Annotated in this window: 97 protein-coding genes, 2 tRNA genes, 2 pseudogenes and 1 riboswitch (2 of these 102 only partly in view); of the genes and pseudogenes, 28 read left to right on the forward strand and 73 right to left on the reverse strand. The window is 63.1% G+C overall.

Annotated features, from left to right (window positions below; translation table 11 throughout):
- The 5 genes from ureE to AC07VU_RS08130 form a co-directional block, all read left to right on the forward strand.
- Nucleotides 1-17, forward strand: the final stretch of a protein-coding gene (ureE, locus tag AC07VU_RS08110) for an urease accessory protein UreE (RefSeq protein ID WP_123411524.1). Its footprint begins 484 nt before the window's first position; 17 of the gene's 501 nt are visible here — the last part of the coding sequence; its start codon lies off the left edge, out of view; the stop codon is at nucleotides 15-17.
- Complete coding sequence (locus AC07VU_RS08115; RefSeq protein WP_495029711.1) at nucleotides 14-688, forward strand: urease accessory protein UreF; 675 nt, start codon at nucleotides 14-16, stop codon at nucleotides 686-688. Before ureE ends, AC07VU_RS08115 begins: the two co-directional genes overlap by 4 nt.
- 52 nt (nucleotides 689-740) lie before the next feature.
- Complete coding sequence (gene ureG, locus AC07VU_RS08120; RefSeq protein ID WP_007925234.1) at nucleotides 741-1,355, forward strand: urease accessory protein UreG; 615 nt, start codon at nucleotides 741-743, stop codon at nucleotides 1,353-1,355.
- 37 nt (nucleotides 1,356-1,392) lie between these two features.
- Nucleotides 1,393-1,965, forward strand: coding sequence for a HupE/UreJ family protein (locus tag AC07VU_RS08125; protein WP_053259447.1), 573 nt, complete (start codon nucleotides 1,393-1,395; stop codon nucleotides 1,963-1,965).
- Nucleotides 1,966-2,135: 170 nt separating this feature from the next.
- Complete coding sequence (locus tag AC07VU_RS08130) at nucleotides 2,136-3,269, forward strand: AGE family epimerase/isomerase (protein ID WP_150048713.1); 1,134 nt, start codon at nucleotides 2,136-2,138, stop codon at nucleotides 3,267-3,269.
- Nucleotides 3,270-3,374: 105 nt separating this feature from the next.
- On the opposite strand, the gene AC07VU_RS08135 is transcribed toward AC07VU_RS08130, so the two are convergent.
- From AC07VU_RS08135 to amaB, 9 genes are all read right to left on the reverse strand, one after another.
- Nucleotides 3,375-4,280, reverse strand: a complete 906-nt coding sequence (locus AC07VU_RS08135; protein WP_495029712.1) for a cation diffusion facilitator family transporter — start codon at nucleotides 4,278-4,280, stop codon at nucleotides 3,375-3,377.
- 246 nt (nucleotides 4,281-4,526) lie between these two features.
- Entirely contained in the window at nucleotides 4,527-5,294 is a 768-nt protein-coding gene (locus AC07VU_RS08140) for an SDR family oxidoreductase (RefSeq protein WP_096372935.1), read from the reverse strand.
- Nucleotides 5,295-6,293: 999 nt separating this feature from the next.
- A complete protein-coding gene (locus AC07VU_RS08145; protein WP_007925221.1) occupies nucleotides 6,294-7,013 on the reverse strand; it encodes an ABC transporter ATP-binding protein in 720 nt (239 codons plus the stop codon).
- Entirely contained in the window at nucleotides 7,010-7,885 is an 876-nt protein-coding gene (locus AC07VU_RS08150) for an ATP-binding cassette domain-containing protein (RefSeq protein ID WP_053259443.1), read from the reverse strand. The genes AC07VU_RS08145 and AC07VU_RS08150 overlap by 4 nt, the downstream gene beginning before the upstream one ends.
- Entirely contained in the window at nucleotides 7,882-9,177 is a 1,296-nt protein-coding gene (livM, locus tag AC07VU_RS08155) for a high-affinity branched-chain amino acid ABC transporter permease LivM (RefSeq protein ID WP_274305370.1), read from the reverse strand. The genes AC07VU_RS08150 and livM overlap by 4 nt, the downstream gene beginning before the upstream one ends.
- 2 nt (nucleotides 9,178-9,179) lie before the next feature.
- Nucleotides 9,180-10,094, reverse strand: coding sequence for an ABC transporter permease subunit (locus AC07VU_RS08160; protein ID WP_053259441.1), 915 nt, complete (start codon nucleotides 10,092-10,094; stop codon nucleotides 9,180-9,182).
- 179 nt (nucleotides 10,095-10,273) lie between these two features.
- Complete coding sequence (locus tag AC07VU_RS08165) at nucleotides 10,274-11,410, reverse strand: branched-chain amino acid ABC transporter substrate-binding protein (RefSeq protein ID WP_009046713.1); 1,137 nt, start codon at nucleotides 11,408-11,410, stop codon at nucleotides 10,274-10,276.
- A 362-nt stretch (nucleotides 11,411-11,772) separates the two neighbouring features.
- Nucleotides 11,773-13,056, reverse strand: a complete 1,284-nt coding sequence (gene amaA / locus AC07VU_RS08170; protein WP_495029713.1) for an L-pipecolate oxidase — start codon at nucleotides 13,054-13,056, stop codon at nucleotides 11,773-11,775.
- Nucleotides 13,057-13,264: 208 nt separating this feature from the next.
- On the reverse strand, nucleotides 13,265-14,755 hold the full coding sequence (amaB, locus tag AC07VU_RS08175; protein WP_495029714.1) for an L-piperidine-6-carboxylate dehydrogenase: 1,491 nt from the start codon (nucleotides 14,753-14,755) through the stop codon (nucleotides 13,265-13,267).
- 163 nt (nucleotides 14,756-14,918) lie between these two features.
- On the opposite strand from amaB, the gene AC07VU_RS08180 reads away from it, so the two are divergent.
- The 3 genes from AC07VU_RS08180 (at nucleotide 14,919) to nadE (ending at nucleotide 18,113) form a co-directional block, all read left to right on the forward strand.
- The gene (locus AC07VU_RS08180) at nucleotides 14,919-15,824 is read left to right on the forward strand and encodes a LysR family transcriptional regulator (RefSeq protein ID WP_025808040.1); all 906 of its coding nucleotides are present in this window, start codon (nucleotides 14,919-14,921) and stop codon (nucleotides 15,822-15,824) included.
- Between the two features lie 231 nt (nucleotides 15,825-16,055).
- A complete protein-coding gene (pncB, locus tag AC07VU_RS08185) occupies nucleotides 16,056-17,282 on the forward strand; it encodes a nicotinate phosphoribosyltransferase (protein WP_495029715.1) in 1,227 nt (408 codons plus the stop codon).
- A 3-nt stretch (nucleotides 17,283-17,285) separates the two neighbouring features.
- Nucleotides 17,286-18,113: an NAD(+) synthase gene (gene nadE / locus AC07VU_RS08190; RefSeq protein ID WP_007925206.1), complete on the forward strand. Its 828-nt coding sequence runs from the start codon at nucleotides 17,286-17,288 to the stop codon at nucleotides 18,111-18,113.
- 226 nt (nucleotides 18,114-18,339) lie between these two features.
- Here nadE and azu read toward each other — a convergent pair whose 3' ends face one another.
- Entirely contained in the window at nucleotides 18,340-18,786 is a 447-nt protein-coding gene (gene azu / locus AC07VU_RS08195) for an azurin (RefSeq protein ID WP_007921507.1), read from the reverse strand.
- Nucleotides 18,787-19,135: 349 nt separating this feature from the next.
- Between azu and AC07VU_RS08200 the strand changes: the two genes are divergently transcribed.
- Together AC07VU_RS08200 and AC07VU_RS08205 are read left to right on the forward strand one after the other, a co-directional pair.
- The gene (locus AC07VU_RS08200) at nucleotides 19,136-19,723 is read left to right on the forward strand and encodes a cytokinin riboside 5'-monophosphate phosphoribohydrolase (protein WP_092419106.1); all 588 of its coding nucleotides are present in this window, start codon (nucleotides 19,136-19,138) and stop codon (nucleotides 19,721-19,723) included.
- Nucleotides 19,724-19,792: 69 nt separating this feature from the next.
- A complete protein-coding gene (locus AC07VU_RS08205) occupies nucleotides 19,793-19,978 on the forward strand; it encodes a hypothetical protein (RefSeq protein ID WP_009041920.1) in 186 nt (61 codons plus the stop codon).
- Between the two features lie 24 nt (nucleotides 19,979-20,002).
- Here the strand turns inward: AC07VU_RS08205 and AC07VU_RS08210 are convergent, their stop codons facing one another.
- From AC07VU_RS08210 to rnr, 13 genes are all read right to left on the reverse strand, one after another.
- The gene (locus tag AC07VU_RS08210; protein WP_274305368.1) at nucleotides 20,003-20,422 is read right to left on the reverse strand and encodes an NUDIX hydrolase; all 420 of its coding nucleotides are present in this window, start codon (nucleotides 20,420-20,422) and stop codon (nucleotides 20,003-20,005) included.
- A gap of 117 nt (nucleotides 20,423-20,539) precedes the next feature.
- A complete protein-coding gene (locus AC07VU_RS08215) occupies nucleotides 20,540-21,445 on the reverse strand; it encodes a transglutaminase family protein (RefSeq protein ID WP_009041918.1) in 906 nt (301 codons plus the stop codon).
- The gene (locus AC07VU_RS08220; RefSeq protein ID WP_495029716.1) at nucleotides 21,445-23,931 is read right to left on the reverse strand and encodes a circularly permuted type 2 ATP-grasp protein; all 2,487 of its coding nucleotides are present in this window, start codon (nucleotides 23,929-23,931) and stop codon (nucleotides 21,445-21,447) included. The genes AC07VU_RS08215 and AC07VU_RS08220 overlap by 1 nt, the downstream gene beginning before the upstream one ends.
- Nucleotides 23,932-24,018: 87 nt before the next feature.
- Nucleotides 24,019-27,294 carry a transglutaminase family protein gene (locus tag AC07VU_RS08225; protein ID WP_495029717.1) on the reverse strand — a complete coding sequence of 1,092 codons (3,276 nt, stop codon included), beginning with the start codon at nucleotides 27,292-27,294 and terminating at the stop codon, nucleotides 24,019-24,021.
- A gap of 173 nt (nucleotides 27,295-27,467) precedes the next feature.
- Nucleotides 27,468-27,986: a hypothetical protein gene (locus tag AC07VU_RS08230; protein ID WP_495029718.1), complete on the reverse strand. Its 519-nt coding sequence runs from the start codon at nucleotides 27,984-27,986 to the stop codon at nucleotides 27,468-27,470.
- A 126-nt stretch (nucleotides 27,987-28,112) separates the two neighbouring features.
- Entirely contained in the window at nucleotides 28,113-30,413 is a 2,301-nt protein-coding gene (locus AC07VU_RS08235; protein ID WP_007921487.1) for a YgiQ family radical SAM protein, read from the reverse strand.
- Nucleotides 30,414-30,638: 225 nt separating this feature from the next.
- Nucleotides 30,639-32,036: a replicative DNA helicase gene (gene dnaB / locus AC07VU_RS08240; RefSeq protein ID WP_007921486.1), complete on the reverse strand. Its 1,398-nt coding sequence runs from the start codon at nucleotides 32,034-32,036 to the stop codon at nucleotides 30,639-30,641.
- A gap of 134 nt (nucleotides 32,037-32,170) precedes the next feature.
- Nucleotides 32,171-32,617 (reverse strand): 50S ribosomal protein L9, encoded by a 447-nt coding sequence (gene rplI / locus AC07VU_RS08245; protein ID WP_007921484.1) that lies wholly within the window; start codon nucleotides 32,615-32,617, stop codon nucleotides 32,171-32,173.
- Between the two features lie 21 nt (nucleotides 32,618-32,638).
- A complete protein-coding gene (locus tag AC07VU_RS08250) occupies nucleotides 32,639-33,538 on the reverse strand; it encodes a hypothetical protein (RefSeq protein ID WP_009041913.1) in 900 nt (299 codons plus the stop codon).
- A 36-nt stretch (nucleotides 33,539-33,574) separates the two neighbouring features.
- Nucleotides 33,575-33,805, reverse strand: coding sequence for a 30S ribosomal protein S18 (rpsR, locus tag AC07VU_RS08255; protein WP_002551829.1), 231 nt, complete (start codon nucleotides 33,803-33,805; stop codon nucleotides 33,575-33,577).
- A 28-nt stretch (nucleotides 33,806-33,833) separates the two neighbouring features.
- Entirely contained in the window at nucleotides 33,834-34,259 is a 426-nt protein-coding gene (rpsF, locus tag AC07VU_RS08260) for a 30S ribosomal protein S6 (RefSeq protein ID WP_007921481.1), read from the reverse strand.
- Between the two features lie 283 nt (nucleotides 34,260-34,542).
- Complete coding sequence (gene rlmB, locus AC07VU_RS08265; RefSeq protein WP_023970226.1) at nucleotides 34,543-35,310, reverse strand: 23S rRNA (guanosine(2251)-2'-O)-methyltransferase RlmB; 768 nt, start codon at nucleotides 35,308-35,310, stop codon at nucleotides 34,543-34,545.
- Nucleotides 35,307-37,913, reverse strand: coding sequence for a ribonuclease R (gene rnr, locus AC07VU_RS08270; protein ID WP_457275517.1), 2,607 nt, complete (start codon nucleotides 37,911-37,913; stop codon nucleotides 35,307-35,309). Before rnr ends, rlmB begins: the two co-directional genes overlap by 4 nt.
- Before the next feature lie 224 nt (nucleotides 37,914-38,137).
- Between rnr and AC07VU_RS08275 the strand changes: the two genes are divergently transcribed.
- The 4 genes from AC07VU_RS08275 (at nucleotide 38,138) to AC07VU_RS08290 (ending at nucleotide 41,275) form a co-directional block, all read left to right on the forward strand.
- Nucleotides 38,138-38,226, forward strand: a tRNA-Leu gene (locus AC07VU_RS08275).
- Between the two features lie 170 nt (nucleotides 38,227-38,396).
- Nucleotides 38,397-38,483: transfer RNA gene (locus tag AC07VU_RS08280), tRNA-Leu, on the forward strand.
- A 201-nt stretch (nucleotides 38,484-38,684) separates the two neighbouring features.
- Nucleotides 38,685-39,710: an extracellular solute-binding protein gene (locus tag AC07VU_RS08285; protein WP_457275516.1), complete on the forward strand. Its 1,026-nt coding sequence runs from the start codon at nucleotides 38,685-38,687 to the stop codon at nucleotides 39,708-39,710.
- On the forward strand, nucleotides 39,710-41,275 hold the full coding sequence (locus AC07VU_RS08290; RefSeq protein ID WP_495029719.1) for an ABC transporter permease: 1,566 nt from the start codon (nucleotides 39,710-39,712) through the stop codon (nucleotides 41,273-41,275). The genes AC07VU_RS08285 and AC07VU_RS08290 overlap by 1 nt, the downstream gene beginning before the upstream one ends.
- A 63-nt stretch (nucleotides 41,276-41,338) precedes the next feature.
- Here AC07VU_RS08290 and AC07VU_RS08295 read toward each other — a convergent pair whose 3' ends face one another.
- The 13 genes and pseudogenes from AC07VU_RS08295 to AC07VU_RS08355 all read right to left on the reverse strand — a co-directional run bounded on the left by AC07VU_RS08295 (nucleotide 41,339) and on the right by AC07VU_RS08355 (nucleotide 55,692).
- The gene (locus AC07VU_RS08295) at nucleotides 41,339-42,223 is read right to left on the reverse strand and encodes a methyl-accepting chemotaxis protein (protein WP_495029829.1); all 885 of its coding nucleotides are present in this window, start codon (nucleotides 42,221-42,223) and stop codon (nucleotides 41,339-41,341) included.
- Nucleotides 42,224-42,244: 21 nt separating this feature from the next.
- Nucleotides 42,245-42,937: pseudogene (locus tag AC07VU_RS08300) on the reverse strand (methyl-accepting chemotaxis protein); the annotation flags it as partial.
- Nucleotides 42,938-43,411: 474 nt separating this feature from the next.
- On the reverse strand, nucleotides 43,412-44,704 hold the full coding sequence (locus AC07VU_RS08305; protein WP_009041907.1) for an adenylosuccinate synthase: 1,293 nt from the start codon (nucleotides 44,702-44,704) through the stop codon (nucleotides 43,412-43,414).
- Nucleotides 44,705-44,758: 54 nt separating this feature from the next.
- Nucleotides 44,759-45,946 carry an ATP phosphoribosyltransferase regulatory subunit gene (locus AC07VU_RS08310; protein ID WP_009046692.1) on the reverse strand — a complete coding sequence of 396 codons (1,188 nt, stop codon included), beginning with the start codon at nucleotides 45,944-45,946 and terminating at the stop codon, nucleotides 44,759-44,761.
- Nucleotides 45,947-46,261: 315 nt separating this feature from the next.
- Nucleotides 46,262-47,131, reverse strand: a complete 870-nt coding sequence (hflC, locus tag AC07VU_RS08315) for a protease modulator HflC (RefSeq protein WP_007921367.1) — start codon at nucleotides 47,129-47,131, stop codon at nucleotides 46,262-46,264.
- Nucleotides 47,131-48,300, reverse strand: coding sequence for an FtsH protease activity modulator HflK (gene hflK, locus AC07VU_RS08320; RefSeq protein ID WP_025808075.1), 1,170 nt, complete (start codon nucleotides 48,298-48,300; stop codon nucleotides 47,131-47,133). Before hflK ends, hflC begins: the two co-directional genes overlap by 1 nt.
- Nucleotides 48,301-48,396: 96 nt before the next feature.
- Nucleotides 48,397-49,698 (reverse strand): ribosome rescue GTPase HflX, encoded by a 1,302-nt coding sequence (gene hflX, locus AC07VU_RS08325; RefSeq protein WP_007921372.1) that lies wholly within the window; start codon nucleotides 49,696-49,698, stop codon nucleotides 48,397-48,399.
- Between the two features lie 12 nt (nucleotides 49,699-49,710).
- On the reverse strand, nucleotides 49,711-49,971 hold the full coding sequence (gene hfq / locus AC07VU_RS08330) for an RNA chaperone Hfq (RefSeq protein WP_007921378.1): 261 nt from the start codon (nucleotides 49,969-49,971) through the stop codon (nucleotides 49,711-49,713).
- Nucleotides 49,972-50,064: 93 nt separating this feature from the next.
- Complete coding sequence (gene miaA / locus AC07VU_RS08335) at nucleotides 50,065-51,036, reverse strand: tRNA (adenosine(37)-N6)-dimethylallyltransferase MiaA (RefSeq protein WP_495029720.1); 972 nt, start codon at nucleotides 51,034-51,036, stop codon at nucleotides 50,065-50,067.
- Nucleotides 51,036-52,946 carry a DNA mismatch repair endonuclease MutL gene (gene mutL / locus AC07VU_RS08340; protein WP_007921383.1) on the reverse strand — a complete coding sequence of 637 codons (1,911 nt, stop codon included), beginning with the start codon at nucleotides 52,944-52,946 and terminating at the stop codon, nucleotides 51,036-51,038. Before mutL ends, miaA begins: the two co-directional genes overlap by 1 nt.
- On the reverse strand, nucleotides 52,943-54,370 hold the full coding sequence (locus AC07VU_RS08345; RefSeq protein ID WP_202949036.1) for an N-acetylmuramoyl-L-alanine amidase: 1,428 nt from the start codon (nucleotides 54,368-54,370) through the stop codon (nucleotides 52,943-52,945). Before AC07VU_RS08345 ends, mutL begins: the two co-directional genes overlap by 4 nt.
- A gap of 3 nt (nucleotides 54,371-54,373) precedes the next feature.
- Nucleotides 54,374-54,844 carry a tRNA (adenosine(37)-N6)-threonylcarbamoyltransferase complex ATPase subunit type 1 TsaE gene (gene tsaE, locus AC07VU_RS08350; protein WP_009041903.1) on the reverse strand — a complete coding sequence of 157 codons (471 nt, stop codon included), beginning with the start codon at nucleotides 54,842-54,844 and terminating at the stop codon, nucleotides 54,374-54,376.
- Entirely contained in the window at nucleotides 54,832-55,692 is an 861-nt protein-coding gene (locus AC07VU_RS08355) for an NAD(P)H-hydrate dehydratase (protein ID WP_495029721.1), read from the reverse strand. Before AC07VU_RS08355 ends, tsaE begins: the two co-directional genes overlap by 13 nt.
- A 63-nt stretch (nucleotides 55,693-55,755) precedes the next feature.
- On the opposite strand from AC07VU_RS08355, the gene queG reads away from it, so the two are divergent.
- The gene (queG, locus tag AC07VU_RS08360; RefSeq protein WP_495029722.1) at nucleotides 55,756-56,835 is read left to right on the forward strand and encodes a tRNA epoxyqueuosine(34) reductase QueG; all 1,080 of its coding nucleotides are present in this window, start codon (nucleotides 55,756-55,758) and stop codon (nucleotides 56,833-56,835) included.
- Here queG and AC07VU_RS08365 read toward each other — a convergent pair.
- Complete coding sequence (locus tag AC07VU_RS08365) at nucleotides 56,817-57,431, reverse strand: trimeric intracellular cation channel family protein (protein ID WP_169915460.1); 615 nt, start codon at nucleotides 57,429-57,431, stop codon at nucleotides 56,817-56,819. The genes queG and AC07VU_RS08365 overlap by 19 nt on opposite strands.
- 183 nt (nucleotides 57,432-57,614) lie before the next feature.
- Nucleotides 57,615-58,157, reverse strand: coding sequence for an oligoribonuclease (orn, locus tag AC07VU_RS08370; protein ID WP_101281718.1), 543 nt, complete (start codon nucleotides 58,155-58,157; stop codon nucleotides 57,615-57,617).
- A 107-nt stretch (nucleotides 58,158-58,264) separates the two neighbouring features.
- Between orn and rsgA the strand changes: the two genes are divergently transcribed.
- Complete coding sequence (gene rsgA / locus AC07VU_RS08375) at nucleotides 58,265-59,296, forward strand: small ribosomal subunit biogenesis GTPase RsgA (protein WP_007921400.1); 1,032 nt, start codon at nucleotides 58,265-58,267, stop codon at nucleotides 59,294-59,296.
- A gap of 86 nt (nucleotides 59,297-59,382) precedes the next feature.
- Here the strand turns inward: rsgA and motB are convergent, their stop codons facing one another.
- Both motB and motA read right to left on the reverse strand, forming a co-directional pair.
- Complete coding sequence (gene motB / locus AC07VU_RS08380; protein ID WP_495029723.1) at nucleotides 59,383-60,423, reverse strand: flagellar motor protein MotB; 1,041 nt, start codon at nucleotides 60,421-60,423, stop codon at nucleotides 59,383-59,385.
- A gap of 3 nt (nucleotides 60,424-60,426) precedes the next feature.
- Nucleotides 60,427-61,278, reverse strand: a complete 852-nt coding sequence (gene motA, locus AC07VU_RS08385; RefSeq protein ID WP_007921402.1) for a flagellar motor stator protein MotA — start codon at nucleotides 61,276-61,278, stop codon at nucleotides 60,427-60,429.
- A gap of 166 nt (nucleotides 61,279-61,444) precedes the next feature.
- Between motA and AC07VU_RS08390 the strand changes: the two genes are divergently transcribed.
- From AC07VU_RS08390 to asd, 3 genes are read left to right on the forward strand one after another with little or no spacing between them, the layout of a single operon-like run.
- On the forward strand, nucleotides 61,445-62,983 hold the full coding sequence (locus AC07VU_RS08390; protein WP_495029724.1) for an HDOD domain-containing protein: 1,539 nt from the start codon (nucleotides 61,445-61,447) through the stop codon (nucleotides 62,981-62,983).
- A gap of 43 nt (nucleotides 62,984-63,026) precedes the next feature.
- Nucleotides 63,027-63,842, forward strand: a complete 816-nt coding sequence (rhdA, locus tag AC07VU_RS08395; RefSeq protein ID WP_274305357.1) for a thiosulfate sulfurtransferase — start codon at nucleotides 63,027-63,029, stop codon at nucleotides 63,840-63,842.
- Nucleotides 63,843-63,859: 17 nt separating this feature from the next.
- The gene (gene asd, locus AC07VU_RS08400) at nucleotides 63,860-64,720 is read left to right on the forward strand and encodes an archaetidylserine decarboxylase (protein ID WP_053259415.1); all 861 of its coding nucleotides are present in this window, start codon (nucleotides 63,860-63,862) and stop codon (nucleotides 64,718-64,720) included.
- Between the two features lie 71 nt (nucleotides 64,721-64,791).
- Here the strand turns inward: asd and serB are convergent, their stop codons facing one another.
- Nucleotides 64,792-66,006: a phosphoserine phosphatase SerB gene (gene serB, locus AC07VU_RS08405; protein WP_009041895.1), complete on the reverse strand. Its 1,215-nt coding sequence runs from the start codon at nucleotides 66,004-66,006 to the stop codon at nucleotides 64,792-64,794.
- 134 nt (nucleotides 66,007-66,140) lie between these two features.
- Between serB and AC07VU_RS08410 the strand changes: the two genes are divergently transcribed.
- A complete protein-coding gene (locus AC07VU_RS08410) occupies nucleotides 66,141-67,685 on the forward strand; it encodes an AhpA/YtjB family protein (protein ID WP_007921413.1) in 1,545 nt (514 codons plus the stop codon).
- Nucleotides 67,686-67,920: 235 nt separating this feature from the next.
- Here the strand turns inward: AC07VU_RS08410 and AC07VU_RS08415 are convergent, their stop codons facing one another.
- The 9 genes from AC07VU_RS08415 to AC07VU_RS08455 form a co-directional block, all read right to left on the reverse strand.
- Nucleotides 67,921-68,634: a PqiC family protein gene (locus tag AC07VU_RS08415; protein WP_007921414.1), complete on the reverse strand. Its 714-nt coding sequence runs from the start codon at nucleotides 68,632-68,634 to the stop codon at nucleotides 67,921-67,923.
- A gap of 179 nt (nucleotides 68,635-68,813) precedes the next feature.
- Entirely contained in the window at nucleotides 68,814-71,072 is a 2,259-nt protein-coding gene (gene parC / locus AC07VU_RS08420) for a DNA topoisomerase IV subunit A (protein ID WP_009041892.1), read from the reverse strand.
- Between the two features lie 10 nt (nucleotides 71,073-71,082).
- Complete coding sequence (locus AC07VU_RS08425) at nucleotides 71,083-71,604, reverse strand: retropepsin-like aspartic protease family protein (protein ID WP_274305354.1); 522 nt, start codon at nucleotides 71,602-71,604, stop codon at nucleotides 71,083-71,085.
- A complete protein-coding gene (locus tag AC07VU_RS08430) occupies nucleotides 71,601-72,584 on the reverse strand; it encodes an esterase-like activity of phytase family protein (RefSeq protein ID WP_495029725.1) in 984 nt (327 codons plus the stop codon). Before AC07VU_RS08430 ends, AC07VU_RS08425 begins: the two co-directional genes overlap by 4 nt.
- Complete coding sequence (gene parE, locus AC07VU_RS08435) at nucleotides 72,584-74,491, reverse strand: DNA topoisomerase IV subunit B (RefSeq protein ID WP_007921422.1); 1,908 nt, start codon at nucleotides 74,489-74,491, stop codon at nucleotides 72,584-72,586. Before parE ends, AC07VU_RS08430 begins: the two co-directional genes overlap by 1 nt.
- Nucleotides 74,492-74,533: 42 nt before the next feature.
- Nucleotides 74,534-75,142, reverse strand: a complete 609-nt coding sequence (locus tag AC07VU_RS08440) for a YqiA/YcfP family alpha/beta fold hydrolase (protein ID WP_007921424.1) — start codon at nucleotides 75,140-75,142, stop codon at nucleotides 74,534-74,536.
- 116 nt (nucleotides 75,143-75,258) lie between these two features.
- Nucleotides 75,259-76,074 carry a 3',5'-cyclic-AMP phosphodiesterase gene (cpdA, locus tag AC07VU_RS08445; protein ID WP_274305353.1) on the reverse strand — a complete coding sequence of 272 codons (816 nt, stop codon included), beginning with the start codon at nucleotides 76,072-76,074 and terminating at the stop codon, nucleotides 75,259-75,261.
- A 99-nt stretch (nucleotides 76,075-76,173) separates the two neighbouring features.
- The gene (locus AC07VU_RS08450; RefSeq protein ID WP_007921426.1) at nucleotides 76,174-76,626 is read right to left on the reverse strand and encodes a DUF1249 domain-containing protein; all 453 of its coding nucleotides are present in this window, start codon (nucleotides 76,624-76,626) and stop codon (nucleotides 76,174-76,176) included.
- Nucleotides 76,617-77,234 (reverse strand): NUDIX domain-containing protein, encoded by a 618-nt coding sequence (locus AC07VU_RS08455; protein ID WP_274305352.1) that lies wholly within the window; start codon nucleotides 77,232-77,234, stop codon nucleotides 76,617-76,619. Before AC07VU_RS08455 ends, AC07VU_RS08450 begins: the two co-directional genes overlap by 10 nt.
- A gap of 223 nt (nucleotides 77,235-77,457) precedes the next feature.
- Between AC07VU_RS08455 and AC07VU_RS08460 the strand changes: the two genes are divergently transcribed.
- The gene (locus tag AC07VU_RS08460) at nucleotides 77,458-78,204 is read left to right on the forward strand and encodes an RsiV family protein (RefSeq protein ID WP_274305351.1); all 747 of its coding nucleotides are present in this window, start codon (nucleotides 77,458-77,460) and stop codon (nucleotides 78,202-78,204) included.
- Here the strand turns inward: AC07VU_RS08460 and cytX are convergent.
- A complete protein-coding gene (gene cytX, locus AC07VU_RS08465; protein ID WP_274305350.1) occupies nucleotides 78,173-79,465 on the reverse strand; it encodes a putative hydroxymethylpyrimidine transporter CytX in 1,293 nt (430 codons plus the stop codon). The genes AC07VU_RS08460 and cytX overlap by 32 nt on opposite strands.
- Before the next feature lie 174 nt (nucleotides 79,466-79,639).
- The gene (gene thiC, locus AC07VU_RS08470) at nucleotides 79,640-81,529 is read right to left on the reverse strand and encodes a phosphomethylpyrimidine synthase ThiC (RefSeq protein WP_087089871.1); all 1,890 of its coding nucleotides are present in this window, start codon (nucleotides 81,527-81,529) and stop codon (nucleotides 79,640-79,642) included.
- Between the two features lie 175 nt (nucleotides 81,530-81,704).
- A riboswitch (TPP riboswitch) is annotated at nucleotides 81,705-81,809 on the reverse strand.
- Nucleotides 81,810-82,005: 196 nt separating this feature from the next.
- Here thiC and AC07VU_RS08475 point away from each other — a divergent pair.
- Nucleotides 82,006-83,445 (forward strand): TolC family outer membrane protein, encoded by a 1,440-nt coding sequence (locus AC07VU_RS08475; protein WP_009041884.1) that lies wholly within the window; start codon nucleotides 82,006-82,008, stop codon nucleotides 83,443-83,445.
- Between the two features lie 124 nt (nucleotides 83,446-83,569).
- Here AC07VU_RS08475 and waaA read toward each other — a convergent pair whose 3' ends face one another.
- Together waaA and AC07VU_RS08485 are read right to left on the reverse strand one after the other, a co-directional pair.
- Nucleotides 83,570-84,841 carry a lipid IV(A) 3-deoxy-D-manno-octulosonic acid transferase gene (gene waaA / locus AC07VU_RS08480; RefSeq protein ID WP_495029726.1) on the reverse strand — a complete coding sequence of 424 codons (1,272 nt, stop codon included), beginning with the start codon at nucleotides 84,839-84,841 and terminating at the stop codon, nucleotides 83,570-83,572.
- 23 nt (nucleotides 84,842-84,864) lie between these two features.
- Nucleotides 84,865-85,749: a LysR family transcriptional regulator gene (locus AC07VU_RS08485; protein WP_162805206.1), complete on the reverse strand. Its 885-nt coding sequence runs from the start codon at nucleotides 85,747-85,749 to the stop codon at nucleotides 84,865-84,867.
- A gap of 109 nt (nucleotides 85,750-85,858) precedes the next feature.
- Here AC07VU_RS08485 and AC07VU_RS08490 point away from each other — a divergent pair, with 109 nt between their 5' ends.
- From AC07VU_RS08490 to AC07VU_RS08505, 4 genes are all read left to right on the forward strand, one after another.
- Nucleotides 85,859-86,191, forward strand: coding sequence for a DMT family transporter (locus tag AC07VU_RS08490; protein WP_007921448.1), 333 nt, complete (start codon nucleotides 85,859-85,861; stop codon nucleotides 86,189-86,191).
- 180 nt (nucleotides 86,192-86,371) lie between these two features.
- On the forward strand, nucleotides 86,372-87,547 hold the full coding sequence (locus tag AC07VU_RS08495; protein WP_495029727.1) for an NAD(P)/FAD-dependent oxidoreductase: 1,176 nt from the start codon (nucleotides 86,372-86,374) through the stop codon (nucleotides 87,545-87,547).
- Nucleotides 87,544-88,356, forward strand: coding sequence for an aldo/keto reductase (locus AC07VU_RS08500; RefSeq protein WP_495029728.1), 813 nt, complete (start codon nucleotides 87,544-87,546; stop codon nucleotides 88,354-88,356). Before AC07VU_RS08495 ends, AC07VU_RS08500 begins: the two co-directional genes overlap by 4 nt.
- A gap of 41 nt (nucleotides 88,357-88,397) precedes the next feature.
- Entirely contained in the window at nucleotides 88,398-89,369 is a 972-nt protein-coding gene (locus AC07VU_RS08505; protein WP_007921453.1) for a hypothetical protein, read from the forward strand.
- 54 nt (nucleotides 89,370-89,423) lie between these two features.
- On the opposite strand, the gene hldE is transcribed toward AC07VU_RS08505, so the two are convergent.
- From hldE to AC07VU_RS08525, 4 genes and pseudogenes are all read right to left on the reverse strand, one after another.
- Nucleotides 89,424-90,848, reverse strand: coding sequence for a bifunctional D-glycero-beta-D-manno-heptose-7-phosphate kinase/D-glycero-beta-D-manno-heptose 1-phosphate adenylyltransferase HldE (gene hldE / locus AC07VU_RS08510; protein ID WP_277587721.1), 1,425 nt, complete (start codon nucleotides 90,846-90,848; stop codon nucleotides 89,424-89,426).
- A gap of 102 nt (nucleotides 90,849-90,950) precedes the next feature.
- Nucleotides 90,951-91,124: pseudogene (locus AC07VU_RS08515) on the reverse strand (adenylyl-sulfate kinase); the annotation flags it as partial.
- Nucleotides 91,125-91,265: 141 nt separating this feature from the next.
- On the reverse strand, nucleotides 91,266-93,074 hold the full coding sequence (gene msbA, locus AC07VU_RS08520) for a lipid A export permease/ATP-binding protein MsbA (protein ID WP_007922170.1): 1,809 nt from the start codon (nucleotides 93,072-93,074) through the stop codon (nucleotides 91,266-91,268).
- A 15-nt stretch (nucleotides 93,075-93,089) separates the two neighbouring features.
- Nucleotides 93,090-94,262: an O-antigen ligase family protein gene (locus AC07VU_RS08525; protein ID WP_277587720.1), complete on the reverse strand. Its 1,173-nt coding sequence runs from the start codon at nucleotides 94,260-94,262 to the stop codon at nucleotides 93,090-93,092.
- 108 nt (nucleotides 94,263-94,370) lie between these two features.
- Here AC07VU_RS08525 and AC07VU_RS08530 point away from each other — a divergent pair, with 108 nt between their 5' ends.
- Complete coding sequence (locus AC07VU_RS08530) at nucleotides 94,371-94,976, forward strand: BUD32 family EKC/KEOPS complex subunit (RefSeq protein WP_277587719.1); 606 nt, start codon at nucleotides 94,371-94,373, stop codon at nucleotides 94,974-94,976.
- Here AC07VU_RS08530 and AC07VU_RS08535 read toward each other — a convergent pair.
- The 15 genes from AC07VU_RS08535 to glnE all read right to left on the reverse strand — a co-directional run bounded on the left by AC07VU_RS08535 (nucleotide 94,962) and on the right by glnE (nucleotide 113,351).
- The gene (locus AC07VU_RS08535) at nucleotides 94,962-96,065 is read right to left on the reverse strand and encodes a glycosyltransferase (RefSeq protein ID WP_277587718.1); all 1,104 of its coding nucleotides are present in this window, start codon (nucleotides 96,063-96,065) and stop codon (nucleotides 94,962-94,964) included. The two genes, AC07VU_RS08530 and AC07VU_RS08535, sit on opposite strands and share 15 nt — an antisense overlap.
- A 48-nt stretch (nucleotides 96,066-96,113) precedes the next feature.
- Nucleotides 96,114-96,875 carry a glycosyltransferase family protein gene (locus AC07VU_RS08540; RefSeq protein ID WP_007922174.1) on the reverse strand — a complete coding sequence of 254 codons (762 nt, stop codon included), beginning with the start codon at nucleotides 96,873-96,875 and terminating at the stop codon, nucleotides 96,114-96,116.
- A 54-nt stretch (nucleotides 96,876-96,929) separates the two neighbouring features.
- Nucleotides 96,930-97,886 carry a glycosyltransferase family protein gene (locus AC07VU_RS08545; protein WP_495029729.1) on the reverse strand — a complete coding sequence of 319 codons (957 nt, stop codon included), beginning with the start codon at nucleotides 97,884-97,886 and terminating at the stop codon, nucleotides 96,930-96,932.
- A gap of 84 nt (nucleotides 97,887-97,970) precedes the next feature.
- Complete coding sequence (locus AC07VU_RS08550) at nucleotides 97,971-99,377, reverse strand: PIG-L deacetylase family protein (RefSeq protein ID WP_495029730.1); 1,407 nt, start codon at nucleotides 99,375-99,377, stop codon at nucleotides 97,971-97,973.
- On the reverse strand, nucleotides 99,374-100,270 hold the full coding sequence (locus tag AC07VU_RS08555; RefSeq protein WP_101336652.1) for an antimicrobial resistance protein Mig-14: 897 nt from the start codon (nucleotides 100,268-100,270) through the stop codon (nucleotides 99,374-99,376). The genes AC07VU_RS08550 and AC07VU_RS08555 overlap by 4 nt, the downstream gene beginning before the upstream one ends.
- Nucleotides 100,270-101,400 carry a glycosyltransferase gene (locus tag AC07VU_RS08560; protein ID WP_495029731.1) on the reverse strand — a complete coding sequence of 377 codons (1,131 nt, stop codon included), beginning with the start codon at nucleotides 101,398-101,400 and terminating at the stop codon, nucleotides 100,270-100,272. The genes AC07VU_RS08555 and AC07VU_RS08560 overlap by 1 nt, the downstream gene beginning before the upstream one ends.
- Complete coding sequence (locus AC07VU_RS08565) at nucleotides 101,384-103,141, reverse strand: carbamoyltransferase family protein (RefSeq protein ID WP_007922192.1); 1,758 nt, start codon at nucleotides 103,139-103,141, stop codon at nucleotides 101,384-101,386. The genes AC07VU_RS08560 and AC07VU_RS08565 overlap by 17 nt, the downstream gene beginning before the upstream one ends.
- Nucleotides 103,142-103,310: 169 nt before the next feature.
- Entirely contained in the window at nucleotides 103,311-104,765 is a 1,455-nt protein-coding gene (locus AC07VU_RS08570) for a lipopolysaccharide kinase InaA family protein (RefSeq protein WP_274305339.1), read from the reverse strand.
- A complete protein-coding gene (locus AC07VU_RS08575) occupies nucleotides 104,765-105,517 on the reverse strand; it encodes a lipopolysaccharide kinase InaA family protein (protein ID WP_495029732.1) in 753 nt (250 codons plus the stop codon). Before AC07VU_RS08575 ends, AC07VU_RS08570 begins: the two co-directional genes overlap by 1 nt.
- A complete protein-coding gene (locus AC07VU_RS08580) occupies nucleotides 105,514-106,248 on the reverse strand; it encodes a lipopolysaccharide kinase InaA family protein (protein WP_007926795.1) in 735 nt (244 codons plus the stop codon). The genes AC07VU_RS08575 and AC07VU_RS08580 overlap by 4 nt, the downstream gene beginning before the upstream one ends.
- Nucleotides 106,248-107,054 (reverse strand): lipopolysaccharide core heptose(I) kinase RfaP, encoded by an 807-nt coding sequence (gene rfaP / locus AC07VU_RS08585; protein ID WP_274305337.1) that lies wholly within the window; start codon nucleotides 107,052-107,054, stop codon nucleotides 106,248-106,250. The genes AC07VU_RS08580 and rfaP overlap by 1 nt, the downstream gene beginning before the upstream one ends.
- A complete protein-coding gene (locus AC07VU_RS08590) occupies nucleotides 107,054-108,175 on the reverse strand; it encodes a glycosyltransferase family 4 protein (protein ID WP_457275499.1) in 1,122 nt (373 codons plus the stop codon). Before AC07VU_RS08590 ends, rfaP begins: the two co-directional genes overlap by 1 nt.
- On the reverse strand, nucleotides 108,175-109,236 hold the full coding sequence (gene waaC / locus AC07VU_RS08595) for a lipopolysaccharide heptosyltransferase I (RefSeq protein WP_085533580.1): 1,062 nt from the start codon (nucleotides 109,234-109,236) through the stop codon (nucleotides 108,175-108,177). Before waaC ends, AC07VU_RS08590 begins: the two co-directional genes overlap by 1 nt.
- A complete protein-coding gene (gene waaF, locus AC07VU_RS08600; RefSeq protein WP_007926799.1) occupies nucleotides 109,237-110,271 on the reverse strand; it encodes a lipopolysaccharide heptosyltransferase II in 1,035 nt (344 codons plus the stop codon). It lies immediately after the preceding gene.
- Nucleotides 110,272-110,411: 140 nt separating this feature from the next.
- Entirely contained in the window at nucleotides 110,412-113,351 is a 2,940-nt protein-coding gene (glnE, locus tag AC07VU_RS08605) for a bifunctional [glutamate--ammonia ligase]-adenylyl-L-tyrosine phosphorylase/[glutamate--ammonia-ligase] adenylyltransferase (protein WP_274305335.1), read from the reverse strand.
- 381 nt (nucleotides 113,352-113,732) lie between these two features.
- Here glnE and aceE point away from each other — a divergent pair, with 381 nt between their 5' ends.
- Nucleotides 113,733-115,343 carry the 5' portion of a pyruvate dehydrogenase (acetyl-transferring), homodimeric type gene (gene aceE / locus AC07VU_RS08610; protein ID WP_007926801.1) on the forward strand. The gene runs 1,035 nt beyond the window's last position, so the window shows 1,611 of its 2,646 coding nt (coding positions 1-1,611); it begins with the start codon at nucleotides 113,733-113,735; its stop codon lies off the right edge, out of view.

The raw sequence follows: 115,343 nt of genomic DNA on the forward strand, positions 1-115,343 counted from the left end.
TCGGCGTGCGCCCATGAACCCGGCCTGGGCCCTGCTGCGCCTGGCCAGCCCACAGCTGCCGATTGGCGGCTACAGCTATTCCCAGGGCCTGGAAATGGCCGTGGAACAGGCCACGGTCAACGACCCGCACAGCGCCCGACGCTGGATCGGCGACCAGTTGCTGCTCAACCTCGCGCGCTTCGAAGCACCGCTGTTGCTGGCCCATTGTCAGGCGGCCGCGGACGAGGACTGGGCGCGCTTGCTGCAGCTGTGCCAGGAACATCGCGCCAGCCGCGAAACCCGCGAGCTGCACCAGGAAAGCCGGCAAATGGGCTATTCCCTGCAACAGCTGTTGAACGGCCTGCCGGAGCTGGATCCGCCGGCCCGTAACTTTCTCGCGCAGATCGCCGAGCCGCATCTGGCCCTGGGCTGGGCCCTGGCCGCGCGGGCCTGGCGGATCAGCCCGCAGGACGCCCTGGCCGCCTGGCTGTGGAGCTGGCTGGAAAACCAGCTGGCGGTGCTGATGAAAACCCTGCCCCTGGGCCAGCAGGCTGCTCAGCGCCTGACCAGCGAACTGTTGCCGCTGTTGCAAGAGGCCCAGCGCAATGCCTCGAACCTCGACCCCGAACATTACGGCAGCGCCGCCTTCGGCCTGTCCCTGGCGTGCATGGCCCATGAGCGCCAGTACAGCCGCCTGTTCCGCTCCTAGGTCCTTTTAGTTTGGCGCCTTTTACTGGGTGCCTTTTATTGTGGAGAGTCACATGAACGCACAACCTCTGCGCGTCGGCATCGGCGGCCCCGTGGGCTCCGGCAAGACCGCCCTGACCCTGGCCCTGTGCCTGGCCCTGCGCGAACGCTACAACCTGGCGGTGGTGACCAACGATATCTACACCCGCGAAGACGCCGATTTCCTGGTACGCAACCAGGCCCTGGCGCCCGAGCGCATCATCGGCGTGGAAACCGGCGGCTGCCCGCACACGGCGATTCGCGAAGACGCCTCGATCAACCTCGAGGCGGTGGATCAGCTGAACCGGCGTTTTCCCGGCCTCGACCTGATTCTGGTGGAGTCCGGCGGCGACAACCTGTCGGCGACCTTCAGCCCCGAGCTGTCCGACCTGACCATCTACGTGATCGACGTGTCGGCGGGCGACAAGCTGCCGCGCAAGGGTGGCCCGGGCATCTGCAAGTCCGACCTGCTGGTGATCAACAAGATCGACCTGGCGCCCCTGGTCGGCGCTTCGCTGGAGATGATGGACGGCGATACCCAGCGCATGCGCGGCGGCAAACCGTTCGTCTTCAGCAATCAGAAGACCGGCCAGGGCCTGGAGGAAATCATCGCCTTTATCGAACGCCAGGGACTACTGATCGCGGCCTGATCGCTCTTTTCAAAAAAGCTCAACAAGGAAGCCTGTCATGACACTCAAACGCATTCTCGGCACCCTCGCCCTGCTGCTGACTCCAGCTTTGGCCTTCGCCCACCCGGGCCATGGCGACAACGGCCTGATGGCCGGCATCAGCCACCCGATCGGTGGCCTCGACCACTTGCTGGCGATGGTTGCGGTCGGCCTGTGGGCCGCGCAGCAGCAAGGCGCGGCGCGCTGGGCACTGCCCTGCACCTTCGTCGGCACCATGCTGATCGGCGGTGTGCTGGGTTTTGCAGGACTGAACCTGCCGGCCCTGGAAAGCGGGATCGCCGCCTCGGTCCTGGCCCTCGGCCTGGCCGTGGCCCTGGCGGTGCGTCCGCCGTTGAGCCTGGCGGTGGCCGCCACCGCGCTGTTCGCCCTGTTCCACGGCGTGGCCCACGGCCTGGAACTGCCGGACATGTCCAGCCCCTGGACCTATGCCGCAGGCTTCGTCGCCGCCACCGCGGCACTGCACGCGGCCGGTTATGCCGTGGTCCGGCTCCTGCCACAGGCCGCTGCGCCGCTGGTGCGCCTGGCGGGCGCGGCGTCCGCTGCGACTGGCGTGTGGTTGCTGGCCGGCTGATGCGCGTCGTTTGAGGCTTTTTTTCGCGAGCAAGCTCGCTCCTACAGGAACAACGCCGCCACTGTAGGAACGAGCTTGCTCGCGATTAAGGGCTCCGGCCCAACCACGATCCCCAGGGCCTTCTCTGCTACCATGTCGCGCATTCCACCCTGCCGTGACGACGCCAGCCAATGCCCGATGTTTCCAGCCCCACTTCCCCGTCTGAATCGACCGCCCTGTTTACGGCCGTGCAACAGCATTTCCACAGCGTGATCGTGCCGCTCTGGCAGGGGCCGGGCTGGAATCCGGAACTGGCACTGCCCTTCGAGGCGCTGGACGCCGAGCATGCCCCGCTGCCGCCTCAGCGTTATCGGGCCATGGCCTGCGCTCGGCAGCTGTACCTGTTTTCCAGCCTGATCGGCGATGGTCGTACGCCGCTTGCCGAAGAGCGCGCCGCGGCGCTGTTCCGTTCCCTGCAACGGCACTTCCACGACGCCGAACACGGTGGCTGGTTCTACAGCATCGATGCCCAGGGCGCGCCGCTGGACAGGCGCAAGGACCTCTACACCCACGCCTTCATCGTCTTTGCCTGCGCCCATTACTGGGCCAAGGTCCGCGAGCCGCTGGTGGAATCGGTGCTCAATGCCGCGCTGAAAGTGGTGGCCGAACGTTTTGCCAGCGGCGATGGCTTGTACGAAGCGGTCCTCGCGGAGGACTGGTCGTCCCTGGCCTCCGGTCCCTTGCAGAACCCGCTGATGCACCTGGCCGAGGCCTTCCTCGCCACCCTGGCCGTGCGTGACGACGCCGCCGTGCAAAGCGCGCTGCAAGCCCTGTGCACAGCCATGCAGCAGCGCTTCATCGAGCCACGGCATGGGCTGATGATGGAGAAACCACTGGGGGCTGTGGATAACTGGTTCGAGCCGGGGCACCAGTTCGAATGGTTCTTCCTGCTGCAATCCTCGGCCTTGCTGCGCGGCTGCCCGCTGCACGCCTCGCTGGAGCGGGCCTTCGCCTATGCCGAGCAGGTTGGTGTGGATAACTCCAGCGGCGCGGTGAGCGGGATGCTGAGCATCGATGGCGATGTGCTCGACCCCACCCAACGCATCTGGGCCCAGGCTGAATACCTGCGCGCTCTGACCTTGCGCCAGGACAGCGCCGAACGCCTGCAACACCAATTGCTGGCGCTGCAACAACACTTCCTGCATGCCAAGGGCTGGAACGAATGCCTGGACGCCCATGGCGTACTCAGCCGCCGGGACATGCCGTCGACCACGCCTTATCACCTGGCGACCTGTTATCTCGGCCTGGCTGAATACTTCGGCTGATCTTTACATCGCTATCGCGAGCAAGCTTCGCTCCTACAGAAAAACGGGCATGCCTGTGTAGGAGCGAAGCTTGCTCGCGATTGCGCGCCTGCGCTCAGCAAGGCCTCAGGCAATCCACTTGCGATCGCCGGTAAAGCTGATGGTCAGCCAGCGCGCCGCATCCGCCTTGCCGAGCTGTGTGGATATCTCCTCGCGCAGCTTGTCCAGCGTCGCCACGCCCTGCAATGGATAGTCCTGCGGCAGCACGATGTGAATCTCGATGAACCGCGCCCGTCCGTGCTTCTGCACATACGAGACGTAGTCGGCAAAGCCGTGCTCGACTTTCGCCTCGTCCATCACTTGGCGAACCTTGTCATCCAGTTGGTCCGGGACAATTCCCAGTACATCGCGTAACGCTGGCTTGAGAATATTGAAGGCCGGCGCGAGCATGCTCAGGGCCAGCAGGATCAGGATTGACGGGTCGACGTAAGCGGCCCACTGGCCATAACCCTGGGTCTTGAGCAGCAACGCGATGAGAAAGCTCACCAGCAAGCCGACCGAGAGCATCGCGTCCACCAGCCAGCTGACGTTGTCGAACTGGATCAACGAGGATTTCAACGTGCGATTGCGATAACGGACGTAGAAGAAATAGGCGAAACAGACGACGCTAAGCACCATCGCAAAAGGGATCACCAGGCCCAGTTCGATCTCGCGGCCACCGTTGATGATGCCGAACATACCGCTGAGAAAGGCGTAGATCGCAATCAGCAACAAAAAGCTGCCTTCGATCAGCAGCACCATCGGTTCCAGGTGCCAGAAGCCGAACTGAAAGCGCTGGTTGCTTTCCTTGGCGATCAGCTTGGCGGTGATCAGCATCAGGACCTTGATGACGGTCGCGATCAGCGAAAAAAAACCATCGAACAGAATCGATTGGGAACCGGAAAAAAAACCCGTGACGATAGCGGCGATCGCCACGGCGAACATCAGGACGGTCGATTGTTTGAGCAGTACCTGCTCACCTCGGTTACTCACATTTCCTCCTCGAGAACCTTTGAATTCGCGGCCTTGATGCAAGGCTGCGGTGGGTTGCGGAGCGGGAGTCTACCTTGTGCGGGCTGATTCAGGCCTGAACGGCTGTGTTGCCAAACGCATCGGCACATGAGGTGTGTAGCCGCTGCCGCAGGCTGCGATAAGGCCCGGAGGGCCTTCGGCGATCTTGAAGAGCACGCCCTCTTCGAGGTCGATCGCAGCCTTCGGCAGCGGCTACAGGCGGAGCATTCAGCCCTTGGCATTGCGCTCGATGGCGAAGCCGGCCCAGGTCTGGCTCACCGGCATCAGCTCCAGGCTGTTGATATTGACGTGGGCCGGGGTGTTGAGCACCCAGAAGATGGTGTCGGCGATGTCCTGCGGCTGGATCGGCTCGGCACCGGCGTAGGTGGCGTTGTAGCGCTCCTGGTCGCCTTTGAAGCGCACCAGGGAGAACTCGCTTTCGCACAGGCCCGGCTCGATGTTGGTCACCCGCACACCGGTGCCTTGCAGGTCGCAACGCAGGTTCAGGGAGAACTGTTTGACAAACGCCTTGCTCGCGCCATACACGTGACTGCCCGGATACGGGTAGTTACCGGCGATGGAGCCGAGGTTGACGATGCCGGCGCCGCGGCCATGGGCGATCAGCCGTGGCAGCAGCAGGCGGGTGCTGTACATCAGGCCCTTGATGTTGGTGTCGACCATGGTGTCCCAGTCGTCCAGGTCGCACTTGGGCGCCGGATCGACCCCCAGGGCCAGGCCGGCGTTGTTGATCAGCCCGCGCAGCTTGGCGAAGGACGGCGGCAGGTTGGCGATCGCTTCTTCCATGGCCTTGCGGTCCCGCACATCGAGCACCAGGCCGTGCACCTCGGTCTGCTTCGACAGCTCGGCGCACAGGGCGTCGAGACGCTCTTCGCGGCGCCCGGTCAGCACCAGCGACCAGCCGGCCTCGGCAAAACGACGGGCACAGGCTTCGCCAAAACCGGAGGTCGCGCCGGTAATAAACAGGGTGGAAGTCATGGTGTTCTCCTTGCTGGGCGTCGAACCGCCGTGGAAATGAAAAATCGTTTCGCAGCATGCCCGGCCTGAATCGCAGCGGCAACCGGAGGTTGTGCGAGCCCGGCTATCAGCCTCCCCTGTAGCCGCTGCCGAAGGCTGCGATCGGTCTGGGCGGCATTCCGTTCGAAGAGGGCGTGCTCTTCAAGATCGTTGAAAGGCCCTCCGGGCCTTATCGCAGCCTTCGGCAGCGGCTACAGAGACGCAACTGTACAAAAAACAACCAACCACCGCCAAGCCAGGCAGGCCGTGGCCCGCAGCCACATGCACGCACCTTATCCACAGGACGCTCCACAGTCTTTGGGGGCAAGTGCAAAAGTCCGCAAGCCGCTATCCACAGGGGCTGCAGGCGGTTTTAGAAAGTTTTTTGCTTGACCTGGGCATGGCGTCCATGCCGCCCCGGCCGATACAGGCGACCGAACGGTCAGGCAAGGGATGGCTTCAAGCCAGTAACGACGCTGCCTCGGCGAGTCTTTCCAGAGTTTAATCACAGACTTATCCACAGGTTTATCCAGGGGGGGGTCCGCCCTTTGCCTGCGACAATAAAAAGGTTGACAACGGCCGCTCATGGTCAGGCAAAAACGCCTGATCAAAAAATGATCACAAGCCTGCAGGCCACGCCATTCAAGGCCTCCAGCCAGCTACTCCCACGTTACCCACAGCCAGTTCCACAGCAAACGGGGACAAGTCAAAACCTTGGCAAAACAACTATTTGCAGCGTCTTTATGCCGCGCTTTGCCAGCTTGCGCAGAATGTTTTCCACAATTTGCGTTTTCTGCTGTGGACAAGGTCATCCACCGCCGCTTGCTCCTGTAGGAGCGAGGCTTGCCCGCGATGAGCTGATCGCAAGCAATCGAGCATCGACCGGCTGCTCCTACGGGAGCGAGGCACCATCGGGATGTGGATAAAAAAAGCCCCGCCGGCGCGAACCGGCGGGGCAAGTCTTATCCACAGTACGCAGGCTCAGTGCCCGCCCAGATACGCGTTACGCACCTCCTCGTTGACCAGCAGTTCCTGGCCGGTGCCGCTCAGGCGGATCTCGCCGTTGACCATCACATAGGCGCGGTCCGACAGCTTCAACGCGTGGTTGGCGTTCTGCTCGACCAGGAAGATGGTCATGCCGGTGGATGCCAGCTCGCGCAGGGTGGCGAAGATCTGCTTCACCACGATCGGCGCCAGCCCCAGGCTCGGTTCGTCCAGCAACAGCAGCTTGGGACGGCTCATCAGCGCGCGGGCGATGGCGAGCATCTGCTGCTCGCCGCCGGACATGGTCATGGCCCGCTGGGTCCGACGTTCCTTGAGCCGCGGGAACAGCTCGAACATGCGCTGCATGTCTTCGCTGGCGTACTTGTCGCCGATGGGGATGGTGCCCATCAGCAGGTTCTCTTCCACCGTCATGTCCGGAAACACCCGGCGCCCTTCCGGCGACTGGGCGATGCCGTTGGAGGCGATGTAGTGCGAGGACTTGTGGGTGATGTCCACACCGCGGTAGATGATCTGCCCGGACTCGGCCCGCGGCTGGCCGAAAATCGACATCAGCAGCGTGGACTTGCCGGCACCGTTGGAGCCGATCAGGCTCACGGTTTCACCTTCGTTGATGTGCAGCGAGACTTTCTTCAGGGCCTGGATCGGCCCGTAGTACACGTCCAGGTCCTTGAGTTCGAGGATAGGCGCAGTCGTCATACCAGTTCCTCTTCGTCCGCACCCAGGTAGGCGGCAATCACTTTCGGGTCGTTGCGGATCGCTTCGGGCCCGCCCTCGGCGATCACGTTGCCGTGGTCGAGCACCACGATATGGTCGGAAATACTCATCACCATGCCCATGTCATGTTCAATCAGCACCACGGTCAGGTCGTGCTCGTCGCGCAGCAGCCGGATCATCGCGCTGAGCGCTTCGGTTTCCTGGGGGTTGAGGCCGGCGGCCGGTTCGTCGAGGCAGATGATCTGCGGCCGGGTGCACATGGCACGGGCGATTTCCAGGCGGCGTTGCTGGCCGTAGGACAACTCGCCGGCCAGGCGGTTGGCGCAGTCCACCAGGTCCACCACCTCCAGCCAGTAGAAGGCGTGGTCCAGGGCGTCGCTTTCAGCCTTCTGGTAACCCTTGGTATTGAGGATGCCGGACAGCAGGTTGCGGTTGACCCACATGTGCTGGGCCACCAGCAGGTTCTCCAGCACCGACATTTCCCTGAACAGGCGAATGTTCTGGAAGGTCCGCGCCAGCCCCGCCCGGTTCACCAGGTGGGTACCGCCGAACATCTTGTAGAACAGCCGGCTGGCAAAGCGCTTGGGCGACACGAAGTCGGTCGCACGAAACGGCTCGCCCAGCAGCTTGATGACATTGGTCGGCGTACCCCGGGTATTGAGGGCGATATGCCCGCCCGTGGCCTTGTAGAAACCGGTCAGGCAGTTGAACACCGTGGTCTTGCCGGCGCCGTTGGGGCCGATCAGGGCGAAGATGGAGTTGCGCTTGACCTCCAGGCTGACGTCGCTCAGGGCCTTGATGCCACCGAAGTGCATCATCAGGTTCTCGACCTTCAGGATCACTTCATCGCTCATGATGCGCTCCTCTCGGTCAGGACACCCTTGCGCGGGGTCACGCCGGTGCGGCTGATACGAATCAGGCCTCGTGGCCGCCAGATCATCATTAACACCATGAGAATGCCGAACAGCAGCACCCGGTACTCGGAGAAACTGCGCAGCAGTTCCGGCGCCACGGTGAGGACGAACGCCGCGATCACCACGCCCACGGTCGACCCCATGCCGCCCAGGACCACGATGGCCAGGATCAGCGCCGACTCGAAGAAGGTGAAGGACGAGGGGTTCACGAAGCCCTGGTAGCTGGCGAAGAACACCCCGGCCAGGCCGGCGGTGGAAGCGCCGATGGTGAAGGCCGAGAGTTTCACCAGCACATGGTTCAGGCCCATGGCACGGCAGGCGATCTCGTCTTCGCGCAGTGCTTCCCAGGCCCGGCCGACCGGCATGCGGGTCAGCCGGTGCTTGATGTAGAGCACCAGCAGCACAACGATGAACAGCACGATGTAGATGAACAGGAACTTCAGGTTGGGGTTGTATTCCAGGCCGAAGAACTCATGGAACGGCACCCCGCCATCCTTCGCCCGCCGTCCGAACTCCAGGCCGAAGATGGTCGGCGACGGCACTGGCATGCCGTTCGGGCCGCCGGTGAAGGACAGCCAGTTGTTGAGGATCAGGCGGATGATCTCGCCGAAGCCCAGGGTCACGATGGCCAGGTAGTCACCGTGCATGCGCAACACCGGGAAACCGAGTATGCACCCCGCCAGCGCCGCGGCGAGGGCCGCCAGGGGCAGCACGGTCCAGAAGCCCAGGCCCAGGTACTGGTAACCCAGCGCCAGGCCGTAGGCACCGATGGCGTAGAACGCCACGTACCCCAGGTCGAGCAGCCCGGCCAGGCCGACCACGATGTTCAGCCCAAGACCGAGCAGCACGTAGATCAGGCCGAGGATGACCACGGTCAGCAGGTACTTGTTGGCAAAGAACGGGAAGACGATGGCGATCACGATCAGCGCCGGGATGATCCAGCGCAGCCGCGACTTGTAGTCCGGCGCCCGCACATGCACGCCGGAGCCGGTGCTCTCGAAACCCTGGAGGATCTTCAGCCCCTTGGGCGTCTGCAGGAACAGGCTCAAGGCGAAGCGGCCGATCATCACGATCGCCACCAGCCAGCCGACGCGGGCCGGTTGCAGGTTGAAGCTGTAGCCCTCGAGTACCACACCCACGATAGGACCGAACACGATCAGCGAGATCAGCCCGGCCAGTACGGCGTCGATGACGCTCTTTTTGATATCAATCGGTTTATTGGCAGCAGACATACTTATACCTTCGCCACGAGTGGGCGACCCAGCAGGCCTTGGGGACGGAAGATCAGAATCAGCACCAGCAGCGAGAAACTGAACACGTCTTTGTAGTCGGAGTTGATCAGACCGGAGAACAGTGACTCGGAGATCCCGAGGATGATCCCGCCGAGCATCGCGCCCGGCAGCGAACCGATACCGCCGAGTACCGCCGCGGTGAACGCCTTGATGCCGATGACGAAGCCTGCGTAGAAGTCGAACGTGCCGTAGTTCATGGTGATCAGTACGCCCGCCAGCGCCGCCATGGCGGCGCCGATGATGAACACGTAGGAAATCACTCGATCGGTGTTGATCCCGAGGATCGAGGCCATCTTGCGGTCTTGCTGGGTGGCACGGCACATGCGGCCGAGCTTGGTGTACTTGATGATGTAGGTGAGCAACGCCATGCCGGCGAATGCCGCCACCAGGATGAAGATCTTGGTGTAGGTGAGCTGGACGAAACCGGTACCGATATCGACCTTCCAGGCGCCGGCCAGCAGCGTCGGTACACCTTGTTGCTTGGCGCCCTGGCTGATCTGCGCGTAGTTCTGCAGGATCAGCGAGATCCCGATGGCACTGATCAGCGGCGCCAGGCGGGTGGAGTTACGCAGGGGTTTGTAGGCGACGCGCTCGATGACCCAGCCGTAGATCCCCGTCACGACGACGGTGAAGACCAGGGTACCGAGAATGAGCAGCGGGAAGGATTCGATGCCGAAGTAGGCCAGCAGAGCCAGACTGATTGCCGCGAGGTAAGCGGAAATCATGTAAACCTCGCCGTGGGCGAAGTTGATCATGCCAATGATGCCATAGACCATTGTGTAGCCGATGGCGATCAGACCATAGACAGACCCGAGGGTCAGTCCATTGATCAGTTGCTGCAGGAAAATACCATCCATAACGCAATCTCACGCATTTGAGAGACTGCACACAGCGGATACGACGGCCTGGGGTTCAACCACCCGCGCAACACGACAGTTGTGCAGCTCTACGAGAAAAGACAGGTACTGCACGGACACGCATGCGGCAGGCCTGCGCCCTCCCCTGGAGGATGGGCCGGCCTGCCCAGACGCTCATGTCACTTCTGTTTTTCCAGCTGGTGGTATTTGCCGTCCTTGTCCCACTGGTAAACCACGTAGTCGGAGACTTTCAGGTCGCCCTTGGCGTCCCAGGTCTTCTCGCCCATCACGGTTTTCACCGGGTTGGCCTTGAGCCACTTGGCGGCGTCTTCGCCCTTGTTGGATTTGGCGCCGTTGAAGCCGGCAGCCAGGGCCTGGACCGACGCGTAGGCATACAGTGTGTAGCCTTCAGGCTCGGTGCCGGCCTTGCGGAAAGCGTCAACCACGGTCTTGCTGTCCGGCAGCAGGCGTGGGTCGGCGCCGAAGGTCATGTACACACCGTCGACGTACTGCGGGCCGCCAGCGGTGGTCACCAGTTCGTCGGTGACGATACCGTCGTCGGACATGAACTTGACGTCTTTCAGGCCCTGTTCGCGCAGCTGGCGGACCAGCGGGCCGGCTTCCGGGTGCAGGCCGCCGAAGTAGACGACATCGGCACCGGCGGCGCGGATCTTGGTGACCACGGCGCTGAAGTCTTTTTCGCCACGGGTCAGGCCTTCGTACAGCACCGGCGTCACGCCGCGCTTGCTCAGCTGTGCCTTGGTGGCGTCCGCCAGGCCCTGGCCATAGGTGTCCTTGTCGTGCAGGACCACGACTTTCTTGCCCTTGAGCACATCGACGATGTAGTCGCCGGCGACGATACCCTGCTGGTCGTCACGCCCGCACATGCGGAACATGGCGGAGAGGCCACGTTCGGTGACCTGCGGGTTGGTGGAGCCCGGGGTGATGGCGATCACGCCAGCTTCGTCGTACACCTCGGAAGCGGGGATGGTGTTGGAGGAGCAGAAGTGCCCGACCACGCCGATCACCTTGTCCTGGTCGACCAGGCGGTTGGCTACGGCCACAGCCTGTTTCGGTTCGCAGGCGTCGTCGCCCTTGACCAGGACGATCTTCTCGCCGTTGACGCCGCCCTTGGCGTTGATTTCGTCAGCCGCTGCCTGTGCACCCTTCATGTACTGCTCGCCAAATGCCGCGTTGGCGCCTGTCATGGGACCCGCTACGCCGATCTTGAGGTCGGCCTGAGCAAACGCAGAAACACCCAACGCAGCTGCCACTGCGAGGGCCAGAAAGCCTTTCTTGTAAAACGTCTGGGACATGAGGTGGTGCTCCAAGGTTTTTTTAGTTGGCACTGCGACTTCACCGAATGCTCAGAGCAAGGGCCGTGCCATTGGTTTTTTATTCTGAAAAAAGTCGCTCTTTTATTGTTATTTCGACTGTTTCGAGCCCTTTTTTATTGGGCGTGCAACCGTCTAAACCGCGGAAGGTAAAACCCTACAAAACATCAGGCGCAACCCGCCTGCGCCATCATTGCAACCGCGGCGCAAATCAACGTGCAACCAGCCTGTAACAGCCTGCGTAACCGAACTGCACACTACTGGTGCGGGACTGCTACGCCCCGCACCACTACAGGCTAGTCGCTGCGCCGAAAAGCGCCGCACCCGGCAACATATTTCCTCTGTCAGATAACGATGCGCAGGCACTGGCCCGCGTGATACAGGGAGAACCCGGCCTCGTACAGGCAACTGCGCAAACCCACGCCCGCCAGGGGCTGCATGGGAGCGAAGGGAATCGGCAACGCCTGAGGATTTCCGTTACACAGGTAATCGGCGAACGCCTTGCCGACCACGGTGCCGGTGGTCACGCCCCGGCCGTTGTAGCCGGTGACCGCCACCAGACCGGGCGCCGGCTCGAACAGACGCATCAGGTGATCGGGGGTAAAGGCGATGCAACCGGTCCAGGTGCACTCCCACTCCACCGCTTTCAGGTAGGGGAAATAGTGCTGCTGTACCCGGTCGGCCCAGGCCTTGAGGAACCAGGCCGGCTTCTGGTTGCCATTGCCCAGGCTGCCCAGCAGCAGGCGGCCGTCGGCGTCCCGGCGAATGCTGCTGAGCACCTGGCGGGTGTCCCAGGAGCCCTGGCCACCCGGCAGGATCCGTTGCGCGGCTTCCTCGGCCAGCGGCCTGGAGGCGACCTGATAGTAGTAACCGGGGAAAAAATTGCGCCGCAATTCGGTCCAGTCGCCCTCGGTGTAAGCATTGGAGGCAATCACCACCTGCTCGGCCAGTACCGAGCCCTGGGCGGTCTGCACCGACCAGCGCTGGCCCTGGCGTTCGAGACGGGTCACCGGTGAATGGTCGAACAGTTGGCCACCCAGGTCGACCGCGGCCTTGGCCAGGCCACTGACATAGGCCATCGGATTGACCGTGCCGGCTCGGCGATCGAGCAAGGCGGCGGCGATCTTTTGGGTGCCGGTGGCGGTTTCACAGGCCGTGCCGGTCAACAGCTCGACCGGCGCGCCCCGGCGTTTCCACTGGGCTTCCCGGCTGCGCAGGTCGGCCTCGCCCCGGGCGTTGTGCGCCATGTGCAGGGTGCCTTCGCGGCGCAGCTGGCAATCGATACGGTATTTGTCGATCAGGCTGAACACCAGGGCCGGCGCCGCCCCCAGCATGCGGTTGAGCTGGCTGCCGACCGCCTCGCCGAAACCGGCCTCGATCTCGTCCGGCGGGATCCACATCCCGGCATTCACCAGGCCCACGTTGCGTCCCGAACCACCGTGTCCGGTGCGGTGGGCTTCCAGTACACAGACCCTTTTGCCCTGCTCCAGCAGGTGCACGGCGGCCGACAGGCCGGTAAAGCCCGCGCCGATCACGCAGACATCCACCCTGACCTCGCCCTTGAGCGAGGCATTGTCAGGCCTTTGCGGCGTCAGTTTTTCCCACAGGCATTCTTCGCGTAACGGCATTGCCAGACTCCGAAATCAACGAACCACAGACCATGAACCAGCACCTCCCCTGTAGTCGCTGCCGCAGGCTGCGATCGACCGCTACGGTCGCGGCGACCTGAAGACCGCCATAGGCCCGACAGGAGATCGGGAACCAAGCTCCTTCGGAGCTTATCGCAGCCTTCGGCAGCGGCTACAGCGCCCGGCAGGCGGGCGCGATCGGGGTCGATCAATCGAAGGTAATACCCTGCGCCAATGGCAACTCCAGCGAGTAGTTCACGGTGTTGGTCTGCCGGCGCATATAGGCGCGCCAAGCATCGGAGCCGGACTCGCGGCCGCCGCCGGTTTCTTTCTCGCCACCGAAGGCGCCGCCGATTTCCGCGCCGCTCGGGCCGATGTTGACGTTGGCGATGCCGCAGTCGCTGCCCACCGCCGACATGAACTGCTCGGCCTCACGCACATCGGTGGTGAAGATGCAGGACGACAGGCCTTGCGGCACGGCGTTGTTCAGGCGCAGCGCTTCGGCGAAATCGCTGTAGCCCACCACGTAGAGAATCGGTGCGAAGGTCTCGCTGCACACCACGTCGCTCTGCTCCGGCATTTCGACAATCGCCGGCGACACGTAATAGGCGTTGGGGAACTGGTCTTCCAGCTGGCGCTTGCCGCCGAACACCCGGCCTCCCTCGCTCAGGGCCTGCTCCAGCGCATCCTGCATGTTGTCGAAGCTGTGCTTGTCGATCAGCGGGCCGACCAGGTTGCCTTGCAGCGGATGGCCGATGCGCACCTTGGAATAGGCGGCCTTGAGGCGGGTGACGATTTCGTCCTTCACCGATTCATGGGCAATCAGCCGGCGCAACGTCGTGCAGCGCTGGCCAGCAGTACCGACGGCGCTGAACAGGATGGCGCGCACGGCCATGTCCAGATCGGCGCTCGGCCCCAGGATCATCGCGTTGTTGCCGCCCAGCTCGAGGATGCTGCGGGCGAAACGCGCGGCGACTTTCGGCGCCACTTCGCGGCCCATGCGGGTGCTGCCGGTGGCGCTGATCAGGGCCACGCGCGGGTCGTCCACCAGCGCTTCGCCGGCGTCGCGCCCGCCGATGATCACCTGGCTCAGGTACTCGGGGGCATCGCTGAAGTTCTTCAGCACGCGCTCGAACAGCGCCTGGCAGGCCAGGGCGGTCAACGGGGTCTTTTCCGAGGGTTTCCAGATCACCGGGTTGCCGCAGACCAGCGCCAGGGTGGTGTTCCAGGCCCAGACCGCGACCGGGAAGTTGAACGCGCTGATCACCCCGACGATGCCCAGCGGGTGCCAGGTTTCGCGCATGTGGTGGCCCGGGCGCTCGGAGGCGATCGTCAGGCCGTACAGCTGGCGTGACAGGCCGACCGCGAAGTCGCAGATGTCGATCATTTCCTGCACTTCGCCCAGGCCTTCCTGGGTGATCTTGCCGGCTTCCCAGGACACCAGCTCACCGAGGTCGGCCTTGTATTCGCGCAGCACTTCGCCGAACTGGCGCACCAGCTCGCCGCGACGCGGTGCAGGCACCTTGCGCCACAACTCGAACGCATGCTCCGCGCGACTGACCTGCTGCTCCACCTCGGCCGCGCCCTGCCAGTTCACCGAGGCGATGCGGCTGCCGTCGATCGGCGAATGCACGGGCTGCTTGCCCGATTGATACAGGGCCGGGTTCACACCAAGACGATCAAGCAATGCGACAACCATGGGTCACTCCTTACAAATGGAAAGCAAAAAGTCGTAGCCGTTGACACAGCCATTCAGGACTGTAGTTGTAGCCGGCCCGAGACTTGCCAACAAACGACGATTAGGCGAGATATCATTCCGTTTATTCATGCTGCGCAGCCGGGACAAGAACAAGGAACCCTCGATGCTGAACAAACGCTACCTGCCCTCGATCACCGCCCTGCAGTGTTTCGAGGCCGTCACCCGGCACCTGAGCTTCACTCGCGCCGCCGAGGAGCTGAACCTGACCCAGAGCGCGGTCAGCAAGCAGGTCGCGCAGTTGGAAGAGCTCCTGCAACACCTGCTGTTTCGCCGGGTACGCCGGCGCCTGCAACTGACCCCGGCCGGCGACCTGTACCTGGTGGAAGTGCGCAAGATCCTCTCGCAGATCGAGATGTCGACCCATTACCTGCGCTCCTACGGCGGCGAAACCGAAGTCCTGCGGGTGTCCACCCCATCGACTTTCGGCGCGCGCTGGCTGGTGCCGCGCCTCAAGGGCTGGCGCCTGCGCCACCCGCAGATCCACCTGGACCTGTGCAACGAGCAGGAAGCCGACGACCTGCTGCAGGGCCGCAGCGACATGGCGTTCTACTTCGGCCAGGGCTCGCGCCCCGGCACCGAGTGCCTGAAGCTGTTCGGCGAAGAGCTGGTGGCGGTCTGCGCCCCCGGCAGCCTGCCGGACAAGCCGTTCACCGACCCGACGCAGCTGGCTGAACTGGTGCTGCTGCAACTGGCCTCACGGCCGCAGGCCTGGCATGACTGGTTCGACAGCCAGGGTTACCACACCGAGCACAGCTATCACGGCCCGCGCTTCGAAACCTTCTACATGTGCATCCGGGCCGCCCAGGTCGGCTGCGGCGTGGCCCTGCTGCCGCGGTTCCTGGTGGAAGAAGAACTGGCCGAGGGCAAGCTGGTGCTGGCCTGGGACTACGCCATGCCCAGCCACGATGCCTATTACCTGGCCTACCCCGAACATGCGGCCGAAGTGCCCAAGGTGCGGGACTTCGTACGCTGGATGCTGGAACAGATCGACAGCCCGACGCCGGCCTGATCCGGGATGAGTGCGGGCCGCACGGGCGCTATCGCGGGCAAGCCTCGCTCCTACTGGTACGGCACCGCTCTTGTAGGAGCGAGGCTTGCCCGCGATGAGGCCATCAGCCTCGACATCGTCCTCAAGCAAAAAACACTGGCAAAACCCACGGCGGATATGCGCCACTACTGCCTTCATTGAACAAGCTGGAAAGCCGCGCCCTTGATCGCGGCCAGCATGGAGATTCCCGTTATGAGCGAGAGTGTGTTTGCCGATCGCATCGTGCAGAACCTGCTCGACACCGACTTCTACAAACTGACCATGATGCAGGCGGTGCTGCACAACTACCCCAATGTGGAAGTCGAATGGGAATTCCGCTGCCGCAACAGCGAGGACCTGCGCCCCTATCTGGCGGAGATCCGTTATCAGTTCGAGCGCCTGGCCGACCTGAGCCTGAGCGCCGACCAGTTGAGTTTTCTCGAGCGCATCAGCTTCCTGAAACCGGACTTCCTGCGTTTTCTCGGGCTGTTCCGCTTCAACCTGCGGTATGTGCATACCGGTATCGAGAACGGCGAGCTGTTCATCCGCCTGCGCGGGCCCTGGCTGCACGTGATCCTGTTCGAAGTGCCGATGCTGGCGATCGTCAGCGAGGTGCGTAACCGCTATCGCTACCGCGAAGTCGTCCTGGAACAGGCGCGCGAACAGCTGTATCGCAAGTTCGACTGGCTGAGCGCCAACGCCAGCGCCGATGAACTGTCGCACCTGCAGGTGGCCGACTTCGGCACCCGCCGGCGCTTCTCGTACCGGGTCCAGGAAGAAGTGGTGAACGTGCTCAAGCACGACTTCCCCGGGCGTTTCGTCGGCACCAGCAACGTGCACCTGTCCCGCGAGCTGAACATGAAACCCCTGGGCACCATGGCCCACGAATGGATCATGGCCCACCAGCAACTGGGGCCGCGGCTGATCGACAGCCAGATCGCCGCCCTCGACTGCTGGGTCCGCGAGTACCGCGGCCTGCTGGGGATCGCCCTGACCGACTGCATCACCACCGACGCCTTCCTCAACGACTTCGATCTGTACTTCGCCAAGCTGTTCGACGGTTTGCGCCATGACTCGGGCGACCCGATCATCTGGGCGGAAAAGGCCATCGCCCATTACCTGAAACTGGGCATCGAGCCCATGAGCAAGACCCTGGTGTTCTCCGACAGCCTGACACTGCCCAAGTCCCTGGAGATTTTTCGCGCGTTGCGCGGTCGGATCAATGTCAGCTTCGGTATCGGCACCAACCTGACGTGCGATATTCCCGGTGTCGAGCCGATGAGCATCGTGCTTAAAATGGCCGCCTGCAATGGCCAGCCCGTCGCCAAGATCTCCGACGAAGCGGGCAAGACCCATTGCAAGGATCCCAACTTCGTCGCTTATTTGCGCCACGTTTTCCAAGTACCTGCCGCCCTTTCTGGCACATCAAGCAAGGAGTGAATCATGCAAGCCGTACAGCGTGAGATTGCTGAACAGCTCAAGGTCCAACCCCCTTTCAAGGACCAGGCCGATCTCGAGGCAGAAGTCGCCCGGCGGGTCGCGTTCATCCAGCAATGCCTGCTCAATTCCGGGCTCAAGGCCTTGGTGCTGGGCATCAGCGGTGGCGTCGACTCCCTGACCGCGGGCCTGCTGGCCCAGCGGGCGATGCGCGAACTGCGCGCCAGCAGTGGCGACCAGGGCTATCGTTTCATCGCCGTGCGCCTGCCGTACGACGTGCAGTTCGACGAACACGATGCCCAGGCCTCGGTGGACTTCATCGAACCCGACGAGCGCCACACCGTGAACATCGGGCCGGCGGTCAAGTCCCTGGCCAATGAAGTGGCGGCCTTCGAAGGCCATCAGGCGGTAACCCGGGACTTCGTCCTTGGCAACACCAAGGCACGCATGCGCATGGTCGCGCAGTACACCATCGCCGGCGCCGCCCATGGCCTGGTGATCGGCACCGACCACGCCGCCGAAGCGGTGATGGGTTTCTTCACCAAGTTCGGTGACGGCGCCTGCGACCTGGCCCCGCTGAGCGGGCTGGTGAAGAACCAGGTGCGGGCCATTGCCCGGCATTTCGGCGCGCCGGAGTCGCTGGTGGAGAAGATCCCTACCGCCGACCTGGAAGACCTGTCTCCCGGCAAGCCGGACGAAGCGTCCCACGGCGTGACCTACGCCGAGATCGACGCCTTCCTCCACGGCCAGCCGGTGCGCGAGGAGGCGTTCAAGATCATCTGCAACACCTACAACAAGACCCATCACAAACGCGTGATGCCGTTCGCGCCATAAACAGCCCGTAGCCGCTGCCGAGCCTGCGAGGCTGCGCACGGCCGCAGAGCGGTCGCCAAACCAGGCGCCGCGTTATGTTCGATGGACCGCGTGGGCAGGTTTTGCGAGGACTGCGTCCTCGTACGCAGCCTCGCAGGCTCGGCAGCGGCTACAAGTCTGTATACGCAGTTCCAGGCACAAAAAAAGCGCCCCGCAGGGCGCTTTTTCATCACACGGAATCAACCGATCACTTCAGCACCACGGCGCCTTTCATCATCGAGTTGTGGCCCGGGAACGAGCAGAAGAACTCGTAGCTTTCGCCAGCGGTCAGCTTCGACACGTCGAAGGTCACCGAGTCTTTTTCGCCGGAGCCGATGATCTTGGTGTGGGCGATGACGCGGCTGTCGCCTTCTTTCAGGTAGTTCTTGTCGATGCCGGCGGCCATACCGTCGGTAGCGATACCGGCCATGTCCGCGCTTTTGCTCAATACCCAGTTATGGCCCATGACGTTCTTCGGCAGGCTGCCGGAGTGAGTCAGGTTCACGGTGAAGGTCTTGCAGCTCTTGTCGATGGTGATTTCCTTCGTGTTGAAGGACATCTGGTCGGTGGAGTCGACATCGACCTTGCATTCGGCGGCCATCAGCTGGCTGCTGGCCAGTGTCAGCAGGGATACCGCAACGAGTTTGGCAAACATGGTGAATCTCCAAGGCAGGGTTAACAAAATCCATCTGAATCCATGAAGGTGAAGACTGCCTGAATTTTTCACAAGTTCCTATGATTTACATCAAGAAATTGTATACAACTTTGCGCTATCGGCCTGATCGAGAGAATCAAACAGCCAGCCATCGGCCGCGGGCCTATGCTCGGCGCACATCACTATCGGAGTGTCTGCCATGCACCTCAACAGCCTGTTCCGCAACCTGCTCGCCGCCTATGCCTGTGGCGCCAGCGGCACCTATGAAAGCCCCCGCGGCGAGGATTGACCCTTGGAGCGCGGCCGGCCAGCCATTACTCTGTGGCCCTCACCGACCATGGAGTAAGGCATGTCTTTAGCGTCTGTATGCGTGTTCTGCGGTGCCAGCACCGGCACCAACCCGGCCTACCGCGAGGCCGCCGAAGCCCTCGGGCGCCAACTGGCCGAACGCAAGCTGACCCTGGTCTATGGCGGTGGCGCCGTCGGCCTGATGGGCATAGTCGCCGACGCGGCCCTGGCGGCTGGCGGCGAAGTCATCGGCATCATTCCCCAGAGCCTCAAGGACAAGGAAATCGGCCATCCGGGCCTGACGCGCCTGGAAGTGGTCGACGGCATGCACGCCCGCAAGGCACGCATGGCCGAGCTGAGCGACGCCTTTATCGCGCTGCCTGGCGGCCTGGGTACCCTGGAGGAGTTGTTCGAAGTCTGGACCTGGGGGCAATTGGGCTATCACGCCAAGCCCCTGGGGCTGCTGGAAGTAAATGGTTTCTACGAGAAGCTCACGGGTTTTCTCGATCATATCGTCGGCGAAGGCTTCGTTCGCACCCCGCACCGTGACATGCTGCAAGTGAGCGAATCGCCGCGCAAACTGCTGGAGGCGCTGGAGGCCTGGCAACCGACGGTAGCCCCCAAATGGGCCGAGCAGAAACCCGATTAACCGCCGAGCCCCGATACAGGGCAGAATACGCGCCGCTCAAACCTCACCTTCGACCCCAGAGGATCGCCCATGGCTAAACCCAATTACTCCTTCGCCAAACGTCAGCGAGACCTGGCAAAGGAGCAGAAGAAAGAGGAAAAGCTGCAACGCAAGAAAGCGGCCGCTGAAGAAGCCGGCGCACCAAGCCCGGATACAGAAGACGACGTGGCCGTCGACGACGCCGATGCAGTAGACGATCAGGCTCCCAAGGCCTGAGACCCGCCAGGCCCGATACCTCTATCAGGCCCTCGGGATCTGGGGTCGGCCATCCGTTGCCGACCCTCGGATACCCAACGCTTTGACAATCGAATCGCGATAACCCTGTGGCAAGTTGGCCGGTAGCCGGTCCGCCGCGAACAGGCCGATTTCCTTGTGCTCGTGGCTGACGGTTGGCACAAAACCGCCCAGGAGCCGGCAGCGATAGGTCGAGATAAAGACCTGCTTGCCAGGGATGACTTCGAACAGGTACGAATCCAGCGGCTCGCCCACCGCCACCCGCACGTCCAGCTCCTCCTCGATCTCCCGCGCCAGGCATTGGGGCGCCGTCTCCCCCAGCTCGATCCGCCCGCCGGGCAGCTCCCACTCGTCACGCTCGTTGAGCATCAGCACCACCAGCCCCTCGGGGGATTGCAGCACGCCCTTGATCGATACCGGGAACATAAGTAACTCCTGTAAAGCCTGTAGCCGCTGCCGAAGGCTGCGCTCGGGCGCATAGCGGCTGTGTTTTTTTAGACCGCTGGAAGGTTCTGCGAACCTTATCGCAGCCTGCGGCAGCGGCTACAGAGAGATCCGTTCATTCAGCGGCATCACCGTCACCCGCACTTCCGGGTCGTGGCTGCCGCCGCCGAGAATCACCCCGCGCAACGGCGACACATCGGAAAAATCCCGGCCCCAGGCCAGGGTGATGTGCTCCAGCGCCGGCTGTACGTTGTTGGTCGGGTCGAAATCCACCCAGCCGAGCACCGGGCAGAACACCGAAACCCAGGCATGGGAGGCATCTGCGCCGATCAGGCGTGGCTGCCCCGGTGGCGGCTGGGTCAGCAGGTAGCCGCTGACATAACGCGCCGCCAGGCCGCGGGAACGCAAACACGCCAGCATCAGATGGGCGAAGTCCTGGCAGACCCCGCGCCGCCGCTCCAGCACTTCCACCAGCGGCGTCGCCACCTGGGTGGCTTCGGCATCGAAGGTGAACTCGCTGAAGATCTTTTCCATCAACGCTTGCACCCCCAGCAACAACGGACGCCCGGCGGGGAAACAGCTTTCGGAGAACTCGACGAAGCTTTTCTTCAAGTGCACATAAGGCGACTCGAAGCGGTAACGGCACGCCTCCATCAAGGCCGCGGATAACGGCCGGCTGCTGTAGGTCAGCGCACTGCGGGTGGCGTCCCAGGGCAATGAACGGGTGAAATCCAGCGCGGGTCTGGCCAGCACCTCCACCGTCAGCTGCGCATTGACCAGCAGCTCGTCATGGGGCCGCTCGAACGCCAGCCGGGTCAGCGGGTTGCCGAACACGTCCAGCTCGTCGCGACGGCTGGTGGGGTCGGGGCTGATCAGCAGTTCCTGCTGGCTGCAATGCTGCCAGGCGCAGGCGCGCGGCCACAGGTGCGCCAGCTGCTGGGCCAGGGAAACCGGACTGTCGTAGTGGTAATGGGTATCGTGGAAGATCTGGTAATGAGCGCTCATCAGACGGATACCGTTCGTTGGCTGACATCGTCGACATGGGCGAAATGCCGCAGCGCCAGGCGGTCGGAAACCTGCCCGCTGGCATCGGCGATTTCCTGCAACAGGTCGGCCAGGCCTTCGAGCGCCGCCCGCACGCTGGCCTCGCCGAACAGCGGGTTTTCCAGGCAGCCCAGGTCGAAGCGCCCCAGACGCCCCACCAGCTTGGGCAAACCGACCTCGCGCGGTACGCCGAACTCGTCGTTCAAGCGATTGAGGGTCCGGGTCACCAGCTTCAGCTGGAACAGCACCGCATGAGGGTTCTGTTCGTCGAGCAGCAACAGGTCGAGCACCGGAATCAACTGCGCCACCGCCAGGTAGCGGGAACGGTAGGTGATACTGCTGTTGCCCAGTTCCAGCAGCCACTCCAGCCCGGCCTGGTCGAACGCGGTGGCGCTGCGCAGGAAGGCCGCCAGGCTGCTGCTGAGAAACTGCAGGCGCTCGATGCGTCGGCCAATCATCAAGAAGCGCCAGCCTTCGTCACGGGTCATGTCGTCCAGGGCGAAGCCCGACAGCGCCGCCAGGGACATCACCAGACGGTTGAGGAAGTCCAGCAACTCGCCGAAGTCCGGCTCGCGGGCCTCCAGCGCCAAGGCTTCGCGCTGCAATTCCACCAGCGCCTGCCAGTTCTCCCGCGAAAGCTTGCCGCGCACCTGGGACGCCGCCCACTGCAGGCGCTGCAGGTTGGAACGCAGGCTGAAGGACCAGTCATCCCCCTGCAGGGCCGCCAACAAACGCTCGGGCAGTTCGCCTTCGTCCGGCAGCAGCATCAGGCTTTCGCCCAGCTCGACCGCCGCCTGCAAGGCCTGCGGGTCATCGCCGTCGACATAGCGCGCCAGCATGATCCGCAACAGCCGCGCGCTGCCATCGCAACGCTCGCAGTAACGGCCGAACCAGAACAGGTTTTCCACCACCCGCGACGGCAGGTACGGATCGCGCCGCACCAGTTCATGCACGCCGATGGTCCGCTGGCCTTTCCACTGTTCGCCGCTGGGCGCACGTTCGCCCAGCACCCAGGTGTCCTTGCTGGCGCCGCCGCGCTGCATCGATACCACCTCGGCATCGGCCTCGGCGGCCACCCGGGTCAAGCCGCCCGGCAGTACCCGGTAACCGTCGCGGCTGGCCACGGCATACACCCGCATGCCGATGGCCCGCGGTTGCAGCTGGCCGTCCTCGGCCTGCCAGACCGGCGCCTGGGACAGTTGCGCCAGCTCCTGGGCGACATAGGCATAAGGTCGCGCCCGCATGCGTTCGGCCAGGGCCTGGCGTTCTTTCTCGCAGAGGTCGCGGCCAAACAACGGGGCAAAGCTCTGGGACGGGAACGCCGGCTTGATCAGCAACTCCGGGAGTTTCTCCAGGGCCTGGGCCAGCACCGGCGCCTCGCCGCACCACCAGGTGGCGACGGACGGCAGAATCAGTTCTTCGCCGAACAGGTGCTCGCTGATCTTCGGCAAGAAACCCAGCAAGCCTGGCGACTCCAGCACGCCGCTGCCCAGGGCATTGGCCACCAGCACCCGCCCCCGCCGCACCGCCTCCAGCAACCCCGGAACGCCGAGGGCCGAGTCGGTGCGCAGTTCCAGCGGGTCGCAGAAGTCGTCGTCGAGCCGGCGCATGATCGCGTGCACCCGCCGCAGGCCGCTCAGGGTCTTGAGGTAGACCGTGGCGTCGCGCACCGTCAGGTCGCCGCCTTCCACCAGCGGATAACCGAGCTGGCGCGCCAGGTACAGGTGTTCGAAATAGCTCTCGTTGAAACGTCCCGGGGTCAGCAGCACGATCAGTGGCGCTTCGTCGTCCCGGGGCGCCTGGCGGGCCAGGGTTTCCTGCAGGGTGCGGAAGAACCCGGCCAGGTGCTGCACCTGCAGATCGCGGTACAGGTCCGGAAAGGCCCGGGACACAATCATGCGGTTTTCCAGGGCGTAGCCGGCACCGGACGGCGCCTGGGTACGGTCGGCGGTGACCCACCAGCGCCCGTCCGGGGTGCGCGCCAGGTCGACCGCGTACAGGTGCAGGAAGGCGCCGTCCGGCGGCTGGATGCCCTGGCACGGCCAGAGAAAGTTGTTATGGCCAAAGACCAGCTCGGCCGGCAGCAGGCCCTCGCTGATCAGCCGCTGGGGCCCATACAGGTCGGCCAGCACCGCATTGAGCAAACGCGCCCGCTGCGCAATCCCGGCGGACAGCTGCTGCCATTCATCGGCGGCGATCACATGGGGCAACAGGTCCAGTTCCCACGGCCGGTCGGCGCCCTTGGGGTCGGCATAGACGTTGTAGGTGACGCCGTTTTCCTGGATCTGCCGGGTCAGCAGCGCCTGGCGCTGCATCAACTGCGCCGGCGTGCTGCGCTGCAACTGGTCGAACAGCCGGCGCCAGTGCGGGCGCACCGCGCCGCTGGCATCGAGCAGTTCGTGGTAGGTACCCGCCGTCAGCGGGTAGTGGTCAAGCAGGTCAGGCATGGAAAGCTCGGCAGACGGCAAGGTAAGTCAGATTAACGCAGACACATGACGCCCGGATATGCGAAACATCCGGGCGTCGCGTCTGCTTTAGAAACGTCGCAAATCGAGTGTCATCGGCAACTCGTCGTTGATCGTCAGGCTCGGCACCGACAAGGTGCCGGGGCTGTGCCCTAGGCGGAAGAAGCGCGCCATGCGCCGGCTCTCGGCTTCGTTGGCATTCACCGGCAGGCTGTCGTAGTTGCGCCCGCCCGGATGGGCCACATGGTATTGGCAACCGCCCAGGGAACGCTGCATCCAGGTATCGAGCAGGTCGAACACCAGCGGCGCGTGCACCGGGATGGTCGGTTGCAGGCAGTTGAACGGTTGCCAGGCCCGGTAGCGCACACCGGCGACGAACTCCCCGACTCGCCCGGTGGGCTGCAGCGGCACCGCGACACCATTGCAGGTCAACAGGTAGCGCTGCGGCGCCAACCCGGTGAGCTTGACCTGCAGGCGCTCCAGCGATGAGTCGACATAACGCACCGTGCCGCCAGCGGAGCCCTCCTCCCCCAACACATGCCAAGGCTCCAGGGCCTGGCGCAGCTCCAGCTCGACACCGCCGACCGCGTAATCGCCGACCTTGGGGAAACGGAACTCCAGGTGCGCGGCGAACCACTCGGCCCGCACCGGGTAGCCGGCGGCATTGAGCTCGACAATGACATCGGCGAAGTCCTGCTCGATGAAGTGCGGCAACAGGAAGCGGTCGTGCAGCTCGGTGCCCCAGCGCGCCAGCTTGGCCGGGGCGTAGGGCTCGCGCCAGAAGCGCGCGACCAAGGCCCGCAGCAACAGTTGCTGGGCCAGGCTCATGCGCGCATGGGGCGGCATTTCAAAGGCGCGTAGTTCCAGCAGGCCCAGGCGGCCTGTAGCGCCATCCGGCGAGTACAGCTTGTCGATGCAGAACTCGGCGCGGTGAGTGTTGCCGGTGACGTCGATCAGCAAGTTGCGCAGCAGCCGGTCGACCAACCATGGCGGGCACTCTTCGCCCGGTTCGGGCATCTGCGCGAAGGCGATTTCCAGCTCGTACAACGCATCGTTGCGCGCCTCGTCGACCCGCGGTGCCTGGGAGGTGGGGCCGATGAACAACCCGGAGAACAGATAGGACAACGACGGGTGGTTGTGCCAGTAGCTGATCAGGCTGCGCAACAGGTCCGGCCGGCGCAGGAACGGCGAATCCGCCGGCGTCGCGCCACCCAGCACTAAATGGTTGCCGCCGCCGGTGCCGGTGTGGCGCCCGTCGATCATGAATTTCTCGGTGGTCAGGCGGGTCTGCCGGGCTTCCTCGTAGAGGAATTCGGTGCGCTCCACCAGCTCGTCCCAACTGGCGGACGGCTGCACGTTGACCTCGATCACGCCCGGATCGGGGGTGACGCGGAAGTTGCTCAGGCGCGGATCGCTCGGCGGCTCGTAGCCCTCCAGCAGCACCGGGCAATGCAACTCCTCGGCGGTGGCCTCGATGGCGCTGACCAGCTCCAGGTAATCCTCCAGGCGCTCCAGGGGCGGCATGAACAGGTACAAGCGCCCGCCCCGCGCCTCGGCGCAGAACGCGGTGCGGGTCAGCCAGTCGGCGGACTGGTCGATCTGCGGCACCCGCTCATCGGCCTCGGCCGCTTCGCCGTGTTCGCGCAGTTGCGCGCTGTCCGGCAGCTCGGGCAGCTCCTGGTTCGGATCGGTGGGGTGCACATAGGGGTACTCCGCCGCCGTCACCCAGGGCTGGGACGCCAGCGGCAGGCGATAACCCAGGGGCGAATCCCCCGGGATCAACCGGCAGTGGGTATCGCGCAGGTACCAGCGGCCGCTCTGCCACTGGTCGCCCCTGGCGGTACGGGCCAGCGGCAGGACCTGGCCGATGACCTTGTCCAGGCCCTGGCTGAACACCTTGCGCAGGCGCGCCCGCTCCAGCTCGTCCGCCAGCCGCGAATCCTCGGCGCTGACGTTCTGCGGCAAGGTGCCTTCGCGCCACAGGTAGTAGAAGTTGTCTTCATAAGCCGGGAATACAAAGCGCGCAGGCAGCTTCAAGCGTTCGGCGACGCTGGCGAGGAAACGCCCGGCCAGCTCGCTGTCGGCGCCATAGTCTTCATATTCGTCGGCAATCAGCGCGGCGTTGTGCCAGATCGGCACGCCGTCGCGGCGCCAGTAGCAGTTCAGCGACCAGCGCGGCAATTGCTCGCCCGGGTACCACTTGCCCTGGCCAAAGTGCACCAGGCCCTTGGGCGCGTAGTGTTGGCGCAGGCGCTGGAACAGCTCGGCGGACAACCGGCGCTTGTTCGGCCCGAGAGCCGCGGTGTTCCATTCGGCGCCATCCGGGTCGTCGATCGAGACGAAGGTCGGCTCGCCGCCCATGGTCAGGCGCACGTCGCCTGCCAGCAGGTCGGCATCGATCTGCCGGCCCAGGGCCTGGATCGCCAGCCATTGCTCCTCGGTGTAGGGCTTGGTGACCCGCGGCGCTTCCCAGACCCGCTCCACCGACATCTCATGGCCGAACTCGCATTCACAAGGCTCTACCAGGCCGCTGATCGGCGCCGCCGAGGACGGATCGGGGCTGCAAGCCAACGGGATATGCCCTTCCCCGGCAAACAGCCCGGAAGTGGCGTCCAGGCCGATCCAGCCGGCGCCGGGCAAGTACACCTCGCACCAGGCGTGCAGGTCGGTGAAGTCGACCTCGGTGCCGGACGGGCCGTCGAGGGATTTGACGTCGGCGGTCAGCTGGATCAGGTAGCCGGAAACAAAGCGCGCGGCCAGCCCCAGGTTGCGCAGCAGTTGCACCAGCAGCCAGGCGGAGTCGCGGCAGGAGCCAGAAGCCTTGTCCAGGGTCTGCTCCGGCGTCTGCACGCCGGGCTCCATGCGGATCAGGTAGCCGATGTCTTCGCTCAGGCGCTGGTTCAGGGCCACCAGGAAATCCACCGCCGGTATCGGCGTGCGGTCGATGCCCTCAAGGTACGCCTTGAACTTCGGCGTCAGTGGCAGGGTTTCCAGGTAAGGCGCCAGCTCGCGCTGCTCGTCGGCGGCATAGGCGAAGGGGATTTTCTCGGCGTAGGGCTCGAGGAAGAAATCGAACGGATTGAACACCGCCATCTCCGCCAGCAAATCGACTTCGATCCGCAGCTCGTCGGTTTTCTCCGGGAAGACCAGGCGCGCCAGGTAGTTGCCCTGGGGGTCCTGCTGCCAGTTGATGAAGTGCTGCTCGGGCTGAACCTTCAGCGCATAGGAGAGAATCCGCGTGCGGCTATGGGCCGCCGGACGCAGGCGAACGATCTGTGGGCCGAGTTCGACCGCGCGGTCGTAGCGGTAATGCGTGACATGGTGCAATGCGACATGGATCGACACGGCGTGCCTCCTGCGGGCCTGAACGTACACGAAAGCGCGCAAGACTTATGCCAGAGCACCAGTCCCGGGGCTTTCCCCAACGGCTGTGGGCAGTACAGCACCAAAAGCGAGCGGTGCGTGCTTCGGCGTGCGCAGGGTTGCACATAAATGTGGCGACAGGATGTAACCGGTGGTCAGCGCACCCGCTTCAGGCCGGCTTCCAGTCGTTGCAGGCGCCGACGTTTGCGCGCCGCCACTTGCAGCACCTTGAGCCCGCGCTGGTAGCGCCGGGTGCTCATCAGGTACAGCCCGGCCAGGGGAATGCACAGGACAAAGGCCGGGAACAGTCGCAGACGGAAGTCCAGCAGGACCAGCAGCGCGCATGCGAGGCAGAACACCAGCGCGCCGAACAAGGCCCAGGCACCACGCGGGTAGCCGCGGATCACCAGCATAAAACACAGGCTCATCAGCAGGCCTGCTCCCAGCATGGCCATCGCGGCGTAGTTGGCGACCTGGAAGTCACGGGGGAAATACAGATGGGGCACCTGCGCGGCGGTCAGCGAGATGCTGAAGACCGTCGTCATCATCACCGCGATGTGAATCACCCCGAAACGCCGCACATAGGGCTGCCAGGCGAGCCATTCGGCGGTCTTGAGGCGTAGCAGCCGGTCTTCGACCTGCCGTTGTTGCGGGGTTTTCCGGCGACGTAACACGCGGCGCTTCCTTGAGTTGATGCCAATCCTGGGGGCGCACCTTAACAAACCCGAACGCCGAAATGCACAACGCCAACCCTGGGGTTGGCGTTATGTCTGTGGCGTTGGGTCCGTACAGCAGTGGCCTTAGCGGGGCACGACCGGTTTGCGGGCCGGCTTCTTGCCTTTGCCCTTGGCCGCATCCGTGCGTTCCTTGGCGGCCTGCTTGTTGCGGGCCATCGCGGCGGCCTTGGCCTGTTCGCGCTTGTCCCACGGGTTGCTACCGTCGCTGCCGCGTGGAGGCAGGCCGGTGTGCTGGGTGAGGATCTTGGTGGTTTCCTTGGCCACTTTGTGGCTGCCAGCCGGCGTCGAGTTCTTGCGACGGGCGCTCTGGTAGCTGTCGGTCGACGGCTGATGCAAAGGAATCAACTGGTTCTTGCCCGGCCCGATCAGGTCGGCACGGCCCATGCGGGTCAGTGCTTCACGCAGCATCGGCCAGCCTTTCGGGTCGTGGTAACGCAGGAACGCCTTGTGCAGGCGACGCTGCTCCTCGCTCTTGACGATGGTCACCCCGTCACTCTTGTAGGTGACCTTGCGCAGCGGGTTCTTGCCCGAGTGGTACATCGCGGTGGCGGTGGCCATCGGCGACGGGTAGAACGCCTGCACCTGGTCGGCGCGGAAACCGTTGCCCTTGAGCCACAGGGCCAGGTTCATCATGTCTTCGTCGGTGGTGCCCGGGTGCGCGGCGATGAAGTACGGAATCAGGTACTGCTCCTTGCCCGCTTCCTTGGAGTACTTCTCGAACATCCGCTTGAACCGGTCGTAGCTACCGATGCCCGGCTTCATCATCTGGTTGAGCGGACCTTCCTCGGTGTGTTCCGGGGCGATCTTCAGGTAGCCACCGACGTGGTGGGTCACCAGTTCCTTGACGTACTCCGGCGACTCGACCGCGAGGTCGTAGCGCAGGCCGGAAGCGATCAGGATCTTCTTCACCCCCGGCAAGGCGCGGGCGCTACGATACAGCTGGATCAGCGACGAGTGGTCGGTGTTCAGGTTCGGGCAGATGCCAGGGAACACGCAGGACGGCTTGCGGCACGCGGATTCGATTTCCGGGCTCTTGCAGGCGATGCGGTACATGTTCGCGGTCGGGCCGCCGAGGTCGGAGATGACCCCGGTAAAACCTGGAACCTTGTCGCGAATCTCTTCGATCTCGCGAATGATCGACTCTTCGGAACGGTTCTGGATGATCCGCCCTTCGTGCTCGGTGATCGAGCAGAAGGTGCAGCCACCGAAGCAGCCACGCATGATGTTCACCGAGAAACGGATCATGTCGTAGGCCGGGATCTTCTCCTTGCCGTACGCCGGGTGCGGGATGCGCTGATACGGCATACCGAACACGTAGTCCATCTCTTCGGTGGTCATCGGGATGGGCGGCGGGTTGAACCAGACATCGATCTCGCCATGTTTCTGCACCAGCGCACGGGCGTTGCCCGGGTTGGTTTCCAGGTGCAGTACGCGGTTGGCGTGGGCGTAGAGCACCGGATCGTTACGCACCTTTTCCATGGACGGCAGGCGGATCACGGTCTTGTCCCGGGTCATCTTCGGGCTGGCCAGAATCTGCACGACCTTGGCTTCCTGGGGATCTTCGACCGGGCCTTTTTCCTGCTCGATGGCACAGGCCTGGGTGTCTTGGGTGTTGACGTACGGGTTGATGATCTTGTCGATCTTGCCCGGCCGGTCGATACGCGTGGAGTCGACTTCGTACCAGCCCTGCGGCGTGTCACGACGAATGAAAGCGGTGCCGCGCACGTCGGTGATGTCCTCGATCTTGTGCCCGTAGGACAGGCGCTGGGCGACTTCGACAATCGCCCGCTCGGCGTTGCCGTAGAGCAGGATGTCGGCGCTGGCGTCGATCAGGATCGAGTTGCGCACCCGGTCCTGCCAGTAATCGTAGTGGGCGATACGGCGCAGGGAGGCTTCGATGCCGCCCAGGACGATCGGCACGTGCTTGTAGGCTTCCTTGCAGCGCTGGCTGTAGACCAGGCTGGCGCGGTCCGGACGCTTGCCCGCCAGGCCACCCGGGGTGTAGGCGTCGTCGGAACGGATTTTCTTGTCCGCGGTGTAGCGGTTGATCATCGAGTCCATGTTGCCGGCTGCGACGCCGAAGAACAGGTTCGGCTCGCCGAGCTTCATGAAGTCGTCTTTGGACTGCCAGTTCGGCTGGGCGATGATCCCGACGCGGAAGCCCTGAGACTCCAGCAGCCGGCCGATGATCGCCATGCCGAACGACGGGTGATCGACGTAGGCATCACCGGTGACGATGATGATGTCGCAGGAATCCCAGCCGAGCTGATCCATTTCCGCCCTGCTCATCGGCAGGAACGGCGCCGGTCCGAAACATTCGGCCCAGTACTTGGGATAGTCAAATAACGGCTTGGCTGCTTGCATGTCGATGACCGGTATAGGTGTAGATGAGGGCGCGTTTATTTACAGAGAAATTCGCGGGCGCGGAATATAGCACAAAAAATAACCAATTCCGACGACTATGGTCGGAAATCGGTGGCCTGTGGCCGCTGTCGCAGACTGTGATCGGCTGCGCGGCAGACGCAACGCTCACCCATCGAACGAAGGCCTGCGGCCCTTGTCGCAGCCTGTGGCAGCGGCTACGGCTGTTTATTCGTCGTCGTCGAAGTTGTAGCTGCCCGGCGCGAGGTTCTCGAAGCGGGTGTACTTGCCGATGAACGCCAAGCGGATAAAGCCGATGGGGCCGTTCCGCTGCTTGCCGATGATGATCTCGGCAATGCCCTTGTGCTCGGTCTCGGGGTGATACACCTCGTCCCGGTACACGAACATGATGACGTCGGCGTCCTGCTCGATCGCTCCGGATTCCCGCAAGTCGGAGTTCACCGGGCGCTTGTTCGGGCGCTGTTCGAGGGAGCGGTTGAGCTGGGACAGGGCCACTACCGGGCAGTTGAATTCCTTGGCCAGGGCCTTGAGGGAACGGGAGATCTCGGAAATCTCGTTGGTCCGGTTGTCGCCGCTGGAACCCGGGATCTGCATCAGCTGCAGGTAGTCGATCATGATCAGGGCGATGTCGCCGTGCTCACGCACCAGGCGGCGGGTCCGCGCGCGCATTTCCGAAGGGCTGATACCGGCGGTGTCGTCGATGAACAGCTTGCGGTCGTTGAGCAGGTTGACCGCCGAGGTCAGGCGCGGCCAGTCGTCGTCTTCCAGCTGGCCGGAACGCACCTTGGTCTGGTCGATACGGCCGAGGGACGACAGCATACGCATGATCAGCGATTCGCCTGGCATCTCGAGGGAGTACACCAGCACCGCCTTGTCGCTGCGCAGTACGGCGTTTTCCACCAGGTTCATGGCAAAGGTGGTCTTACCCATGGACGGACGACCGGCGACGATGATCAGGTCGGCGGGCTGCAGGCCGCTGGTCTTCTCGTCGAGGTCGGTGTAGCCGGTGGACAGGCCGGTGATGGCGTTGTCGGTGTTGAACAGGGTGTCGATGCGGTCGATGGCCTTGGTCAGCAACTCGTTGACGCCCACCGGACCGCCGGTCTTCGGACGCGCTTCGGCGATCTGGAAGATCTGCCGTTCGGCTTCGTCGAGAATCTCTTCGGCGGTGCGGCCTTCGGGGTTGAAGGCGCTGTCGGCAATCTCGGTACTGATGCCGATCAACTGGCGCAGGGTGGCGCGCTGGCGAACGATTTGCGCATAGGCCTTGATGTTGGCCACCGACGGCGTGTTCTTCGCCAGTTCGCCCAGGTAACCCAGGCCACCGACCTGGGACGTCTGGCCTTCCTTGTCCAACTGCTCGGACAGGGTCACGACGTCGATCGGCATGTTCTGATCGGCCAGCTTGGCGATCGCACGGAAGATCAGGCGGTGGTCATGTCGATAGAAATCGCCGTCGGAGACTTGATCGAGCACCCGCTCCCAGGCGTTGTTGTCCAGCATCAGACCACCGAGCACGGCCTGTTCGGCCTCGATGGAATGTGGCGGCACCTTCAGGGCAGCGGTTTGCAGATCGTATTGCTCGGGAGCGGAGATATCGTTCATGGCCACTTGGTTTTTTAGGAAAAGCAGGGGTTTGAAAAACTGAGGGTACAGAAAGACAAAGGGCACGACCTGTAAACAGGATCGTGCCCGATGTTACCGGCTAGCTCCCGAGGGTGCCAGCCGACAAGTACTGCTTAAGCTGCTACCACGACAACGCGTACGGTGGCTTCAACTTCAGCGTGCAGGTGCACGGCTACGTCGAATTCACCTACGTTGCGGATGGTGCCGTTCGGCAGACGAACTTCGCTTTTTGCAACTTCAACGCCGGAGGCGGTCAGTGCATCAGCGATGTCGTGGGTGCCGATCGAACCGAACAGCTTGCCTTCGTCACCAGCGGTGGCAGTGATAGTCACTTCCAGCTCAGCCAGTTGGGCAGCGCGAGTTTCGGCAGAAGCCTTTTTCTCTGCAGCCAGTTTTTCCAGCTCGGCACGACGCGCTTCGAACGCAGCCAGGTTGGCAGCGGTAGCAGCGGTGGCTTTGCCGAAAGGCAGCAGGTAGTTACGGCCGTAACCAGCCTTAACGTTTACCTTATCGCCCAGGTTGCCCAGGTTGGCGATTTTTTCCAGCAGGATCAGTTCCATTTGGTAATAACCTCTTAACTTTTAACCTTCACCGTTCGCAGGACCGTTATCGGCGTCTTTCGGCGCCGAACGACCGCGAAAATCAATCAGGCTGTCGACTATGGCCAACACCACAAGCAACGGATAGATCAGCTGCATAAACAGCAACAGCGTTACGTACAACCCCACCAGCCAGAACCTGGCCAGTCGCCCTTGCGCCACCAGCCCGTGAATCAGGGCCAGCCCGGCGAACACCAGCGGTACGCTGCACAACGGCGTCAGCATCGCCATCTGTGGACCGAGGTTCGGTCCCAGCAGCATGCAGGCCAGCAGCAACATCGCCAGTCCCAGCGGGAGCTTGATAGCGCGAAACTCGCGCCCAAAACCACCCGGGTTGTACAACAACGCCTGCCAGTAGCGCCCGACAATCAGGCTCAGCACACTGACGACCTGCAACAAAGCCGCAATCAGGCCGGTCAGGACCGGTGCAATCAGTGAGGCGAGACGAGCCCGCTCTTCAACCGACAGCTGCTGGTAGAGATCACCGAGGGCCAACGGCAGGATTTTTACCAACTCCTGCGAGAGCATCTCGATCTGGGGGCGGTAAGCCACACCCAGCACTCCAGCAAACACCAGGCCCAGCGCTATGCTGACCAGCAGCACACGGTTCCAGGATTCGCTTGCGCGCAAAACCAACGCAAGGCCCGAAGACCCGAGCAACACCATGAGTGCGCGTGGATCGTCGGAATACAGCCACCAGAACAATGCCGGCAGCAATCCCAGGGCGAGGACACCAAGGGCGTCGCTCAAACCGCGCCGCAGGAGCACCAGGCTTCCCGCAGCAGCACCCAACCAATACAACAACGGCAATGCCGCACATCCGGCCACTACCAGAGTGGCCTGCATACGGCCGCGCATGATGAACTCAGCTAAGGCGCGCATGCATTCAATCCCTTACTACTTGTCGACTGCCCGGTCTCAGCGGCCGTGGCTGTCGGTGTAGGCCAGCAGGGCCAGGAAGCGGGCGCGCTTGATAGCGGTGGCCAGCTGACGCTGATAACGAGCTTTGGTACCGGTGATACGGCTTGGAACGATTTTGCCGGTCTCGGATACGTAGGCTTTCAGAGTGTTGAGATCTTTGTAATCGATCTCTTTCACGTCTTCAGCGGTGAAGCGGCAGAATTTACGACGACGGAAGAAACGTGCCATGTAATTGGCTCCTCAAAAGGTCCGTGGATTACTCGTCAGCGTTATCGCTGGCGTCGCTGTTATCGCTGTCATCGCCATCGGCGCTGTCAGAATGCTCAGGACGGTCACGACGCTCACGGCGCTCACTGCGGTTCTCTTCAGCCTTGAGCATCTCGGATTGGCCAGTGATGGCTTCTTCGCGACGGATGACCAGGTTACGGATCACAGCATCGTTGTAACGGAAGTTGTCTTCCAGCTCAGCCAGGGCTTTACCGGTGCACTCAACGTTCAGCATCACGTAGTGAGCCTTGTGAACATTGTTGATTGCGTAGGCCAGTTGACGACGGCCCCAGTCTTCCAGACGGTGGATTTTGCCGCCGTCTTCTTCGATCAGCTTGGTGTAACGCTCAACCATGCCGCCGACTTGCTCGCTCTGGTCAGGGTGGACCAGAAAGATGATTTCGTAATGACGCATGAATGCTCCTTACGGGTTGTAGCCTGCCGCTCAAAAGCGGTCAGACAAGGAGTGAATGACACTTGTGTGTCTTGCCTCAGAGATAGGCACATATGCGCCTGCCGCAACGGCAAGGGGCGCAATTGTAGAGAAGGGGGAACAGCGGCGCAAGGCAATTGGTGATTATTTGAACAACTGGTCGCCAGGGCGCGCCAAACCTGCCAAGCAGGCCTGCTCACGACTGCAGCACCTCGGTCGGGCCGCTATCGCGAGCAAGCTCGCGCCTGCATAGGAGGGAGGAAACTCAGGCCTTCTTGGCTGCGCTCTTGGCTTTGGCCGCACGCTGGCGCGTGGCTTCGAACAGGCACACACCGGTAGCTACCGAAACGTTGAGACTGCTGACGCTACCGGCCATCGGCAGGCGCACCAGGAAATCGCAATGCTCGCGGGTGAGGCGACGCATACCCTTGCCTTCGGCACCCATGATCAAGATAGTCGGCCCGGTCAGGTCCTGGTCATACAGTTCCTGCTCGGCTTCGCCAGCCGTGCCGACGACCCACAGGCCGCGCTGCTGGAGCTTTTCCAGGGTGCGCGCGAGGTTGGTCACTGCCACCAGCGGAATCACTTCCGCGGCGCCGCACGCCACTTTACGCACGGTCGGGGTCAGGGTCGCCGATTTGTCTTTCGGCACCAGCACCGCCAGCGCACCGGCCGCATCGGCAGTGCGCAGGCAAGCGCCAAGGTTATGCGGGTCGGTCACGCCGTCCAGCACGAGAAGCAGCGGCGCGCCCTCGGTACGGTCGAGCAACTCATCGAGCATCGCTTCGCCCCAGACCTGGCTTGGACTCACTTCAGCCACGACGCCCTGGTGAACGCCTTCGACCCAGGCGTCCATTTCGCGACGCTCGGCCTGACCGACCGCCACGCGATTCTGCCCGGCCAGGTCCACCAGCACCTGCACGCGCGGATCGCTACGGCCTTCGGCCAGCCAGATCTGCTTGACGCGCTTGGGGTGGTGACGCAGCAATGCTTCTACAGCGTGCACGCCGTAGATCTTTTCCAACTGACTCATGACTTGGCCTTGGGTTTACGCGCCCCGCCGCTTTTCGCCGCAGGACCTGCGCCCGCTTTCGGCGGACCTTTACGATGTTTGCTCGGCTTGCTGGAAGCCGGCTTGCCGGACTTTCCCCCAGACGCCGCTTTACCGCCGCTCTTGGCCTCGGCCAGCAGCGCCTGCTTCATCTCACGACTCTTGCGCACTTCGGCGTTTTTCGCCGCCGCATCGCTGGAGCGGTAGGCCTCGACCGGCTTCTCCTTGGCCGGGCCACGACGGCCGGCCTTGGCTGGAGCGGGCTCGGCAGCCGTCTTGGCTGGAGGCACATCGACAGCGCCACGTTTTTTGCGACCGATCGGCGCGCTGATGGTTTTTTCCGCCATCTCGAAGTCGATCTTGCGCTCGTCCAGATCGACGCGCATGACCCGCACTTCCACGCTGTCACCCAGGCGGAAGCTGCGGCCGGTGCGCTCACCGGCGAGGCGGTGATGCACAGGATCGAAGTGGTAGTAGTCGCCCGGCAGCGCCGTAACATGCACCAGACCTTCGACATAGATATCGGTCAGCTCGACGAACAGGCCAAAACCGGTCACTGCAGTGATCACGCCCGGGAACGCCTCGCCCACGCGGTCTTTCATGTATTCGCACTTGAGCCAGTTCACCACGTCGCGGGTCGCTTCGTCGGCACGCCGCTCGCTCATCGAGCACTGCTCGCCAAGCTGCTCGAGAGTCACCTCGTCGTAGGGATAGATGCGCGCCTTCGGAATGCTCATCGCACCGGCACGACGCACGTGAGGCGTGTTCTGCTTGGAGTGGATGACACTGCGAATCGCCCGGTGCGTCAGCAGGTCCGGGTAACGGCGAATCGGCGAGGTGAAGTGGGTATAGGCTTCGTAGTTCAGGCCGAAGTGGCCCTGATTGTCAGCGCTGTACACCGCCTGGCTCAAGGAGCGCAGCATCACGGTCTGGATCAGATGGAAGTCCGGACGATCCTTGATGCTTTCCAGCAAGGCCTGGTAGTCCTTCGGCGTCGGGCCGTCCTTGCCTTTATGCAGGGACAGGCCGAGCTCGCCGAGGAAGGCGCGCAGTTTTTCCAGGCGCTCTGGCGGCGGGCCGTCGTGAACGCGATAGAGCGCAGGGATTTCGTGCTTCTTGAGGAATTCGGCGGTGGCCACGTTGGCCGCCAGCATGCATTCCTCGATCAGCTTGTGCGCATCGTTACGGGTAGTCGGACGAATTTCGGCGATCTTGCGCTCGGAACCGAAGATGATCCGGGTTTCCTGGGTCTCGAAGTCGATGGCGCCACGGGTATGACGGGCACCGAGCAGAACCTTGTACAGCGCATAAAGCTGCTTGAGGTGCGGCACGACATCGGCGTATTCGCCACGCAGTTGCTTGGCCTCGCTGGTTTTCGGCTGTTCGAGGATAGTGCTGACCTTGTTGTAGGTCAGGCGCGCCTTGGAGTGGATCACCGCTTCGTAGAACTGGTAATCGGTCATCTCGCCGGATTTGGAGATGGTCATCTCGCACACCATGGCCAGACGATCGACTTTCGGGTTCAGCGAGCACAGACCGTTGGACAGCTGTTCCGGCAGCATCGGTACCACGCGCTCGGGGAAGTACACCGAGTTGCCACGCACCTGCGCCTCGTTATCCAGCGCCGAACCGATCTTCACGTAACTGGAAACGTCGGCGATCGCCACGTACAGCTTCCAGCCACCGCCGAACAGGCGCAGCTTGCCGGGCTTGGCTTCGCAGTAAACCGCGTCGTCGAAGTCGCGAGCGTCTTCGCCGTCGATGGTGACGAACGGCAGATCGCGCAGGTCGATGCGCTTCTCTTTGTCCTTATCCTCGACTTCCGGCTTGAGCTTGCCGGCTTCCTTCAGCACCGCCTCGGGCCAGACGTGAGGAATATCGTAGGTGCGCAAGGCAACATCGATTTCCATGCCGGGGGCCATGTAGTTGCCCACGACCTCAACCACGTCGCCTTGCGGCTGGAAGCGCGGAGTCGGCCAGTGGGTGATCTTCACCTCGACGAACTGGCCGATCTTGGCGCCGGCATTGCGACCCGGGGTCACCAGCACTTCCTGCTGGATCTTCGGGTTGTCCGCCACCACAAAACCGATTCCGCCTTCTTCGAAATAACGGCCGACGATGCTCTCGTGGGCACGGGACACTACTTCGACGATCATGCCTTCGCGGCGACCGCGGCGATCCAGACCGGAAACCCGGGCCAGTGCACGGTCGCCATCGAACACCAGGCGCATCTGTGCCGGGCTCATGAACAGGTCGTCGCTGCCGTCATCGGGAACCAGGAAGCCGAAGCCGTCACGGTGACCGCTGATGCGGCCGAGGATCAGGTCGAGCTTGTCCACCGGCGCATATGTGCCGCGGCGGGTGTAGATCAGTTGGGCATCGCGTTCCATGGCGCGCAGGCGGCGGCGCAGGGCTTCGATCTGGTCTTCTGTGGTCAGACCAAACTCTTCGACCAACTGTTCGCGGTTAGCAGGCGAACCCCGATCAGCAAGGTGCTGAAGGATCAGTTCGCGGCTAGGGATAGGGTTTTCATATTTTTCCGCTTCACGAGCGGCCTCGGGATCGAGGGACTGCCAATCGGCCATTAGATAAATTTCACCTTGTCTATATGCGGGTTAGTTTGGCATACGCGTATTGAAACGGGAAATTTCAGGCTAAGACAGGCTCCGAAAAGTCCTTTAGAGGCTTCAGAACCATCCTGCAAAAGCCGTCGGGGAATTTTTTTCAACATTTTCAAGATCAGGGGTTTACAGCTCAAAAGGTGGTCCGTATAGTGCGCGCCATCGACGACGGAGACGTTGCCGATACTGCCCAGATGGTGTGAAATTGGTAGACACGCCAGCTTCAGGTGCTGGTGGCCGCAAGGCCGTGGAAGTTCGAGTCTTCTTCTGGGCACCAATTCAGAGCTGTAGATCGTTTGAATCTTCAGACTCCTCCAAAAACCCGCGAAAGCGGGTTTTTGCATTCTAAGTGTTTGATTTATTGAATCTAAGTCAAAACAGGGCTTTACAGATTCAAAGGCGCTCCGTATAGTTCGCCCCATCAACAGCGGCAACGCTGCTGATACTGCCCAGATGGTGAAATTGGTAGACACGCCAGCTTCAGGTGCTGGTGGCCGCAAGGCCGTGGAAGTTCGAGTCTTCTTCTGGGCACCACATTCAAGTTTCACAGCATAGCTGTGAAGCCTCACAAAAACCCGCGAAAGCGGGTTTTTGCGTTTCTGGCCCACAACAATCATTTCTCCCGCCCAAGCGCCCCTCCTCCAGGACTCTCCAGCCCGTCAAGCCGCACATGAGAAACAATATCGTTTATGATTGTTACAAGTTTTTGCGGCACCACAGTGAGGAACCCTGCGAATGATGTTTAGAAACACCTCCCTTCCAACATCCCTTCTGCGTGGCTTGACCATCACTTTGCTGGGCCTTGCCCTGGCATCTCCATTCACTCAAGCAGCCGATCCGGTTTCCCTGAGGCTGTACAACGGCCAGCACAAGGAAGTCGGCGACGCCATCGCCAAGGCTTTCGAGACCAAGACCGGCATTCACGTCAATGTGCGCAAGGGCAGCAGCAACCAGCTCGCCAGCCAGATCGTGGAAGAAGGCGAGCGCTCCCCCGCCGACGTGATCTACACCGAAGAATCGCCGCCCCTGAACAAACTCGGCGAGCAAGGCCTGCTGGCCAAGACCGATGCTGCGACCCTTGAAGCCCTGCCCAAGGACTACGTCGCCGGTAACGGCACCTGGATCGGCATTACCGCCCGAGTTCGCGTGGTAGCGTTCAACCCGAAGCTGATCGACGAAAAAGACCTGCCTGCATCGGTGATGGAGTTCTCCCAGCCACAATGGCAAGGCAAGGTAGGCTTCGTCCCCACCAGCGGCGCATTCCAGGAACAGGCCGTGGCAATCATCAAGCTGCACGGGATGGACGCCGCCGAAGAATGGCTGACCGGCCTGCGCGCTTTCGGCAAGACCTACAGCAATAATATGGTGGCCTTGAAGGCCGTGGAAAACGGCGAAGTCGCCACCGTGCTGGTGAACAACTACTACTGGTTCGCCCTGCAACGGGAGAAAGGCCAGCTTGACTCGAAGCTGCACTATTTCACCGGCGGCGATGCCGGCGGATTGATCACCGTATCCAGCGCCGCGGTACTCAAGTCCAGCAAACACCCCAAAGAAGCCCAGCAATTCCTCGCTTATATGGCCAGCGAAGAAGGCCAGCGCGTAATCACCCAGACCACCGCAGAATATCCGCTGCGCAAAGGCCTGGAGTCGGATCGAGGCCTAAAGCCGTTCAGTGAACTGCAAGCGCCGAAAGTCACCCCGGCCGACCTCGGCAACGCCGAAGAAGCCCTGGAACTGGAACGCGAAGTCGGCCTGAACTGATGAGCCCATCGCTGCCCGCCCCCGCCTCGCGCACGAACTACATACCGAGGCGCAAGGGGCCATCGATCTGGCTGCTGCTACCGGTCCTGTTGCTGGTCGGGCTCAGCCTGCTGCCATTGCTCTATGTCGGGCTCAAGGCCTGGCAGGCCGGCTGGGCCGAAGCCCTGCACCTGCTGTGGCGACCCTATGTATTCGGCCTGCTGCGCAACACCCTGCTACTGCTCATTGGCGTGACCGTTACCTGCGCTATCGTCGGCCTGTCCCTGGCCTGGCTGCTGGAACGCAGCGACTTGCCGGGGCGACGCCTCTGGGGCGTGATCCTGTGCCTGCCCTTTGCCGTACCGGCTTTCGTCAGCAGCTTCACCTGGGTCTCCCTCAGCGCCAGCTTCGAAGGCCTGGGCGGGGCCATCCTGGTCATGAGCCTGTCCAAGTACCCGCTGGTATTCCTGCCTGTCGCGGCCACCTTGCGCAATCTCGATCCCTCCCTGGAGGAATCGGCCCGCACCCTCGGGCAGAATCGCTGGGGCGTGTTCTTCCGGATCACCCTACCCCTGCTCTGGCCGTCGCTGCTGGCCGGCTCGCTACTGATTGCCCTGCACATGCTGGTGGAGTTCGGTGCACTGTCGATCATTGGCCTGCAAACCTTCACCACCGCGATCTATCAGCAGTTCGAACTGGAGTTCAGCAATGCCAACGCGGCGATGCTTTCCGCCGTGCTGCTAGCGCTGTGCCTGGCCCTGCTGTGGCTGGAATTGCGGGTTCGCGGCAAAGGCCGCCATGTACGAACCGGCCAGGGCGCGGCGCGACATGCCGAGCAAGTGCGCCTCGGCAAATGGGCGATTGGAGGACAACTGTACTGCGCGCTGCTGACCCTGATCGGCAGCGGCATTCCGCTGGGCATGCTGGCGTACTGGCTGGCCGTCGGCTCATCGGCCGCTTTCCCGGCGGCCGCCATCAGCGAAGCCCTGCTCTCCTCCCTGGCGCTATCGTTGGGTGGCGCGGCGCTGTGCCTGGTGCTGGCGGTACCGGTCGGACTGCTGGTGGTGCGCCACAAGGGTCGCCTGGCACTCTGGGCCGAACGCCTGCCTTACCTGCTGCACGCCCTGCCAGGCCTGGTGATCGCCCTGACGCTGGTGTTCTTTGCCCTGCACTACGTACCGGCGCTGTATCAGACCTCAGCCCTGTTGCTGATCGCCTACGCCCTGCTGTTCCTGCCCCTGGCGCAGGCACCGATCCGCACCGCCCTGAACAAGGCGGCGCCGCAACTCGAGGAAGCCGCCCGCACCCTGGGCGCCTCCTCATTCACGGCCTTCTGCCGCGTGACCCTGCCGATCATTTCCCCGGCATTGGGCGCCGCCTTTGCCCTGGTATTCCTCGATGCCATGAAGGAGCTGACGGCCACCCTGCTACTCAGCCCGACCGGACTGAATACACTGGCAACGGAAGTCTGGGCGCACACCGCGAATGTGGAGTTTGCCGCCGCAGCGCCTTATGCGGCGCTGTTGATCCTGGTATCGGGGCTACCGGTCTATCTGCTGACGACACGGATGTATCTGAGCCGCTGAGCCCACTCCTACAGAAAGCCTTCTGTAGGAGCCCCGCCCCGAGCATTCAAGCCTCGTGAACACTCAAGCCCGGAACTGCCCCAGGCTGGCCTTCAATTGGGCTGCCAGGCTATCCAGTACCTTGCCGCTGGCCGAGGTCTCCACCACAGCCTGAGCTGCACGCTCAGCCTGGGCATGAATGGTCTCGACCCGGCCGCGCACCGCTTGCGCGCCCTGAGCCTGATGGGCAGCCGCCTGGGTCGCCAGGCCAATCGCTGCGTGCACCTGCTCCACCGACGACTGCACCGATTGTTGCAGCCGCGCACTGTCGCGCAACACCAGCAACCCTTCGTTGGCCTGCCTTCCAGCCTGGCCGATCGCCGCCACCGCCTCGCGCGCGCCCTGCTGCAGCGCACCGATATGCGCCTGGATATCGCCGGTAGAGCTTTGCGTCTTGCTCGCCAGCGCCCTGACCTCATCGGCTACCACCGCAAAGCCGCGCCCGGTTTCCCCGGCCCGCGCCGCTTCAATGGCCGCATTCAAGGCCAGCAGGTTGGTCTGCTCGGCAATCCCATGAATCACCGTCAACACCACCTCGATCTGTTCGCTCTGCTGCGCCAGGCGTTCGATGACCTTGGCCCCCGTGTCGACCTGCCCCGCCAGTGCCTCGATAAGACCGCCCACCTGGGCCGAGGTCCGAGTGTTTTCGTCGGTCGCCTGACGGATCTCCACCACCTGCTGCAAGGCCGCCTGCATCGCCTGGCTTTCCGCCTGGGCTTCGTCAGCCATCTGCGACAGCGCCCGCAAACTCTCCGCCACCTCGTCACGCTGGGCCTCGGCCGCGGCGTCCGCCCCAGCATTACGCAGGCTCATCGCGCCGATTTCGACGCCAGTACGCTGCGCCACATCGCCGGCCTCACGCACGATCGGCTGCAACTTGTCGACAAAACGATTGACCGCCGAGGCCATGTCGCCGATCTCGTCATTGCTGTTGAGCTGGACCCGCTTGGTCAGATCGCCCTCACCGGCGGCCAGATCGTTTAACGCGGCGATCAGCAGATGCAGCTTGCTGACCACTCGCCGCCCCAGCACCACCGCCAGCAACAGCAAGACCCCGCAGCCGACCAGCGCCAGGCCCATGCCGATGCGCCAGCGCAAGGTGGCCGCCGCGTCCTGCACGGTACCCGCGGTGTTGGCCTGCATATCCGAAGCGGTGGTCTGCGCCGACTGCAGGCGCGCACGCATGGCCGCCGAACTGTCCGCCGAAGCGCCCTTGAGGCTATCGCCAACCAGTTGGTCGCTGCTGGCGATCAAGGCCTCGAAACGCTTGTCCAGCGCCGCCACATCCGCCTCGACCGACGCCGTGGAAACCCCCATCAGCACCTTGCCGATCTCCACGCCGTTAGGACTGATGGAGGCTTCCAGGTAGTAGACCGATGGATCGTTCTTGGCCGCGTCCAGCACTTTGTCCAGGGCACGCTCGCCCTTGCCCTTTTCCAGCAGCGCCTTGTTGATCGGGTTTTCCCGGTTCAGATAGCGGGTCAGGTGCTCGCCATTGGCATCGTCGTACACCACGAACAGCACGTTGGGATTGCGCTGGGCGCGCCGGGCGAACTCGGAGAGGGTCGGAACGTCGCTGTCCCACATGGCGCGCGGGGCCACCGAAGCGAGCAACTGGGCCATATCGTTGGCTGAATCCTTGAGATCCTTCTCCAGCGTCGTGCGCAATTGCGCCTGCTCCTCTTCCAGGCGCGAGGAGAGCCCGGCGGTCAAGCGTTGCCGGGTGCTGCTGGAAAGGCTTTCCAGGCTCGAGGTGACCTCGCGAGCCGCCTGCTCCAGTTCGCCGGACAGCTTCTGGCTATCGACGCCCAGACGAACGGCCAGATCCGCCTCCAGCGCCGTTACCGTGCTCCGGGTCAGGGCAACGGCAACCAGCACCTGCACCAAAAGGGCGATACCAAGAGTAACGAACACAGGCCGCAACAAACGGCTTTGTAACAGTGAGAGAACGGCCGACACAGGAAATCCCTCTGCTTCAACGCCATCAAACTGATGGCACTCTGAAAGAGCAAATCACAGCAAGGGTCGTGCCGCCTGGCAGGCAGAAACGACAAAGGCCCCTGAGGAGGGGCCTTTGTTTTTTACATCAACAGCTTATCAAGCAAACGGGTGACGCAGAACGATGGTCTCGTTGCGGTCCGGGCCTGTCGAAATAATGTCGATCGGCGCACCGACCAGCTCTTCGATACGTTTGATGTAGGCACGGGCAGCGGCCGGCAGCTCTTCCAGGGTCTTGGCCCCCAGGGTCGACTCGCTCCAGCCTGGCATCTGCTCGTATACCGGCTCCAGGCCGATGTAGCTGTCAGCGTCGGTTGGCGCGTCGATGACTGCGCCATCCTGGTTTTTGTAGCCCACGCAGATGTTGATGGTTTCCAGGCCGTCCAGTACGTCCAGCTTGGTCAGGCACAGGCCCGAGATGCTGTTGACGTCGATGGCGCGGCGCAGGATGACGGCATCGAACCAGCCGCAACGGCGGGCACGACCGGTGGTTGCACCGAACTCATGGCCACGCTTGGCCAGGAAAGCGCCCACGTCATCGAACAGTTCGGTCGGGAACGGACCCGAACCTACACGAGTGGTGTAAGCCTTGGTGATACCGAGGATGTAGTCCAGGTACATCGGGCCAACACCCGAACCGGTGGCGATGCCGCCGGCAGTGGTGTTGGAGCTGGTGACGTACGGATAGGTACCGTGGTCGATGTCCAGCAGCGAGCCCTGGGCGCCTTCGAACATGATGTCCTTGCCCGCGCGACGCAGCTGGTGCAGCTCGGCGGTCACGTCCAGCATCATCGGCTTGAGCAGCTCGGCGTATTCCATGCACTCGTCGAGCGTCTTCTGGAAGTCGATGGCCGGCTCTTTGTAGTAATTGACCAGTACGAAGTTGTGGTAGTCCAGCAACTCGCCCAGCTTCGCGGCGAAACGCTCGCGGTGGAACAGGTCGCCGATACGCAGGCCGCGACGAGCGACCTTGTCTTCGTAAGCCGGGCCGATGCCGCGACCGGTGGTACCGATCTTCTGCTCGCCGCGGGCCTTTTCACGCGCCTGATCCAGCGCTACGTGGTAGGACAGGATCAGCGGGCAGGATGGGCTGATACGCAGGCGCTCACGCACCGGTACGCCTTTCTCTTCCAGCTTGACGATTTCACGCAGCAAGGCGTCCGGCGCAACCACCACGCCGTTGCCGATCAGGCACTGGACGCCTTCGCGCAGCACACCCGAAGGGATCAGGTGCAAGACGGTTTTCTCGCCGTCGATCACCAGGGTGTGGCCAGCGTTGTGGCCACCTTGGTAGCGCACTACGGCGGCAGCATGTTCGGTCAGCAGATCAACGATCTTGCCTTTGCCCTCATCACCCCACTGGGTGCCCAGGACTACGACATTCTTACCCATAACACTTGTCCTCATTCGCGCAAACTTGGTGCCGGCAACGGCCGGCGGGAAAACTCAAGAAGCCAGCGGCAATACTTGCCAAAGCCCGTTCTGCTGAATCAATTGCCGGTCGCAGTCCGCTTCACGGGCGGCGGCCAATGGTTGTCCAGGCAAGGCCTGAACCACGCGCTGACCCTCACTGCGCAACTGGCAAACCTGCTGCCAGAGGGCTGCATCCGTACTGTCCGGCATCCAGATACCGCCAGACGGTAGCTCGATCTCAGCACGCCCCAGGGTCACCAGGGTTTTCAAATCGGTAGAGAAGCCGGTTGCCGGACGGGCGCGACCGAAGTCGGCGCCGATGTCGTCGTAACGACCGCCCTGGGCAATGGACTGGCCAACGCCCGGCACGAACACCGCGAATACCACACCGGTGTGGTAGTGGTAGCCACGCAACTCGCCCAGGTCGAAGTACAGCGGCAATTCAGGGAAACGCACGGAAAGACGCTCGGCAATCGCCAACAGGTCATCCAGGGCCGCCAGTACCGGCGCCGGCGCATTGGCCAAGCGCTCGCGGGCTGCAGCCAGCACTTCACGGCCGCCGCACAGGTCGACCAGCGCCCGCAGCATGCCGGACAGGTCAGCCGGCAGGCCTTCGGTCAAGGTAATGACTTCGTCGATGGCCTTGCGTTGCAGGGCATCGAACAGCTGCTGTTCCACTTCGCCGGAGAGACCGGCCGCGCGGGCCAGGCCACGGTAGATACCGACATGCCCCAGATCCATGTGCACATCCGGCACATCGGCCAGTTGCAGCATCGCCAGCATCAGGCTGATGACTTCCACGTCGCTGCTCGGGCTTGCATCGCCATACAACTCGGCACCCAGCTGGATCGGGCTGCGCGAGGACGACAAGGCACGCGGCTGCGCATGCAGCACACTACCGGCGTAACACAGGCGGCTCGGACCTTCGCGACGCAGGGTATGCGCATCGATACGAGCCACCTGCGGCGTAATGTCGGCGCGGAAACCCATCTGCCGACCCGATTGCGGGTCGATGACCTTGAAGGTACGCAGATCGAGGTCCTGGCCCGCGCCAGTCAGCAAGGATTCCAGGTACTCGATATGAGGGGTCACGACGAACTCGTAACCCCAGCTCTGGAACAGATCCAACACCTGGCGACGCGCAACTTCAATGCGCGCCGCCTCAGGTGGCAGTACTTCTTCGATGCCATCTGGCAGCAGCCAGCGGTCTACCGTTGCCATTACGCCATTCCCCTGTGATCCAGGCGGCCAGCCTATGGGCGGGCCTTGAGTGAAGCAGAAAATGATCGGCCCATGTGCAAACCACGCGCATGGGCGACGGGGCGAAAAGCCTGAAACCGGCTTCGCCACTCACTTTCCTCGAAAAAAACTGTCGAGTCGTTCAACTCGCCGTCTTGCACCAACAACCACAATCAAACGTGCAGACGCAAAAAAGCCGGGAATTTCCCGGCTGCCGCATCATACACTCGTTTTCCCAAAGGATCACCCCGCCAGACACTTTAGCCGCCGGGCGGGGCGATTCAGGTCAACGTCGCATCAAGGCTTGGCCTTTTCCAGGTAACGGAAAAAGTCGCTGCTTGGGTCCAGGACCATGACGTCGGATTTGTTCGCGAAGCTTTCACGATAGGCACGCAGGCTACGGTAGAAACCGTAGAACTCCTGATCCTGACCGTAGGCCTTGGAGTAGATGGCTGCGGCCTGGGCGTCGCCATCACCGCGAATCTCTTCCGACTCACGATAGGCTTCGGCCAACAGTACGCGGCGCTGACGATCGGCGTCGGCACGAATACCTTCCGCCAGTTCGTTACCCTTGGCGCGATGCTCACGCGCTTCACGCTCACGTTCGGTGCTCATACGCTCGAAGACGCTGCGGTTCACCTCCTTCGGCAAGTCAATGGTCTTGACCCGGACATCGACCACTTCGATGCCCAGCTCTTTCTCGGCCATCTTGTTGAGCGAAGCCGTGATGTCCGCCATCAGCGCATCACGCTCACCGGAAACCACTTCGTGCAGGGTGCGCTTGCCGAACTGGTCACGCAGGCCCGACTCCAGACGACGGGAAAGACGCTCGTCGGCGATCTGCTTGAGGCCGGAAGTCGCGGTATAGAAACGCTCCGCATCCTTCACGCGCCATTTGGCATAGGCATCGACCATCACGGCTTTCTTTTCCAGCGTCAGGAAACGCTGGGTCGGTGCATCCAGGGTCATCAGGCGAGCGTCGAACTTACGCACCTGGTTCACATAGGGCACTTTCACATGCAGGCCCGGCTGAACGTCAGCCTGGACCACACGACCGAACTGCAGCAACACCGCGCGCTCGGTCTGAGCGACGATGTAGAAGCAGTTCCAGGCAGCGATCGCCACGACGACGCCAACGATAAGGGCGATCAGCGATTTATTGCTCATCAGCGACTCTCCCTGGTACGCGCTTGCTGTTGCTGCAGATCAGCTGCCGCACGCGCATTCGCTTCGTTGCTGCTGGCTGCTGCGCCGGTCACCGGAGCACTGGTGCTGCGGCCACTTTCGACCATTTTGTCCAGCGGCAGGTACAGCAGATTGCTCTGGCCGTTCTTGTTGCCGGTCACGAGAACCTTGCTGGTATTGCTGAAGACTTCCTGCATGGTGTCCAGGTACAGACGCTCACGGGTCACTTCAGGTGCCTTGCGGTATTCGGCCACCAGCTTGGTGAAGCGATCGGCCTCACCCTTGGCGCGGGAAACCACTTCGCCACGGTAACCGTTGGCATCCTCGATGATGCGCTGGGCCTGACCACGGGCTTCCGGCACGACACCGTTGGCGTAGGTTTCAGCCTGGTTGCGCGAACGCTGCTCGTCTTCACGGGCACGGATCACGTCATCGAAGGCTTCCTGCACTTCACGCGGTGCCGCTGCGCTCTGTACGTTCACCTGGGTAACGGTGATACCGGTGCGATAGGTATCGAGGAAGCGTTGCAGACGCTCCTTGATTTCGCTGGCCATCAATTCACGACCTTCGGTCAGCACCTGGTCCATCGCGGTGGAGCCCACTACGTGGCGCAGCGCACTGTCGGTGGCGTGCTGCAGGCTGATTTCCGGCTGATCGACGTTCAGCACGAAGTCCTGCAGGTTGCTGATCTTGTACTGCACGGTCAGCGGCACTTCGACGATATTCTCGTCTTCAGTCAGCATTTGACCCTGCTTGGTATAGGCACGCTCACGCGTGACGTTTTCCATGTACTTGCGATCGATCGGCGGGAAGTAGATGTTCAGGCCCGGGCCGACGGTTTCGTAGTACTTACCGAAGCGCAGCACCACGGCCTGCTCCTGCTCGTCCACGACATACACCGCGCTGTACAGCCACACGGCCGCCAGCACGGCCAGACCGATACCGAGCAGGCCGAGACCGCCGCCCTTACCGGAACTGCCACCATCGTCACCACGTTTCTTGCCACCACCGAACAACCCATTCAGGCTTTCCTGCAGCTTGCGGAAGGCCTCGTCGAGATCCGGTGGCCCCTTGCGGTCGCCATTGTTGCGGCGCTTACCACCCCAAGGATCCTGATTATTCGAGTTGCCACCCGGCTCATTCCAAGCCATAGCGCTCTCCATCTGATAAAGCAAAGACGCACCCACGGCGCGCCGACCAATGCTACAGAATGCCTGCTACAGCGGCACAACCGCTTTCTCAGGCTTTTATTGCAAAGTGTGTTGCTCGATGAACTCCAGCGGCTGCATGCCTTCGCGGCTTACCAGTCGATTCAGCTCGACTCGCGGCAAGCGGACAGCCAGCAGGCTGACACCTTCCTCGTCGTGATCTTCTTTCTGCACTGCGCCCAACTCGAAGAACTGCGCTCGCAGTCGAGCAAAACGCTGCGGCAAGCGCAAGGTGCCTACAAACAAATCCTCGCCGAGCAACTCGGCAATGGCCTGCTTGAGCAGGTCCAGCCCTTGCCCTTCACGAGCCGACAACCAGACCCGCTGCGGCTTGCCATCGGCATCGCGCTGGATCTGCGGGTCTACCCCCTCGAGCAAATCGAGTTTGTTATAGACCTCCAGTATCGGCAAGTCCTGGGCCCCGATCTCGCCGAGCACCACCATGACCTGTTCGATCTGGGCCATGCGCTCCGGCTCATGGGCATCGATCACATGCAGCAGCAGGTCGGAGTTGCTCGACTCTTCGAGCGTAGCCCGAAACGCCTCGACCAGTTTGTGCGGCAGATGACGAATGAACCCCACGGTATCGGCCAACACGACCGGACCAAGATCGTCCAGTTCGAGCCGGCGCAAGGTCGGATCGAGGGTAGCGAACAGTTGGTTGGCCGCAAACACATCGGACTCGGTCACGGAGTTGAACAAGGTGGACTTGCCGGCGTTGGTGTAGCCCACCAACGATACCGAAGGAATGTCGGCACGCTTGCGCCCGCGACGAGCCTGCTCACGCTGGCTGCGAACCTTCTCCAGCCGGGCCTTGATCTGCCGCAGGCGAACCCGCAGAAGACGCCGGTCGGTCTCGAGCTGGGTTTCACCCGGACCACGCAGGCCGATACCGCCCTTCTGCCGCTCAAGGTGAGTCCAGCCACGAACCAGACGGGTACTCATATATTCAAGCTGGGCCAGCTCTACCTGGAGCTTGCCTTCGTGAGTGCGGGCGCGCTGGGCGAAAATATCGAGAATCAGACCCGTGCGGTCAATCACGCGACACTCGAAAGCACGTTCGAGGTTACGTTCCTGACTGGGTGTGAGGATGTGATTGAAAATCACCAGGTCGACCTGTTCGGCTTTGACCAGGTCGCGTAATTCTTCGACCTTGCCGCTGCCAACCAGGTACTTGGCGGTTGGCCGATGACGCGGCACGTTAACAAACGCGACGGTCTCGGCGCCGGCCGATATTGCCAACTCCTGAAACTCCTGCGGATCTTCGCGCGCCTCAGGGTCCTGACCATCCAAGTGAACGAGAATTGCACGTTCACCACCACCGTGGCGCTCAAAGAACAAAGGAGACTCCTATCAGGCGTTACCTGGCTCAGCGTCACCCTGTTCGGATTCGGATGCGCTAGGCAGGCGAATTGGACGAACCGGCACCACTGTCGAGATAGCGTGCTTGTAAACCATTTGGCTGACGGTGTTCTTCAGCAGGATGACGAACTGGTCGAAAGACTCGATCGTACCTTGCAGCTTGATCCCGTTGACCAGATAGATGGAAACCCCAACTTTCTCTTTACGTAAAGTATTCAAGTAAGGGTCTTGTAGCGAATGCCCTTTTGACATGTGCCGCACTCCTTTAAGGATCAATAATAAAAAATCGGAAAACAGATGGCTAAAACCGCCCCACCCCCAAGGATAGACGGCAATTGCAAGGACTCAGCTCAATATGGAGACCGTTCCCAGGTATTTCAAGGCGCGTGGCAGATTGTCGCAATCCAGGCTGTCCAGCCAGTGTAAATCAGCCCAGCTGCGTAACCAGGTGAACTGGCGCTTCGCCAATTGGCGCGTGGCAATGATGCCGCGCTCCTGCATCTCGGCGAATGTCAGCTTGCCATCCAGATGATCCCAGACCTGTCGGTAGCCTACAGCACGTATAGACGGCAACCCGGCATGCAGGTCACTTCTAGAACGCAGAGCTACGACCTCGTCGACGAATCCCTGTTCCAACATAATTGTGAATCTTTGTGCAATACGCTCATGCAGTACCTGACGGTTTGCCGGGGCAATGGCCAAGTTCGCGACAGTATAGGGCAATTGTCCCCGTCCCGAAGCGGCTGCTTCAGTACTTTGCGCAGATTGTCGCAGTCTGTGGGCAGTCATGCTCAGGCCGCTGACCCGATAGACTTCCAGGGCCCGGGTCAGGCGCTGCGGATCATTGGGATGAATCCGCGCCGCCGATTCAGGGTCGATTATCGCCAATTGATCATGCAAAGCTTGCCAGCCAAGGCGTGCGGCCTCTTCTTCCAGCTCCGCACGAACCTGCGGGTCGGCCGGCGGCATGTCTGCCAGGCCTTCGAGCAAAGCCTTGTAATAAAGCATCGTGCCGCCCACCAGCAGCGGAATCTTGCCGCGCGCGGTGATATCGGCCATGGCGGCCAGCGCATCGGTGCGGAAATCCGCCGCCGAATAGCTCTCGGCCGGGTCGAGGATATCGATCAGACGGTGTGGAAACTCGGCCAGGATTTCCTTGGACGGCTTGGCGGAGCCTATGTCCATGCCACGGTAGACCAGCGCCGAATCGACGCTGATCAGTTCGCAAGGCAGAACCTTGGTGAGCTCGATGGCCAGGTCGGTCTTGCCAGCGGCAGTCGGGCCCATCAGGAAGATCGCTGGAGGAAGCTGGCTCATCAACGACCGCGCAAGAAGAGTTTGTCCAGATCATCCAGGCCCAACTGGGTCCAGGTCGGTCGGCCATGGTTGCATTGACCGCTGCGCTCGGTGTTTTCCATGTCGCGCAACAAGCCGTTCATTTCCGGCAGGGCCAGGCGGCGATTGGCACGGATCGCACCGTGGCAGGCCATGGTACCCAGCAACTCGTTGAGGTGCGCCTGGATACGGTCGCTGGTGCCGTACTCCATCAGGTCGGCCAGGACGTCATGCACCAGGCGGTTGGCTTCCGCCTGCTTGAGCAAGGCCGGAATCTGCCGGATCGCCAGCGATTCCGGGCCCAGGCGCTGCAACTCGAAGCCCAGGCGCTGGAACCAGCTGACATGCTCCTCGGCACAGTCGGCTTCGCGCTGGCTGACAGCGATCGATTCCGGCACCAGCAGCGGCTGGCCGCTCAGGCCTTCGCTGGCCATCGCCACCTTCAGGCGCTCGTACATGATCCGCTCGTGGGCCGCGTGCATGTCCACCAGCACCAGGCCCTGGGCGTTTTCCGCGAGGATATAGATGCCTTTGAGCTGCGCCAGCGCATAGCCCAGCGGCGGGATATCGCCCTGGGCATCCGGCAAGGACGCTGCACCGGATTCCGGCAGTGGCGCGAAGAACTCACGATAGGCGCTTTGCGCCTCGGCCGCCGGCAGCACTGGCTGCGGGCGCGGCGTGTACTGATACTGATAACCCGCGCCCGAGCCAGTCCCCGGCGGATTGAACGCCGGCTGGGCCTGCGGCTGCTCCAGCGTCATGTTTGCCGCCAGGCGCATTTCGCCCTGGGGACCGAACTCGCCGGCCTCGATCCCGCTCGGCCGCACAATGCCGGCGACCGCGGCCGGCGCCGCCAGATGGTCTTCCGGCCGGACATCGCCCAGGGCGCGGTGCAGGGTGCCATACAGGAAGTCGTGGACCATGCGTCCGTCGCGAAAGCGCACTTCGTGCTTGGTCGGGTGCACGTTGACGTCGACCACCGCCGGGTCGACTTCGAAGAACAGCACAAAGGTCGGATGCCGACCATTGAACAGCACGTCACGGTAAGCCTGGCGCACCGCGTGGGCCACCAGCTTGTCGCGCACCGCGCGACCGTTGACGTAGAAATACTGCAGATCCGCCTGGCTGCGGGAAAAGGTCGGCAGGCCTACCCAGCCCCACAGATGCAGGCCATTACGTTCGACCTCGATCGGCAGCGCCTGCTCGAGAAAGCCCGAACCGCACACCGCCGCTACCCGCCGTGCACGCGCCACATCGTCGTTGGCTTCATGCAGGCTGAGGACGCTTTTGCCGTTGTGGCGCAGGTGAAAGGCCACGTCGAAACGCGCCAGGGCCAGGCGCTTGATCACTTCCTGCAGGTGATCGAACTCGGTTTTCTCGGCCTTGAGAAACTTGCGCCGGGCCGGGGTGTTGAAGAACAGGTCGCGGACTTCCACCGAGGTACCGACCGGATGGGCCGCCGGCTGCACGCGCGGGGCCATGTCGCGGCCTTCCGTTTCCACCTGCCAGGCCTGGTCGGCGTCGCGGGTACGGGAAGTCAGGGTCAAGCGCGCGACCGAGCTGATGGAAGCCAGTGCCTCTCCACGGAAGCCCAGGCTCATGACCTGCTCCAGGTCCTCAAGGTTGCGAATCTTGCTGGTGGCGTGGCGCGCCAGGGCCAGCGGCAGATCGTCCGCGGAAATGCCGCTACCGTCGTCGCGTACCCGCAGCAGCTTGACACCCGCCTGCTCGACATCCACATCGATACGCTTGGCCCCGGAATCCAGGCTGTTCTCCAGCAATTCCTTGATCACCGAGGCCGGACGTTCGACCACCTCACCGGCGGCAATCTGGTTCGCCAGTCGCGGGCTGAGCAGCTCGATGCGCGCGCTGCTGATGACTGCGTCATTCATTCCTTGGCCGCCAGTTCTGTACCCGGGATGGTGAGGGTCTGACCGATTTTCAGCTCATCGCTGCTCAGGTTGTTGGCACTGCGCAGGGTGGCGGCGGAAACCTGATAACGCACGGCGATCATTGCCAGGGTTTCCCCCGGGCTCACGCGGTGGTCGCGAGGTCCCTGGGCAATCTTCCCGGAATCACGCAGCCAGGCGATGTAGGTGCCCGGCGGTGGATTCTGCTGGAAGAACTGCCGCACACCGCTGCTGATGGAGCGCGCCAATGCCTGCTGGTGGCTGACAGTGGCCAGCTTGGAGGCTTCGTTGGCATTGGAGATAAAGCCGGTTTCCACCAGGATCGACGGAATGTCCGGAGACTTGAGCACCATGAACCCGGCCTGTTCGACGCGCTGCTTGTGCAGCGGGGTGACCCGGCCGATGTTGCTGAGCACTTTCTGGCCGACGTTGAGGCTGGAAGTCAGCGAGGCCGTCATGGACAAGTCCAGCAGTACTCCGGCGAGCATCCGGTCCTTGTCATCGAGGCTGACGTTGCCGGCCCCGCCGATCAGGTCTGAACGGTTTTCGCTGTCCGCCAGCCAGCGGGCCGTCTCGGACGTGGCGCCACGGTCGGAGAGCGCGAACACCGAGGCCCCGAAGGCCGCGCGGGACGGTGCCGCGTCGGCGTGGATCGAGACGAACAGGTCGGCGCCTTTCTTGCGGGCGATCTCGGTGCGGCCGCGCAGCGGGATGAAGTAGTCGCCGGTACGGGTCAGCTCGGCGCGGAAGCCCTTGAGGCCGTTGATCTGGCGCTGCAGTTCGCGGGCGATGGCCAGCACCACGTCTTTCTCATGCTGGCCGCGCGAGCCGGAGGCACCCGGGTCCTCGCCACCGTGACCGGCATCGATGACCACGACGATATCGCGCTTGCCGGCCGGGGCCGGTGGCAGCTTGATCTCAGGCTTGGTCGGCGTTACCGGGACCGCCGGCACAGTCGCGACATTCGGCGCGGGCGGTGGTGTCGGCGCAGCATCGGCCGGGTTGTCGAACAGGTCGACCACCAGGCGATTGCCGTACTGGGCATTGGGCGTCAGGGTAAAACTCTTGGGGGTGACGGCCTTTTTCAGGTCGATGACCACCCGCAGGTCGGTAGGCGTGCGCTGGGCCGAACGCATGGCGGTAATCGGCGTATTCGCCGTGGAGACATTCAGCGGCCCACCGAGGGTCGCACCGTTGATATCGATCACCAGACGATCAGGGGCCGTCAGGGTGAAGACGCTGTGCTGGACCGGCCCGGACAGGTCAAATACCAGTCGAGTGTTATCCGGTGCCCGCCACAGGCGAACGCTGCGGACCTGTGTAGCGGCCAGAGCGTCGACGGCCAATGCCGTAAGCAACAGTCCTACGACAGCAACCAACGCGCGAATGCGCATACCTAACCCCATCAATTATTTGAATTCCAACGCCAAAGCGGCACACCAGGCCTCGCCACGCGAGCCTTGCGACAACAAATGCAGGGAACGCCCGCTGTTATGCGGACTAATGGTAATGGTCAGGTCCGGCTTTGGCAAAAAGCCCGCACCACGCTGGGGCCACTCGATCAGACACAGTGCATCGCCCTCGAGATAATCGCGGATGCCGAGAAACTCCAGCTCTTCCGGATCGACCAGGCGATAAAGATCGAAGTGGAAGGCCCGCACATCGCCGATCTCGTAGGGCTCGACCAGGGTAAAGGTCGGGCTTTTCACCGCGCCGGCATGTCCCAGGCCACGGATGAGCCCCCGGGACAATGTGGTTTTCCCCGCCCCGAGATCGCCTTCCAGAAAGATCACACCCACCCCTTGAGTGACCTGCGCCAGGCGCGCGCCAAAGGCGATCATGGCGTCTTCGTCTGCCAGATACAGGGTTATTTCAGACACGGTGATTGCTCCTCCAGCAACTGACGAATGACCGGGATCAGATCGCTGGCCGCCAGCCCCCGGCCCAATTTACCTTGATGCTCGCCCGCGACGGCATGCAGCCAGACCGCCAGGCAAGCGCTATCGAACGCCGGCATACCCTGGGCCAGCAGCGCCCCGACCAGACCGGCCAGTACATCCCCCAGCCCCGCCGTAGCCATGGCCGGATGCCCCCGGTCGCAACGGGCCAGGCGGCCATCAGGGCTGGCCACCAGACTTCCGGCGCCCTTCAGGATGGCGACAGCTGTGTATTTTTTGCTCAGCGCCCGCGCGGCGGCCGGGCGGTCCGCCTGCACCTGCGCGGTGGAAACCCCCAGCAGCCGTGCAGCCTCCCCCGGGTGCGGGGTGATCACGCTGCCCGACGGCAAGGTCAAACCGCCTTTGGCCAGCAGATTGAGCGCATCGGCATCCCAGACCTGGGGCCGCGGCGCATTGGCGGCGGCAGATAAAAGGCTGCGCCCCCAGGCCGCCTGCCCCAGCCCGGGTCCCGCCACGATGACCGACGCCTGCTCCAGCATGCCCATCAGCTGGTTGGCCGAGTCGGTGCCCAGGGCCATGACCTCCGGGACCCGCGCCAGAGCGGCCGCAACGTGCTCGCTGCGGGTCGCCAGAGAAACCATCCCGGCACCGCTGCGCAGGGCGCTCTCGGCGCAGAGCAGCGCCGCGCCGCCAAAACCGCGATCGCCGCCGATCAGCAACAGGTGCCCGAACTGGCCTTTATGGGCGCTTGGCGAACGGGCAGCCAGCCGCGGCAGCGTGTCGGCCGTCAACGGCTGAATGTCGGGTAAAGGGTGTTTTGTCTGCGGCATGCGTCTTCGGGCTCCGATGTCTGGCAGAATTATACGCACCTCAGCCCCGGTTTCTCTCGCCTCATGCCTGCCATTACCACCGATCTGCCCGCCCTCGCCCAATCGATCAAGGATTGGGGCCGCGAGCTGGGCTTTCAGCAAGTCGGCATCAGCGGCCTGGACCTGGCCGAGCATGAGCAGCACCTGGAACGCTGGCTCGAGGCCGGCTACCACGGCGAAATGGACTACATGGGCGCCCACGGCAGCAAACGCTCCCATCCGGATGAACTGGTGCCCGGCACCCTGCGCGTGGTGTCCCTGCGCATGGATTACTTGCCCGGCGACACCCAGATGGCGCAGCACCTGGCCCAGCCGGAAAAGGCCTATGTCTCGCGCTACGCCCTGGGCCGCGACTATCACAAGCTGATCCGCAAGCGCGTACAGCAACTGGCCGAGCGCATCCAGAAGGAAATCGGCCCGTTCGGCTATCGCGCCTTCGTCGACAGCGCCCCGGTGCTGGAAAAAGCCATCGCCGAACAAGCCGGGCTCGGCTGGATCGGCAAGAACACCCTGGTACTCAACCGCAAGGCCGGCAGCTATTTCTTCCTCAGCGAACTGTTCGTCGACCTGCCCTTGCCGGTGGACGAGCCACACGCCACCGAGCATTGCGGCCGCTGCACGGCATGCCTGGACATCTGCCCGACCAAGGCCTTCGTCGGCCCTTATGTACTGGACGCCCGGCGCTGCATTTCGTACCTGACCATCGAACTGAAAAACGCCATTCCCGAGGATCTGCGCCCGCTGATCGGCAACCGAGTGTTCGGCTGCGACGATTGCCAGATCGTCTGCCCGTGGAACCGCTTCGCCCGCCCTTCCGGCGAAGGCGACTTCAAGCCACGCCACAACCTCGACAATGCCGAGCTGGCCGAACTGTTCATGTGGGACGAGGACAAGTTTCTCAGCAGCACCGAAGGCTCGCCGCTGCGCCGCGCCGGCTATGAGCGCTGGCTGCGCAACCTGGCGGTGGGGCTGGGTAACGCACCGTCGAGCATTCCGGTGCTGGAAGCCCTGAAAGCCCGGCGGGATTACCCGTCAGAACTGGTGCGCGAACACGTGGAATGGGCGCTGAAGCAGCACGCCAGCCGTCATTGCTCGTCGTTGTAGACGAACTTGGGCATTTCCCAGTGGAAACGGATCGCCAGCAGGCGCAGTAGGAAACCGCCGAACAGGGTGATGAGGATCGACTGCTCGCCGGGCAATTGCAGATAGATGCAGAGCATGTAGCACCAGGCCGCGGCGAACGAGACGCTGGCATACAACTCACGCCGGAAGATCAGCGGAATATCGTTGCAGAAAATGTCCCGCAGGATGCCGCCGAACACCCCGGTAATCACCCCGCTGACCGAAGCCACCACCATGCCGTGGCCCATTTCCAGGGCGGTCATGCAACCGATCAGGGTGAACGCCACCAGCCCCACGGCGTCGAGCACCAGGAACAGCGAACGCAAGTGGCGCATCAAGGGCGCGATGAAGATCGTCACCAGGGCCGCAACCGAGGTCAACACCAGGTACTCCGGGTGCTTGACCCAGGTCAGCGGGTAATGCCCCAGCAGCACGTCACGCACCGAACCGCCACCCAGGGCCGTGACGCAGGCGATCAACACCACCCCGAACCAGTCCATGCCGCGACGACCGGCAGACAAGGCGCCAGTCATGGCTTCGGCGGTAATGGCAATCAGGTAAAGCATCAGCAGCATGATGGCGGTCCTTACAGGAAGGCGCGCAGTCTACTCAGTTGCTGCCGGCACCAAAAGGGGGCGCCGGCTGGAATTGCTGGAGAGCGCAACGCGCCTATCGCGGGCAAGCCTCGCGCCTACGGATCACGCGGACTTGTAGGAGCGAGGCTTGCCCGCGATGACGTCAGAACCGACGCCCCTGGATCATCAAAGCTTGATGAAGTGCTTGCGGTAATGCTGCAGCTCGGCGATCGACTCGCGGATGTCGTCCAGGGCCAGGTGGGTGCTGCCTTTCTTGAAGCTGTCGCGCACGTCCGGTGCCCAGCGGGCGGCCAGTTCCTTGAGTGTGGAAACATCAAGGTTGCGGTAGTGGAAGTAGCTTTCCAGCGCCTTCATATGGCGGTACAGGAAACGCCGGTCCTGGCAGATGCTGTTGCCACAGATCGGCGACTTGCCCTTGGGCACCCACTGCTCCAGGAAGGTGATGGTCTGCGCTTCCGCTTCAGCCATGCTGATGCGGCTTTCACGCACGCGCTGGGTCAGCCCCGAACCGCCATGCTGGCGGGTGTTCCACTCATCCATGCCGGCGAGAATTTCATCGCTCTGGTGGATGGCGATGACCGGACCTTCAGCCAAGGTATTGAGATTGCTATCGGTGACGATGGTCGCCATCTCGATGATGACGTCGGTATCAGGGTTCAGACCGGTCATTTCCAGATCGATCCAGATCAGATTCTGCGGGTTTTGCATGTGTGGGCTCCTCGGCGTAGTTGCGCAGTTTAGCCTAGAGGGACCTGCCGGCGTGCTAAACTCGCGGCCGTTTTACCTAACCGCCGCATTATCGACACGGAACACCAATGGCCAAACGCCAGCTCAATCGTCGCCAAAACTGGCGCATCGAAAAGATTCAAGGCGAACGCGCCGCCCGCGCCGCCAAACGTGAATCCTCTGCCGTGGAAGCACTGGAAGGCGGCGATCTCGGCCCCGAACAGACCGGCCTGGTGATCGCCCACTTCGGTGTGCAGGTCGAGGTCGAGGCGCGCGAGGGCGAACTGGCCGGCCAGGTGTTCCGCTGCCACTTGCGGGCCAACCTGCCGGCGCTGGTGACCGGCGATCAGGTGGTCTGGCGTCCGGGCAACCAGGGCATCGGTGTGATCGTCGCGCAACTGCCGCGCCACACCGAGCTGTGCCGTCCCGACAGCCGCGGCCAGCTCAAGCCGGTGGCCGCCAACGTCGACATGATCGTGATCGTCTTCGCCCCACTGCCCGAGCCCCATGCCAACCTGATCGACCGCTACCTGGTCGCCGCCGAACATGCCGGTATCCGTCCGCTGCTGCTGCTCAACAAGTTCGACCTGATCGACGAGCAGAATGCCCCCGCCCTGAACGCCTTGCTGGCGGTCTATCGGCAACTGGGCTACCCAGTGCTGGAAGTCTCGGCGCACCACGGCGACGGCATGGAACAGCTGCAAGCGCAGCTGGACGGACGGATCAGCGTGTTCGTCGGCCAGTCGGGCGTGGGCAAGTCGTCGCTGGTGAACAGCCTGCTGCCGGAAGTCGAAACCCGCGTCGGACCTTTGTCGGAGCTGTCCGGCCAGGGCACCCACACCACCACCACCGCGCGCCTGTTCCACTTCCCGGGCGGTGGCGAACTGATCGACTCCCCGGGGATTCGCGAATTCGGCCTGGGCCACGTCAGTCGCGCCGATGTCGAAGCAGGTTTCATCGAGTTCAACGACCTGCTGGGCACCTGCCGTTTCCGCGACTGCAAGCATGACCGCGAACCGGGCTGCGCCCTGCTCAAGGCCCTGGAAGACGGGCGGATCCAGCAGCAACGGATGAACAGCTATCGCTCGATCATCGCCAGCCTGCCGGACAGCAGCTATTAATAGGTAGCACCACGCTGAAACAAAAAAGGCCGCGATGATCGCGGCCTTTTTCATAGGCCCTCTTTTATAGGGCCTGTTGCCAGCGGTTACTGCGCGGCTGGAGGCGTAGCGGCGGGTGCAGCCGCGCCTTCGGCCTTCGGTGCTGCGTCTTCGAAGATATTCAATCGCTCGCGCAACTCATGGGCCGGCAAAGGCTCCTGCTCCGGCGGCAAGACGTTCGGGTCGACCGGCACTTCGCCCGGGGCGCCCTGGCCCTGGGTCGGTGCCGGGGCCTCGGGAGCGACTTCGCCTTCGATCGCGCGCTGGGCCTTTTTGGTCAGCACCACGATGTCGATACGCCGGTTGATCGGGTTGAACGGGTCCTTGCGATCGAACAGCGACGACGAGGCATACCCCACCACACGAGCCACCTGGCCGTCCGGATAGCTGCCCGCCACCAGCGCCCGACGCGCGGCGTTGGCACGGTTGGCCGAAAGCTCCCAGTTGCCGAAATCGCCAGTGCCCGCGTAAGGCTTGGCATCGGTGTGACCGCTGATGCTGATCTTGTTCGGCACCGCCTTGATGGTGTCGGCCATGGCCAGCAGGATGTCCTCGAAGTACGGCTTCAGGCGCGCACTGCCGGAGTCGAACATCGGCCGGTTTTCCGAATCGATGATCTGGATACGCAGGCCGTCCGGAGTGATCTCGAACAGGATCTGGTCCTTGAACTTCTGCAATTGCGGGTTTTCTTCGACCTTGTTCTGCAGCTCTTGAAGCAACAGTTCCAGACGCTCTCTTTCCACCTGCTCGGCCATGCTCTCGACCTGATCGGTGTCGACCGTGACCTTGTCCGGTTGCGGCTGCGACTTGATCTCGGGGTTGAGGGTGTTTTCCGGCGCCAGCTCGGGAGAACCGCCCAGGTCGATGATGTAGGGCGTACCGCTTTCCGAGAAGCCGATCGGGTCCTTGAAGTAACCGGCAATGGCGATCTTCTGTTCCGGGGTGGCAGTGGACAGCAGCCACAGCACCAGGAAGAACGCCATCATCGCAGTGGCGAAGTCGGCGAAGGCGATCTTCCATGCCCCGCCATGATGCCCGCCGGCAAAGCGCTTGACGCGCTTGATGATAATCGGCTGATTGTTTTCCATGGCTTAGCGACCGCGAACCGCTTGTTCCAGCTCGGCGAAGCTCGGACGGTGCGCCGGGTACAGGACCTTGCGCCCGAACTCCACGGCCAGCGAGGGCGGCATGCCGGAAGCCGAGGCCACCAGGGAGGCCTTGATGGCTTCATAGACGTTCAGCTCTTCCTTGGCGTCGTGCGCCAGGGAATGGGCCAGCGGGCCGAAGAAACCATAGGCCGCGAGAATACCGAAGAAGGTACCGACCAGCGCCGCACCTACGTGCAGGCCGATGGACTTCTGGTCGCCATCGCCCAGGGACGCCATGGTCACCACGATACCCAGTACCGCCGCGACGATACCGAAACCCGGCATGCCGTCGGCGATGCCGTTGACCGCATGGGATGGATGCTCGAGGTCTTCCTTGAGGCTGAACAGCTCCATGTCGAACAGGCCTTCCAGCTCGTGGGGAGCCATGTTGCCGGAGGACATGATGCGCAGGTAGTCACAGATGAACGCGGTCATGCGCTCGTCTTTGAGCACGGATGGATACTTGGCGAAAATCGGGCTGGCGGCGGCGTCTTCGATATCGCCCTCGATCGCCATCATGCCTTCGCGGCGGCTCTTGTTGAGGATCTCGTAGATCAGGCCCAGCACTTCCAGGTAGAAGGTCTGGGAAAAACGCGAACCGAACATCCCCAAGGACTTCTTGAGCACGTGCATGGTCATGTAGCCGGGGTTCGCCTGCAGGAACGCCCCCAGCGCGGCGCCGCCGATAATCAAGACCTCGAAAGGCTGGATCAGGGCGGCAATCTTGCCGTGAGAAAGCACGTATCCGCCGAGCACGCTCGCGAACACGACGATGATGCCGATAATTTTAGCCATAGGTAGGAAGGTACTTACTGAGTCGGGTTCAAGGTCATATTCGGAAGTTCTTAAAACTCTTCTTCTACTTATCGGCAAAACTGCGCCAGACTATAGGCCGTTAAGGCGAAAAGCCAGTTTGGCCCGCTCTGGGCGTGTTTACAGCAGACGATGATTGCGCCCAGCCATGTCTAATGAAACGACAGTCCCAACTACCGCCCCCCACTCCCTCGAATCCTGGATAAAGCTGCTTGACGCGGTCCGCCTGCCGGTGCCGCAGGCCAGCCATGACCGGGTCTGCAAAGCCATCAGGGACAATCGCAGCTCATTGCGCGACATTGCCGACCTGATGCAGGACAGCCCCGCGCTGGCCTTGAGCGTGATTCGCGAAGCCAATCGCCACACCCACGGCAGCATGAGCGAGCCGGCCGAGAACCTCGAGGTCGCCCTCAACCGCCTGGGCCTGGCGCGTACCGAAGAGTTGCTCGCCCGCCTGCCCGCCCAGCCCGAGCAGGAGATCCCGGTCGGGCTGCGCCAGTTGCAACTGATCAGCCAGCACGCGACCCAACAGGCCAACGGCTTTTTCGCCGGGCGCCTGGCCAGGCTCTGGCAGGACATTCACTGGGGCAGCCTGCTGTTTCTCTCGCCGCTGTGGCCCTTGGCGCTGGCCTATCCAAAACTGCTCGAAGAGTGGGAACTGCGTGTCGTCCATAAAGCCGAACCGGCCCAGGAGGTCGAGCTGGAACTGTTCGGCGTCGGCCTGCTTCAGTTGGGCCAGGCCCTGGTGGAGGTCTGGCACTTGCCGATCTGGGTACAGCAAGGCTACCGCCTGCTGATCGACGAGCAGGACCAATTGGTCAAGGCCCTGCACATCGCCCGGGACAATGCCCACCCGTTGCACCAGCGACAATGCCTGGATGCCGATCCGGCCCTGCAGCGCTGGCTGAACCAGCCGGCCAACAGCGTGCTGCTGGCCAACGCCCTGGCCCTGTCGGCGCAAGAGTCCTGGACCGGCCCGCACTGCATGCGCTGGCAATACCTGGCCAGCCTGTACCTGCAAATGCCGATGGACGAACTGCAACAACAGTTGCACCAGCAAGCCGCGCAGAGTGCCCGGCATCACCGCATGCCCGATCTGTGGCATCCGGCCGAGGCGCTGCTCTGGCCCTGGGAGGCCCGGCGCGTGCATCGCGGCGAGCTCCCAGTTCCCGCACCGACCGCAGAAGATCTGGCCAAGTGGCGCAAGCAATGCAGCGAATTGCTGGTGGAACCCAGCCGCTTCAGCAATGCCATGCACCTGACCACCTTTGCCCGCGACGCCCTGGTGGCGTGCGGCATGCGCCGGGTGATGCTGCTGATGGTCGACCGCACGCGGACCCAGTTGCGCGTGCATCAGATCGCCGGGCTGCCTGCGCCCGCCATGAACCTGGCATTGACGATCAACCAGAGCAGCGTATTGCAAAGGCTGCTGGACGCTCCGGCGCAAGTGCGCCTGACGCCGACCAACAACGCCCAGTTCTCCGCCCGTCTGCCCGCCAGCCTGCGCACGCTGTTTCGTGGCGAGCACCTGCTGATGCGCTCGGTGCCCAGCAATGGCCGGGTAATCATGCTGATCATCGCCGACCAGGGCGGCCAACCCTTCTCGGAAATCTCCGTACAGGCGTTTGGCAAGACCGCGCAGTGCATCGAAAAGGCCCTGCACAGCTTTACCAACCGCAGCCGCTGACGCTTGCGCTACAATCCCTCCCTTTGTGCCCTGGAGACCTCACATGCCTGACTTCACTGGCTTGCCGCTGGTGATCGAGCCGAGCGATCTGCTCCCTCGCCTGGACGCCCGCGAACTGATTCTGGTGGACCTGACCAGCGCCGCCCGCTATGCCGCGGGCCATATCCCCGGCGCGCACTTCGTCGATCCCAAGCGTACCCAGCTCGGTCAGGCACCGGCGCCAGGGCTGATGCCGCCACAGGCGGCCCTTGAAGCCCTGTTCGGCGAACTGGGGCATAACCCGGACGCGGTCTACGTGGTCTATGACGATGAAGGCGGCGGCTGGGCCGGGCGCTTCATCTGGCTGCTGGATGTCATCGGCCACTCCCGTTACCACTATCTGGACGGCGGGCTGCTGGCCTGGCTGGCAGACGGCCTGCCGGTCTCGAATGAAGTCCCGGCGGCCGTCGGCGGCCCTGTCGCCCTGACCCTGCACGACGAACCGACCGCCACCCGCGAATACTTGCAAAGCCGTCTTGGCGCGGCCGACCTGGCGATCTGGGATGCCCGCGGCCCCCTGGAGTACTCGGGGGAGAAAGTCCTCGCCGCCAAGGGTGGGCACATCCCCGGTGCGATCAACTTCGAGTGGACGGCGGGCATGGACCCGACGCGCAACCTGCGAATCCGCAGCGACATGCCGCAGATCCTCGAACAGCTCGGCATCAGCAAAGACAAAGAAGTGATCACCCACTGCCAGACTCACCATCGCTCTGGCTTCACCTATCTGGTGGCCAAGGCGCTCGGTTATCCGCGAGTCAAAGGCTATGCCGGTTCCTGGGGCGAATGGGGCAATCACCCTGACACGCCCGTAGAGATTTAAGGTTTTAAGGACAGTTAATGAAAAAGCGTTTGTTTATCCTCAGCCAGTACCTGCTGCCTCACCACCTGCTGTCGCGCCTGGCCGGCTGCATTGCCGAGTGCCGCGTGCGCTGGTTCAAGAATGCCTTCACCGCCTGGTTCGCCAAGCGTTATCAGGTGGACATGTCTCAAGCGCTGGTGGAAGACCTGACCGCCTATGAGCACTTCAACGCCTTCTTCACCCGCGCGTTGAAAGACGGTGCCCGCCCGCTGGACCAGACCCCGGGCGCGATCCTCAGCCCAGCCGACGGCGCGGTCAGCCAGCTTGGCCCGATCGAGCACGGTCGAGTATTCCAGGCCAAGGGCCACAGCTTCAGCGTGCTGGAACTGCTGGGTGGCGACTCGGCCCTGGCAGCCCCGTTCATGGGCGGCGATTTCGCCACCATCTACCTGTCGCCGAAGGACTACCACCGCGTGCACATGCCGCTGGCCGGCACCCTGCGGGAAATGGTCTACGTGCCGGGACGGATCTTCTCGGTCAACCAGACCACCGCGGAAAACGTGCCGGAGCTGTTCGCCCGCAACGAGCGCGTGGTATGCGTTTTCGATACCGAGCGCGGCCCGATGGCCGTGGTCCTGGTCGGCGCGATGATCGTGGCATCGATCGAAACCGTCTGGGCCGGCCTGGTGACTCCGCCCAAGCGCGAACTGAAGACCGTGCGCTACGACGAAGCCGCCCGTGCGCCGATCCACCTGGAAAAGGGCGCCGAATTAGGCCGCTTCAAGCTGGGTTCCACCGCGATCGTGCTGTTCGGGCCGGAGCAAGTGCAGTGGGCCGAAGAACTGGCGGCCGGCTCGCCAGTGCAGATGGGCCAGGGCATCGGCCTGGCCAAGGCCTGAGCCTTGGGCATAACAAGCCGGACATAAAAAAACGCCGCAGATCGCGGCGTTTTTTTTGCCTTGGATTCAGCTCAGAGCTGGCCGTCGCGATCGCGGAAGCCCAGCAGATAAAGCACGCCATCCAGGCCCAGGGTGGAAATCGCCTGCTTGGCCGACTGCTTGACCAGCGGCTTGGCGCGGAAGGCCACGCCCAGGCCGGCAATCGCCAGCATCGGCAGGTCGTTGGCGCCGTCGCCGACCGCGATGGTCTGCTCCAGGCGCAAACCTTCCTTGGCGGCCAGCTCGCGCAGCAGATCGGCCTTGCGCTGGGCGTCGACAATCGGCTCGACCGCGACACCGGTCACCTTGCCGTCGACCACTTCCAGCTCGTTGGCGAATACGTAGTCGATCCCCAGCTTGGCCTGCAGCTGCTTGGCGAAGTAGGTGAAGCCACCCGAGAGGATCGCGGTCTTGTAGCCCAGGCGCTTGAGTTCGGCGAACAGGGTCTCGGCACCTTCGGTCAGGCGCAGCGATGCGCCGATGGAGTCCAGCACCTTGATGTCCAGGCCCTGGAGCAAGGCCAGGCGCTCCTTGAAGCTGGCACGGAAGTCCAGCTCGCCGGCCATGGCCCGCTCGGTGATTTCCGCCACCCGGTCACCCACGCCGGCCGCCTTGGCCAGTTCATCGATGACTTCCGCCTCGATCAGCGTCGAGTCCATGTCGAACACCGCCAGGCGGCGGTTGCGACGGAACAGCGAGTCTTCCTGGAAGGCGATATCGACGTTCAACTCCTGGGCGACGCTGAGGAACTCGGCACGCAATGCCTGCGGATCGGCTGCTTCGCCCCGTACGGAGAACTCGATACAACCCTTGCCCTTGTCGGCCGGGGTGTCCAGCGGCATGCGCCCGGAGAGGCGATCGATGTGGTCGATGTTCAAGCCATACTTGGCGGTGATCGAACTGACGCGCTGCAACTGCTCGGCCGTGACCTTGCGGGTCAGCAAGGTGACGATATGGCGCTTCTTGCCCTGACCGCCGACCCACTGCTGGTAATCCTCTTCGGAAACCGGCGTGAAACGGACCTGCTGGTCCAGCTCATAGGCGGTGAACAGAATGTCCTTGAGCACCGACGAGCTCTGCTCGTTGTCCGGGATTTCAACCAGGATGCCGAACGACAGAGTGTCGTGAATCACCGCCTGACCGATGTCGAGAATGTTCACACCACCCTGGGCCAGAACGCCGGTAATGGCCGCAGTGAGACCCGGACGGTCTTCACCAGTGATGTTTATCAGGACGATTTCGCGCAAGGCGCACCCCCGCAGGTGGAAAAAAACCGCATTCTACCCACTTTCAGTGACCATCGGGCACAGCCAGCGCTTTGCCGGTCTAGGGCCTGTCGCTATACTGCGCCTCAACTTCACGGACAAAAGAGCCGAGCTCAGTGAACCGGCCCACGCCAGTTAAAACCGATAACTTCTTCCTGCTGATCTTCCGTGCACTGCGTCACCGCCGTGTACCGATTGCATTGCGCATTGCCAGCCATAACGTGATCCTGGTCGCCCTGGCCCTGGTGATCTATGCCTGCGTGATGGGCCTGCAATTCAAGCAGGCCATGCACGAACAAGCCGACGCCCTGGGTCAGAGCCTGACTACCCAGACCGCGACCTCGGCCACCGAGCTGTTGGTGTCCAACGACATCCTCAGCCTCAACGTGCTGCTGAATAACCTGACCAAAAACCCGCTGGTTGCCCACGCGGCGATCTACAGCGTGGACAACCGCATCCTCGCCGAAGCCGGTCAGCGCCCGAAAAGCAGCCTGCTGGGTGAAACCGAAGGCGTCTACCAGACCAAGATCACCTTCCAGGACGTAACCGCGGGCAACCTGCGCATCAGCCTGGACATGGAACAATTCCAGCAGCCGATGACCATCAGCCTGCAGAGCATGGGCATTCTCAGCGCGATCCTGCTGGCTTTGGCCCTGGCCTTGAGCCTGCGCCTGGGACGGCACATCTCCACACCGTTGATGCAACTGCGGGTCTGGCTGCGGGATATCGACGAAAACACCCCGGCTACCCAGCGCCAGGACGAGATTGGCGATCTGGCGCGCCAGCTGCACGCCAGCTTCGCCCCCGAGAAGGTCGAGCCGGAACCCGAACCGCAAGCCGAGATCGACGACACCGACTACGACGACAGCGAAGACGCGGAACCGACTTTTGAGGTGCGCAACCTGCGTGACCCGAGCTTCGATGAAAGCGCTCCGGTTGCCGGGCTCAAGCCCGCGCCACGGCACGTGATCAACGCCGAAGAGGACCTGGCCGACGATGAAGACCCGTTCGCCGACCTTCGCGACAGCTCGTCCACCGCGACCGCTGCCAAGCCGATCGTGAAACCCACGGTACCGGCACAGCCGCAGCACAGTGCGGTACTGGCCGTGCAACTGGGCGCCCAGGAGCAACTGCGCCGCCTGCCACGCGCCCGCCTGACGGAATTGCTGGAACGTTATCGCGACTGCCTCGACCAGGCCGCCTCGCTGTACCAGAGCGAACTGCACACCCTGAACGACGGCAGCACGCTGATGCTGTTCCACAGCGAAGACAGCGGCGACGACTACCTGACCAACGCCATCTGCTGTGGCGAGTTGCTGCGCGCCCTGGGCCACGCCCTGCAAATCGAAGTGGCCGACAGCGGCATCACCCTGCAGCTGCAACTGGGCCTGACCCTTGGCGAAGAGCTGTTCGGCCTGAGCCAGATCGACCTGCTGCTGACCGAGACCGCCCAGGACGCCCTGGCGCTGTCCCAGCACAGCCGCAACCTGCTGCTGGTCGAGCGCAAGATCAACGATGACGCTCTGATTCGTCAGCGCGCGCGCATCCGTCCGATCGCTAGCCCGGAAGGCGCCTGCTGCGTCGAACGCCTGATGGAGCCCTACCCATCGATGCTGGAACGGCAACTGGCGCGGATGCACGAGACCCGGGCCAAGCTCTAAGCCAGCCGCCCAACAAAAAGCCCGCAACGATGCGGGCTTTTTGTTGGGCGTTGATCGGGCTGACGCCATCGCGGGCAAGACTCGCACCTATCTGCTTCTGTAGGAGCGGCCGGTCGACGCTCGATTGCCCGCGATAGCAATCTGCAGAACACCGCAGAGCGCCCGAGCCACCGAACAACTCCCCAGAAACGACAAAGCCCGCTGATCAGCGGGCTTTGTCCTGGAACCGCAACACTCAGAAGCGGAACACTTCCATATCCGTGCGGATAGGCGTGGCCATTGGAATCTTCGGCTGCTTCTCCTGCTCGGCCGGCTTTGCCGCCGGCGCAGGCGCCGCCTTGCGGGGTACCTCGGCTACCGTAGGCTGGTTGGCCAGCGGCTTGAGGGCACCCGAGAGCTGCTCGGCCAAGCGTTGCAGCAATACGCCCTGGGCCTGGACCTGGGACGCGGTGGTACCCGCATGCTGCTCCTGCAGATGAACGATACGGTTGTCGCGAACCTGCCCACGGCGATCGATCAGGCGCCATTGCGCATCGAGAACCGCCGGTTGCGAGGCGCCCGAATCCAGGCGAGTGATCGACAGCAGCACCTGCACATCCGGAGTGAAACCGGTGCTCGCCGGCGCCAGCACTACACGCTGGCTATCCAGCTGGCCGGCGACCTGACGCAACAGCAACTGATCGATATCGGAAGACAGGCTACCGGCCCAGCGACCGTCGGTCGAAGCCTGCAGGCTGCCGTCGTTCTGACGTTGCAGCAAGGTTTCACGTTGCAGGTAGTCGGCAACCAGTACCGGCCCCAGCAACACGGCCATACCGGCGCTTTGTGCCGGTTGAGCTGGACTTCCGCTGTCCAGCTGATACAGCGACACCGGCTGGTGTACGCTGCAACCCGCCAGGCCAAGAACGCCAGCGAGCAAGAAAACAAGAGGAAGGCGCAGAGCAGTCATCATCCCATCCAGGTGGCGGCCACAAGGCTAGCCACAGTGTAAATACTCAAAATAACCCTGAATAACGCTCAGCCACGCCGGCGCTTGAAAGCGCATATCATCCGTGAATATGCGCCATGACTCCAGTGTTGTAGCGCCGATCTACCGGTTAAATCGCAGATCGGACGCTCTAACCCGCATCAATTGAGAGTTTCTACCAACAACGCATCCACTCGCTGGAAGCCTCGTGGCAACTTGTTACCCCGGCGACCGCGCTCGCCCTTGTAATGTTCGAGGTCATCGGCCTTGAGCGACAGGGTACGTTTTCCGGCCTGCAGCACCAGTGTCGCGCCTTCCGGCAGTACCGCGATATCGGTCACGTACTCCTCGCGACTGGCCACTCGCTCACCCGGAATCCCGATGATCTTGTTGCCCTTGCCTTTGCCCAGCTGCGGCAGGTCGCTGATCTTGAACACCAGCAAGCGCCCTTCGGTGGTCACCGAAGCCAGCCAGTTCTGTTCACGATCGCTCACCGGCCGCGGCAACAGCACCTTGGCGTTGTTCGGCAGGCTCAACAACGCCTTGCCGGCCTTGTTCTTGGCTTGCAGATCCTCGCCCTTGACCACGAAGCCGTAACCCGCGTCGGAGGCGATCACGTACAGCGCCTCATCGTCCGGCAGCAGTACGCATTCGAAACTGGCCCCAGGCGGTGGCGTCAGGCGTCCGGTCAGCGGCTCGCCCTGGCCACGGGCCGATGGCAGCGTATGCGCCGCCACCGAATAACTGCGCCCGGTGGAGTCGATAAACACCGCGAACTGATTGGAGCGCCCGATGGCCGAGGTCTTGAAGCCGTCGCCGGCCTTGTAGGACAGCCCCGTGGCGTCGATATCATGCCCTTTGGCGCAGCGTACCCAACCTTTTTCCGACAGAACGATGGTGACCGGCTCGGTCGGCATCAGCTCATTCTCCGACAGGGCCTTGGCCTCGGCGCGCTCGACGATCGGCGAACGACGGTCGTCGCCGTAGGTTTCGGCGTCCTGCAGCAATTCGGTGCGCACCAGCTTCTTCAGCTTGGCTTCGCTGTTGAGCAGGGCTTGCAGCTTGGCTTGCTCCTTGAGCAGTTCGTCCTGCTCGGCGCGCAGCTTCATCTCTTCCAGCCGCGCCAACTGACGCAGGCGGGTATCGAGGATGTAGTCGGCCTGCACTTCGCTCAGGGCGAAACGTTCGATCAGCTTGGCTCGCGGCTGGTCCTCGGTACGAATGATGTGGATCACTTCATCCAGGTTGAGGTAGGCGATCAGCAAGCCGTCCAACAGGTGCAGGCGGCGCTCGACCTTGTCCAGGCGGAACTGCAGGCGGCGGCGCACCGTCAGTACGCGGAACTCCAGCCACTCCACCAGCAGGGCGCGCAGGTTCTTCAGTTGCGGCTTGCCGTCCAGGCCGATGATGTTGACGTTGACCCGGTAGCTGGATTCCAGCTCGGTGGTGGCGAACAGATGCTGCATCAGCTCGTCGGGATCGACCCGGTTGGAGCGCGGAATGATCACGATCCGGCATGGGTGCTCGTGGTCCGACTCGTCGCGCAGGTCGGCGACCATCGGCAGCTTCTTGGCCTGCATCTGCGCGGCGATCTGTTCCAGCACCTTGGCGCCGGACACCTGGTGCGGCAGCGCGGTGACGATGATGTCGCCATCCTCGATGCGATAGACGGCACGCATGCGCACCGAACCGCGACCGGTTTCATAGATTTTCAGCAGGTCGGCGCGCGGCGTGATGATTTCCGCCTCGGTCGGATAGTCCGGGCCCTGAATGTGCTCGCAGAGCTGTTCGACCGTGGCCTTGGGCTCATCCAGCAGGCGCACGCAAGCGGTGGCGACTTCACGCAAGTTGTGAGGCGGCACGTCAGTGGCCATGCCCACGGCGATGCCAGTGGTGCCGTTGAGCAGGATATTCGGCAAACGTGCCGGCAATACCAGGGGTTCCTGCAGGGTACCGTCGAAGTTCGGCCCCCAGTCCGCAGTGCCCTGGCCCAGCTCGCTGAGCAGCACTTCGGAGTAACGCGACAGGCGCGCTTCGGTGTAACGCATGGCGGCGAAGGACTTGGGATCGTCCGGCGCACCCCAGTTACCCTGGCCGTCCACCAGCGTGTAGCGATAGCTGAAAGGCTGCGCCATCAGCACCATGGCTTCGTAGCAGGCCGAGTCGCCGTGGGGGTGGAATTTACCCAGCACGTCACCCACCGTACGGGCGGACTTCTTGTGCTTGGAGTCGGCATCCAGCCCCAGCTCACTCATGGCGTAGACGATACGCCGCTGTACCGGTTTCAGGCCGTCGCCGATATGCGGCAAAGCACGGTCCATGATCACGTACATGGAGTAGTTGAGGTAGGCATTTTCGGTGAAGTCAGCCAGCGATCGGCGTTCTACGCCATCCAGGCTGAGATCCAGGGAGTCGCTCATGCGGGCCTCATCAGTTCGTTGTCTGGCGCAGCAGCAAAGTGCCGCCGCGCTGGGTAAATTCAAGTTTTTTCAAAGCGCTCATGCCCAGCAACACCTGCTCGCCACCCAGGCCCGGCGCGACCAGCGCACGGACATCGCGCAGGACGATATCGCCCAGTTGCAGGTGGTCGAGGCGGGTTCGATAACCCTCGCTACGACCATTGGCGGTACTCAGGGTCACCGGTGCGCCCTTCTCCAGGCCAAGACGCTCGGCCAGCCCGGACGGGATCGACACATCGGTCGCTCCGGTATCGAGCATGAAACTCACCGGCTGGCCGTTGATCTGGCCGCTGGCGACGAAATGCCCCTGGCCGTTGCCAACCAGTTTCACTTCGATGTAACCCTCATGTTGTTGCGAAGTGACGACAGCATTGGGGTTCTCCTGACGCTGTTCCCACTCGCCAAAAAACCGTGTCGCCAAGAACAGGCCGGCGCCCCAGGCCAGCACCAGCAGCACGCGCCCGGCACGTTTGCCCGGTGGCTGCTGGCTCACGGCTTGGCACTCCAACCGCCCTCGGGCGCGGCGAAGCGCCAGACGATTGGGCGTTTTTCACCGTCGGCACGGGCTCCGGTGTTGTTATCCACACCGATCCAGGCGCCGTCGGCATCCACCACCAGGGCCTCGGTCAGGCCATAGGCCTGTGGATAACGCCGGTTTTCCTGCAACGCCTCGGCGGCAAACGACCAGCAACGCTCGACCTTGGCCGTCGACGCATCACGACGACAGACCTGGAACGCATTGCGCTCGAGGGTGAACAACTTGCCCTCGAACAGCGAAAGGTCGGCGAAATCCCGGGACACCGCCTTGGCCTTGGGCATCTGTGGTGGCTGCATTTCCAACCCGGCCTCGCTGAGCAGCACACAGCCGCCGTCGCAATCCCAGACGCTCTGCTGGCGCTTGATCAACAGCAGCCCGCGGCGCTCGCGCTCGGCGGCCAGCCAGATCCGGTCACCGGCCGGGTTGACCGCCAGGCCTTCGAACAAGGCATTGAAGTGCAGCAACATACCGCTGGCCCGCGCTTCGCGCACCATGATCGGCGAAATCTTCAGCCAGGCGGCCGAACCCGTCGGCGGCAGCTGCAACACTGCCGCATGGGACTCGCTGACCACATACTTGTTGCCGGCGCTGTCGCAGGTAATGCCCTCGAAATCCAGGTCGCCGCCGCGCACGAACGACGCGACCCAGGTGCAAGAGTTCAAGCCCCAGGGCAAACCGCTGTCCGGCACCGGCGGCACGTCGATACGCACGGTTTCGGCCTGCCAGACGCGGTCGCTGGTATCGAGCCGATAGATCTGATCGTCGTCGCGGTCAGAGACCGTCCACAGCTCCTTGCCGCACAACGCCAGCCCCGACAGGTTGCCGCCACGCATGCCGTCCACCGGATGCTCGGCCAGCAGCCTCAACTCGGGCAAGGGGTCGGCCATCGCCGAGGTTGCCAATAGCAGTAACGCCAGGGCAAAGCCTCTGCGCATCAGGCCAGAACCTCGGCCAGGTTGCCCTTGGACTCCAGCCAGCTCTTGCGATCGCCGGCGCGTTTCTTCGCCAGCAGCATGTCCATCATTTCCGAGGTCGCGGCGAAGTCTTCACCGAGGGTCAACTGCACCAGGCGCCGGGTGTTCGGGTCCATGGTGGTTTCGCGCAGTTGCGGCGGGTTCATTTCACCCAGGCCTTTGAATCGGGTGACCTGCGGCTTGCCCCGCTTCTTCTCGGCCACCAGGCGATCGAGAATGCCATCGCGCTCGGCTTCGTCGAGGGCGTAGTAGATCTCCTTGCCCAGGTCGATGCGGTACAGCGGCGGCATCGCCACATAGACGTGACCGGCGTCCACCAGCGGACGGAAATGCTGGACGAACAGCGCGCAGAGCAGCGTCGCGATGTGCAAGCCGTCGGAGTCGGCGTCGGCGAGGATGCAGATCTTGCCGTAGCGCAGCTGGCTCATGTCCTCGGCGCCCGGGTCGACCCCGATGGCCACGGCAATGTTGTGCACTTCCTGGCTGGCCAGGACTTCGCTGCCGTCGACTTCCCAGGTGTTGAGGATCTTGCCGCGCAGCGGCAGGATCGCCTGGAATTCCTTGTCCCGCGCCTGCTTGGCCGAACCGCCGGCGGAATCACCCTCCACCAGGAACAGCTCGGAACGCATCGGGTCCTGGCCGGCGCAATCCGCCAGTTTGCCGGGCAATGCCGGGCCCTGGGTGATGCGCTTGCGCTCGACCTTCTTGCTGGCCTTGAGGCGACGGCCGGCGTTGCTGATGGCCAGCTCCGCCAGTTGCATGCCCAGTTCCGGGTTGGCGTTGAGCCACAGGCTGAACGCGTCCTTGACCACGCCCGAAACGAAGGCGGCCGCCTCACGGGACGACAGGCGTTCCTTGGTCTGGCCGGAGAACTGCGCGTCCTGCATCTTCATCGACAGAACGAAGGCGATGCGCTCCCAGACGTCTTCCGGTGCCAGCTTCAGGCCACGCGGCAGCAGGTTGCGGAATTCGCAGAACTCGCGCATGGCGTCCAGCAGGCCCTGGCGCAAACCGTTGACGTGGGTACCGCCCTGGGCGGTCGGGATCAGGTTGACGTAGCTTTCCTGCACGCTGTCGCCGCCTTCCGGCAACCACAGCAGGGCCCAGTCCACCGCTTCCTTGTTACCGGCCAGGCTGCCGCAGAAAGGCTCGGCCGGCAGGCGTTCGAATTCGCTGACCGCGTCCACCAGATAGGAGCGCAGGCCGTCTTCGTAATGCCACTCGACCTTCTCGCCGGTGCCTTTGTCTTCGAAGCTGACCAGCAGCCCCGGGCACAACACGGCCTTGGCCTTGAGCACATGCTTGAGGCGGCTGACGGAGAATTTCGGCGAATCGAAGTATTTCGGATCCGGGGCGAAGTACACGCTGGTCCCGGTATTGCGCTTGCCGACGCTGCCGACCACTTCCAGTTCGGTGGCCTTGAAGCCGTCGGCGAAGGTCATCTGGTATTCGTTGCCATCACGCTTGACCCGCACCCGTACCTGGTTCGACAAGGCGTTGACCACGGAAATACCCACCCCGTGCAGACCGCCGGAGAACTGGTAGTTCTTGTTGGAGAACTTGCCGCCCGCATGGAGCTTGGTGAGGATCAGCTCGACACCGGACACGCCCTCTTCCGGGTGAATGTCCACCGGCATGCCGCGACCGTCATCGGACACTTCCAGGGAATGGTCGGCATGCAGGATGACCTGGATCGACTTCGCGTGCCCCGCCAGGGCTTCGTCGACACTGTTGTCGATGACTTCCTGGGCGAGGTGGTTCGGCCGGGTGGTATCGGTGTACATGCCCGGGCGTTTGCGCACCGGGTCGAGGCCCGAGAGGACTTCGATGGCGTCTGCGTTATAAGAGCTAGCGCTGGGAGTGGCCATGGGGTCTCGTCGTTAGTCGTTCAATGAAATAGAAGCGAGGGTTCACAGCGAGGTGAAATCGATCGCCTGGTACTGATCCGGGCCGATGCCGGCAAAATTCAACAACGCCGGCAATTGTCCGGCAAAACCCTGGAAACTATGGTCGCCGCCGGCCTGGATGCGCAAGGCACAGGCTCGGTAATACAGCTGGGCGCTGCGATAGTCCAGCGTCTCGTCACCTGTCTGCAGCCAGACCTGGAACCGCTGCGGGTCCTGGGGCGCCGGCACTTCCAGCTCGGCCAGGGCCGTCACGTGGTCGTGGGTCAATTCCCAGGTTTCCCCGGTATAGAGGTTGGTCTGCGTGCCCAGAAAGCCGTCGAACATCCGGTGCGGACTGACCGCGGGGTTGATCAGCAGGGCTTTCAGGCCGTGACGTTCGGCAAGGTGAGTCGCATAGTAGCCGCCGAGAGAGCTGCCGACCAGCAGCGGCCGTCCGAGTTCGGCAATCGCCTGTTCCAACTGGCCAATGGCCTCGCGTGGATGATGATGCAAGGCCGGCACCCGCAGCTGTTCACCGCGGCCGATCGCCTCCATGACAGCGATTAGCTGGCTGGCTTTCTTCGACGCCGGTGCGCTGTTGAAGCCGTGGATATACAGGATCGAACCGGACATGCGCACTCCCTTTGCATCGTGCAAAAAGGCGCAGTTTACAGGGTGTATCGCCGCTTGACTTGTGTTCAGGTGTATCCCTTTGTCCTGCCGCCACCAACTGCGGCTCCGGGCCGGAATCAGTAGCCGTCGCTGCCGTAATCGACCTCAAAATCGAAGCCGGTGACCCGCTCGACACCGGTTTCCAGGCGCCCGTCGGGCAACAGGCGCAGCCAGCGATACCCCGGCGCGGTCTCGCCGACCTTGAAATCCTCGCTGCCCGGTTCGAACTGGATGCAGGTCGAGGGCGACGCCAGCAGGCGCAAAGGCCCCTGCTGACGGTCGATTTCCTGATGCACATGACCCCAGAGCAGCGCGCGCGCCTGCGGAAAACGCTCCAGCACGGCGAACAGCGCATGCGGATTGCGCAGCCCGATGGGCTCCATCCAGGCGCACCCGATGGAGACTGGATGATGGTGCAGGCATACCAGGTGATAGCGTTCGGGGGCTTCGCTCAGGGCACTGGCGAGCAGCTGCAATTGATCGTCCTGCAGATAGCCCGGCACCGAACCGGGTACGGCCGAATCGAGCAGGGTGATCCGCCAGTTGCCGATGTCCACCACCGGCGCCAGCAACGAACTCTGGGTCGCCGCCTGCGCCATGATTTGCGGCTCGTCGTGGTTACCGGGAATCCAGCGCGCCGGCGCCGGAATCTGCCGGGTCATGTCACGAAACAGCTGATAGGACTGCAGCGTACCGTCCTGGGACAAATCGCCCGTGGCCAGCATCAGGTCGATCCGCGGTTGCTGTTCCAGCACCAGGTCGATCACCCGCTGCAGGCTGTCGCGGGTATTCATGCCCAACAGCGTGCCGTCCGCTTCGGCGAACAGATGGCTGTCGGACAACTGCACCAGCAACACGGGATCGTCGGTGGTCAGAGTGGATACGCTCGGCAAGGCAGCCTCCCAGGGCGTGTCACGGGAAGTGAGGAATGGGGGCAATTATGCTGGGGGAAATTCAAAAGAGGAAACCGGCGAACCGGACGCAGTTCACATCTACCGCACGGCCTCGAACTCATGACCGCAAGCCAGGCAGTGGCTCAGCCATTCACCGAGAAACACATTGAGCTGGGCCTTCTCGTCCGGCTGGTGCATGAAGGCATTCGGATACGGATAGATGCCACGAAAGCGCCGAGCGTGCTCGGCACTGATGACCTCGGCCATGCGCGCGTCGTGGTAGACCTGGACCTCCAGCTGCGGCACCGGCAGCCAGGGCAGGCTGTGCTCCTGACGCACCTGCAGGGTGGTGGTATAGGGGCAGGCCAGCAGCACCTCCAGCGCCAGCACGCCCAGCATCTGGTCGCCCTGGGTCACCGCGATCCGCCGCGCCACCGGCTGGTTGCGCATGTCGGGCAACAGGCGCATCAGCCGGGCATAGTTCGCCTCGCAGGACGCTTGCAGCCCCACGAGATCGACCCGATAGCGATCGCGCACTTTGTTTACGACCATAACCCCCTCACTTCAACGCGGTTCAAAGCCAGCCATTGCAAGGCAATAATGCTCGCCGCGTTGGAAATCCGCCCATCCCTTACCGCCTGCAGTGCGTCTTCGAAAGCCCAGACCGACACACGGATATCCTCCGCCTCTTCCTCCAATCCGTGCAGGCCACCGGCACCGCTGCTGTCGCAGCGCCCCAGGTACAGATGCACGAACTCGGTACTGCCCCCCGGCGACGGGAAATACTGGATCATCGGCCACAGCGCGGAGAATGTCAGTCCAGCTTCCTCCTGCGCCTCGCGGTGAGCAACTTCTTCCGGCTGCTCGTCCTTGTCGATCAGACCGGCGACCAGCTCGATCAACCAGGGGTTCGCGGTTTTCCCCATGGCGCCGGCGCGAAACTGCTCGATCAACACCACTTCATCACGTTGCGGATCGTATGGCAGCACGCAGACAGCATCATGCCGGACAAAGATTTCACGACTGATCTCGCGCCCCATGCCACCGGCGAACAGCTCGTGGCGCAGGTGCACACGGTCGAGCTGATAAAAACCCTGGAAGCATTTCTCGCGCCGAACGATTTCGACAGTGGTCGGCGTGGTGTTGGCAAAGTCCGTCATAGCAATCCTCGTTTCCTGCAATTCGATCCGAGGCTCCCCCTCGACATCGCGCCATCCTAACGCGCTGCTGACCGATGATGCAGCCCCTTTGCCATCAGCGGGATAGACGGCAAGGGGGCAAACCTAATCTAATTGCCTCTATTGAGCTTAGTGGCGAACTGATTGCCCCGCAGGCAGTCGAAGCCGGTAACTTTTGCCTACCTCTGGTTTATCAAGGACGCACATGTCGCTTCTTAAAATCGCCTCCGTGGCTTGCCTAGCCCTGACCCTGGGCGCCTGCCAAAGCCTGTTCCAACCCAGCAATCAAAAGCCCCTGCAAAGCACCAGCGACAAGTCGGAACAGATCAAGCCCGGCTGCAGCAATCAGGATTGCCCGCTGGTGAACATCGACACCGTGCACTTCGCCGACGAGCCGCAGCTGGATGCGCTGATTGAAAAGCGCCTGCTGCAGATGACCCGCACCACCGCGGACCAGGCCGTGCCAGCGACGCTGAGCGCCTATCGGGAGAAGTTCCTGCGCGAGGCCGACAGCCGCAACAGCATGTACCTGCAAGCCAAGGTACGCGAACAGCATGACGGCCTGGTGATCATCGAACTGGCCAGCTACCTGGATACCGGCGGCGCCCACGGCACGCCCGGTCGTGGTTTCATCAACTACTCGCGCGAGCTGCACAAGGAACTGACCCTGTCCGACATGCTGCGCCCGGGCCAGGAAGCCGCGTTCTGGAAAGCCGCCCAGGTGGCTCACAACAGCTGGCTGATCAGCACCAAGCTGGACCAGGAGCCGGAGTTCATCAAGAGCTGGCCGTTCCAGAAAACCCCGAACGTGGCGTTGACCTACGGCGGCGTGATCCTCAAGTACAACGTGTCGGTGATCGCGCCTTACGCGCTGGGCCACATCGAACTGAAGATCCCTTACAACCGCCTGAACGGCATTCTCAAGCCCGAGCTGTTTCCTGGCCGTGGCTGAAGGCCCATCCCAGCAGCCCCTGCAGCAGCCCTGCCAGCACCAGTGACGGCAGGGTTGCGCCAACATCCGGATAGAAGTTGGCCAGCAGGTGATAGGTGCTGACCCCGCCCAGCCAGGCCAGCAACGCCGGCCAGCGCCACCCCTCGGACAGTTCCTGTGCACTGCGCTTGCGCAGGATGAAGTGATCCACCAGCACCACGCCGAACAGCGGTGCGAACACCGAGCCGATCAGCAGCAGGAAGTTCTGATACTGAGCCAACGGCGCCAGGCAGGCGATCAGAGTGCAGAGCACGCCAATGGCCAAAGCCAGGTGCTCGACTTTCAGACGCAACAGAATGCCGCTGGAGACCGCGGCCGAATGGATATCGGCAAAGGCATTTTCCGACTCGTCCAGCAGGATCAGCAACAGCGGAATCCCCAGGCCCGCGCCAGCCAGGGCCAACAATAGAGCATTGACTTCGCCACTCGGCGCAAAGGCCAGGGTGTAGGCCACGCCCAGGCTCATCAGCCACAGATTGCCAATAAAGAAGCCCAGCGCCGTACCGCCAAAGACATTGCGCGCACGCTTGCCGAACCTTGAGTAGTCGGCGATCAGCGGCAGCCACGACAGCGGCATGGCGATCGCGATATCGAAGCCCACGCCGAGCGGCATGGAGCCGTCGCCGGCCCGGGCCCAGAGCGCGGCAAGATCGGCCTTGGCGAACAGGTTCCAGGTCAGCCACAGGCAGGCCGCCAACAGCAGCCAGATGCCCCACTTGCGTAGGATCTGGCGCACGAAGGCCAGCGGCCCGCTGACCGCGAGCAAAGTCGCCAGCGCGCCGAAAAACAGGGTCCAGAGCAAAGGACTGGCCAGCAGGCTGCCCTCGCTGAACGCACGAGTACCCAACAGGCTGGCGGCATCGCGCATGACGATGATCTCGAACGAGCCCCAGCCCACCAGTTGCAACAGGTTGAGCAACGCCGGCAGGCTCGCGCCGTACGTACCGAGGCTGAGCTTGAGCGCCGCCATGGACGACAGGCCAGTATCGCTGCCGATCACCCCGACTGCCGCGAGCAGCAAGACGCCGACCGCCGTACCGAGAAAGATCGCCAGCAAGGCACCGGACAGGCCCAGGCCTGGCGCCAGCAGCGCGCCGGTCTGCAACACCATCAGGCCGATGCCGAGGGAAAACCACAGGGAAAACAGATCGCGCGCGCCGAATACGCGCCTGTCGGCGGGGACCGCGAGATCGGGAGAGTAGGTGCTTCTGGATGTATTCAAGGGTGCATCTCGAAGGGACAGGGTTGGGAAACTATCCACACCCTGTAGGAGCGAGGCTTGCCCGCGATAGCGTCGTGTCAGTCACAATGCAATCGCGGGCAAGTCGGATCACCGCCCGCTCGCTCCTACGGGTGATGAGTGATCGCTTCTGGCGAAGCGATCACCAACGCAGGATCAAACCTTCTTGTACAGCTGGCTACCTTCCTGCTTGAAGCGCTCGGCCTGCTCCGCCAGTCCCTTGGCGACATCCACGTCCACCGCTTCGATGCGCTGGTTGGCCGCGTACTCACGGACCTCCTGGGTGATTTTCATCGAGCAGAACTTCGGCCCGCACATGGAGCAGAAGTGCGCGACCTTGGCCGAATCCTTGGGCAGGGTCTCGTCGTGGTAGGCGCGCGCGGTGTCCGGGTCGAGGCCGAGGTTGAACTGGTCTTCCCAACGGAATTCGAAACGCGCCTTGGACAGCGCGTTGTCACGGATCTGCGCGCCCGGGTGGCCTTTCGCGAGATCCGCAGCATGCGCGGCGATCTTGTAGGTGATGATCCCGGTCTTCACGTCATCCTTGTTCGGCAGGCCCAGGTGTTCCTTCGGCGTCACGTAACAGAGCATGGCGCAGCCGAACCAGCCGATCATCGCCGCGCCGATACCGGAGGTGATGTGGTCGTAGCCCGGGGCGATGTCGGTGGTCAGCGGGCCGAGGGTGTAGAACGGTGCCTCGTCGCAGCACTCCAGCTGCTTGTCCATGTTCTCTTTGATCAGTTGCATCGGCACGTGGCCGGGGCCTTCGATCATGCACTGCACGTCATGCTTCCAGGCGATCTTGGTCAGCTCGCCGAGGGTTTCCAGCTCGCCGAACTGCGCTTCGTCGTTGGCGTCGGCGATCGAGCCAGGACGCAGGCCGTCGCCCAGCGAGAAGCTGACGTCGTAGGCCTTCATGATTTCGCAGATTTCGTCGAAGTGGGTGTAGAGGAAGTTTTCCTTGTGATGCGCCAGGCACCACTTGGCCATGATCGAACCGCCGCGGGAGACGATGCCGGTCACGCGCTTGGCGGTCAGCGGCACATAGCGCAGCAGCACGCCGGCGTGGATGGTGAAGTAGTCGACGCCCTGCTCCGCCTGCTCGATCAAGGTGTCGCGAAACAGCTCCCAGGTCAGGTCTTCGGCCACGCCGTTGACCTTCTCCAGCGCCTGGTAGATCGGCACGGTACCGATCGGCACCGGCGAGTTGCGGATGATCCACTCGCGGGTTTCGTGGATGTGCTTGCCGGTGGACAGGTCCATGACGGTGTCCGAACCCCAGCGGATGCCCCAGGTGAGCTTCGCCACTTCTTCTTCGATGGACGAACCCAGGGCGCTGTTGCCGATGTTGCCGTTGATCTTCACCAGGAAGTTGCGGCCGATGATCATCGGTTCCAGTTCGACGTGGTTGATGTTGGCCGGAATGATCGCGCGACCGCGGGCGATTTCCTCACGGACGAACTCGGGGGTGATTTCTTTCGGGATGCTGGCGCCGAAGCTGTGGCCGGCGTGCTGTTGATCGAGCAGACCCGCAGCGCGAGCCTCTTGCAGCTTCATGTTTTCGCGGATGGCGACGTATTCCATCTCGGCGGTGATGATGCCCTTGCGCGCGTAGTGCATCTGGCTGACGTTGGCCCCGGCCTTGGCCCGGCGCGGGTTGTTGACGTGGGCGAAGCGCAGCTTGGTCAGCTCGGGATCGGCGAGGCGTTCCTGGCCGAAGTTGGAACTCAGGCCCGGCAGGCGCTCGGTGTCGCCACGGTCGTCGATCCAGGCCGAGCGCACATCGCCCAGACCTTTGCGCACGTCGATCACCACATTGGGGTCGGTGTAAGGGCCGGAGGTGTCATAGACGGTGACCGGCGCGTTGATCTCGCCGCCGAAGTCGGTGGGGGTCACGTCGAGGCTAATTTCGCGCATCGGCACGCGAATGTCCGGGCGCGAACCCTGGACATAGATCTTTTGCGAGCGGGTAAAGGGCTGAACCGACTGCTCATCGACCTTGGCCGATTCGCTAAGGTGGGTAGCGTTTTTTAATTTTGTAGTCATCACGGGCTCTCCAGACAGCATCCAGGCAGTGGATTTTTGTCGGAGCGAACCTGTAACGAACGGACGCAACCATGGCTGGAGCCAGAGGCGAAAACCAGCTGGTGCAGTGCTTGGTGCTCGAGGGGTGTTCGATTGTCGAACAACATCCCGGACGAAGCACAAGAGGACTCGCCGGGTGACGAGAAATCTTGTTCCCTACGCAGGCGCTAACCTGATCAGGTTCAACGGGATCCGGATTATCCGATCTCAGCCTCATAGCAAGGCACCCCGACAAGAACCCGGCCAGTCTAGACAAAGCCAGTGCAGAACGCCAACCCCACGGCAAACAGCATGATGAATGGCGTAAATGCAGGATTGTTGCCCTTCGCAGGCGCATCTACACTCGATGGGTTGCGTCGAACCTTGACGCTGCACAGGCCGAGACTTAGCCTTGGCGCCAGAATTATCCTCGTAATATCAACTCTAGGGATCGCCGAATGCTGCGCAAACTCTCACTGGCCATCGCCGTGTCTTGTGCGTCCAATGGAATGGCCTGGGCAGCAGAAGCGCCCCTGACCACCAAAACCGACCTGGTCAGCGTCTACCAGGAGGCGGTGGACAACAACGCCGACCTCGCCGCCGCCCGCGCCGATTACGACGCACGCAAAGAAGTGGTGCCACAGGCGCGCGCCGGTTTGCTGCCCAACCTCTCGGCCGGTGCCGACCTGAACAACACCCGGACCAAGTTCGACGAACCGTCGATGACCGCCACCCGCAGCGGCACCGTGTACCAGGCGACCCTGGCCCAGCCGATTTTCCGTGCCGACCGCTGGTTCCAGCTGCAGGCGGCCAAGGACGTCAACGAACAAGCCGCGCTGGAACTCTCGGCTACCGAGCAGAACCTGATCCTGCAAAGCGCCGAGAGCTATTTCTCAGTGCTGCGCGCCCAGGACAACCTGGCCTCGACCAAGGCCGAAGAGGCCGCCTTCAAGCGTCAGCTCGACCAGTCCAACGAACGCTTCGACGTCGGCCTGTCGGACAAGACCGACGTCCTGCAATCCCAGGCCAGCTACGACACCGCGCGGGCCAACCGGATCCTCGCCCAGCGCCAGGTCGATGACGCCTTCGAAGCCCTGATCACCCTGACCAACCGTCAGTACAACGCGATCCAGGGCATCGTCCACAGCCTGCCGGTGCTGGCGCCGGCCCCGAATGATGCCAAGGCCTGGGTCGATACCGCGGCCAAGCAGAACCTCAACCTGCTGGCCAGCAACTACGCAGTCAGCGCCGCCGAGGAAACCCTCAAGCAGCGCAAGGCCGGCCACGCCCCGACCCTCGACGCCGTGGCGCAATACAAAAAAGGCGACAACGACGCCCTCGGCTTCAGCAACCCGGCACCACTGGGCCAGCGTTACGGCAGTGACGTCGAACAACGCAGCATCGGCCTGCAACTGAGCATTCCGATCTACAGCGGCGGCCTGACCAGCTCCCAGGTCCGCGAGTCCTACTCGCGCCTGACCCAGAGCGAGCAGCGCCGTGAAGCCCTGCGGCGCCAGGTGGTGGAAAACACCCGCAACCTGCACCGCGCGGTGAACACCGATGTCGAGCAGGTCCAGGCCCGGCGCCAGTCGATCATCTCCAACCAGAGCGCTGTGGAAGCCACGGAAATCGGCTACCAGGTCGGTACGCGCAATATCGTCGACGTACTCGACGCCCAGCGCCAGCTGTACACCTCGGTGCGCAACTACAACAACAGCCGCTACGACTACATCCTCGACAACCTGCGCCTCAAGCAAGCCGCCGGCACCCTCAATCCGGGTGACTTGCAGGACCTGTCGCGCTACCTGAAAGCCGACTACAACCCGGACCGCGACTTCCTGCCGCCGGACCTGGCCAAGGCCGCGGCGGAACAGCTCAAGGCCCGGCCGGGGCAGTAACCTGTAGCCGCTGCCGCAGGCTGTGATCCTGTCCGCAGGACACGCAAAAAGGCCACCGCGATTCAATTGAATGGCGGTGGCCTTTTTTACGACTGTTCCGATCGATCGCAGCCTGCGGCAGCGGCTACAGCAAGCGATCCAACCCGTCGAGCAGGCGCTGCAGGGCGCCCTGGTTGCTGCGCATCACCCGCAGTCCGGCATCGGCCATCTTCTGCGCATCCCGGGGCAACTCGAACAGGCGCTGCACCGCCACCGCCAGGCCATGAGCATCATCCACTTCCTGCAGGGCGCCTGCCTCGCGCAGCATTGTCGCGATCTCCAGGAAGTTGAACAGGTGCGGCCCGCTCAGCACCGGCTTGGAAAGGGCCGCCGGCTCCAGCAGATTGTGCCCGCCATTGGGTACCAGGCTACCGCCGACAAAGGCGCTGTCCGCCAGGGCATAGAGAAACAGCAACTCGCCCATGGTGTCGCCCAGCAGCACCGAGGTGCTGGCGCTGACCGGCTCGGCGCTCGAGCGGCGAATAGTCTCAAAGCCCTGCTGCCGGCACAGCTCGAACACCGGATTGAAACGCTCCGGATGACGCGGCACCAGGATCAGCAAGGCATCCGGGTGGCTGGCCAGCAGTTGGCGATGAGCAGCCAGCACCACGGCGTCTTCGCCTTCATGGGTACTGGCGGCGATCCACACCGGGCGTTCGCCGGCTTGCCATTGCTCGCGCAGCTCGCTGGCGCGCACCAGCAGTTGCGGGTCGATGCTCAGGTCGAACTTGATCGAGCCCGTCACCTCGACTGTTTCCGGGCGCGCGCCCAGTTGACGAAAACGCTCGGCCTCGGCCTCGGTCTGCACCGCGAACAGGCTCATTTCAGCGAGCATCGGTGCGGTCAGCCTGGCAAAGCGCCCATAACCCCGGGCCGACCGCTCCGACAGCCGCCCATTGGCCAGCGCTACCGGAATCCCGCGCTTGGCGCACTGGTGAATGTGATTGGGCCACAGCTCGGTTTCCATGATCACCGCCAGCTTCGGCCGGACCCGATCGAGAAAACGCGCGGCGGCGCAAGGCAGGTCGTAAGGCAGGTAGCAGTGCTGAATGCGCGGCTCGTTGGCGAACAGCGCCTGGATACGTTCGGAGCCCGTGGGGGTCATGCAGGTGACCGTGATCGGCATCTGTGGATAACGCGCCAGCAAGGCACGGATCATCGGCGCGGCGGCAATGCTCTCGCCTACCGACACCGCGTGCACCCAGATCCCGCCCGGCTGCATTGCCGGCAGCCCCCAGGAAAAACGTTCGCCAATCCGCCTGGCATAAGCCGGCGCCTTGCGCGCCCGCAGCCACAGACGAATCGCCACCAATGGCAGCCCCAGGTAAAACAGCGCGGTGTAGAGAGTTCTATTCATGGCGGCGGAGTTTATCGGCTTTTTCAGCCAATCGCCCGCAAGTGCACGGCAAAACGCTCCGCCAGCCAATGCGCCGCCGGCCCCAGGGGTTCATCGCGGCGCCAGACCAGTTCCACCACCAGTGCCGGCGGGGTCCATTCGCTGGCCAACTCGACCATCTGGTTCTGATAGGCCGGGTACTGCACCACGTGCCGCGGCAGCCAGGCCCAGCCCAGGCCACGCATCAGCAGCTCGGCCATCGCGTAGAAGCTGTCGGCGCGCCAGACTTGCGGGCTGACCTGCTCGCCACTGGGGTAAGTGCTCAACTGCGGGGAAATCAACAACTGTCGATGCCGCCCCAGTTGCTGGCGATCCACCTGTTTCTCGCCGGCCAACGGGTGCCCGACCGCGCACACCGTGACCATCTCGACGCTGCCCAGGGCCCGTCGCTCAAGGGCCTCGGACATCTGTTCATGGTGAAACAGCAAACCGAGGTCGGCCCGACGGTCCAGCAGCTTGCGCGCCACATCACCCTGGGCGCTGCTGGCCAGTTGAACCTCAAGACTGGGGAAACGCTCGGACAACGCCTCAAGGCTATCGAGCACCGGCTGGAAAGGCATCGCCTCGTCCAGGGCCAGCCGCAAGCGCGCCTCCTCACCCCGCATCAACGCCAGCGCCCGCCCGTTCAAGCGCTCGCATTGGCGCAGCACTTCCCGCGCCTCTGCAAGCAAGGCACGACCCGCCTCGGTGAGTTTCGGTTGACGACCGCTGCTGCGCTCGAACAAGAGCACGCCGAGATCGGCCTCGAGCAGCGCAATCGCGCTGCTGACCGCCGATTGCGCCTTGTGCTGGTCACGGGCCACCGCGGAAAACGAACGTTGCTCGGCGACGCTGACGAACAGCCGCATCTGCTCCAGATTCCACTGCACATTCATAAGGCAACCCATCTTCAAAACAGATAGGTAATGACTTTACCCCATCTGCACAATCTCTAGAATGCCGACCTCATCAAGCAAGCCCAAACACGAGGACTCTCCCATGAACGCTTACACCTACCTGGCCATCGCCATCTGCGCCGAAGTGATCGCCACTGTTTCGATGAAAGCGGTCAAAGGCCTGAGCACTCCACTGCCGCTGCTGCTGATCATCGTCGGTTACGGCGTGGCCTTCTGGATGCTGACCCTGGTGGTGCGCACCGTGCCGGTGGGCGTGGCTTACGCGGTCTGGGCCGGCATGGGCATTGTCATGGTCAGCGTGGCCGCGCTGTTCCTCTACGGGCAGAAGCTGGATATCCCGGCAATGCTCGGCATGGCCCTGATCGTCCTGGGCGTGGTGGTGATCCAGCTGTTTTCCAAGACCGCCGGGCACTGATCCATGACCACTGCCGCAGGCCCTTCAAGAGCGCGACCGCTTCGCGCTCGATCGCAGCCTTCGGCAGCGGCTACACAAAGCGCTCCGCCAAGCGCGCCCCTGCCAGTTTGATCGCCAACAAAGCCTGTGCGGCTCGAGCCTGTATACTGCGCCCCTAGTCTTGAACACTGAGGTCGCTGCATGCCATCCGTTATTTCCACCGACGTGCTGATTGTCGGCGCCGGAGTCGCCGGCCTCTGGCTGAACGCCCGCCTGCGTCGCCAGGGCTTTTCCACCGTGCTGGTGGAGAGCGCCAGCCTCGGCGGCGGACAAAGCGTCAAGTCTCAGGGAATCATTCACGGCGGCACCAAGTACGCCCTGCACGGCGCCCTGACCGGCGCCTCGGAAGCCATCGCCGACATGCCGCGCCGCTGGCGCGAGGCCCTGGCCGGCAACGGCGAGCTGGACCTGTCCGGTGTGCGCCTGCTGTCCGAGGCCCATTACCTGTGGTCCCCCGGCACCCTGGCCGGCAACCTCACCAGCTTTTTCGCCAGCAAGGCTGTGCGTGGCCGTGTCGATCAGGTCAAGGGCGACCAGTTGCCGCCGGCCCTGCAGGACCGCCGCTTCAAGGGCAAGGTGTATCGCCTGGCCGAGCTGGTGGTGGACGTGCCGAGCCTGATCGGGCGCCTGGCCGAACTGGGCGGCGATAGCCTGCTGGCCGGGCAGAAGATCGAACCCCTGCTGGAAAACGGACAATTGCTGGGCCTGCGGGTCGATGAGCGGGAAATCCGCGCGCAACGCATCGTGCTCAGCGCTGGCGCCGGCAATGCCGAGTTGCTGAGCAGCCTCGGCCTGAGCCAGCCGGCCATGCAACGCCGGCCGTTGCACATGGTGATCGTCAAGGGCCCGAGCCTGAAACCGCTGTACGCCCACTGCCTGGGCGGCGGGCCGAAGCCGCGGATCACCGTGACCACCCACCCGGCGGCCGACGGCCAGTGGGTCTGGTACCTCGGCGGCGACATCGCCGAAGCCGAAGGCGTGGCGCGCGAGCCGGCGGCGCAGATCGCCGCCGCCCAGAAAGAACTCGGCAACCTGTTGCCATGGGTCGATCTCAGCCAGGCGCAATGGGCCACCCTGCGGGTGGACCGCGCCGAGCCCGCGCAGTCGGGCCTGACCCGTCCGGACAATGCCTTTCTCGCCGAACAGGACCGCCTGCTGGTCGGCTGGCCGACCAAGCTGGCCCTGGCCCCGGACTTCGCCGACCGGGTGTTCGCCGCCCTCGAGCGCGACGGTATCAAGCCGGGCCCCGCGACTGCGTTGCCGACGCTGCCGAAACCCGCCATCGCCCAACCGGCGTGGGAGCAACTGCTGCCATGAGCCAAGCGACCCTGCACGACCTGCATCGCCCCTTCGGCAGCACCGGGCTGCTGGTCTCCCCACTGGGCCTGGGCACCGTGAAGCTCGGGCGCGACCAAGGGGTGAAGTACCCCAACGGCTTCCAGATTCCGGATGACGCCGAAGCCCGCATGCTGCTCAAGCTGACCCGCGACCTGGGCATCAACCTGATCGACACCGCGCCAGCCTATGGCCGCAGCGAGGAGCGCCTGGGCCCGCTGCTGCGCGGGCAACGCCAGGACTGGGTGATTGTCAGCAAGGTCGGCGAAGAGTTCGAAAACGGCCTGTCGCGCCATGATTTCAGCGCCGCGCATACCCGCTTGTCGGTGGAACGCAGCCTGCAGCGCCTGGAAACCGACTTCATCGACCTGGTGCTGGTGCATTCCGACGGCGATGACCTGCACATCCTTGAGCAGTGCGAGGTGTACCAGACGCTGGCCGAGCTCAAGCAGGAAGGCAAGATCCGTGGCTTCGGCCTCTCCGGGAAAACCGTCGAGGGCGGCCTCAAGGCCCTGGAGCAAGGGGACTGCGCCATGGTCACCTACAATCTGAACGAACAGAACGAGCGAGCCGTCATCGATTACGCCGCAGCCCACGGTAAGGGCATTCTGGTGAAAAAAGCCCTGGCCAGCGGCCATGTGTGCCTGAGCCCCGGTGTCGACCCGGTACGCGCCAGCTTCGAACTGCTGTTCGATCAACCGGGCGTCGCCAGTGCTATTGTCGGGACCATCAATCCGTTGCACCTGGCCCATAATGTCGCCACTGTCGCGCAGGTGTTGCGCAAGAACTGATGCCGCCCACGCGGCCGACCCCGACGCAAGAAGGAGCCGACATGCCGCGTACGCTCATAAGAAAGAACCCCAGCAACTTCAAGACCCTGCCGCTGTTCGTCGAAGCGACGCCCGAAGGCCTCAGCTACCAGAGCGTCGGCATGCCGCTGAACTTTGCGCAGACCCTGCAGCGCCGGCGCCCGGTTGCGGTGGCCGACGCCGAGCGCTTCGCCCTGGAGCTGGCCAACCTCGGCGTCTCGGTACGCCTGACCCTGCATTGGCAGAACCGCGACTATTGGGTGTTGGTGCGCCAGCGCCGGCAGGATCGCGGCGACGTGGTGCTAAAGCTGATTTCCGGCTACGTCCCGGCCCATGAGCTGAACCTGCCGCTGCATACCGCCATCCAGGAAATCGCCGAAGAATGCCTGCTGGAAACCCCGGAAGGCTGGCTCGGCGGGCGCTTCAACGACACCTGGCTGCCCGCCCCCTACTCGGCGGCCCTGCATTATCGCGAGGCCCTGCCCTTTCGCCTGACGCCGCTATCAGGCGCGGCACGCCCGGTACGTTGCGCCAACCTGCAGTTGCTGGAACGGCCGCGGGCCTATGTGCACCTGCCCACCGCTTCACTGCAGCTGATCTATGACCTGCGCCTGGACGTGCCGAAAGAGGCCAAGTCCCTGAGCCTGTTCCATGTCGACGAACGCCTGGAGGGCGACCAGCTGGTGGCTCGCCTGGATCGCAAGCGCCCGGACCTGTACCTGATGCCACTCAAGGACGGTCAGCCGTGCGCCGAGCTCTATACGTTGAAGAAGGATCAGTTGCACCCGGCGAGCACCCGCGGCCTGTATCTGGCCGAAAGCTTCGCCCGGCAGCAAGGCTGGCTGGTGCGTGACGAGCGGATTCGCTGGAAGGACTGGCTGAAGCAGCAGGGATTGAGCGCGCCGGAGAAGGACTCCAAACTCCAGCGTCTTACCGGCAAGGCACGGCAGATATTGCGCAAGATGGTACCGACCAAGACCAGCCGGCAACGTTGAGCGCTTCACCGCCCACTCCAGCTTTCGCGAGAGTGGGCGGTGAGGCGGCAAGCCTTATTCGGTCTTGCGGATCTTCTCGACTATGGCCGTGGTGGAACTGTTCTCCACCAGGCCCAGCACCTTCACCACACCGCCATAAGCCTTGACGATATCGGCGCCGACCACCTGGTCGACCGAGTAATCCCCGCCTTTGACCAGCACGTCCGGCTTGACCTGGGCCAGCAGGTTTTCCGGCGTACCCTCGGGGAAACTGATGACCCAATCCACCGCGCCCAGGCCGGCCAGTACCGCCATACGCCGGTCGACGCTGTTGATCGGACGGCCCGGCCCTTTCAGGCGGCTGACCGAGGCATCGTCGTTGATCGCCACGATCAGGCGATCGCCTTGGGCCCGCGCCTGCTCGAGGTAGGTCACATGGCCGGCGTGGAGGATGTCAAAACAGCCGTTGGTGAAGACGATCTTCTCTTTGTGCGCACGCGCATCGTCGATCGCCAGCAGCAGCTGGTCGAGGCTCAGCACACCGCGCTCGGAACCTTCTTCACGCTGGATCGCGCGACGCAGCTCCGGTGCGCTGATGGCCGCGGTACCCAGCTTGCCGACCACGATGCCGGCGGCCAGGTTAGCCAGGGCCACCGCGTGCGGCAGCTCTTCACCCGCCGCGATTGCCGCCGCCAGGGTGGAAATCACCGTATCGCCGGCACCGGTGACATCGAACACTTCACGGGCCCGGGCCGGCAAGTGCAGCGCCGGGTGATCGGGACGCAGCAGGGTCATGCCGTGTTCGCCACGGGTCACCAGCAAGGCGCCCAGCTCCAGGTCGTGCATCAGCTCGGCGCCTTTGCTGACCAGGTCGTGCTCGTCGATGCAACCGCCGACTATGGTTTCGAACTCGCTGAGGTTCGGGGTGATCAGGCTGGCGCCGCGGTAAATTGAAAAGTCCTTGCCTTTCGGGTCCGCCAGCACCGGGATGCCACGGGCGCGCGCGGCCTGGATCAGCGCCTGATGATTCCTCAGGGCTCCCTTGCCGTAATCGGACAACACCAGCACCTTGATGCCGTCCAGCAACCGGTCGACTTCAGCGCCCAACGCCAGGGCGTCGGTGGCGAAAGGTTCTTCGAAATCGATACGCAGCAGTTGCTGGTGCCGGCTCATGACCCGCAGCTTGACGATGGTCGGCTGGTGGGCAATACGTTGGAACAAGGCGCGGACGCCCGCCCCCTCAAGACTGTTGGAGAGACTGTCGGCAGCCTCGTCGTCGCCGGTGACGCCAACCAGCGAGGCCGGTGCGCCGAGTGCGGCAATGTTCAAGGCAACGTTCGCGGCACCGCCCGGGCGGTCCTCGATTTGCTCGACCTTGACTACCGGTACCGGCGCCTCAGGGGAAATCCGTGAGGTACCACCATGCCAGTAACGGTCGAGCATGACATCGCCGACCACCAAGACAGGGGCTTGATCGAATCGCGGCATGGACAACTTCATGGAGCAACCCACATACAAAATGAACAGGGGCGCGATATTAACACAGGGCGAACGCTGCCTAGTTCTACCACTGCACGAGTATTCGCGATCGCCCCAAACTGTTCATTTATTGAGCAAAAGCGCCATGAGCCGGTCTGCCGCGCAGGCCAATCCAACCGTTTCGGTATCGATCTCGCAGTCAGGATCCAGTGGCGCTTCATAGGGGCTGTCGAGCCCGGTGAAGTCCCGGATACGCCCTTCGCTCGCCGCCTGATAGAGACCTCGATTCAGTCGACGATTGAGGCTGGAACCATAACAAGCACGAAATGCTGGATTACTTAGGCTTGGTCAAGACTGTAAGGGGCGGGATACAAAGACCGCCGGCACATTGCACGCCGGGGCCGTTCCAGGGTGGGCAGTGCCCACCCGGGCGTTGGCTCAGGCAATGCCTTCGGAAGCTGGCTCGTCCAGGCCCATGGCATGCAGGCGCGAGTAGTAGCCGTTCTGCGCCAGCAGGTCGACATGGGTACCGCGCTCGACGATCCGCCCCTGATCCATGACCAGAATCAGGTCGGCCTTCTCGATGGTCGACAGGCGGTGCGCGATCACCAGGGTAGTACGCCCCTTCATCACCTTGTCCAGGGCCGCCTGGATATGCCGCTCGGACTCGGTATCCAGGGCCGAGGTGGCTTCGTCGAGAATCAGCAACGGCGCATTCTTCAACAGGGCCCGGGCAATCGCCAGACGCTGGCGCTGACCGCCGGAGAGCAGCACGCCGTTCTCGCCGACCTGGGTGTCCAGGCCTTCGGGCAACTGCGAAATGAAGTCCATGGCATAGGCATCCGTTGCCGCCTTCTCGATGTCTTCCCGCGGCGCCCCGGCCAGGTCGCCATAGGCAATGTTGGCGGCCACGCTGTCGTTGAACAGGGTCACATGCTGGGTCACCTGGGCCACATGCCGGCGCAGGTTGCGCAGGCGGTAATCCTCGATCTCCACGTCATCGAGGAGAATCTGCCCCGTTTCGTGGTGATAGAAGCGCGGAATCAGGCTGGCCAGGGTCGACTTGCCGCTGCCGGAGCGGCCGACCAGCGCGATCATCTGCCCGGGAGCCGCGCAGAAGCTGATGTCCTTCAGCACTTCCCGGTCAGTGCCCGGATAGGTGAAGCTCAGGTTGCGCACGTCCAGGCGACCCTCGATGCGCTCACGCTCGATCTGTCCCCGATCGACTTCAGGCTCGACGTCCAGCTGTTCAAAGATGCTTTCCGCGCCCGCCACGCCTTTCTGGATGGTCGAACTGACTTCCGAGAGCTGGCGAATCGGCTTGGGCAGCAGGCCCGCCGCGGTGATGTAGGCCACCAGGTCGCCCGCGGTGGCATCGCCACGCAGGAACAGCACCAGGAACATCAACACCGCCATGGCGGAGTAGATCACCAACTGCAACATCGGCGTGTAGACCGCACCGGTCTTGGTCATGCGCAGCTGCTTGTCGGTGTTGCTCTGGCTGGCGTCGACGAAACGCTGCTGCTCGTAGCTTTCGCCACCGAAGCTGCGAACCACGCGATAGCCTTGAATGGTCTCGGAGGCCACATGGGTCACATCGCCCATCGCCACCTGGATCTTCTTGCTCTGCTTGCGGAATTTCTTGCTGGTGCTGCCAACCATGATCGCAATCAACGGCAGGATCGCCAGCATCACCAGGGTCAGCTTCCAGTTCATCCACAACAGGTAGACGAACAGGAACACTACCGTCAGGCCTTCGCGAATCACCACCTTGATGGCGTCGGTGGCGGCACCGGTGACCATGGTGACGTTGAAGGTGATGCGGGAAATCAGATGCCCGGAGTTATGGGTATCGAAATAGCGGTTCGGCAGGACCAGCAGCTTGTTGAACAGCTCGACCCGCAGGTCATGCACCAGCCCCAGGGAAACCTTCGCCAGGTAGTAGTTGCCGAGGAAAGAGCCGAGCCCCTGCCACGCCGCGATCAGGATGATCAGCAGCGGCACCGCCATCAATAGCTGCAAGTCGCGCAGATAGGGAACGTTGGGGAAGAGCACCGCTTCGGGATTGCTCAAGCCGTCGACGAAATATTTGAGAATGCCCGCCAGCATCGGCTGGGTGGATGCAAATATCACGAAGCCCACGATACTCAGCAGGAAAATGCCTATGTAGGGTTTTACATACCCCAACAGCCGAAAATAGATTTTCAGGCTGGAATCCTGTTCCGCTTTGAGCGGTGCATCACTCATCGTCGAGCTCACTGTTTAGGAGGAACGCGGGATTTTATCACAGCCTGTGTGACCGCCCCGTGCCCAGACCAAAACAGTGGCCAGACCGATCGGCAGCCAACTGATGAACCATTCGGCGCGAGGGGTTCCGGTCAGGCTGGCGGCATCGAACTGCATGGCCAGGAAGGAGAACAGCCAGATCCCGATGACGCCCCGGCCATACAGTGTTTCCCGGGCGCGCCAGGCCTCGCGCAGCACTGCAAACCAGGCCACGACCCAGAGCAGCAGCCCGGGGATGCCCAATTCAATGGCAATGTGGCTGAACAGGTTGTGGGCGTGATCGAAGACCTGCCCTTCGGCATGCACGCTATAACCTGATCCCAGGCCGAGACCTGTCCATGGATGTTCGGCGATCATCTGCAGACTGGCCATCAGGATCTGCGGACGAAAGGAAACACCACGCGCCAGGACCAAAGGTTCGAGAAACCAGAATGCCGACATTGCCAGCAACAATGCCGCCGCCGCGAACATACGGCTAAGTCGGTCACGGCACCAGATCGGCATCGCCAGCACGGTCAGGAATAGCGCCAGGGCAGCACCGCGACTCTGGCACAGCACGACAAACCCACCAAGCAGCGCCAAAGCCACCAGCCATACGGCTTGAAGACCGCGAGTACGCGGCACCCAGTGCAGCAGCCAGATCGCGGCCAGGCCGATGACATAACCACCCAGGATCGGATGAGCCAGCTCCCCCAACCCTACAAGGCGTGCCCACCAGACATTTCCGTTGATCCAGTAGAACTGGATGATGGCCATCAGTGCTGTCACCGCCAACCCCAACCCGCCCCACTGCATGGTGCGGATCACCCGCTCAGTCCGGGCATTGGCGAAAACCGGGAAGAACAGCAGGAACACTACGATGTACAGCAAGCGCTTGGCCTCGCGCGACGGGTCCGCCGCGTGCGTCCATGTCAGGCTGATCAGCCCCCATATCGCCAGCCCCAGCAATGCCAGGCCAAGCCAGCGCTGGGCACGCCACCACTCGATCAGGCGCTCACGCGCGGACCAGGCCAGAATCATTGCCGGCAACCACAGGAAGGCCACCAGCCCCTGTTGGTAGAGCTTGTTGGTGGGCGCCAGTGCGATGGCCAGCAAAAACCATAGCAACCCAACTGTCATCCATACTTGCGCCCAGCGTGTGGCCTGCATCTATTCGCTCCTAAATGGATCACCCAGCCAACCCGGCATGGTTAAAACAACAACTTTTCGGCATCATTGCCCGTCACTGTGCCCGCCACTTCGACAAGGCTTCCTACGATGCAATGCTCCCGGCTTCCCCAAGCCACTTTGAATCAGATGATTGAAGGCGCCAGAATTCTGGAGGCCGACAGTTACGGCCCGAAAGTCTACCTGTTGCAGGATGGGAATATTCTGAAACTGTTCCGGCGCAAGCGTCTTTTTTCATCCGCCCTGTTTCGGCCCTATTCGAAGCGTTTCATCGACAACGCCGCCCGCCTGGAACAACTCGGCGTTCCCACGCTGCAGGTTCTGGCCTTCTACCGCCTGGAACAACCCGGCATGACCGCGGTGCTTTACCGACCGCTGCCAGGCGAAACCCTGCGCCAGGTCGCCAGCAAGGAAGGCTTCGACTGGCAACAGACCTTGCCGTCCCTGGTCGAGCTGATTCGTAGCCTGCACACCTCGGGGATCTACTTTCGCTCGCTGCACCTGGGCAATATCGTCATCACCCCGGATAACCGCTTCGGCCTGATCGACGTGGCCGACATGCGCTTCTTCCGCGGGCCATTGCCGCGCCATCTGGTCAAACGCAACCTGCAACACTTCGCCCGCTATATTGCCCGGGAGAAGCTGAACGGGAGCTTTCCGATACAAGCGCTGGAACAGGCCCTACTTTCGGCATGACAGCAGGGTAGTGGCTGCCTGGCTGAAGCGCTGCCAGGCCATATCGGGGGCCAGAGCAGCGTACTGATCCGCCGCGATGCTCTGGGCGGGCAGGCCGAGGGCCTGAAGAATCGCCTCCTGCCAGGCGTCGATGTCATTCACCGGCGCATAACGCCCGGTTGCAGCCAACTGCTCACGAAAGACGGGCAAATCGCTGGTCAGCACCGGTACACCGGACATCACCGCTTCCTGCAGGATCAGCCCCAGGCCCTCGTCCAACGACGGGATGGCCACCCAGTCGAATGCCTTGTAAAGCATCGCCGCATGCTTCAGATGCCCAGGCAGCGAAACCTTGTCTTGCAGGCCCAGCCGGTTGATGCGGGCCTCAAGCGCTGCGCGATTCGAACCCTCGCCAATAATCACCAGACGCATCTCCGGCCGGCTCGCCAGGGCCTTGGCAAAGGCCTCCAACAGGCACGCAAAACCCTTATCGTCCACCAGACGCCCGACCGCGCCGAATACCGGAGCATCGCCTGCGGGCAGGCCGAGGGTTGCCCGGGCCTCGGCACGCGGTAGCAGCCTTGCGTTGAACTCGTGCGGATTGAACGCGCTGCGCAAGGCCGTCACCGGCATCTGCAAATCGTCTTCGAGGGATGAAGCCAGGGTCTGCGAAACAGCCGCGAGAGTCAGCTGCGAAGCGGGGAACTGCCGGAACAGCTGTTGATCCTTGCGGTGCAAGCGCGTGGAGCCGTGGATCACCACCACCGCACGCATGTGCGGCAATGACTTGAGGACCGGCAACAAGGTACGCGCCACCCCCAGGCCATCGAGCAGCAGCACCTGGGCATCGCTCTCCTGCAACGCCTTGCGAAAACTCGCCCGCAGCCAGGGTTTGAGCAAGCGCCAGAAATGCTTGCCCTTCACCCGCGCCGACGACAGGTTCCACTCCCGGCATTCCCCCACTTCGGCAACGCATCCGGTGGACGAGCCTTGCAGCAGCCAGGTCTTGACCACAGTGCCTGGCTCGGCCTGAGAGAGGATCTGCTGGTGAACCTTGTGAACGGAGGCAAATGCACTGCCGCCTGCCCACATGATGTTGAGAATGCTCATTGGGCACATAGCCCTTTCGCGGTATTCGGGAAAGTGAAACCGGTAGAACTAATTGATAAACCAGCCAATACCGACTCCAACCAACAGGACTAAAACAAGCTTGATTTGCTCGCGACGACTGCGCCGAGCCTTACGCTGCCGCTCGGCGGCAGTCTCCACATGCAGACCGAAGCCTGTATGCAGCACCGCGTCGCCTTCCAGGCTGACAGCTGTCAGGTTCAGCTCAGCATAGCGCTTGGACAGCGCTTTCTCGCCTCCGTGCCCGGCGAAAGGCGCGCACAGTCGATACTCTGCCATCCGGCGCAAGCCCGGGTTCAGGGAAAAGCTCTGCCACTCAGGTTTGTCGGAGATCAGCGGATAACAGGGCACACCACCGATCAACTCGCGGGCACCCAAGTGGATGTAGGGACTATGGACTCGCAGGTCGTGGGCATAACTGCGCAACCAGACCTGCAGAATGTCCTGGCGTTGCTCGAGAATCGCTTTCGAATCCTCGACAAAACCCGGGCGGTAGAACTCCCAATCGTCTTCGCAATGGAAGATGTAGGGGGTTTTGACCTGCTCGTAGGCCAGGTCGATCGACGCCAACTGCCCGAGCTTCGGCCGGTTGACGAAGAAGGTACAGTGATCTTTCCAGTGGGCGGGCACAGCCGTGCGCACCCGCTCGTCGCCAGCATCTTCGGTGATGAAGACTTCGCGGATCGGCGCACTGTTGAAGCGATCGAAACTCTCCAGCGTGAGCTTGAGCAGGTCCAAGCGACCGCAACTGGTGACCACCAACGTGATGTCACTCTCTTGACTAAACTGCACTTGATTCTCACCTACGACAAAGTGCGATCACTATTAAGGGCTCGGTGACCGCTGTCAAACACCCAGTTTCGAGCGTACGCGCTCGATAAAGCTCAAGGGTGCACGAGGCCGCAATGCGGGCTGGAGTTCCTCGACGATACGCTGACCGATACGGGCGAAGCTGAACCGAGAGACCGCCAGATCGCGTCCGTTTCGCGCGATGCTCTGCGCCAGGACCGGATCGGCGCGCAACATGGCGAGCTTCTCCTGCAATTGCGGGATGTTCTGATAAAAGACCACGTTGTGCAGGTCCTGCAAACCCAGCGCGCGGTTTTCCGCCTCGCCCTGGTCGAATGCCAGCAACACACAGCCACAGGCCATGGCCTCGAAATTCTTGATCATGTATTCGCCCATGCCGACGTCGGCACTGACGAAAAAGCGGATACGGTTGAGCGTGTCGCAATACTCTTCGCCCGACTTGGTCCGCGTCACCACCAAGGGTTCGACCTGGCCGAGCTCATCGAGCAGCGCCTTGCGCCCGCTGTAGGCCACGCTGTTGGTGCTGCCGACGAATGCCAGCTCGATATCCCGCTCGCGCCCCTGATCCTGCAGCAGGGTCTGGTCGTAGCCCTTGGGCACGAATACCGCGTCGAAACCTTCCTCGCGCAAGCGCTCGCTGACCATGAACCCCGAGCTGATCACCCGTGCCCACGGCAGGCGGCGGTAGTGCGCGCTGAACTTGCCGGTGTACTTGCAGGGGATGTAGTTCTGGTAGGCGTCGTGCTCGAGGATCACCAGGTTGGGAATGCTGCGGATGAAGCTCACTTGGCGAATTTCCTGCTTGAAACGCAGGAAGAACACGATGCGATCGTAGCGCGATACATCCACCTCACGGCGGAAATAGCCACGCAGGTTGCGCTGCTCGTCGCTGCTCAACCACCGCAGGTCGCATTCGCAATGGGCGGCAACGCCTTCGTACAGGCGGTCCAGAATGGCCCGCTGTTCTTTCTGCACCAGAAATAGAACCTTCATCATCTTCCTTGCAGCCGTGAGCAACCCGACAAAAGAGCGAAACTACCCTGGCCGACAGGCAAAAGGGTGTCATGCAATATCAATTTACAAACGCCAGAACAGCTCATGCCGGCGTACCGCCTTGCGGAAAAACTCGTTCTCGCCATAAAGCGAACCGGCGCGACCGGCCAATACACGCTGCAAGACCCGACGCAGCCTGCGCTTGAACGGCGCTCGCGGCTGCAGGTCGTGCATCATGCCCAGGGCCATCGCCTTGTCCCGTTGCTGCTCGATCGATAGCTGCAAGCTGCAAGGCCTGAGCACCTGGGCCGGATCGAACACCGGCGGCAGGGCAATGCCCGCCCCTGAATCGCCCATCGGCCAGCGGTCGTTGTCATGCAAATGGTTGGCATAACCGAGCAAGGTGGTCGGCTGCCACTCCAGCCCCTGCAACGCTTCCAATACCGCCTGCTGGGCGCAGATGTGGTCCGGGTGCGGATCGAGGGTCGGATGCGGCAGCACTATCACCTCGGGGCGAGCCTTGAGCAGCAGCGCCCGCAGGTCGGCCAAGAGATTGTTCCAGGTCGGCGCGCCATCGGCATCCGCCGGCAACGGGAACGGGTTGAACTGGCGGAACAGGCGGATATCCGACAGTTCGGCCTCGCGGGACGCCACAGGCCGGTTCGGCGCCGCCTGCATGGCCGGCAGTTGCAGGCAGAAATACCCCAGCTGCACACAACGTTCCTCGGCGACCCCGGCCCAACGCGGCACCGCAATGCTGTCCCAGGCCCGCAGCCGACCCTTGATCCGCGCCGCATCCGCAGCGTTCATGCCCATCTGCCGGTAATGCTCGGCCTCGATCTCGCCCGCGGTCAACGTGACGAGCCAGGCTTCGTCAGCCTGGCTGTACAGACCGAAAGCAGCCAGTTCGGCATCGTCGGCGTGGGGGGCGATGACCATCACCCGCTGGTGGCGATAGTCCGGCTCGCGGAACACCGACAACAGCGGCTCGCCGTGCACCCGGCAGAAACGCCCGCGCAATTGCAGCTCGCCGCTGGCCAGAGGTCGCGCCAGCCCACTGAGATTGAGATAACGCAGGCCGTTCACGCCACGCTCGAACGTCTGTCGATCCTGCCCCGCCAAGGAGACGCAAGGATCGAAAAAGCGCCCCAGCCAGCTGCTGCTGACCTTTACCGCGAGGATCAGGGTTTCGTCCCCCGCCAGGTCGATCGCCTGGTCCAGCACCAAGCGCTGCTGGTCCAGGTGGACCTTGGGCTGCTCGGTGCCGAACGGAAAGCTGTACTGATAATCGTCCCGGGGCGAATAAAACAGGTGGTCGGCAAACCAGGCCTCATGGGCCACCCAGGCCAGCACCGCGAGCAGCAGCGGCAGCCACCAGGCCACCAGCACACCCACGGCCACCAGCACCAGCAGGCCGATCAGCAGGCCCAGGCGCTTCTGCCGGCGATGGCGTTTGAGCAACTGTTGCTTGCGACTCTGCGGCTGATTCATACCGTGAACACCGGAACGGGGTTGCACCAGCGATCCTTGTATTCGCGATCGGCGCGACCGAAGGAGAAACGCAGCGGCTTGTCGATGGCCCGCGCCTGCTCCCAGGCGCTTTGCGTATTGAGGAAACTCAACACGCTGCCGGGGCTGAACTCGCGGGTTTCAGGATCGACGCCACCGTTGATGTATTCGACGCTGATCCACTCCGGCGCTTCGACCCGGTACACCAGCTGAATGGCGATCGGCGCATCGTTGAGGAAAATCACCGAGCCGATCAGCAGCTCGCGCAGCAACTCGATGACTTCGGCCATGCGCTCGGCACCGGTGGCCGGGAACCCCCAGCGCCGCTGGAACAGATCGCAGTAGATGGCCGCCAGCTCCTGGCTGGAGAACTCGCTGACCGGGCGCACCACGCCGCCCGCCTCTTCCAGCAGGCGCAGTTCGCGGCGCTGGTTGTAGCGGAACTTCTTCGACAGCTCTTCAGGTGTGCGGGCCATGGCCAATTGCTCGGCCTGGAGCTTGAGGGTGCTGAACCGGCCCTGGTTCAAGGCCGACAGATAACGACCGCGATGACGCAGCGGGGCTTGGGTCTCAGGCGCCGCCGGCAGAATCAGCTCGGCGTTGCCCAGGTCGAACAGGCCTTTCTTGCCACGGCGCTTGAGCACGTCCTTGGACAGCGCCAGGTCGCGCCCCCAGGTCGGGATCGCCGCCCGCAGTTCACCGGCCTGTTCCCAGGCCAGGTAGCGGACCGGGATGCCCGCCAGGTTCGCCAGGCGCTCCACCACCAGCGGGTGGGTGGCGACGCTGCCGCCAAAACGCTGCCAGGCGGCGGCATAAGTCGAGGCGTCGACGACCGACCAGCCACGCTCGCGCCAGCCTTGGAATCGATTGAGCATCAGGGCCTCGCGGTCAGATCGGTAACTTGCGGCAGACGCCAGAAGGCGTCGCGTACAGCACGGTCGGAGAAGCGCTCGCGCAGGCGCTCGAACATCAGCTCGGCGCACAGCAAGCGCTGGTTCTCATCCATCCCGGCCAGGTGTTGCAGGCCCTGGGCCATATGCTCGGCATCGCCCAGCGGGAACAGGATGCCGACGCCTTCGACCACTTCCTTGGCCCCGCCACAGGCCGTCGCCAGCAAAGGCACGCCAGCGGCCATGGCCTCCAGCAGCACCATGCCGAATGGCTCGTGGTCGGAGCTCAGGGCAAAGGCATCGAAAGCACGGAAATAACGCCGGGCTTCTGTGACCTGGCCGAGGAACAGCACGCGGTCGGCAATGCCCAGCTCGCGGGAAAGGTCCTTGAGGTTCTGCTCCAGACGCCCGCTACCGAGAATCGCCAGCTGGCTTTCCCGAGGCAGCCCCGGCAATGCCGCGGCAAACCCGCGCAGCAGGGTGGTCTGGTCCTTGTCCGGGTGCAGACGCCCGACATTGCCGACGATCCAGGCGGAAGGCGACAGCCCCAGCTCCTGGCGCGCTTGGGCCTTGGACAGTTGGGTAGCCTGCAAGGCTTCGACGTCGATCCGGTTGTACAGCGTCTGGATCCGCGCCGCCGGCCATTGTGGCAGGCAACTGCGCATGTCATCGCGCACCGCGTCGGACACGCCGAGCAGGCTCAGGCGCTTGCGGAACAGGTTGGCGAACAGGCGGCGACTGCCGCGCTGGTAATCGCCAAACGCGTGATGCACGCCGATCACCGGCAACGCGGTGCCCAGCAATGCAATGTAGATCGGCTTGAAACGGTGGGCGATGCAGAAGCTGAAGTTGCGCGACGCGGCGATCTTGCGCAGGTCGCGTATCGCCCCCAGCTTCAGGCCACGAATGGCCTTGGAGCTGTATTCCATGAACAGCACTTCATCGCTGGCACAGGCATCGGCCACCTCGGCATCGGCAACCCCGGTGAGGAACACCGTGGTCACGCGATAGCCGCTGCCCGCGAACAGGCTGGCATATTGCCGGGCACAGTCCAGGAACGGCCCGTCATAGCCGTGGCAGAACTGCAGGACGTGGCGCTCAGCCGAGCGTGTCATAAGGATCCACGCCGTCTTTGACTACCAGGATGTCTTCCATGATCAGGTACTGCAGATCGGAGCCGAAGAACATGTTCAGGGCGTCGGTCGGCGAGCAGATCATCGGCTCGCCACGGCGGTTGAGCGAGGTGTTCAGCGACACGCCGTTGCCGGTCAGGACTTCCAGGGCCTTCATCATGTCGTAGTAGCGCGGGTTGTATTCGCGCTTGAGCACCTGGGCCCGGGAAGTGCCGTCTTCGTGGACCACTTCCGGCACACGGGTCTTCCACTCTTCCGCCACTTCGAAGGTGAAGGTCATGAATGGCGCCGGGTGATCGACCTTGATCATCTGCGGACCGACGGTGTCGAGCATCGACGGGCAGAAAGGCCTCCAGCGCTCGCGAAACTTGATCTGCTCGTTGATGCGGTCGGCCACGCCGGTAGCGCTCGGGCAACCGATGATCGAACGACCGCCCAGGGCGCGCGGACCGAACTCCATGCGACCCTGGAACCAGGCCACCGGGTTGCCGTCGACCATGATCTTGGCGATACGCTCGGGGGTGTTGTCGATCTGGCGCCAGGCCGGCTTGTTCGGGTGGCGGGCACAGGCGGCGATCACGTCTTCGTTGCTGTAGGACGGGCCGAGATAGACGTGTTCCATCTTCTCCACCGGCACGCCGCGAGCGTGGGAAACATAGGCCGCGGCACCGACCGCGGTACCGGCATCGCCGGACGCCGGCTGCACGAACAGCTCTTTGACTTCCGGACGGGCGATGATCTTCTGGTTCAGCTTGACGTTCAGCGCACAGCCGCCGGCGAAGGCCAGCTTGCCGGTTTCCTTGAGGATGTCGCCCAGGTAGTGGTCGATCATCTGCAGCGCCAGCTTCTCGAACAGCGCCTGCATGCTGGCCGCGTAGTGGATGTACGGCTCGTCGGCGATGTCGCCTTCGCGCTTCGGACCCAGCCACTCGATCAGTTTCGGCGAGAAGTAGAAACCCTTGCCCTTTTCTTTGTAGCGGCGCAGGCCGATGACGTTGGCGTAATCGGTGTTGATCACCAGTTCGCCGTTTTCAAAGCTGGCCAGACGGGAGAAATCGTACTTGCTGGCATCGCCGTACGGCGCCATGCCCATGACCTTGAACTCGCCATCGAGCATTTCGAAGCCGAGGAACTCGGTGATCGCGCCGTACAGGCCGCCGAGGGAGTCCGGATCAAAGAATTCCTTGATCTTGTGGATCTTGCCGTTTTCGCCGTAGCCGAAGAAAGTCGTGGCGTACTCGCCCTTGCCGTCGATCCCGAGGATCGCGGTTTTCTCCTTGAAGCCGGAGCAGTGGTAGGCGCTGGAAGCGTGGGCCAGGTGGTGCTCGACCGGCTCGATCTTGATCTTCTTCGGATCGAAGCCCAGTTGCTCGAGGCACCAGACGATCTTGTTGCGATAACGCTTGTAGCGGCGGTTGCCCATCAGGATCGCGTCGAGGGCGCGGTCCGGGGCGTACCAGTAACGCTTGGCGTAGTGCCAGCGGGCCTTGCCGAACAGGCTGATCGGGGCGAACGGAATCGCCACCACGTCAACGTCGGAAGGCTTGATGCCGGCCTGTTCCAGACAGAACTTCGCCGACTCGTAGGGCATGCGGTTCTTTGCATGTTTATCGCGTACGAAGCGCTCTTCTTCAGCCGCCGCCACCAGCTTGCCGTCGATGTACAGCGCTGCGGAAGGATCATGGCTAAGGGCGCCGGACAGGCCAAGAATCGTCAATGCCACAGGGGTCTAGCCTCTTAAGTCTGCATGCAGGCGACGTGCGCCTGGAATTAATGTGCTCCCCGCCACGGGCGAGAAACAGCTAAAGGGCGGGATTATAGCGTAAACCTGCCGCGGGATGATCCTCGGGATTCGTCGCCGATGCCGCAGGCCGCGGCAGCGGCTACAGGCCTCAGCCCTGGGACGACTCGACGGTTTTAGGCAGGCGCTGGTCGATGACCTGATACAGCGCGCTGCTTTCTGGCCAGTTACGCATGAAGCGCGCACGGTCGCGGGCGTAGGCCGGGGCGAAGCTGCCGAGGCTGTGGTGTTGGCACATCGAGTCCAGGTCGATCAGCGCCCAGCGGTCCTCTTGCCAGAACAGGTTGTGCCCCTTGAAGTCGCCATGGCTGATGCGTTCGCGGATCAACTCGGCAAACAGCCGGTCCAGCGCCTGCAACTCCGCTTCCGGAGCCGCGCCGCTGTCGATATAGGGCGCGAAGCGTTCGATGATGTCCGGCCCCGCCAGGTATTCGGTCACCAGATAGGCCCGGCTGCGCAGCCAGAGAAAACGCTTCTCCAGCAAGGCCAGCGGCTTGGGCGTGGCGATGCCGAGGAATGCCAGGCGATTGCCCTCCTGCCATGAATGCCAGGCCCGGCTGGGACGCCAGAAGCGCTTGAGCCAATGGGCAAAACCCTTGATGTTGTAGCGCTTGACCACCAGGGTGCGGCCCGCCACTTCGACCCGGCCGACGCTGGCGGCGCCACCGGTCTTGTACAGGTGCCCGCGGTCCAGCAGCGCGTCGGCCTGCTCCAGCACCGGTAGCATTGCCGCCTCTTCCTCGCGCCGAATCGCCCGCAAGGCGAAGGGCCCGCGCAGCACGCTGAACAGGGTGCACTCGCGACCGACCTTGTTGAGGAAATCCTTCAAGCGCCAACTGCGCACCTTGTCCACCTGCTTCTGCAAGGCCTCCAGCGGCAACGCATGCTCGGCATTGTTCAGCAGGTAATGCACCAGCAGCTCTTCGGTGAAGGGCTCCAGGCTCTTGGGCAACTGGGCGAAAAACACCCCGAGGTTTTCCAGGACCTTCTGTCGGGACAGCGGTTTGCCCGCCTGCTCCACGCAGATCCCGGCGCCGTCGATCAGGTATAGCTTGCCCTGATGACGCAGCAGGTTGTCCAGATGCAGGTCTTCCTGCCACAGGCCCTTGCCATGCAGTTCGGCGATGGCGGCCAGAGCCTCGGCGAGTACCGCCTGCTGCTGATCGGCCAACACCGGCAACGATTCCACCTGTTTCCAGGCATCGCCCAGGCTCTCGGAACCTTCCAGGAACTCGAACAGCAGCCAGCCGCCCTCGCCTTCCTTCAGGCCGTCTGCCAGCAGCAACGGTGTGGTCATGCCCTGCTCTTCAAGCAAGCGCACGCCTTGCAGCTCACGCTGGAAATGCCGCGCCGCCTTGGCGCCCACCAGTAACTTGGCCAGCACCGGACGCCCGCGCCATACACCGGCGCCGACGTAGCGCTGCCCCGGTAGCACCCGCAACAGGCTGAGCAACTGCAGCGTGGCCGGCCCGGCAGCGTCGGCCAGTTCCAGGCTCAACGGCAGGCTTGGCCCGCGGCCGGCCCGTTCAAGTTCGGACAGACGCATCAACGAGTCTCCTTGTGGCTGCGGCGTGCACTCAGGCGGTTCAGCCAGGCATCGACCAGCGAGCTGTCCCGCGGCTGATCCAGATAGGTCGCAAGCAAGGCGCGCACATCGCTCTCACTCCAGACCGGGGCGCGACGCAACAGCGGCTCCAGGTCCTTGACCCGGTCACGCTGGCCGAACAACAGCGGACGGGTCTTTTCCAGGTCGATCAATTGCGCCTGGTAACCGTCGCCGGTGGCCCGCAGGAAAATATGCTTGGGATAAAAGCAGCCGTGCACCTGGCGCACCGCGTGCAACTGGCGCGCCAGCAGGCCACAGGCCCGCAGGATCGCCGCGTGCTGGTCCGGGCTGAGCTGCGCCCATTGTTGCAGTAGCAAATCCAGGTCGTTCCAGCCATCCAGCGCCCGGGTCAGCAGAATCGCCCGGGTTTCGCCTGCCACCTTGCGCTCGCCAAAGAAGGCCGCCTGCAGCGCCGGAATACCCAGCTGCTGGTAGCGGCTGATATTGCGAAACTCACGGGCGAAACTCGGCTCGCCGAACGGCCGGTGCAGGGTCCGCGTCAGGTAGTTGCTCTGGCGCTTGAGGTAGTAGCCGTGGCCTTCCAGGTCAAGGCGATACACGCTGCTCCAGCCCCCACCATCGGTGTTGGGCTCGTCCACCGCTTCAAGTTGCTTGGCCCACAACGCGTCGAAGCTGTCGAGGCCGTGGCGCTCCAGCAACGCACGGTCCTGAGCCGCCAGGAAATCGGTCATTCGCGTCCCTCGAAAAATCTCAGCACATGCCGGATGCGGCACTTGTCCGCGGCATTCAGCCGGGTGCGCTGGCGGTACTGCAAATAGAAGCGCAGGCGCTGGGTGGCGGACAAATGATACTTGGCCACCTTGTCCAGGCACGCCAGGTCCTTGGTAATCCGGTACTTGAGCCAGAAACCGCGCCAGAAATCGCCATTGGGGCAATCGATCAGGTACAGCCGGACCTCATCGTCGATCAGCAGGTTGCGCCACTTCAAGTCGTTATGGGTGAAGCGATGCTCATGCATGATCCGCGTGTAGCGCGCCAGCTGCTGGCTGACCCGGTCCACCCAGGCCCGATCGGCCAGCAGCGGGTCGTTGCGCTCGGCCAGGACCGACAGGTCTTCGGTGCGAGGCAGCTCGCGGGTGATCATCGCCCCACGGTCGTACGCCAGGCCACGGCGCTCCAGGCCCCAGGCCACCACCTCGGCAGTGGGAATGCCCCACTTGGCGAAACGCTTGAGGTTCTGCCACTCGGACTTGACCCGCGGCTTGCCCAGATAGCGCCGCAGGTTCTTGCCGGCACCGGTGTAGCGCTTGACGTAATAGTTGATGCCGTTGCGTTCGACCCGGATGACCTCCGACAACGGGTCGCGGGTCAGGTGTTCGCCCTCGAGGGCAAAGACCGCATCCAGACTGCCGAAGTCCTGCGCCAGCTCCCGATACCCAGGTTCAAGGTTCCAACCCGCCATCAGAGCGCATCTCCGTATCGCTGCTTGCGTGCGTAGAGCTTGCTGGCCTTGCCCTCCAGCCAGGCCAGCAGAGGCGCTTCGTCGCTCAGGATCTGGCGCAACGGCTGTTGGAAATACCCCTTGAGGAAGCGCAGCTTGTCGCGCCGGGTCAGGCCGATATCCAGTGCCGAGAAATACAGCGCCGCCAGGTCCTTGTCGCGCCAGCGCCGGGTGATGGCCGGGCGGGTCTGGGCGCGGTGCAGGTCGATCACCGAGAGCTTGAAGTCATCCGGCGTCACCGGCTTGTCGGTGTGCAGCAGGAAGTGACAGATGTAGCAGTCGCGATGGTTGACCCCGGCGCGGTGCATCATGCCGGTCATGCGCGCCACTTCAGCGATCAGCGCGCGCTTGAGCCTGGGCTGCGGCGGCTGCTTGACCCAGTCGATGCTGAAGTCTTCGAGGCTGATGGTCGGCGCCAGCTCCTCGGTGACGATGAACGAATGCTGGTTGGCCGGGTTGCTGCCGCGCTCGCCATAGGCCACGGCGGTCATGGTCGGCACACCGGCTTCCTGCAGGCGTTGGATGGCCTGCCATTCCTGACCCGCGCCGAGCACCGGCAGCTTGACGGTGAGCAGGTTCTTGAAGATCTCGCCCCAACCGATACCGCGGTGAATCTTTACGAAGAACCCTTCGCCAGCCACCTCGGTACGCAAGGTACGGCGGGCTTCCAGTTCACGGTAGACCTGGCCGTCCAGACGCTCGACTTCGGCGAACGCATCGCGTCCGGCCCAAAGGGTCTTGAACGGTTCGGCAAGAATCAACTTCATCAGTGTTGCTCCGCCAGAATCACATCCGCAGCGTGCTGCGGCATGCTATAGAGGTCGGCCGTCTCGGCGAACGCCAGGCCGTTACGGCTCCAGGTCGCGCGTGCAGCGTCGTCGGTCAACATGGTGTTCAGGTATTGATTGAGCTGTCCCTGCTCCAGTGGCTCGTCCAGTACCAGGCCGCTGTCGGCCTCGGCGATGTAATGGGCATAACCGCAGACCGCGCTGACCAGCACCGGCAAGCCGGCCACCAGCGCCTCCAGCAACACGGTGCCGGTGTTTTCGTTGTACGCCGGGTGGATCAACAGATCGGCGCCCAACAGGAAACGCGGAATATCACTGCGCCCCTTGAGGAACTGCACATGCTCGCCCAGGCCCAATGCCGCGCTCTGCAATTGGAATACTTTGGGGTCGTCCTGGCCAATTACAAATAGCCGGGTGCGTTTCTTCAGCTCCGGCGGCAAGGCGGCCACGGCCTTGAGACTACGATCCACGCCCTTGGTCTTGAACCCGGAGCCGATCTGCACCAGCAGCAAGTCATCGTCTTTCAGGGCGAACTCGCGACGGAATTCGGTGCGGATCTCGGCCGCGTTGGCCGGCGCGCGACGGTCCTGGGCGATGCCTGGCGGCAGCAGGTGGAAACGCTCCACCGGGGTGTCGTAATGCTTGATGAACAGCGGCTGCTGGACCTCGGAAATCATCAGCACTTCGGTCTTGGCGTCCCGGGCGAACACCGCGCGTTCGTATTCGGCGAAGTGCCGGTAGCGGCCCCAGCGGCGGTACAGCGAATGGCGCAGGTTCTGCGCCTTGTCTTCGAAGCAGCCGTCGGCGGCGTAGTACACGTCCAGGCCGGGCATCTTGTTGAAGCCGATCAAGCGGTCCACCGGGCGCTTGGCCAGGTCGGCCTCCATCCAGGCGCTGAGCTTCTCGTTACGACGATGGTTGAAGAACGCCTTGACCGGCGCCACCAGCACCTCGAACCCCGGCGGCACATCGCCTTCCCAGATCAGCGTATAGACGCGAATCTGGTGCCCGCGTTTCTGGCACTCCAGGGCGATGCGCATGAAGTCCCGTTGCAGGCCGCCGAACGGGAAGTATTTATAAAGGACAAAAGCCAATTGCATCAGCGCAGCTCCTCAGCCAGTAACAACCTGCTCAGCCGGCTGGCGACACGCTCAGGATTCAGACGCGTGAAGCACAGCGGCCACTCGCGCTTCAGGTCGAACCGCCGCTGATCTTCAGCCGTCGGTTGATAGGTGCATTTTTTCTGCAGGCACGGCGCGCAGGGGAAGTCGCTGGCCATATGGATCTGCGCCTTGCCATAGGCACCGGTCAGGCCCGGGTTGGTCGGACCGAACAGGGAAATGGTCGGCACATCCAGCGCCGCCGCGAGATGGCCAAGCCCGGTATCCACCGCGACACAGGCCTGGGCTTGCGCCAGCACCCTGGCGACGCCCGCCAGGTTCAGCTTCGGCAGCACCGTGGCGTTGCTCAGGCCCTGGGCAATACGCTCGGCCCGGGCCTTCTCCGCCGGGTTGCCCCACGGCAGCCTGACCTCGACGCCCAGCTGGCCCATGCGTTCGGCCAGCTCGCGCCAGTAGGCTTCCGGCCAGTGCTTGGTGTCCCAGGTGGTGCCGTGCAGGAACACCACGAACGGCTTGGGCCGCGGCAACTCCACCAGTTTCTCGACGTTCAGGCCGTAATCGCCCAGGCCCTGGGGCAAGTCATACCCCAGCGCCACGGCGAACAGCTGGCGCACTCGCTCCACGGCATGCTGGCCGCGGGCGACGGCCAGTCGCCGCGAATAGAAACGCGCCGCCAGGGGTTCGCGTGCCGACTGCTTGTCCAGGCCGGCCACCGGCGCCTTGACGTAGCGCGTCAGCCAGGCGCTTTTCAGCAAGCCCTGGGCGTCGATCACCAGATCGTACTTGGTGGCACGCACGCTTTGCTTGAAGCGCCGCCACTCGCCACTCTTGATGGTCTGCCAGATGTTCTTGCGCCAGCGGCGAATCGCCACCGGGATCACTTTATCCACAGCCGGGTGCCAGGTCGGGATTTCCGCGAACCCCTCTTCCACCACCCAGTCGAACTTGATCCCCGGGATCGCCCGCGCCGCATCGGTCAGCGCCGGCAGCGCATGAATCACGTCGCCCAGGGAAGAGGTCTTGATCAACAGTACCCGCACTTACCGAACCTCGACCGCGGTGCCCTGCAACCGCTGCAAGGCCTGGTCCACCGAGTCGGGCAGCAGCTGGCGCAGGCAGTTGTAATGGCCAAAGCGGCAGGTGCGATCGAAGCACGGGCTGCACTCGATGCCCAGGCGCACGACTTCGACCTGGTCGGCCAGCGGCGGGGTGAACCCCGGAGACGTCGAACCGTACACCGCCACCAGCGGGCGATTCAGCGCCGCCGCCACGTGCATCAACCCGGAGTCGTTGGACACCACGGAATCGGCGCAGGACAACAGGTCGATGGCCTCGGCCAGGGAGGTGCCGCCGCAGAGGTTGACCGACTCTTCGCGCAGCCCAGGAATCAGCCGGGCGCGAATGTCTTCGCCGACCACGTGATCGTTCTTCGAGCCGAACAGCCAGACCTGCCAGCCCTCGCGGATCTTCAGCTCGGCAACCTTGGCGTAATGCTCGGACGGCCAGCGCTTGGCTTCGCCGAACTCGGCACCCGGACATAGCGCCAGCACCGGGCGGTCCAGGGTCAGGCCGAACTTGGCCAGCGCCGCTTCGCGGCTGGCCGGATCGATCTGCAGGTCGGGACGCGGATACGGCTTGGGCAGCTCGGCGCCCGGCTCGTAAGCCAGGGCCATGAAGCGCTCGATCATCAGCGGATAACGTTCTTTGTCCAGCGTGCGCACGTCGTTGAGCAGGCCGTAGCGGAACTCGCCACGCCAGCCGGTGCGTTGCGCGATGCCGGCAAAAAACGGCACCAGCGCCGACTTCAGCGAGTTGGGCAGCAGGATGGCCTGGTCGTACTGGCCGACCAGGGATTTGCCGATGCGCCGACGAGTCGCCAGTTCCAGCACGCCGTGGCCGAGCGGGAAGCTCAAGGCCCGCCGCACTTGCGGCATGCGCTCCAGGATCGGCCGGCTCCACTCGGGGGCCAGCACGTCGATCTCGCATTGAGGATGGCGCTGTTTCAGGCACTGGAAGAGTGTCTGCGCCATCACCATGTCACCGACCCAACTGGGCCCAACGATCAGAATATTCATGTGGTTTCCAAAAACGAACCGGGGAGGCTTACGCCTCCCCGCCTCGAGAATCCAGCCCTGCGGCATTCACCGCCGGCTCATTGTGGACGAGCCGCAACAGGGCTCGCCGGATACATTTGTGGCAACGCAGCGCACGCTGCCTAGCTTAGCCCCAGCTCGCGCCAAATCCGCAATACCTCCCGTCGCTCGCTGGCGAACTGGTCGCCGGCGATGACCCCGGCCTCGTTCTGCAAGGCCTGGCGGTGAGCCGCAGAGCGGTAGGCCTTATAGACCTCGCGCAACAGACTGGCGTCGGTCGCGGGCATCAGCCCGACTTCCTCCAGACCTTCCAGAATGCGGATATTGTCGGTGTAGCGCAGCAATGACGGGTGCTCTTGCGACCACGCCAGGGCCGCGTATTGCACCATAAATTCGATGTCGACGATACCTCCGGCGTCCTGCTTGAGGTCGAACGGCGCCGTGGCCTCGAAGGCATTTGCCGCGGTTCCGGCAGCCGTCGCCCTGGTCCCCAGGTTGTCGCGCATCTTGGCCCGCATCTCGCTGACCTCCTGCTGCAACTTGGGCAGGTCACGGGCACGACCCAGCACCGCCGCCCGCACTTTCTCGAAGGCCTGGCCGACATCCTGGCTACCCACCAGCACCCGGGCGCGCACCAGCGCCTGATGCTCCCAGGTCCAGGCCTCGTTCTCCTGATAACGGGCGAAAGCCCCCAGCGAACTCACCAGCAAGCCCGACGCCCCGGACGGCCGCAGACGCATGTCCACTTCGTACAGTTGGCCGGAGTTGGTCTGGGTGGTCAGCAGGTGAATGATCCGCTGGCCCAGGCGGGTGAAAAACTGCGCGCCGTCGATCGGTTTCGGCCCATCGGTTTCCGCCTGCGGATCGCCGTCATGGATAAACACCAGATCCAGGTCGGAACCATGCCCGAGTTCCAGGCCGCCGACTTTCCCGTAACCGACAATAATGAAGCCGGGATCGCACAAGCTGCCATCGGTGCGCTGCGGAGCGCCGTATTTGGCCACGGTCTGGCGCCAGGCCAGGGCCAGCACCTGTTCGAGGATCGCCTCGGCCAGCCAGGTCAGGTAATCGCTGACCTTCATCAACGGCAGGCTGCCGGCGATTTCCGAGGCCGCCACCCGCAGGCGGTGAGCCAGCTTGAAGTGGCGCAGTGCCTCCATCTGCTGCTCCAGGTCGTCCTCGGGAATACGCGTCAGGCGTTCGCGCAACTCGGCGGCCAGCTCCGGCGCCAGTGGCGGCTTGAACAGCCGGCCTTCGTTGAGCAACTCATCGAGCAGCAGCGGGAAACGGGTGATCTGTTCGGCGATCCACGGGCTGGCAGCACACAGGGTCAACAAGCGGCGCAAGGCCCCAGGGTTCTCGGTGAGCAGCACCAGGTAGGCAGAACGCCGCGCCACCGCCTCGACCAGCGGCAACACCCGCTCCAGCACCAGGTCCGGATCGGCATGCTCTACCGCCTGGGCCAGCAGGCGGGGAATAAAAGCGTCGAGACGCTCGCGCCCCAAACGCTGCATGGCTCGCAATTGCGGGCTGCCACGCAGGCCGGCCAGCGCCCTGAGTGCCTTGGGCGCGTCATTGAAACCGCCTTCCTGCAACTGCCGGCAGGCAGCCTCTTCGTCCTGGGCTTCTTCCCACAACGGCAGCCATTCACCGCCGACCACCACTTCGCATTCGCTGCCTTCGTCTTCATCCGGGTCGGCGATCACCTGACGGAAGTGCCATTCCACCCGACCGCGCCAATACATCAGCCGCTCATGGAACGCCGCCCAGTCGGCAAAACCCAGCATGAAGGCAATACGCGCCTGGTCCTGTGGATTGTCCGGCAACATCTGCGTCTGCCGGTCGGCGATCGCCTGGATCGCATGTTCGGTGTAACGCAGGAATTCGTAACCTTCACGCAGCTCGGCGATCACCGCGGGCGGCAGGTAACCCTGCCCCTCCAGGGTGGTCAGCACCTTTAATAGAGGACGCTGCTGCAGGCTCAGGTCGCGCCCGCCGTGGATCAGCTGGAAAGCCTGGGCGATGAACTCGACTTCACGAATCCCGCCGGAGCCCAGCTTGATATTGTCGGCCATGCCCTTGCGCCGCACTTCCTGCTGGATCAGCTGCTTCATGGTGCGCAGCGCTTCGATCGCCGAGAAGTCCAGGTAACGCCGATAGACAAAGGGCCGCAGCATGTCGAGCAACTGCGCGCCGGCGATCTGGTCACCCGCCACCACCCGCGCCTTGATCATCGCGTAGCGCTCCCAGTCGCGGCCCTGATCCTGGTAGTACTGCTCCAGTGCATTGAAGCTCAGCACCAGGGCGCCCGCCGAACCGTAGGGCCGCAGGCGCATGTCGACGCGGAACACGAAGCCGTCGACGGTCATCGGGTCCAGCGCCTTGATCAGACGCTGGCCCAGGCGGATGAAAAACTCCTGGTTATCCAGCGCACGCTTCACGCCCACGGTCTCCCCGCCTTCGGGGTAGGCGAAGATCAGGTCGATGTCGGACGACAGGTTCAGCTCGACGGCGCCCAGCTTGCCCATGCCGAGGATGACCATCTGTTGCGGCTCGCCGCTGCGTCGACCGGTAGGAACACCGAACTGCTCGCAGTGGCGCTGGTACAACCATTGATAGGCCTGGTCGATGCAGGCGTCGGCCATGTCCGAGAGGTCGCGACAGGTCTGCACCAGATCCGCCTGGCGCGTCAGGTCGCGCCAGATGATCCGCACCTGATGACGATTGCGCTGACGCCGCAGCACCCGCCCCAGCTCGTCTTCGCTGGTGGCCTGCTGCACCGCCGCAGCGATCTGCGCGCACAGCTCGCCTGGGCCGAAGCCGCGGTCGAGTTCGCCGCCGCGCACCAGCTCCAGCAACATCAAAGGGTCACGAAGGCTCTGTTCAATGAAAAAGTCGCTGGCGGCGCTCACCCGGGCGAACTCGGCCCAGCGCTCGGGGGTCCAGGCGGCGAGCCCGTGATCGTCGTCCAGGGTCGACACGGCACTACGGAACGACTGCTCCGCACGGCTGACAAAAGGCAGGAGAGTCGCTGGGAGTTCGGCAAGCGCGGGCAGGCTCATGGGCTATCCTTGATCGGCGTAGAAAGGGACGGTCGGGGCAAATTCTGCGGGCGCGGCCCTTGAAGGACTGTCGAACAAAAGTTAGAAATAGCTGAATTTTTTATTATTTTGGCAGCCAGCATCAAATTCTTACCCATTGGTGTTGGAAATCGACCAACAGTAACGATTATTCTCACAACGCAGCAGGAGGCCACAAGCCAATCTTCTGTAGTTTTACTACTCGTCTATACATTCGAAAGGCTGAAATGGCCGACGATTTGTAGTAAAACTACACGCCGCCGTATCAACCTCCGGCAATCCAAGAATTTTATCGTCTGCCCACAAGGCCAGTCGCAAACTCAGGCAACCGATTCTGGAAGCCTTTCCGCCCTGGAGCAAGCCATGCAAGACCTCGATCCCGTCGAAACCCAGGAATGGCTGGACGCCCTGGAATCGGTTCTCGACAAAGAAGGCGAAGACCGTGCTCACTACCTGATGACCCGTATGGGCGAACTCGCGACCCGCAGCGGCTCGCAACTGCCCTACGCCATCACCACGCCGTACCGCAACACGATTCCCGTCACCCACGAAGCACGCATGCCTGGCGACCTGTTCATGGAACGCCGCATTCGCTCGCTGGTACGTTGGAACGCGTTGGCCATGGTCATGCGTACGAACCTGAAAGATTCTGACCTGGGCGGTCACATCTCCAGCTTCGCTTCCAGTGCGACGCTGTATGACATCGGCTTCAACTACTTCTTCCAGGCGCCAACCGAAGAACATGGCGGCGACCTGATCTACTTCCAGGGCCACGCCTCCCCTGGCGTCTACGCTCGCGCTTTCATGGAAGGCCGCATCAGCGAAGACCAGATGAACAACTTCCGTCAGGAAGTGGACGGCAACGGCCTGTCCTCCTACCCGCACCCATGGCTGATGCCTGATTTCTGGCAGTTCCCGACCGTCTCCATGGGTCTGGGTCCGATCCAGGCGATCTACCAGGCGCGCTTCATGAAGTACCTGGAAGCCCGCGGTTTCATCCAGCCGGGCAAGCAGAAAGTCTGGTGCTTCATGGGCGACGGCGAGTGCGACGAACCGGAATCCCTGGGCGCGATCTCCCTGGCCGGCCGCGAGAAGCTGGACAACCTGATCTTCGTCATCAACTGCAACCTGCAGCGCCTCGACGGCCCGGTTCGCGGCAACGGCAAGATCATCCAGGAACTCGAAGGCGTGTTCCGTGGCGCCCAGTGGAATGTGAACAAGGTCATCTGGGGCCGTTTCTGGGACCCACTGCTGGCCAAGGACACCGACGGCATCCTGCAACGCCGCATGGACGAAGTCATCGACGGCGAGTACCAGAACTACAAGGCCAAAGACGGCGCCTTCGTGCGTGAGCACTTCTTCAACACGCCAGAACTCAAGGCGATGGTCGAAGACCTGTCCGACGACGAAATCTGGAAACTCAACCGTGGCGGCCACGACCCGTACAAGGTCTATGCGGCCTACCACGAGGCGGTCAACCACAAAGAGCAACCGACCGTCATCCTGGCCAAGACCATCAAGGGTTATGGCACCGGCGCCGGTGAAGCGAAGAACACCGCGCACAACACCAAGAAAGTCGATGTCGACAGCCTGAAGTTGTTCCGCGACCGCTTCGACATTCCGGTCAAGGACGAAGAAATCGAAAACCTGCCGTTCTTCAAGCCGGAAGAAGGCAGTGCCGAAGCCCGTTACCTGAGCGAGCGTCGTGCCGCGCTGGGCGGTTTCGTGCCTCAGCGTCGCGCCAAGAGCTTCAACATCCCGACCCCGCCACTGGATACCCTCAAGGCTATCCTCGACGGTTCGGGCGACCGTGAAATCTCCACCACCATGGCCTTCGTGCGGATCCTCGCGCAACTGGTCAAGGACAAGGAAATCGGCCAGCGCATCGTGCCGATCATCCCGGACGAAGCCCGTACCTTCGGTATGGAAGGCATGTTCCGTCAGTTGGGCATCTACTCGTCCGTCGGCCAGCTC

This window comes from Pseudomonas sp. GW821-FHT02B10, from assembly GCF_059421865.1.

Bases quoted from the DNA above. Each gene is read 5' to 3' on its own strand.
- AC07VU_RS08115 (WP_495029711.1), top strand. From the start codon at position 14: ATGAACCCGGCCTGGGCCCTGCTGCGCCTGGCCAGCCCACAGCTGCCG.
- ureG (WP_007925234.1), top strand. From the start codon at position 741: ATGAACGCACAACCTCTGCGCGTCGGCATCGGCGGCCCCGTGGGCTCC.
- AC07VU_RS08125 (WP_053259447.1), top strand. From the start codon at position 1,393: ATGACACTCAAACGCATTCTCGGCACCCTCGCCCTGCTGCTGACTCCA.
- AC07VU_RS08130 (WP_150048713.1), top strand. From the start codon at position 2,136: ATGCCCGATGTTTCCAGCCCCACTTCCCCGTCTGAATCGACCGCCCTG.
- AC07VU_RS08140 (WP_096372935.1), bottom strand. From the start codon at position 5,294: ATGACTTCCACCCTGTTTATTACCGGCGCGACCTCCGGTTTTGGCGAA.
- AC07VU_RS08145 (WP_007925221.1), bottom strand. From the start codon at position 7,013: ATGACGACTGCGCCTATCCTCGAACTCAAGGACCTGGACGTGTACTAC.
- AC07VU_RS08150 (WP_053259443.1), bottom strand. From the start codon at position 7,885: ATGAGCGATGAAGTGATCCTGAAGGTCGAGAACCTGATGATGCACTTC.
- livM (WP_274305370.1), bottom strand. From the start codon at position 9,177: ATGTCTGCTGCCAATAAACCGATTGATATCAAAAAGAGCGTCATCGAC.
- AC07VU_RS08160 (WP_053259441.1), bottom strand. From the start codon at position 10,094: ATGGATGGTATTTTCCTGCAGCAACTGATCAATGGACTGACCCTCGGG.
- AC07VU_RS08165 (WP_009046713.1), bottom strand. From the start codon at position 11,410: ATGTCCCAGACGTTTTACAAGAAAGGCTTTCTGGCCCTCGCAGTGGCA.
- amaA (WP_495029713.1), bottom strand. From the start codon at position 13,056: ATGCCGTTACGCGAAGAATGCCTGTGGGAAAAACTGACGCCGCAAAGG.
- amaB (WP_495029714.1), bottom strand. From the start codon at position 14,755: ATGGTTGTCGCATTGCTTGATCGTCTTGGTGTGAACCCGGCCCTGTAT.
- AC07VU_RS08180 (WP_025808040.1), top strand. From the start codon at position 14,919: ATGCTGAACAAACGCTACCTGCCCTCGATCACCGCCCTGCAGTGTTTC.
- pncB (WP_495029715.1), top strand. From the start codon at position 16,056: ATGAGCGAGAGTGTGTTTGCCGATCGCATCGTGCAGAACCTGCTCGAC.
- nadE (WP_007925206.1), top strand. From the start codon at position 17,286: ATGCAAGCCGTACAGCGTGAGATTGCTGAACAGCTCAAGGTCCAACCC.
- azu (WP_007921507.1), bottom strand. From the start codon at position 18,786: ATGTTTGCCAAACTCGTTGCGGTATCCCTGCTGACACTGGCCAGCAGC.
- AC07VU_RS08200 (WP_092419106.1), top strand. From the start codon at position 19,136: ATGTCTTTAGCGTCTGTATGCGTGTTCTGCGGTGCCAGCACCGGCACC.
- AC07VU_RS08205 (WP_009041920.1), top strand. From the start codon at position 19,793: ATGGCTAAACCCAATTACTCCTTCGCCAAACGTCAGCGAGACCTGGCA.
- AC07VU_RS08210 (WP_274305368.1), bottom strand. From the start codon at position 20,422: ATGTTCCCGGTATCGATCAAGGGCGTGCTGCAATCCCCCGAGGGGCTG.
- AC07VU_RS08215 (WP_009041918.1), bottom strand. From the start codon at position 21,445: ATGAGCGCTCATTACCAGATCTTCCACGATACCCATTACCACTACGAC.
- AC07VU_RS08220 (WP_495029716.1), bottom strand. From the start codon at position 23,931: ATGCCTGACCTGCTTGACCACTACCCGCTGACGGCGGGTACCTACCAC.
- AC07VU_RS08235 (WP_007921487.1), bottom strand. From the start codon at position 30,413: ATGCAAGCAGCCAAGCCGTTATTTGACTATCCCAAGTACTGGGCCGAA.
- dnaB (WP_007921486.1), bottom strand. From the start codon at position 32,036: ATGAACGATATCTCCGCTCCCGAGCAATACGATCTGCAAACCGCTGCC.
- rplI (WP_007921484.1), bottom strand. From the start codon at position 32,617: ATGGAACTGATCCTGCTGGAAAAAATCGCCAACCTGGGCAACCTGGGC.
- AC07VU_RS08250 (WP_009041913.1), bottom strand. From the start codon at position 33,538: ATGCGCGCCTTAGCTGAGTTCATCATGCGCGGCCGTATGCAGGCCACT.
- rpsR (WP_002551829.1), bottom strand. From the start codon at position 33,805: ATGGCACGTTTCTTCCGTCGTCGTAAATTCTGCCGCTTCACCGCTGAA.
- rpsF (WP_007921481.1), bottom strand. From the start codon at position 34,259: ATGCGTCATTACGAAATCATCTTTCTGGTCCACCCTGACCAGAGCGAG.
- rlmB (WP_023970226.1), bottom strand. From the start codon at position 35,310: ATGAGTCAGTTGGAAAAGATCTACGGCGTGCACGCTGTAGAAGCATTG.
- rnr (WP_457275517.1), bottom strand. From the start codon at position 37,913: ATGGCCGATTGGCAGTCCCTCGATCCCGAGGCCGCTCGTGAAGCGGAA.
- AC07VU_RS08285 (WP_457275516.1), top strand. From the start codon at position 38,685: ATGATGTTTAGAAACACCTCCCTTCCAACATCCCTTCTGCGTGGCTTG.
- AC07VU_RS08290 (WP_495029719.1), top strand. From the start codon at position 39,710: ATGAGCCCATCGCTGCCCGCCCCCGCCTCGCGCACGAACTACATACCG.
- AC07VU_RS08295 (WP_495029829.1), bottom strand. From the start codon at position 42,223: ATGGCCTCGGCGGTCAATCGTTTTGTCGACAAGTTGCAGCCGATCGTG.
- AC07VU_RS08305 (WP_009041907.1), bottom strand. From the start codon at position 44,704: ATGGGTAAGAATGTCGTAGTCCTGGGCACCCAGTGGGGTGATGAGGGC.
- AC07VU_RS08310 (WP_009046692.1), bottom strand. From the start codon at position 45,946: ATGGCAACGGTAGACCGCTGGCTGCTGCCAGATGGCATCGAAGAAGTA.
- hflC (WP_007921367.1), bottom strand. From the start codon at position 47,131: ATGAGCAATAAATCGCTGATCGCCCTTATCGTTGGCGTCGTCGTGGCG.
- hflK (WP_025808075.1), bottom strand. From the start codon at position 48,300: ATGGCTTGGAATGAGCCGGGTGGCAACTCGAATAATCAGGATCCTTGG.
- hfq (WP_007921378.1), bottom strand. From the start codon at position 49,971: ATGTCAAAAGGGCATTCGCTACAAGACCCTTACTTGAATACTTTACGT.
- miaA (WP_495029720.1), bottom strand. From the start codon at position 51,036: ATGAGCCAGCTTCCTCCAGCGATCTTCCTGATGGGCCCGACTGCCGCT.
- mutL (WP_007921383.1), bottom strand. From the start codon at position 52,946: ATGAATGACGCAGTCATCAGCAGCGCGCGCATCGAGCTGCTCAGCCCG.
- AC07VU_RS08345 (WP_202949036.1), bottom strand. From the start codon at position 54,370: ATGGGGTTAGGTATGCGCATTCGCGCGTTGGTTGCTGTCGTAGGACTG.
- AC07VU_RS08355 (WP_495029721.1), bottom strand. From the start codon at position 55,692: ATGCCGCAGACAAAACACCCTTTACCCGACATTCAGCCGTTGACGGCC.
- queG (WP_495029722.1), top strand. From the start codon at position 55,756: ATGCCTGCCATTACCACCGATCTGCCCGCCCTCGCCCAATCGATCAAG.
- orn (WP_101281718.1), bottom strand. From the start codon at position 58,157: ATGCAAAACCCGCAGAATCTGATCTGGATCGATCTGGAAATGACCGGT.
- rsgA (WP_007921400.1), top strand. From the start codon at position 58,265: ATGGCCAAACGCCAGCTCAATCGTCGCCAAAACTGGCGCATCGAAAAG.
- motB (WP_495029723.1), bottom strand. From the start codon at position 60,423: ATGGAAAACAATCAGCCGATTATCATCAAGCGCGTCAAGCGCTTTGCC.
- motA (WP_007921402.1), bottom strand. From the start codon at position 61,278: ATGGCTAAAATTATCGGCATCATCGTCGTGTTCGCGAGCGTGCTCGGC.
- AC07VU_RS08390 (WP_495029724.1), top strand. From the start codon at position 61,445: ATGTCTAATGAAACGACAGTCCCAACTACCGCCCCCCACTCCCTCGAA.
- rhdA (WP_274305357.1), top strand. From the start codon at position 63,027: ATGCCTGACTTCACTGGCTTGCCGCTGGTGATCGAGCCGAGCGATCTG.
- asd (WP_053259415.1), top strand. From the start codon at position 63,860: ATGAAAAAGCGTTTGTTTATCCTCAGCCAGTACCTGCTGCCTCACCAC.
- AC07VU_RS08415 (WP_007921414.1), bottom strand. From the start codon at position 68,634: ATGACTGCTCTGCGCCTTCCTCTTGTTTTCTTGCTCGCTGGCGTTCTT.
- parC (WP_009041892.1), bottom strand. From the start codon at position 71,072: ATGAGCGACTCCCTGGATCTCAGCCTGGATGGCGTAGAACGCCGATCG.
- AC07VU_RS08430 (WP_495029725.1), bottom strand. From the start codon at position 72,584: ATGCGCAGAGGCTTTGCCCTGGCGTTACTGCTATTGGCAACCTCGGCG.
- parE (WP_007921422.1), bottom strand. From the start codon at position 74,491: ATGGCCACTCCCAGCGCTAGCTCTTATAACGCAGACGCCATCGAAGTC.
- AC07VU_RS08440 (WP_007921424.1), bottom strand. From the start codon at position 75,142: ATGTCCGGTTCGATCCTGTATATCCACGGCTTCAACAGCGCACCGGCG.
- AC07VU_RS08450 (WP_007921426.1), bottom strand. From the start codon at position 76,626: ATGGTCGTAAACAAAGTGCGCGATCGCTATCGGGTCGATCTCGTGGGG.
- AC07VU_RS08455 (WP_274305352.1), bottom strand. From the start codon at position 77,234: ATGACGGACTTTGCCAACACCACGCCGACCACTGTCGAAATCGTTCGG.
- AC07VU_RS08460 (WP_274305351.1), top strand. From the start codon at position 77,458: ATGTCGCTTCTTAAAATCGCCTCCGTGGCTTGCCTAGCCCTGACCCTG.
- thiC (WP_087089871.1), bottom strand. From the start codon at position 81,529: ATGACTACAAAATTAAAAAACGCTACCCACCTTAGCGAATCGGCCAAG.
- AC07VU_RS08475 (WP_009041884.1), top strand. From the start codon at position 82,006: ATGCTGCGCAAACTCTCACTGGCCATCGCCGTGTCTTGTGCGTCCAAT.
- waaA (WP_495029726.1), bottom strand. From the start codon at position 84,841: ATGAATAGAACTCTCTACACCGCGCTGTTTTACCTGGGGCTGCCATTG.
- AC07VU_RS08490 (WP_007921448.1), top strand. From the start codon at position 85,859: ATGAACGCTTACACCTACCTGGCCATCGCCATCTGCGCCGAAGTGATC.
- AC07VU_RS08495 (WP_495029727.1), top strand. From the start codon at position 86,372: ATGCCATCCGTTATTTCCACCGACGTGCTGATTGTCGGCGCCGGAGTC.
- AC07VU_RS08500 (WP_495029728.1), top strand. From the start codon at position 87,544: ATGAGCCAAGCGACCCTGCACGACCTGCATCGCCCCTTCGGCAGCACC.
- AC07VU_RS08505 (WP_007921453.1), top strand. From the start codon at position 88,398: ATGCCGCGTACGCTCATAAGAAAGAACCCCAGCAACTTCAAGACCCTG.
- hldE (WP_277587721.1), bottom strand. From the start codon at position 90,848: ATGAAGTTGTCCATGCCGCGATTCGATCAAGCCCCTGTCTTGGTGGTC.
- msbA (WP_007922170.1), bottom strand. From the start codon at position 93,074: ATGAGTGATGCACCGCTCAAAGCGGAACAGGATTCCAGCCTGAAAATC.
- AC07VU_RS08525 (WP_277587720.1), bottom strand. From the start codon at position 94,262: ATGCAGGCCACACGCTGGGCGCAAGTATGGATGACAGTTGGGTTGCTA.
- AC07VU_RS08530 (WP_277587719.1), top strand. From the start codon at position 94,371: ATGCAATGCTCCCGGCTTCCCCAAGCCACTTTGAATCAGATGATTGAA.
- AC07VU_RS08535 (WP_277587718.1), bottom strand. From the start codon at position 96,065: ATGAGCATTCTCAACATCATGTGGGCAGGCGGCAGTGCATTTGCCTCC.
- AC07VU_RS08545 (WP_495029729.1), bottom strand. From the start codon at position 97,886: ATGAAGGTTCTATTTCTGGTGCAGAAAGAACAGCGGGCCATTCTGGAC.
- AC07VU_RS08550 (WP_495029730.1), bottom strand. From the start codon at position 99,377: ATGAATCAGCCGCAGAGTCGCAAGCAACAGTTGCTCAAACGCCATCGC.
- AC07VU_RS08555 (WP_101336652.1), bottom strand. From the start codon at position 100,270: ATGCTCAATCGATTCCAAGGCTGGCGCGAGCGTGGCTGGTCGGTCGTC.
- AC07VU_RS08560 (WP_495029731.1), bottom strand. From the start codon at position 101,400: ATGACACGCTCGGCTGAGCGCCACGTCCTGCAGTTCTGCCACGGCTAT.
- AC07VU_RS08570 (WP_274305339.1), bottom strand. From the start codon at position 104,765: ATGCGTCTGTCCGAACTTGAACGGGCCGGCCGCGGGCCAAGCCTGCCG.
- AC07VU_RS08575 (WP_495029732.1), bottom strand. From the start codon at position 105,517: ATGACCGATTTCCTGGCGGCTCAGGACCGTGCGTTGCTGGAGCGCCAC.
- AC07VU_RS08580 (WP_007926795.1), bottom strand. From the start codon at position 106,248: ATGGCGGGTTGGAACCTTGAACCTGGGTATCGGGAGCTGGCGCAGGAC.
- rfaP (WP_274305337.1), bottom strand. From the start codon at position 107,054: ATGAAGTTGATTCTTGCCGAACCGTTCAAGACCCTTTGGGCCGGACGC.
- AC07VU_RS08590 (WP_457275499.1), bottom strand. From the start codon at position 108,175: ATGCAATTGGCTTTTGTCCTTTATAAATACTTCCCGTTCGGCGGCCTG.
- waaF (WP_007926799.1), bottom strand. From the start codon at position 110,271: ATGAATATTCTGATCGTTGGGCCCAGTTGGGTCGGTGACATGGTGATG.
- glnE (WP_274305335.1), bottom strand. From the start codon at position 113,351: ATGAGCCTGCCCGCGCTTGCCGAACTCCCAGCGACTCTCCTGCCTTTT.